Origin of the sequence: Thiomicrorhabdus sp. (assembly GCF_963662555.1) — a bacterium.
Classification (GTDB): domain Bacteria; phylum Pseudomonadota; class Gammaproteobacteria; order Thiomicrospirales; family Thiomicrospiraceae; genus Thiomicrorhabdus.
The window spans coordinates 1,672,474-1,787,816 of the sequence record NZ_OY759719.1 but is presented as its reverse complement, the minus strand read 5'-3'; the positions used below and the strand labels follow the sequence as shown (position 1 = coordinate 1,787,816).

Annotated in this window: 105 protein-coding genes, 8 tRNA genes, 2 pseudogenes and 1 riboswitch (2 of these 116 only partly in view); of the genes and pseudogenes, 77 read left to right on the top strand and 38 right to left on the bottom strand. The window is 37.0% G+C overall.

Annotation, left to right across the window (positions count from 1 at the left end):
* Together ACORJQ_RS07920 and ACORJQ_RS07915 are read right to left on the bottom strand one after the other, a co-directional pair.
* Positions 1-153 carry the beginning of a DUF3087 family protein gene (locus tag ACORJQ_RS07920; RefSeq protein ID WP_321323467.1) on the bottom strand. 369 nt of this gene lie to the left of the window's left edge, so 153 of the gene's 522 nt are visible here — the first part of the coding sequence; the start codon lies at positions 151-153; its stop codon lies beyond the left edge, outside the window.
* A gap of 199 nt (positions 154-352) precedes the next feature.
* Entirely contained in the window at positions 353-1,204 is an 852-nt protein-coding gene (locus tag ACORJQ_RS07915; protein WP_321323465.1) for a tetratricopeptide repeat protein, read from the bottom strand.
* A gap of 145 nt (positions 1,205-1,349) precedes the next feature.
* Positions 1,350-1,448, top strand: a riboswitch (TPP riboswitch).
* 227 nt (positions 1,449-1,675) lie between these two features.
* Between ACORJQ_RS07915 and thiC the strand changes: the two genes are divergently transcribed.
* The 5 genes from thiC to ACORJQ_RS07890 all read left to right on the top strand — a co-directional run bounded on the left by thiC (position 1,676) and on the right by ACORJQ_RS07890 (position 6,699).
* On the top strand, positions 1,676-3,628 hold the full coding sequence (gene thiC / locus ACORJQ_RS07910; RefSeq protein ID WP_321323464.1) for a phosphomethylpyrimidine synthase ThiC: 1,953 nt from the start codon (positions 1,676-1,678) through the stop codon (positions 3,626-3,628).
* Positions 3,629-3,630: 2 nt separating this feature from the next.
* Positions 3,631-4,743, top strand: a complete 1,113-nt coding sequence (locus ACORJQ_RS07905; RefSeq protein ID WP_321323462.1) for an FAD-dependent oxidoreductase — start codon at positions 3,631-3,633, stop codon at positions 4,741-4,743.
* A 151-nt stretch (positions 4,744-4,894) separates the two neighbouring features.
* The gene (gene thiS, locus ACORJQ_RS07900; protein WP_321323460.1) at positions 4,895-5,092 is read left to right on the top strand and encodes a sulfur carrier protein ThiS; all 198 of its coding nucleotides are present in this window, start codon (positions 4,895-4,897) and stop codon (positions 5,090-5,092) included.
* 87 nt (positions 5,093-5,179) lie between these two features.
* A complete protein-coding gene (locus ACORJQ_RS07895) occupies positions 5,180-5,986 on the top strand; it encodes a thiazole synthase (RefSeq protein ID WP_321326865.1) in 807 nt (268 codons plus the stop codon).
* Between the two features lie 314 nt (positions 5,987-6,300).
* Positions 6,301-6,699: a hypothetical protein gene (locus tag ACORJQ_RS07890; protein ID WP_321323458.1), complete on the top strand. Its 399-nt coding sequence runs from the start codon at positions 6,301-6,303 to the stop codon at positions 6,697-6,699.
* 188 nt (positions 6,700-6,887) lie between these two features.
* Here ACORJQ_RS07890 and ACORJQ_RS07885 read toward each other — a convergent pair whose 3' ends face one another.
* Positions 6,888-7,670, bottom strand: a complete 783-nt coding sequence (locus ACORJQ_RS07885) for a LuxR C-terminal-related transcriptional regulator (RefSeq protein WP_321323457.1) — start codon at positions 7,668-7,670, stop codon at positions 6,888-6,890.
* Between the two features lie 207 nt (positions 7,671-7,877).
* Between ACORJQ_RS07885 and ACORJQ_RS07880 the strand changes: the two genes are divergently transcribed.
* The 3 genes from ACORJQ_RS07880 to minC all read left to right on the top strand — a co-directional run bounded on the left by ACORJQ_RS07880 (position 7,878) and on the right by minC (position 11,184).
* Positions 7,878-9,524, top strand: coding sequence for a choice-of-anchor F family protein (locus ACORJQ_RS07880; RefSeq protein WP_321323455.1), 1,647 nt, complete (start codon positions 7,878-7,880; stop codon positions 9,522-9,524).
* Positions 9,525-9,656: 132 nt separating this feature from the next.
* Positions 9,657-10,325 carry a hypothetical protein gene (locus ACORJQ_RS07875; protein ID WP_321323453.1) on the top strand — a complete coding sequence of 223 codons (669 nt, stop codon included), beginning with the start codon at positions 9,657-9,659 and terminating at the stop codon, positions 10,323-10,325.
* Positions 10,326-10,464: 139 nt separating this feature from the next.
* Entirely contained in the window at positions 10,465-11,184 is a 720-nt protein-coding gene (gene minC / locus ACORJQ_RS07870; protein WP_321323451.1) for a septum site-determining protein MinC, read from the top strand.
* 84 nt (positions 11,185-11,268) lie between these two features.
* Here minC and ACORJQ_RS07865 read toward each other — a convergent pair whose 3' ends face one another.
* The gene (locus tag ACORJQ_RS07865) at positions 11,269-11,925 is read right to left on the bottom strand and encodes a CsiV family protein (protein ID WP_321323449.1); all 657 of its coding nucleotides are present in this window, start codon (positions 11,923-11,925) and stop codon (positions 11,269-11,271) included.
* A gap of 56 nt (positions 11,926-11,981) precedes the next feature.
* Positions 11,982-15,428, bottom strand: coding sequence for a transcription-repair coupling factor (gene mfd, locus ACORJQ_RS07860; protein WP_321323446.1), 3,447 nt, complete (start codon positions 15,426-15,428; stop codon positions 11,982-11,984).
* A 127-nt stretch (positions 15,429-15,555) separates the two neighbouring features.
* Between mfd and ACORJQ_RS07855 the strand changes: the two genes are divergently transcribed.
* The 6 genes from ACORJQ_RS07855 (at position 15,556) to ACORJQ_RS07830 (ending at position 22,934) form a co-directional block, all read left to right on the top strand.
* Complete coding sequence (locus tag ACORJQ_RS07855; RefSeq protein WP_321323444.1) at positions 15,556-16,737, top strand: MMPL family transporter; 1,182 nt, start codon at positions 15,556-15,558, stop codon at positions 16,735-16,737.
* A 224-nt stretch (positions 16,738-16,961) separates the two neighbouring features.
* Positions 16,962-18,278, top strand: coding sequence for an NAD(P)/FAD-dependent oxidoreductase (locus ACORJQ_RS07850; protein WP_321323442.1), 1,317 nt, complete (start codon positions 16,962-16,964; stop codon positions 18,276-18,278).
* Positions 18,279-18,355: 77 nt separating this feature from the next.
* Positions 18,356-19,054 (top strand): trimeric intracellular cation channel family protein, encoded by a 699-nt coding sequence (locus ACORJQ_RS07845; RefSeq protein WP_321323441.1) that lies wholly within the window; start codon positions 18,356-18,358, stop codon positions 19,052-19,054.
* 8 nt (positions 19,055-19,062) lie between these two features.
* On the top strand, positions 19,063-20,313 hold the full coding sequence (locus ACORJQ_RS07840) for a lipoprotein-releasing ABC transporter permease subunit (protein WP_321323440.1): 1,251 nt from the start codon (positions 19,063-19,065) through the stop codon (positions 20,311-20,313).
* Positions 20,306-21,001, top strand: a complete 696-nt coding sequence (lolD, locus tag ACORJQ_RS07835; RefSeq protein ID WP_321323438.1) for a lipoprotein-releasing ABC transporter ATP-binding protein LolD — start codon at positions 20,306-20,308, stop codon at positions 20,999-21,001. Before ACORJQ_RS07840 ends, lolD begins: the two co-directional genes overlap by 8 nt.
* A 13-nt stretch (positions 21,002-21,014) precedes the next feature.
* Positions 21,015-22,934 carry an ABC transporter ATP-binding protein gene (locus ACORJQ_RS07830; protein ID WP_321323436.1) on the top strand — a complete coding sequence of 640 codons (1,920 nt, stop codon included), beginning with the start codon at positions 21,015-21,017 and terminating at the stop codon, positions 22,932-22,934.
* 65 nt (positions 22,935-22,999) lie between these two features.
* On the opposite strand, the gene ACORJQ_RS07825 is transcribed toward ACORJQ_RS07830, so the two are convergent.
* Positions 23,000-23,203 (bottom strand): YgaP family membrane protein, encoded by a 204-nt coding sequence (locus ACORJQ_RS07825; RefSeq protein ID WP_321323434.1) that lies wholly within the window; start codon positions 23,201-23,203, stop codon positions 23,000-23,002.
* Positions 23,204-23,507: 304 nt separating this feature from the next.
* Between ACORJQ_RS07825 and tig the strand changes: the two genes are divergently transcribed.
* The 9 genes from tig (at position 23,508) to ACORJQ_RS07780 (ending at position 30,338) form a co-directional block, all read left to right on the top strand.
* Positions 23,508-24,821 (top strand): trigger factor, encoded by a 1,314-nt coding sequence (gene tig, locus ACORJQ_RS07820; protein ID WP_321323433.1) that lies wholly within the window; start codon positions 23,508-23,510, stop codon positions 24,819-24,821.
* 157 nt (positions 24,822-24,978) lie between these two features.
* On the top strand, positions 24,979-25,578 hold the full coding sequence (gene clpP, locus ACORJQ_RS07815) for an ATP-dependent Clp endopeptidase proteolytic subunit ClpP (RefSeq protein WP_321323431.1): 600 nt from the start codon (positions 24,979-24,981) through the stop codon (positions 25,576-25,578).
* Between the two features lie 10 nt (positions 25,579-25,588).
* A complete protein-coding gene (clpX, locus tag ACORJQ_RS07810; RefSeq protein WP_321323429.1) occupies positions 25,589-26,848 on the top strand; it encodes an ATP-dependent Clp protease ATP-binding subunit ClpX in 1,260 nt (419 codons plus the stop codon).
* A gap of 122 nt (positions 26,849-26,970) precedes the next feature.
* Entirely contained in the window at positions 26,971-29,391 is a 2,421-nt protein-coding gene (gene lon, locus ACORJQ_RS07805) for an endopeptidase La (RefSeq protein WP_321323428.1), read from the top strand.
* Between the two features lie 108 nt (positions 29,392-29,499).
* Positions 29,500-29,772, top strand: coding sequence for a non-specific DNA-binding protein Hbs (locus tag ACORJQ_RS07800; protein WP_040725123.1), 273 nt, complete (start codon positions 29,500-29,502; stop codon positions 29,770-29,772).
* Positions 29,773-29,909: 137 nt separating this feature from the next.
* Positions 29,910-29,985, top strand: a tRNA-Val gene (locus ACORJQ_RS07795).
* Between the two features lies 1 nt (position 29,986).
* A tRNA-Asp gene (locus ACORJQ_RS07790) sits at positions 29,987-30,063 on the top strand.
* Positions 30,064-30,177: 114 nt separating this feature from the next.
* Positions 30,178-30,253: transfer RNA gene (locus ACORJQ_RS07785), tRNA-Val, on the top strand.
* Between the two features lie 8 nt (positions 30,254-30,261).
* A tRNA-Asp gene (locus ACORJQ_RS07780) sits at positions 30,262-30,338 on the top strand.
* A gap of 233 nt (positions 30,339-30,571) precedes the next feature.
* Here ACORJQ_RS07780 and ACORJQ_RS07775 read toward each other — a convergent pair.
* Complete coding sequence (locus tag ACORJQ_RS07775) at positions 30,572-31,351, bottom strand: enoyl-ACP reductase FabI (RefSeq protein ID WP_321323426.1); 780 nt, start codon at positions 31,349-31,351, stop codon at positions 30,572-30,574.
* A gap of 485 nt (positions 31,352-31,836) precedes the next feature.
* Here ACORJQ_RS07775 and ACORJQ_RS07770 point away from each other — a divergent pair, with 485 nt between their 5' ends.
* The 4 genes from ACORJQ_RS07770 to ACORJQ_RS07755 all read left to right on the top strand — a co-directional run bounded on the left by ACORJQ_RS07770 (position 31,837) and on the right by ACORJQ_RS07755 (position 38,008).
* Positions 31,837-33,867 (top strand): ABC transporter substrate-binding protein, encoded by a 2,031-nt coding sequence (locus ACORJQ_RS07770; protein WP_321323424.1) that lies wholly within the window; start codon positions 31,837-31,839, stop codon positions 33,865-33,867.
* On the top strand, positions 33,867-34,844 hold the full coding sequence (locus ACORJQ_RS07765; RefSeq protein ID WP_321323423.1) for an ABC transporter permease: 978 nt from the start codon (positions 33,867-33,869) through the stop codon (positions 34,842-34,844). Before ACORJQ_RS07770 ends, ACORJQ_RS07765 begins: the two co-directional genes overlap by 1 nt.
* On the top strand, positions 34,841-36,205 hold the full coding sequence (locus ACORJQ_RS07760) for an ABC transporter permease (RefSeq protein ID WP_321323421.1): 1,365 nt from the start codon (positions 34,841-34,843) through the stop codon (positions 36,203-36,205). Before ACORJQ_RS07765 ends, ACORJQ_RS07760 begins: the two co-directional genes overlap by 4 nt.
* A gap of 177 nt (positions 36,206-36,382) precedes the next feature.
* Positions 36,383-38,008, top strand: coding sequence for an ABC transporter ATP-binding protein (locus tag ACORJQ_RS07755; RefSeq protein WP_321323420.1), 1,626 nt, complete (start codon positions 36,383-36,385; stop codon positions 38,006-38,008).
* A 125-nt stretch (positions 38,009-38,133) separates the two neighbouring features.
* On the opposite strand, the pseudogene ACORJQ_RS07750 reads toward ACORJQ_RS07755, so the two are convergent.
* Both ACORJQ_RS07750 and ACORJQ_RS07745 read right to left on the bottom strand, forming a co-directional pair.
* Positions 38,134-38,286: pseudogene (locus tag ACORJQ_RS07750) on the bottom strand (tyrosine-type recombinase/integrase); the annotation flags it as partial.
* Between the two features lie 42 nt (positions 38,287-38,328).
* A pseudogene (locus ACORJQ_RS07745) lies at positions 38,329-38,403 on the bottom strand (hypothetical protein); the annotation flags it as partial.
* A 235-nt stretch (positions 38,404-38,638) separates the two neighbouring features.
* Here ACORJQ_RS07745 and ACORJQ_RS07740 point away from each other — a divergent pair.
* From ACORJQ_RS07740 to ACORJQ_RS07685, 12 genes are all read left to right on the top strand, one after another.
* Positions 38,639-40,525, top strand: a complete 1,887-nt coding sequence (locus tag ACORJQ_RS07740) for an HsdM family class I SAM-dependent methyltransferase (protein ID WP_321323419.1) — start codon at positions 38,639-38,641, stop codon at positions 40,523-40,525.
* Positions 40,522-41,469, top strand: coding sequence for a restriction endonuclease subunit S (locus ACORJQ_RS07735; RefSeq protein ID WP_321323417.1), 948 nt, complete (start codon positions 40,522-40,524; stop codon positions 41,467-41,469). The genes ACORJQ_RS07740 and ACORJQ_RS07735 overlap by 4 nt, the downstream gene beginning before the upstream one ends.
* A 547-nt stretch (positions 41,470-42,016) precedes the next feature.
* Positions 42,017-43,393, top strand: coding sequence for a DUF8370 family protein (locus ACORJQ_RS07730; protein WP_321323415.1), 1,377 nt, complete (start codon positions 42,017-42,019; stop codon positions 43,391-43,393).
* Positions 43,394-43,403: 10 nt separating this feature from the next.
* Complete coding sequence (locus ACORJQ_RS07725; RefSeq protein WP_321323413.1) at positions 43,404-43,808, top strand: hypothetical protein; 405 nt, start codon at positions 43,404-43,406, stop codon at positions 43,806-43,808.
* A gap of 2 nt (positions 43,809-43,810) precedes the next feature.
* Complete coding sequence (locus ACORJQ_RS07720) at positions 43,811-44,158, top strand: hypothetical protein (RefSeq protein WP_321323412.1); 348 nt, start codon at positions 43,811-43,813, stop codon at positions 44,156-44,158.
* Positions 44,159-44,250: 92 nt separating this feature from the next.
* On the top strand, positions 44,251-45,072 hold the full coding sequence (locus ACORJQ_RS07715; protein WP_321323411.1) for a hypothetical protein: 822 nt from the start codon (positions 44,251-44,253) through the stop codon (positions 45,070-45,072).
* Positions 45,073-45,172: 100 nt separating this feature from the next.
* Complete coding sequence (locus ACORJQ_RS07710; protein WP_321323409.1) at positions 45,173-45,598, top strand: hypothetical protein; 426 nt, start codon at positions 45,173-45,175, stop codon at positions 45,596-45,598.
* Positions 45,599-45,620: 22 nt separating this feature from the next.
* Complete coding sequence (locus ACORJQ_RS07705) at positions 45,621-46,115, top strand: REP-associated tyrosine transposase (RefSeq protein WP_321323407.1); 495 nt, start codon at positions 45,621-45,623, stop codon at positions 46,113-46,115.
* The gene (locus ACORJQ_RS07700) at positions 46,102-46,464 is read left to right on the top strand and encodes a hypothetical protein (RefSeq protein ID WP_321323405.1); all 363 of its coding nucleotides are present in this window, start codon (positions 46,102-46,104) and stop codon (positions 46,462-46,464) included. The genes ACORJQ_RS07705 and ACORJQ_RS07700 overlap by 14 nt, the downstream gene beginning before the upstream one ends.
* 45 nt (positions 46,465-46,509) lie before the next feature.
* Positions 46,510-47,550 (top strand): nuclease-related domain-containing protein, encoded by a 1,041-nt coding sequence (locus tag ACORJQ_RS07695; RefSeq protein ID WP_321323404.1) that lies wholly within the window; start codon positions 46,510-46,512, stop codon positions 47,548-47,550.
* A gap of 251 nt (positions 47,551-47,801) precedes the next feature.
* Positions 47,802-48,821: a sodium:calcium antiporter gene (locus ACORJQ_RS07690; protein ID WP_321323402.1), complete on the top strand. Its 1,020-nt coding sequence runs from the start codon at positions 47,802-47,804 to the stop codon at positions 48,819-48,821.
* Between the two features lie 152 nt (positions 48,822-48,973).
* Positions 48,974-49,558, top strand: coding sequence for a hypothetical protein (locus tag ACORJQ_RS07685; protein ID WP_321323400.1), 585 nt, complete (start codon positions 48,974-48,976; stop codon positions 49,556-49,558).
* Between the two features lie 72 nt (positions 49,559-49,630).
* Here ACORJQ_RS07685 and ACORJQ_RS07680 read toward each other — a convergent pair whose 3' ends face one another.
* The 4 genes from ACORJQ_RS07680 to ACORJQ_RS07665 are packed head-to-tail and all read right to left on the bottom strand — an operon-like array spanning position 49,631 to position 54,678.
* A complete protein-coding gene (locus ACORJQ_RS07680) occupies positions 49,631-50,740 on the bottom strand; it encodes an ABC transporter permease (RefSeq protein WP_321323398.1) in 1,110 nt (369 codons plus the stop codon).
* Positions 50,741-50,742: 2 nt separating this feature from the next.
* Positions 50,743-51,873, bottom strand: a complete 1,131-nt coding sequence (locus ACORJQ_RS07675; RefSeq protein WP_321323396.1) for an ABC transporter permease — start codon at positions 51,871-51,873, stop codon at positions 50,743-50,745.
* Positions 51,870-53,654, bottom strand: a complete 1,785-nt coding sequence (locus tag ACORJQ_RS07670; RefSeq protein WP_321323394.1) for an ATP-binding cassette domain-containing protein — start codon at positions 53,652-53,654, stop codon at positions 51,870-51,872. Before ACORJQ_RS07670 ends, ACORJQ_RS07675 begins: the two co-directional genes overlap by 4 nt.
* A 1-nt stretch (position 53,655) precedes the next feature.
* Complete coding sequence (locus ACORJQ_RS07665) at positions 53,656-54,678, bottom strand: HlyD family secretion protein (protein ID WP_321323392.1); 1,023 nt, start codon at positions 54,676-54,678, stop codon at positions 53,656-53,658.
* A 488-nt stretch (positions 54,679-55,166) separates the two neighbouring features.
* Here ACORJQ_RS07665 and ACORJQ_RS07660 point away from each other — a divergent pair, with 488 nt between their 5' ends.
* From ACORJQ_RS07660 to ACORJQ_RS07650, 3 genes are all read left to right on the top strand, one after another.
* On the top strand, positions 55,167-56,042 hold the full coding sequence (locus tag ACORJQ_RS07660) for a formylmethanofuran dehydrogenase subunit E family protein (protein WP_321323389.1): 876 nt from the start codon (positions 55,167-55,169) through the stop codon (positions 56,040-56,042).
* 638 nt (positions 56,043-56,680) lie between these two features.
* On the top strand, positions 56,681-57,034 hold the full coding sequence (locus tag ACORJQ_RS07655; RefSeq protein ID WP_321323387.1) for a YkgJ family cysteine cluster protein: 354 nt from the start codon (positions 56,681-56,683) through the stop codon (positions 57,032-57,034).
* A 566-nt stretch (positions 57,035-57,600) separates the two neighbouring features.
* Complete coding sequence (locus ACORJQ_RS07650) at positions 57,601-57,927, top strand: carboxymuconolactone decarboxylase family protein (RefSeq protein ID WP_321323385.1); 327 nt, start codon at positions 57,601-57,603, stop codon at positions 57,925-57,927.
* A gap of 98 nt (positions 57,928-58,025) precedes the next feature.
* Here ACORJQ_RS07650 and ACORJQ_RS07645 read toward each other — a convergent pair whose 3' ends face one another.
* From ACORJQ_RS07645 to ubiG, 3 genes are all read right to left on the bottom strand, one after another.
* Positions 58,026-58,742 (bottom strand): SDR family NAD(P)-dependent oxidoreductase, encoded by a 717-nt coding sequence (locus ACORJQ_RS07645; RefSeq protein ID WP_321323384.1) that lies wholly within the window; start codon positions 58,740-58,742, stop codon positions 58,026-58,028.
* 51 nt (positions 58,743-58,793) lie between these two features.
* On the bottom strand, positions 58,794-59,450 hold the full coding sequence (locus ACORJQ_RS07640; protein WP_321323383.1) for an HAD family hydrolase: 657 nt from the start codon (positions 59,448-59,450) through the stop codon (positions 58,794-58,796).
* Positions 59,451-59,554: 104 nt separating this feature from the next.
* Positions 59,555-60,274 carry a bifunctional 2-polyprenyl-6-hydroxyphenol methylase/3-demethylubiquinol 3-O-methyltransferase UbiG gene (gene ubiG, locus ACORJQ_RS07635; RefSeq protein ID WP_321323381.1) on the bottom strand — a complete coding sequence of 240 codons (720 nt, stop codon included), beginning with the start codon at positions 60,272-60,274 and terminating at the stop codon, positions 59,555-59,557.
* Between the two features lie 237 nt (positions 60,275-60,511).
* On the opposite strand from ubiG, the gene gyrA reads away from it, so the two are divergent.
* From gyrA to ACORJQ_RS07530, 21 genes are all read left to right on the top strand, one after another.
* Complete coding sequence (gyrA, locus tag ACORJQ_RS07630; RefSeq protein ID WP_321323379.1) at positions 60,512-63,148, top strand: DNA gyrase subunit A; 2,637 nt, start codon at positions 60,512-60,514, stop codon at positions 63,146-63,148.
* Between the two features lie 130 nt (positions 63,149-63,278).
* Positions 63,279-64,373, top strand: a complete 1,095-nt coding sequence (serC, locus tag ACORJQ_RS07625) for a 3-phosphoserine/phosphohydroxythreonine transaminase (RefSeq protein ID WP_321323378.1) — start codon at positions 63,279-63,281, stop codon at positions 64,371-64,373.
* 40 nt (positions 64,374-64,413) lie between these two features.
* Entirely contained in the window at positions 64,414-65,505 is a 1,092-nt protein-coding gene (pheA, locus tag ACORJQ_RS07620; protein WP_321323376.1) for a prephenate dehydratase, read from the top strand.
* 44 nt (positions 65,506-65,549) lie between these two features.
* A complete protein-coding gene (gene hisC / locus ACORJQ_RS07615) occupies positions 65,550-66,677 on the top strand; it encodes a histidinol-phosphate transaminase (RefSeq protein ID WP_321323374.1) in 1,128 nt (375 codons plus the stop codon).
* A gap of 1 nt (position 66,678) precedes the next feature.
* Positions 66,679-67,554, top strand: a complete 876-nt coding sequence (locus ACORJQ_RS07610) for a prephenate dehydrogenase (protein WP_321323372.1) — start codon at positions 66,679-66,681, stop codon at positions 67,552-67,554.
* 35 nt (positions 67,555-67,589) lie between these two features.
* On the top strand, positions 67,590-68,930 hold the full coding sequence (gene aroA, locus ACORJQ_RS07605; protein WP_321323371.1) for a 3-phosphoshikimate 1-carboxyvinyltransferase: 1,341 nt from the start codon (positions 67,590-67,592) through the stop codon (positions 68,928-68,930).
* Positions 68,931-69,599, top strand: coding sequence for a (d)CMP kinase (gene cmk / locus ACORJQ_RS07600; protein WP_321323369.1), 669 nt, complete (start codon positions 68,931-68,933; stop codon positions 69,597-69,599).
* Positions 69,600-69,802: 203 nt separating this feature from the next.
* Positions 69,803-71,461, top strand: a complete 1,659-nt coding sequence (gene rpsA, locus ACORJQ_RS07595; protein WP_321323366.1) for a 30S ribosomal protein S1 — start codon at positions 69,803-69,805, stop codon at positions 71,459-71,461.
* Between the two features lie 145 nt (positions 71,462-71,606).
* Positions 71,607-71,912 carry an integration host factor subunit beta gene (locus ACORJQ_RS07590; protein ID WP_040725068.1) on the top strand — a complete coding sequence of 102 codons (306 nt, stop codon included), beginning with the start codon at positions 71,607-71,609 and terminating at the stop codon, positions 71,910-71,912.
* A gap of 80 nt (positions 71,913-71,992) precedes the next feature.
* Positions 71,993-72,328: a LapA family protein gene (locus tag ACORJQ_RS07585; RefSeq protein ID WP_321323362.1), complete on the top strand. Its 336-nt coding sequence runs from the start codon at positions 71,993-71,995 to the stop codon at positions 72,326-72,328.
* A gap of 18 nt (positions 72,329-72,346) precedes the next feature.
* Entirely contained in the window at positions 72,347-73,078 is a 732-nt protein-coding gene (gene pyrF, locus ACORJQ_RS07580; protein WP_321323361.1) for an orotidine-5'-phosphate decarboxylase, read from the top strand.
* Positions 73,079-73,346: 268 nt separating this feature from the next.
* Positions 73,347-73,712, top strand: coding sequence for a 30S ribosomal protein S6 (gene rpsF / locus ACORJQ_RS07575; protein WP_321323358.1), 366 nt, complete (start codon positions 73,347-73,349; stop codon positions 73,710-73,712).
* Positions 73,713-73,716: 4 nt separating this feature from the next.
* Positions 73,717-73,944, top strand: coding sequence for a 30S ribosomal protein S18 (rpsR, locus tag ACORJQ_RS07570; protein WP_029407535.1), 228 nt, complete (start codon positions 73,717-73,719; stop codon positions 73,942-73,944).
* A 36-nt stretch (positions 73,945-73,980) separates the two neighbouring features.
* On the top strand, positions 73,981-74,877 hold the full coding sequence (locus ACORJQ_RS07565; protein ID WP_321323355.1) for a YybS family protein: 897 nt from the start codon (positions 73,981-73,983) through the stop codon (positions 74,875-74,877).
* An 11-nt stretch (positions 74,878-74,888) separates the two neighbouring features.
* Positions 74,889-75,341: a 50S ribosomal protein L9 gene (rplI, locus tag ACORJQ_RS07560; RefSeq protein ID WP_321323354.1), complete on the top strand. Its 453-nt coding sequence runs from the start codon at positions 74,889-74,891 to the stop codon at positions 75,339-75,341.
* Between the two features lie 182 nt (positions 75,342-75,523).
* The gene (gene dnaB, locus ACORJQ_RS07555; protein ID WP_321323353.1) at positions 75,524-76,972 is read left to right on the top strand and encodes a replicative DNA helicase; all 1,449 of its coding nucleotides are present in this window, start codon (positions 75,524-75,526) and stop codon (positions 76,970-76,972) included.
* A gap of 15 nt (positions 76,973-76,987) precedes the next feature.
* Positions 76,988-78,070: an alanine racemase gene (gene alr / locus ACORJQ_RS07550; protein WP_321323352.1), complete on the top strand. Its 1,083-nt coding sequence runs from the start codon at positions 76,988-76,990 to the stop codon at positions 78,068-78,070.
* Between the two features lie 4 nt (positions 78,071-78,074).
* Entirely contained in the window at positions 78,075-78,689 is a 615-nt protein-coding gene (locus ACORJQ_RS07545; RefSeq protein WP_321323350.1) for an NUDIX domain-containing protein, read from the top strand.
* Positions 78,690-78,749: 60 nt separating this feature from the next.
* A complete protein-coding gene (locus ACORJQ_RS07540) occupies positions 78,750-79,166 on the top strand; it encodes a hypothetical protein (protein WP_321323348.1) in 417 nt (138 codons plus the stop codon).
* 10 nt (positions 79,167-79,176) lie between these two features.
* On the top strand, positions 79,177-80,577 hold the full coding sequence (locus tag ACORJQ_RS07535; RefSeq protein ID WP_321326863.1) for an MATE family efflux transporter: 1,401 nt from the start codon (positions 79,177-79,179) through the stop codon (positions 80,575-80,577).
* A gap of 20 nt (positions 80,578-80,597) precedes the next feature.
* Positions 80,598-80,993, top strand: a complete 396-nt coding sequence (locus ACORJQ_RS07530; RefSeq protein ID WP_321323347.1) for a YchJ family protein — start codon at positions 80,598-80,600, stop codon at positions 80,991-80,993.
* Positions 80,994-81,089: 96 nt separating this feature from the next.
* Here ACORJQ_RS07530 and ACORJQ_RS07525 read toward each other — a convergent pair whose 3' ends face one another.
* The gene (locus ACORJQ_RS07525; RefSeq protein WP_321323345.1) at positions 81,090-81,215 is read right to left on the bottom strand and encodes a hypothetical protein; all 126 of its coding nucleotides are present in this window, start codon (positions 81,213-81,215) and stop codon (positions 81,090-81,092) included.
* Between the two features lie 104 nt (positions 81,216-81,319).
* Between ACORJQ_RS07525 and ACORJQ_RS07520 the strand changes: the two genes are divergently transcribed.
* A complete protein-coding gene (locus tag ACORJQ_RS07520) occupies positions 81,320-82,591 on the top strand; it encodes an SPOR domain-containing protein (protein WP_321323344.1) in 1,272 nt (423 codons plus the stop codon).
* A gap of 181 nt (positions 82,592-82,772) precedes the next feature.
* On the opposite strand, the gene ACORJQ_RS07515 is transcribed toward ACORJQ_RS07520, so the two are convergent.
* The 4 genes from ACORJQ_RS07515 to ACORJQ_RS07500 form a co-directional block, all read right to left on the bottom strand.
* Positions 82,773-84,209 carry an ATP-binding protein gene (locus tag ACORJQ_RS07515; RefSeq protein WP_321323342.1) on the bottom strand — a complete coding sequence of 479 codons (1,437 nt, stop codon included), beginning with the start codon at positions 84,207-84,209 and terminating at the stop codon, positions 82,773-82,775.
* A 132-nt stretch (positions 84,210-84,341) separates the two neighbouring features.
* Positions 84,342-85,049, bottom strand: a complete 708-nt coding sequence (locus ACORJQ_RS07510; RefSeq protein WP_321323340.1) for a response regulator transcription factor — start codon at positions 85,047-85,049, stop codon at positions 84,342-84,344.
* Between the two features lie 85 nt (positions 85,050-85,134).
* Complete coding sequence (locus ACORJQ_RS07505) at positions 85,135-86,064, bottom strand: cupin domain-containing protein (RefSeq protein ID WP_321323338.1); 930 nt, start codon at positions 86,062-86,064, stop codon at positions 85,135-85,137.
* Positions 86,065-86,250: 186 nt separating this feature from the next.
* Positions 86,251-87,756 (bottom strand): RNA polymerase factor sigma-54, encoded by a 1,506-nt coding sequence (locus ACORJQ_RS07500; protein ID WP_321323336.1) that lies wholly within the window; start codon positions 87,754-87,756, stop codon positions 86,251-86,253.
* A gap of 220 nt (positions 87,757-87,976) precedes the next feature.
* On the opposite strand from ACORJQ_RS07500, the gene ACORJQ_RS07495 reads away from it, so the two are divergent.
* Positions 87,977-88,423, top strand: coding sequence for a hypothetical protein (locus ACORJQ_RS07495; protein ID WP_321323335.1), 447 nt, complete (start codon positions 87,977-87,979; stop codon positions 88,421-88,423).
* A gap of 882 nt (positions 88,424-89,305) precedes the next feature.
* Here the strand turns inward: ACORJQ_RS07495 and arsC are convergent.
* Genes arsC through dusA form a run of 4 tightly spaced genes read right to left on the bottom strand, consistent with a single transcriptional unit; the run spans position 89,306 to position 92,558 of the window.
* Entirely contained in the window at positions 89,306-89,662 is a 357-nt protein-coding gene (gene arsC / locus ACORJQ_RS07490) for an arsenate reductase (glutaredoxin) (RefSeq protein WP_321323333.1), read from the bottom strand.
* Positions 89,663-89,665: 3 nt separating this feature from the next.
* Positions 89,666-89,887, bottom strand: a complete 222-nt coding sequence (gene xseB / locus ACORJQ_RS07485) for an exodeoxyribonuclease VII small subunit (RefSeq protein ID WP_321323331.1) — start codon at positions 89,885-89,887, stop codon at positions 89,666-89,668.
* 44 nt (positions 89,888-89,931) lie between these two features.
* Positions 89,932-91,578 (bottom strand): exodeoxyribonuclease VII large subunit, encoded by a 1,647-nt coding sequence (gene xseA / locus ACORJQ_RS07480; RefSeq protein ID WP_321323330.1) that lies wholly within the window; start codon positions 91,576-91,578, stop codon positions 89,932-89,934.
* Entirely contained in the window at positions 91,575-92,558 is a 984-nt protein-coding gene (gene dusA, locus ACORJQ_RS07475) for a tRNA dihydrouridine(20/20a) synthase DusA (RefSeq protein ID WP_321326861.1), read from the bottom strand. The genes xseA and dusA overlap by 4 nt, the downstream gene beginning before the upstream one ends.
* A 325-nt stretch (positions 92,559-92,883) precedes the next feature.
* On the opposite strand from dusA, the gene ACORJQ_RS07470 reads away from it, so the two are divergent.
* On the top strand, positions 92,884-95,037 hold the full coding sequence (locus ACORJQ_RS07470) for a RelA/SpoT family protein (RefSeq protein WP_321323328.1): 2,154 nt from the start codon (positions 92,884-92,886) through the stop codon (positions 95,035-95,037).
* Positions 95,038-95,381: 344 nt separating this feature from the next.
* On the opposite strand, the gene ACORJQ_RS07465 is transcribed toward ACORJQ_RS07470, so the two are convergent.
* The 6 genes from ACORJQ_RS07465 to ACORJQ_RS07440 all read right to left on the bottom strand — a co-directional run bounded on the left by ACORJQ_RS07465 (position 95,382) and on the right by ACORJQ_RS07440 (position 98,807).
* A tRNA-Glu gene (locus tag ACORJQ_RS07465) sits at positions 95,382-95,457 on the bottom strand.
* Positions 95,458-95,575: 118 nt separating this feature from the next.
* Positions 95,576-95,650: transfer RNA gene (locus ACORJQ_RS07460), tRNA-Gly, on the bottom strand.
* A 4-nt stretch (positions 95,651-95,654) separates the two neighbouring features.
* Positions 95,655-95,730 (bottom strand) — tRNA-Glu (locus ACORJQ_RS07455).
* Between the two features lie 93 nt (positions 95,731-95,823).
* Positions 95,824-95,899 (bottom strand) — tRNA-Ala (locus tag ACORJQ_RS07450).
* A gap of 351 nt (positions 95,900-96,250) precedes the next feature.
* On the bottom strand, positions 96,251-97,663 hold the full coding sequence (gene gltX / locus ACORJQ_RS07445) for a glutamate--tRNA ligase (protein ID WP_321323326.1): 1,413 nt from the start codon (positions 97,661-97,663) through the stop codon (positions 96,251-96,253).
* A gap of 112 nt (positions 97,664-97,775) precedes the next feature.
* Positions 97,776-98,807, bottom strand: a complete 1,032-nt coding sequence (locus ACORJQ_RS07440) for an SLAC1 family transporter (protein ID WP_321323324.1) — start codon at positions 98,805-98,807, stop codon at positions 97,776-97,778.
* A gap of 270 nt (positions 98,808-99,077) precedes the next feature.
* On the opposite strand from ACORJQ_RS07440, the gene ACORJQ_RS07435 reads away from it, so the two are divergent.
* From ACORJQ_RS07435 to ACORJQ_RS07420, 4 genes are all read left to right on the top strand, one after another.
* On the top strand, positions 99,078-100,109 hold the full coding sequence (locus ACORJQ_RS07435) for an SLAC1 anion channel family protein (protein WP_321323323.1): 1,032 nt from the start codon (positions 99,078-99,080) through the stop codon (positions 100,107-100,109).
* Between the two features lie 101 nt (positions 100,110-100,210).
* Positions 100,211-102,040: a M61 family metallopeptidase gene (locus tag ACORJQ_RS07430; RefSeq protein WP_321323321.1), complete on the top strand. Its 1,830-nt coding sequence runs from the start codon at positions 100,211-100,213 to the stop codon at positions 102,038-102,040.
* 51 nt (positions 102,041-102,091) lie between these two features.
* Entirely contained in the window at positions 102,092-102,337 is a 246-nt protein-coding gene (locus ACORJQ_RS07425) for a SlyX family protein (protein ID WP_321323320.1), read from the top strand.
* 62 nt (positions 102,338-102,399) lie between these two features.
* Positions 102,400-103,017 (top strand): hypothetical protein, encoded by a 618-nt coding sequence (locus tag ACORJQ_RS07420; protein WP_321323318.1) that lies wholly within the window; start codon positions 102,400-102,402, stop codon positions 103,015-103,017.
* Positions 103,018-103,143: 126 nt separating this feature from the next.
* On the opposite strand, the gene rluB is transcribed toward ACORJQ_RS07420, so the two are convergent.
* The 4 genes from rluB to ACORJQ_RS07400 are packed head-to-tail and all read right to left on the bottom strand — an operon-like array spanning position 103,144 to position 106,292.
* Entirely contained in the window at positions 103,144-104,055 is a 912-nt protein-coding gene (rluB, locus tag ACORJQ_RS07415; RefSeq protein ID WP_321323315.1) for a 23S rRNA pseudouridine(2605) synthase RluB, read from the bottom strand.
* Between the two features lie 45 nt (positions 104,056-104,100).
* A complete protein-coding gene (locus tag ACORJQ_RS07410; RefSeq protein WP_321323313.1) occupies positions 104,101-104,754 on the bottom strand; it encodes a site-2 protease family protein in 654 nt (217 codons plus the stop codon).
* Positions 104,751-105,365 (bottom strand): L-threonylcarbamoyladenylate synthase, encoded by a 615-nt coding sequence (locus ACORJQ_RS07405; protein ID WP_321323312.1) that lies wholly within the window; start codon positions 105,363-105,365, stop codon positions 104,751-104,753. The genes ACORJQ_RS07410 and ACORJQ_RS07405 overlap by 4 nt, the downstream gene beginning before the upstream one ends.
* A gap of 51 nt (positions 105,366-105,416) precedes the next feature.
* Positions 105,417-106,292, bottom strand: a complete 876-nt coding sequence (locus ACORJQ_RS07400; protein WP_321323310.1) for a PHP domain-containing protein — start codon at positions 106,290-106,292, stop codon at positions 105,417-105,419.
* A 71-nt stretch (positions 106,293-106,363) separates the two neighbouring features.
* Here ACORJQ_RS07400 and ACORJQ_RS07395 point away from each other — a divergent pair, with 71 nt between their 5' ends.
* The 5 genes from ACORJQ_RS07395 (at position 106,364) to ACORJQ_RS07375 (ending at position 109,428) form a co-directional block, all read left to right on the top strand.
* On the top strand, positions 106,364-107,002 hold the full coding sequence (locus ACORJQ_RS07395) for a septation protein A (protein WP_321323309.1): 639 nt from the start codon (positions 106,364-106,366) through the stop codon (positions 107,000-107,002).
* Positions 107,003-107,005: 3 nt separating this feature from the next.
* Positions 107,006-107,320 carry a YciI family protein gene (locus ACORJQ_RS07390; RefSeq protein ID WP_321323307.1) on the top strand — a complete coding sequence of 105 codons (315 nt, stop codon included), beginning with the start codon at positions 107,006-107,008 and terminating at the stop codon, positions 107,318-107,320.
* A gap of 65 nt (positions 107,321-107,385) precedes the next feature.
* On the top strand, positions 107,386-107,847 hold the full coding sequence (gene lexA, locus ACORJQ_RS07385; RefSeq protein WP_321323305.1) for a transcriptional repressor LexA: 462 nt from the start codon (positions 107,386-107,388) through the stop codon (positions 107,845-107,847).
* 37 nt (positions 107,848-107,884) lie between these two features.
* Positions 107,885-108,382, top strand: a complete 498-nt coding sequence (locus ACORJQ_RS07380; protein ID WP_321323303.1) for an asparaginase — start codon at positions 107,885-107,887, stop codon at positions 108,380-108,382.
* Between the two features lie 158 nt (positions 108,383-108,540).
* Positions 108,541-109,428, top strand: a complete 888-nt coding sequence (locus ACORJQ_RS07375) for a DMT family transporter (RefSeq protein WP_321323300.1) — start codon at positions 108,541-108,543, stop codon at positions 109,426-109,428.
* Between the two features lie 47 nt (positions 109,429-109,475).
* Here the strand turns inward: ACORJQ_RS07375 and yjgA are convergent, their stop codons facing one another.
* From yjgA to ACORJQ_RS07360, 3 genes are all read right to left on the bottom strand, one after another.
* On the bottom strand, positions 109,476-110,021 hold the full coding sequence (gene yjgA, locus ACORJQ_RS07370) for a ribosome biogenesis factor YjgA (RefSeq protein WP_321323298.1): 546 nt from the start codon (positions 110,019-110,021) through the stop codon (positions 109,476-109,478).
* On the bottom strand, positions 110,014-112,041 hold the full coding sequence (ligA, locus tag ACORJQ_RS07365) for an NAD-dependent DNA ligase LigA (protein ID WP_321323296.1): 2,028 nt from the start codon (positions 112,039-112,041) through the stop codon (positions 110,014-110,016). Before ligA ends, yjgA begins: the two co-directional genes overlap by 8 nt.
* Positions 112,042-112,146: 105 nt before the next feature.
* Positions 112,147-113,283 (bottom strand): cell division protein ZipA C-terminal FtsZ-binding domain-containing protein, encoded by a 1,137-nt coding sequence (locus tag ACORJQ_RS07360; RefSeq protein ID WP_321323295.1) that lies wholly within the window; start codon positions 113,281-113,283, stop codon positions 112,147-112,149.
* 379 nt (positions 113,284-113,662) lie between these two features.
* Here ACORJQ_RS07360 and ACORJQ_RS07355 point away from each other — a divergent pair, with 379 nt between their 5' ends.
* Both ACORJQ_RS07355 and ACORJQ_RS07350 read left to right on the top strand, forming a co-directional pair.
* Positions 113,663-115,093 carry an FGGY-family carbohydrate kinase gene (locus tag ACORJQ_RS07355; RefSeq protein WP_321323293.1) on the top strand — a complete coding sequence of 477 codons (1,431 nt, stop codon included), beginning with the start codon at positions 113,663-113,665 and terminating at the stop codon, positions 115,091-115,093.
* Between the two features lie 143 nt (positions 115,094-115,236).
* On the top strand, positions 115,237-115,343 hold the start of the coding sequence (locus ACORJQ_RS07350; RefSeq protein WP_321323291.1) for a HopJ type III effector protein. 244 nt of this gene lie beyond the right edge of the window; the window shows 107 of its 351 coding nt (coding positions 1-107); the start codon lies at positions 115,237-115,239; its stop codon lies off the right edge, out of view.

Genomic DNA, 115,343 nt, shown 5'->3' with positions numbered 1-115,343 from the left:
TACCAAATGGTTATTTGAATGTTCGCCAAACCAGTGAAGTGCTAAAGACGCAGAACCAAAACCAATAACAATAAAAATTGCCATAACGATTAATGTGGCTTTGCGGGTTTGTTTACGATAAAAAACCGGATCAATCTCTTCAATTTTAAACATATTTTTGCCAACTTATTGTTTGTTGTAATTGGGGTACAGTGTTTTAAGAGCTGTGATTTTACTGAGTTACAACGTTAAAGTCATGTTTTTAGTAAAGTGTTTAGTAAAGTGAATACAAATAAACTGCTTATAACCAATTTATAAGCAGTTGTTGGCTAATATAGTTTATTTTATTAAGTTGATTCACTTTGTCTTGTGGTTATTTTTGAGGAAAGGGCGTAGTTGGTTTTTGGGCTAAGTTATCTAAATCATAGTAACGTTTGCAACCTATTAAAAGGTTTAATTTACAGCTATTACCATAATAGTTTTTGGCTTGATTTAATTGAGGTGGTTGTTGACCGTTTTGTGGTCTTAAGTAATAGTTTCCTAAAATAAAGTTGGCTTGTGCTGAGTTTTGCTTGGCCGCCGATTTTAAAAGCTTTATACCTTTATCCAACTCTGTTTTTTTATCCGAACCTTGCATGACTTTTTTTGCCATTAAAACTTGAGCTTCTGGATTGTTTAGATTGACCGCTTTTTGAAGCCATTCTAAAGCTTTAGTTTCATCTTTTGAGGTACCTTGTCCATTTTGGTATGCCAATACCAGACGAACCATTGCTAAGGCATGACCGCGGGAGGCAGCTTGTTTAAACCAGTAAAACGCTTTTTTAAAATTTTTTGGCGTTCCTAATCCATCGTTATATAGCACTCCAGCATTATATAAGATATCGATGTATGCTGGTTCAGTGAGGTTTTGTTTAAGTATTTGGCGTGCAAGTTTTAGGTGCCAAAAATAGGCGTAATCCATATTCATAATGGCGCTATTTTTTGCATCACCAAAGATTCTAGCCATACTGTAACTGGCTTTTGGGTCACCTTTTAAAGCTAAATGGCAAGCTTGATTTGCTTTTGTTTCTGTGAATACCTTATCACAGGTTTTTGCGTTAAAAGTGCCAGCCGCTTGCAGATTAAAAGAGGCTAAAGCTGATGTTAATGTTAGGGTTAATGTAAACCAAATAGTGCTTAATTTTGTTGTGGCTTTGTATAGGGAATGTTTTTGTATTTTGTACATAATTTTTAATTTTCGATGGCTTAATTATCAATTGCCAACATGGTAAAGCAGATATCAAGATAAGTAAAAAGAATTATCAAAGTGAAGATAATCTTTATTTCAGTAACGGTTTGGCAATGAGTTAAAAAGACTATATACTAGCGTTTGATTTATGTCGGAGTGCCTTTAGGCTGAGATCGCGAAAGCGGGATCCGTAGAACCTGATCTGGATAATGCCAGCGAAGGGAACAATCAGATTAACGCATAACTGTTGCGGTCAAAATGGTTTTAAACCCAGTTTTATAATAGGTTTTAACTAAGCGTTTTAATCAGTGTTTACAGTTACAGATTTACCAGGCCTGGTAAATGATGTGGCTGTGACGTATTTCGATTTTTAACACGTTTGATCTCTTAATCTGAATCTACACGTCTAATAGAGCTCCGCCTTTTAATAATTAAATTTTAATAATTAAAATTAAATAAGGCAGAGTAATGAATTCAAATAACCACAAAACAACAGATCGTCGTCAAAGACGTGCTGAAGCTGAAGCATTTATTCAAAATGTATCGGGTCAATCTTTTCCAAATTCTAAAAAAGTGTATGTTGAGGGTAAATTACACCCAATTAAAGTCGCCATGCGTGAAATTGCTGTAAGCGATTCAATTAGCGGAAGCCGTGATAATCCAACCTATGAGAAAAATGAGGCCATTCCTGTTTACGATACTTCAGGTGTTTACACCGATTCAGAAGTAAAAATCGATGTATATCGAGGGTTACCAAAATTGCGTTCAGAATGGATTGACGCACGTGGTGATGTGGAAGAGTTAGAGTCTGTTACTTCTAAATTTACTCAAGGTCGTTTGGCTAATGAAGGTTTAGACCATATTCGTTTTGATAATCTACCCAATATTAAACGAGCTAAGCAGGGGCAAAATGTTACCCAAATGCATTACGCTCGCCAAGGCATTATTACGCCAGAGATGGAATACATCGCTATTCGTGAAAACATGCGTCGTTCAGAGGTCACTGATAAAGAACTTACGCAGCAACATCCTGGTGAATCTTTTGGTGCCAGTATTCCTAAAATAATCACCCCTGAATTTGTACGTGACGAAGTCGCTCGTGGTCGTGCTGTGATTCCTTGTAATATCAACCACCCTGAATCAGAACCTATGATTATTGGGCGTAATTTTTTAATTAAAGTGAATGCCAATATTGGTAACTCTGCGGTTGGCTCATCTATTCCAGAAGAAGTAGAAAAACTGGTTTGGTCTACCAAATGGGGAGCTGACACGGTAATGGATTTATCTACGGGTAGAAACATTCATGAAACCCGTGAATGGATTATGCGAAATTCGCCAGTTCCAATCGGCACAGTACCAATCTACCAGGCCTTGGAAAAAGTGAATGGCGTAGCCGAAGACTTAACCTGGGAAGTATTTAGAGACACCTTAATTGAACAAGCAGAGCAGGGAGTGGATTACTTTACGATTCACGCTGGCGTGTTATTACGTTATGTACCGATGACCGCAAAACGTGTTACGGGTATCGTCTCGCGTGGTGGGTCAATTATGGCTAAGTGGTGTTTAGCTCATCACCAAGAAAACTTTTTATACACGCACTTTGAAGATATTTGCGAAATCATGAAAGCCTATGACGTGACCTTTTCGTTAGGTGATGGATTACGACCAGGTTCAATTGCCGATGCTAATGATGAAGCACAATTTGCCGAATTAGAAACTTTAGGGGAGCTAACTAAAATTGCTTGGAAACATGATGTTCAGGTGATTATTGAAGGACCTGGACATATTCCATTACACATGATTAAAGAGAATGTAGATAAGCAATTGGTAGAGTGTGGCGAAGCACCTTTTTACACTCTAGGGCCATTAACGACTGATATCGCTCCAGGATATGATCACATTACTTCAGGTATTGGAGCGGCTAATATTGGTTGGTATGGTTGTGCCATGCTTTGTTACGTTACGCCAAAAGAACATTTAGGTTTACCGAATAAAGACGATGTTAAAGAAGGGTTGATGGCCTATAAAATTGCTGCGCATGCAGGTGATTTAGCCAAAGGCCATCCGGGTTCACAAATAAGAGATAACGCTTTATCTAAAGCCCGTTTTGAGTTCCGTTGGGAGGACCAATTTAACTTAGGTTTAGATCCAGAAAGAGCTCGTGAATACCATGATGAAACCATTCCACAAGAGTCAGGGAAAGTCGCTCATTTTTGCTCAATGTGTGGGCCAAAGTTTTGTTCAATGAAAATCAGCCAAGAAGTACGTGACTATGCCAATGAACAAGAAAAAGTGCGACTTCATGATGGTGAAAACGGCCAAATAACTGAGATATCTTTGGAGAGTATTCAGGTTGGGATGAAAGAAAAATCGCAAGAATTTAGAGATGCTGGTAGCGAAATCTATCAAAAGGAAGCATAGGTATGCAGTCGCAAACGGTATCACCCAAACCCAAAATTGCGGTTTTGGGTGCTGGGTTGCTGGGCAGAATGCTCACTATATCACTAATGGATGATTATGAAGTTTCTCTGTTTGATAAAGACCAGGGAGATGCTAAGCAGAGTGCGGCATATTTAGCCGCAGCCATGCTTGCACCTTTGGCCGAGTCGGCAGATTGTGACCTTGAAATTATGCAATTAGGTGAGCAAGCTTTACCGCTTTGGCAAACCTTTATTCAACGTTTGTCTTTGCCTGTTTTCTTTCAGCAAGCAGGCAGTTTAATTGTGGCTTTTGATCAAGATTTGGCGGCTCTTAAGCAGTTTCAGTCGCGGTTAAAAGGTGATGGGTATTCAGAACTGGATTTACAGCAAATTCATGATTTAGAACCTGAATTAAACTCACGCTTAAAAAAAGGCTTGTTTTTACCTAATGAAGCTCAGTTAGATAACAGGCAACTGCTCACAGCTATGGCAGCTGAAATTCATAAGCATCATGTAGATTGGCACTTTAATGCCATGGTGAAAGTTTTTGGTGATGAAGTCTATGTAAACGATGTGTTATTGGATGGTTATGATTGGGTGATAGATTGCCGAGGAATCGGCTTGAAAGCTGATGATAGTCAATCTAATCATAAGCAATCAAATAGTAAGCATTTCAAAAAAAGACTTCGTGGTGTACGTGGTGAAGTGATTAGGGTGTCTGCTCCAGATGTTACTTTACGTCGTCCTGTTAGATTAATGCATCCAAGATATCCTATTTATATCGCACCTAAAGAGAATCATCAATTTGTGATTGGTGCTACACAGATAGAGTCAGAAGATGAGCGTAAACCAACGGTTAGGTCTGCCTTAGAGTTGTTATCTACTTGTTTTAGTGTTCATAGTGGCTTTGCAGAAGCTGAGATACTCAGTATAGATGCAGGTTTAAGACCTGCCTATATAGATAATCACCCTCACATTTTTCAACAAGGTAACCGAATAATCGCGAATGGGCTCTTTAGACATGGGTATTTACTCGCTCCTATTGTGGTTCAACAATGCCTAAACTTAATACAAAAGCAACAACGGGTAGAGCTGCCGCTCAGTGCTGTGAGTTAAGTAAACGTTCCAACGCAAGCTAATTTAAATAAAGAGAATGAGTTAAGTTTTACCACACCCCGCAAGGGGGTATAAAGGCCTGGTAAATTTACTTGGCTCAATATTAAGGTTTCTCAAAAGGTTTATATAAATTATATAAAAAGGTATATGAATGAATATCATAGTGAATCAACAAACTTTGTCATTTGAGCATAAGGTGAATATGCCAAAGGTTATAGAGGAGGGTAAGTTTATACCGCCTTACGCAGTATTATTAAATGATGAGTTTTTGCCTAAGTCTCAATACCAAGATACTTGGTTAAAGGAGAATGACAAAGTTGAAATTGTTGGTGCCATTCAAGGAGGATAGAACATGGTAAAGCTTGTTTCTAATAGTCAAAATAAACAAACTAAGGCACAAACAATGGTACAACAAAAGTCACAAACTGACATTGATATGTCTAGGCAAAATAGTAGCGATAACCTGTCAATTTATGGCACTCAGTTAACCAGCCGTTTGTTTGTAGGGAGTGCGTTATATTCATCGCCACAAGTAATGCTCGACTCTATTAAAGCTTCGGGAGCACAAGTGGTTACCCTTTCATTAAGTAGGCAAAACCCTAATCAGCAAGGTGGGCAGTCTTTTTGGCAAATGATTCAATCATTAGGCGTTCACCTGTTACCTAATACGGCGGGCTGTCATTCAGTTAAAGAAGCTGTAAATATGGCAAAGATGAGCAGAGAAATGTTTGCAACGGATTGGGTAAAACTTGAATTGGTAGGGGATGACTACAATTTACAACCAGACCCGATTGATTTAGTAAAAGCAACCGAGGTGTTATTAAATGACGGCTTTAAAGTTTTGCCATACTGTACGGACGATTTAGTCATTGCCCGCCATTTGGTTGAGTTAGGTTGTGAGGTGATTATGCCTTGGGGCTCTCCAATAGGTACGGGAAAGGGGTTATTAAATCCTTATGCTTTACGAGCCATTCGAGATCGTTTCCCGGAAGTAACCATGATTGTTGACTCAGGTATAGGCAAACCATCACATGCGGTTCAAGCTATGGAGATGGGTGTAGATGCCATTTTATTAAATACCGCTATTGCCAAAGCTAGTGCACCGCAGCACATGGCAAATGCCTTTAGGTTGTCTGTTGAAGCGGGGCGATTGGCGTATTGTTCAGGTGCAATGGCTGAGCAAACGTCCGCACAACCCAGTACGCCAACTATTGATTCTCCTTTTTGGCATTATCAAAGTTAATTATTTGTTTGTTCTCTTTTAGCGTCAGAGCAATAAAGCTATATTTTCTGACGTTTTCTCTTATTCCGATCTCTTTTTCATAGTCGTTTTGACTATTTTTTCCTATTTTTTCCTATTTTTTATTATAAAACCCAAATTTACCAGGCCTGGTAAGTTTAATGTAACTTAATGATATTAAATATTTATTTTTTTATATTGGCTTGTAGTGTTTAATTATTTTAGGAATTTGTTTAATAAATGGTGATTTTTATATTTTTAAGGTGTAATATAATAAATGTAAATAAATTACATATTCACTTCAAAGGAGAATAGCCATGAAAATGTATAATTTAGTTAAAAAAGTAGCACTAGGTTCAGTATTAAGCTCAGTAATGGTATTAGGAGTTTCATTAAATGCTTCTGCAGAAGATTCTGTTCAGTTAAATACTCAGCAACAGACTCAATTAAAAACTCAACAACAAGTTGGGCCTGCTGTTCCTCAAGGTAACGGATTAAATAAAAAACAGATTCAAAATAAAAATATGTACCAGCATCAAAAAACTTTAGAAGGTGAACTTCAGAAAGCTGAAAAAAGTAAACAAGGTAATGGTGCAGGTAATAAAGCACTAAATCGCTCAGATAACAGAACAAACAACCGACCAGATAATAGAAGCTTTAATGGTAATGGTGGTTCTGGTGCAATGAAAGGTGCTGGCGGTGGTGGTAAGCGTTAAAATTAAAAAAACTACCAAAGAGATTTAATTGAACTTAATAAAGTCTAAAATTTAAATCTTTTAAGTTTAAAAATAAAAAAACCAGTGTCATTTGTCACTGGTTTTTTTGGTTTAAATTGAGTTAGATTACATGAATAAACAATAAAAAATGCATAACAATAAGTTAAATATAATTTAATTAAATCAACCTATTTATAATCAAATCCAGAATTGACTTTATTTGCAAGCTCCAATTTTGATTTTACTTCGTATTTTGCATATATATGTTTAATATGAGTTTTAACTGTATTGACACTAACATGCATTTCTTCAGCAATTTGTGCATAGCTTTTAGCGGCAAGTAGTTTTTTAAGAATGTGTTTTTCTTTGGTTGTAAGTAAAGGCACTTCATTTAAAATTTGAATAAACTTACTCTGAAAAATGTTGTTTTTTACATCATAAAATGGGCGAATAACGGTCTCTACCATAGCTTTAATATTTAATAAATTATCTGGGTTGTGAGAGTTTTTGCCCAGATAACTAAAAAAGAGAAAACCAATTAACTGATTTTCGAGAGAGAAGGTAGGTATCGTTATAATTTCATTGAAATCATTGTTTTCTTGAAAGTATTTAATTTTATTTTTTGATAGACAATCACCCAAAAACTCATACAAGTTTTTGTCTTGCATAATAAGCTGATTATTATTAACGCCTTCTTTAGCGGCTTTAATATAAGAGTCAAAAATTAAAGTATGTTTTTGCAGATGGTATCGTTTTAACATATCATTAAAAACATTTCCTTTTTCAACCATAAATTCAAGTTTTCCGCTCTCTTTTTGAAGGAGCAGTAAACCAAAAAAGTCGGCATTGGATTCTTTAAATATAAATTCTGCTCGGTTACGGAATATAGCCTCAATGCTATGGCCTTCTAAAAGGCAAGATTGAATTTTTATAGTTTGCTTTAGGACTTCGATGTTTTCAACTTTTTCCATAAAATTGCCTTAAATTCATTTCTTTTTAAAATAACCACAGAAAATACCACAAAAAAAAGTGATGTAAATCAATTAAATGTTAATTAACAGTAATTCATAACAAAATCACCTTTAGAGGTGATTAAGTATTTTCCTTTATGTTATATGATTAAAAACATCTATAAGATAGTGAATATGTTGTAAATAGAGAAATTGAGGAGAGATTTTATGGATTTACAAAAAACATTTAAATTAAGGATGGTGGGAGCAGCTTGTATATTGGCTGTAACATCTGCACAGGCGGCTAATATTGTTGGTATTACGGGAGATACTGCTACAGTCAAGACACAAGGTAGTGCTGTAACAACTTATTACCCAAGTGGTACAGCACCAAGTTTACCGGCAGTACAGTTTGGTTATGGTGGTTTGAATTTAGATAATGTTGATGTACAGATTGTTAATGCAGAGACAGGTGTTGAACTTGCTAAAACGTTCAATCAGACCCCTGTTACGGGTGGTGACTACTCAGAAATGGTATTAGGGGACTCTTTTGCAAGTTTCATCAATGATGGTGTAAATACAGCTTTAGGTGATGCTACAGGGAAACTAGTCGGTAAGGATTGGCCTGTTGGTGAACCTTCAGGCATAAAGGTAGTGACTAATAATGATCCCCTTACTGCTTATGATAATAATGGAAAACCAACCAGTTGTATTATGAGTACCTCATTCCATCCTTTTTCGGATGAACCTACACTGCTACCAGCTGGAGCTTCTTTAGATGATGGTTTATTGAATTCAAATTATATTAATCCGACGATGTGTAATAGCAGCTTTCAGACACATAAACGTTTTAAAGTGAGTGCCTTACCAGCTTCACTTGTAGATGATGGTTCAGGTAATCCAAAAGCAATCGATGTGGTATTTAATATTGATACTACAGATAATACAACGCCTCGTCGTTATTTGATTTTGCAGAAATTGAATAACTATACAGGTAAACATCTTGAGGGTTATAAACTAGAAGTTGGTTTTGGTGTCGGTACAAATTTTGTAGCTGACACAACGGGTGCTGTTCAATTATCTGACGGGATTGGAGAAAAGGCTGAACCGAACGGTACTTTAACCGTTCCAACTGCTGATATTATAGATCCAGCTGATATGGCGGTCTTTTCAGCAGGTCTGTTTGGAGCTGCAGAACCTCCAAAACATCCGAACGACGGTTTTTTTGATGCGACTGCACGTGCTGGTTTCTTTGCTCAAGAAGCAGTAGCTACACCAAAAAATACCATCTCTTCAACGGGGTCTATGACAACCACTTATAAAGATCTTTTCGGTAGCCATTGGTTACCAAGCATTTATGAACCTAAAGGGATTTTTTGGGATGACGATAATGATACGGCAACTGATGATCGACTAGTTGCTTTTTGGAGTGACTATAATCAAACTCCGGGAAATTATATGTGGTTAAAAGGTGCTGCAGACAATTTTGCTCCGGTAACAGAGGAAGAATTGCAGACCTGGGCAAACAGTGCTGAACCATATTACGTTGGTGGTATTGAAGACGTGCTTAACCTAGGTTTGACTTACATGGTTGATGTGGGTGACATGAGTGCGACTGGTGCAGCTGGTACAAAAGACAGTTTCACACTTAGAATGATTCCTGTCGAAGAGACAGACCCAGCTATAGCAGGTTCAGTTCCAGGGTGGATTGCAGATCCAGCACCAACGGATTTGAGTGCTTATGAAACGACTACTACAACTACATCTAGTGGCGGTGGTTCAGCAAGTTCAATGAGTGCGTATGGTACAGCTTTATTGGCCTTAATCTTACTTGCACTTGGCGGTTGGGTTGTTAGAAATAAAATTTCTAAATAATTTAAAGCCATAAAATTAAACCCTTGTAAGCCTAAAGTTTACAAGGGTTTTTTATTATGATTTTTTTATAACTTTTTAATGATTTTTGATTAAATTTCTTTTTTAAAGAAAGAAAAAATAGAGGTATTACCGTTGATTGGGTTTTTTATACGCTTTCTATTCTGGCTAGTATTGCTATTTGTTCTGTTTTTTATTGAATCTTTTTCACCATTGTATGTTGTTCAAGCATGGCAAACAGAATTAACTATCTACCTAACCTATTTATGGATTCATTATTTTGATATACCCGTTAACATGATTGGTAATACGGTATATCTAGACAATGGTTTTAAAATATGGATTTTAGATGCGTGTAATGGTCTTATTGCGTATTTATTGCTCGCTGTAGCCATTCTTGCATATCCAACTACTTGGGTTTACCGCTTGATATGGTTGGTCGAGGGGTATTTTTATTTACTTTTGGCTAACTCTTTACGTATCGATTTTGTGATTTATATCACGATGTTTGATGCTGGTTATTTTTATTGTGCCCATGATTGTGTTGGAATGTTAGCAATGGGAGTAATTATTTTAGCCTTTTTTATTCTTTTTACTATGCGTGTGCAGACATTTAAATATATTCCTCACTTATTTAAGCGGAGGAATCAAAAATCTGACCGTAGGCATGTTTCTAATGTGCATGAATGGCGAGAACCAGAAATGGAGCATAGATACTCTAGTGATAGAAGAAATAATCAAGATCACAGAACCTTAAACAAGGGTAGTGATGTAAAACAGGATATAAGGCCGGATAAAAAATAAGGCTTTAAGTACATGAAAAAATAAATAAATTTTGAAAAAAAAAGCTAAGATTAGCCAAAATTAATATGTAAATACATTCTTGATTGACAGCCATTTTTTACTCTTGTAGACTCAAACTCAATTTAATTGAGAATCAATCATGTCAAAAACTATTTCGGTACACAAAACGGATTTTACTTTACCCGTCATTCTTGTTTTAGATTGCGATATTAATCAAATTAGTCATGATTTAAAGCAATATGTTTCTGAAGAGCAAGATGCATATTCCATTCCTTGTGTTTTATCTATTAAAGAGTGTTCTGAACCTACTTTTTTAGCTCGCCTGCTTGATGTTTTGCGACAGCTAAATTTTATTGCTGTTGGCATAAAGACAGAAGATCCGATCCTCTCTGAACAAGCCGATTTTTCTGGCCTAGCGGTATTTAATGATAAGTTAAATCAGTTCGATTTATTTAATGATTCTAAGCAGTCGGCAAGTTTAACTAAAAGTTCTAGTCATATTGAATTAGACTCTGCAAATGCATCACCTTATATACATCATGGTAATGTTTTTCATGGCGAACAAATTTATGCTGAAGGTCGTGATTTAATTGTTTTAGGTAATGTTGAATCTGGAGCTGAAGTGGTTGCTGATGGCAGTATTTATATTGGTGGTAGCTTAAATGGCAGAGCTTATGCAGGTAATGCAGGTAGTATGAATATGGATCAAATCGCCGTAAGAGCTTACGTGTTTGAACCTGATTTGGTGAGTATTGTTGGTTTTTACCAATTAAAAGAAGATATTTCAGATAAATACTTAGGTTTGCCCGTTGAGGTGCGTTTTAAAAATCAAAAACTGGACTATAGTTTGAATGCTTAATAAATAAAGATTTATTTTTGACCTAAAAAAACCGCAATAGCGGTTTTTTTGTATTAGATGGAAAGTAAGACTGAAAAGTAAAACTTAATTATCTATTTTGTGAATTTTAACTAAAACGCCAAAAAGAGGGTGGTCTATATAGTGTAGTTCGCCAGACTTGATTTTACGTGATTCTTTTAAATGAAAATGCCAGCGAGTTGGTGGATTTTCGGTACTTAAGAGTTTTTCATTTTGCAAAAAACTGTCTAATATTTTGCTAGGAATACGTCTATCAAATTCTAAATCTATATCAACGTGTGCATAACGCGTTTTGTATAGTCTTACCGTACCCACCATATTGGTTCCAGATTTATCACTTTCAATTAATACCGTGGGAGCATTTTTATTGGCATAAGTAACTTGCGACCAGGCTTGGTGAAATAATACGCTGTAACCTCTTTTGTTAAGTTTGGCTACAGCACCACCTAAAGTGCGGTTGCTTTTATTAATCCATAATGGCTTAGTGCCACGTGTATCAACAGAGGTGCTTCCTTCAATATTAGGGTGCTCAATGTCTTCTGGCCAATATTCTTCTGTCCAACCTTTTAATGCAAGGCTTTCAAATACTACGACTTCAATGGAATAGGTATCTTCTTTTGCTTGGGCGGGTGAGCTAGTTGCTACCAGGCCTGCAAAAGTCAGAAGAAAAATAAGCTGAGTTTTGATAAGAAATGACTGATGTAGTTTGTGCAGTTTTTTCATTTGTTACTCTTAAATTTTGGGTATTAAGATTTGTGACTCTAATTTGTTTTATGGTATTAATTATCTAAACTTATACTTTTAACAATAAGCTCAATAGCTGATACTCTTTGTTCAATATTAGGCATTGTATCTAAAAAGGAGAACTCAGTTTGCCCTTTTAGTTGAAATTGCTTAGGTTGTGATTGAATTAACTTAATCAGTTTTACAGGATCAATATTGGGTTCGTTATTAAGTTGAATACGAATCATAGACTCACTCGCATCTAATTTTGTGATGCCAATGGGTTCAATCAATAATTTAATTTTAGTTACTTCAAATAACTGTTTTACAGAGTCCGGTAAGAGGCCAAAACGATCAATCATCTCAACTTCTAATTCTCGTAAGTCTGATTTAGTTTCTGCACTAGCAATACGTTTATAAAATACTAGCCGAGTATGTACGTCAGGTAAATAATCTTCTGGTATTAATGCTGTTACACCTAAATCAACCTCGCTTCCACTATGTAAAGAAGTATTGAGCTCTGGCTGTTTGCCAGATTTAAGGGATTTGACCGCTCGTTCTAATAGTTCGCTATAAAGACCAAAACCTATCTCCTGAATTTGTCCTGATTGACCGTCTCCTAAGAGTTCACCTGCACCACGAATTTCTAAATCGTGACTAGCCAGCATAAAACCAGCTCCAAGCGTATCGTGTTTAGCAATCGCAGTTAAACGTTTTTCAGCATCTTTAGTAAGCATGGCTTTACCCGCGGTAAACATATAGGCATAGGCTTTATGATGAGAACGGCCAACTCTTCCTCTTAATTGGTGCAATTGGGCTAAGCCAAATTTATCTGCTCTATGTATTAAGATGGTATTTGCAGTAGGGATATCGATACCAGTTTCGATAATGGTAGTACAAACTAAAATGTTATAACGGCGGTGGTAGAAGTTTTCCATTACCGATTCGAGCTCACGTTCATGCATTTGACCATGTGCAAAGGTGACTTTAGCCTCTGGAATTAAAGATTCTATATGCTCTACCATCTGTTCTATGCGATCAACTTGGTTGTATAGAATATATACTTGACCACCACGTCTTATCTCACGTAATGAGGCCTCTCTTACTACATCATCATTCCACTCTTGTACAAACGTTTGTACGGCTAGTCGTTTGGCTGGAGCGGTAGCAATAATAGATAAATCACGTAAATCGTTCATTGCCATATTTAAAGTACGAGGAATAGGCGTTGCTGTCATGGTTAAAACATCAACTTCAGTACGCATCTTTTTAAGTTGTTCTTTTTGGCGAACACCAAAACGATGCTCTTCATCAATAATAATTAAACCTAGGTGCTGGTAATCTACGTTTTTTTGAATCAGTTTGTGGGTACCGATAATAATATCGACTTTACCTTCTTTAAGGTCTTCTAGAGTTTGCTTTTGCTGTTTTGCCGTTTGAAAACGTGACAATACTTCAATGCGAACTGGCCAATCTGAAAAACGCGTTCTAAAGTTTTCAAGATGTTGATGAGCTAGAAGAGTGGTTGGCACTAACATGGCAACTTGTTTACCGTCATAAGCAGCAACAAAGGCAGCACGCATAGCTACCTCGGTTTTTCCAAAACCTACATCACCACATACTAAACGATCCATCGGGAGTGGAGAGTGCATATCTTCCATAACGGCTTCAATGGCTTGTTGTTGGTCTGGCGTTTCTTCAAATGGAAAGCTAGAGGCAAAACGTTGATAGGCATCTTCTGGCGTTTGAAAGGCGTAACCAGGCCTGGCAGCTCTTTGTGCGTAAACATCTAATAGTTCTGCGGCCACATCCCGTACTTTTTCAGCGGCTTTACGTTTCGCTTTATCCCATTTATCGCTACCTAGCTTATGGAGAGGGGCCGTTTCTGGCGTTGCACCGGTATAACGACTAATTAAATGTAGAGAAGAAACAGGCACATAAAGTTTGGCATCACCCGCATATTCAATCATTAAAAATTCTTTTTTATCGCCTTGTATTTCTAAAGTCTCAAGCCCTAAGTAACGGCCTACACCATGGTCTATATGTACAATAGGGTTGCCTAAATCGAGTTCAATCAGGTTACTTACGGAGGTGTCAAAATCATTATGTTTACGTTTACGTCGACGTTTTTGAACAACCGTTTGCCCAAAAATTTGGGTTTCTGAAATAACGCTAAACTCTTCGGTATGAATTGAGGTTTCAAGCGGGCTAACCACAATGCAAAATTGACTTGTTGAATGCAATGCATGAGTCCAATCATCAACAATTTCTGGGCGTTGCTGGTATTTGGCTAGCAGTGTTAATAGGGTTTCTCTACGTCCTGTGGTTTCTGCACTGTAGATGACTTTCTTTTTATAACGGTCTAAGAACGCAATAAGTTTGGCAAGAGGGTACTCACTTTGGGCTTGCACACTTAAGTCAGGCAAGCTTAAGGTATTAAATGTGGTTGTGGTTTTTTTAGAGCAAACAGGCTCAAATGTAATTCTATGATATGGCTTTAATTGAGTTAAAAAGGTATTAGGTTCTAATAGAATTTCAGTAGGTTTTAACAGTGGAAAGTCAGGGTTATGTTGGCCAATTTCATAACGCTCACTGTAATCCATAAGAATTTGGTCAAGTCTTTCATTTAAATTGCCAAAGTCAAAAAACAAACTATTTTTTGGTAAATAATCAAATAAACTGGCTAAAGACTCATGAAAAAGCGGCAGATAATATTCTAGCCCACCAACCATCTGAGCCTGCGAAACACTTTTATAAATTTGCGATTCACGCGAATCATTACCAAAATATTCTTTAAAGTTATTTCTAAATAAATCAATCCCTTGTTTGGTAAAGTTAAATTCTTTGGCAGGAAGTAATTCAATATTTTCAATTTGTTCAATAGAGCGTTGCGTTTCTGGATCAAAGCTACGAATGGTCTCTACTTCATCATCAAACAGATCAATTCTAAATGGGGTTTTACTGCCCATTGGAAACAGGTCAATAATCGCACCACGTACGGCAAATTCGCCATGTTCATAAACTTGTCCTACTCGTTGATAGCTAGCAGATTCAAGTTGTTGACTGAAAGATTCAACATCAAGAGTATCTCCAGTTTTTAATAAAAACGTAAATTGCTGAATGTAGTTATGCGGTACCACTTTTTGCATGACTGTTGCAATAGGCACAATCAAAATGCCTTGCTTCGTATTGGGCAGCCTGTAAAGGGTTTTTAAACGTTCTGATACGATATCTTGATGCGGTGAAAATTGATCATAAGGCAAGGTTTCCCACTCAGGGAAGGTCAAAATTTCAGTGTTATCTTCAATAAAAAAGGCTAAAGTCTCTTGAAGTTGGTTTGCCATTTGAGATGTTTCAGTTAACACAACCACTAAACCAGGTAGGTTTTTGGCATGATTGGCAATCGCTAATGCACTCTCTGAAGGGTTTAGAGGTGCCCAGTAAGAACGGTTTCCTTTACTGGTAATTTGGTTTGTTTGGAGTAAGGATGCGAGTTTTTTCATGCGTTTGAGAGATTCTTTATCAATTTTTAAGTCCAATATTTTAAACTACTGATATTTTAATACAGATGAAATTTACGTTATTGCGAGGTTTATAGTGGGAAATTGGGCTTTTTCTTGGGTACAAATAATGGCTCATAACAAAACAAAGCTTTTGTTTTTATGGGGCGTGTTAAGCCTTTTTATTTTATCTGGTATTGCTTTTTTAGACTTTACGCCAATAAAAAATGACTTATTGTTACTGTTTACAAGTCTTTTTGTTATGGGCTTGGTAGTAGGGTATTTACTTGAATCAGTAAAAGTAGGTTTATTGCAGGTTGGTTTAAGTTTTTACATAGTATTAATGACTTTTGGGGCATTAGGTTGGACAGGTTACCAATTAACGCCTGAATCTATTTTAGGTTTAGTGGTTTTAATGACTTTACTAAGCAGTAATTTGGTGCATATTTTAAGCACCTTGCTTAGAGAAATGGCAAGAGGGTTGTTTCAGTATGATGCTGTTGCAGAAGCGTTAAAATTAAACTCTACTCCTATCTTCCTTTCGAATTTAACCACTGCACTAGGTTTTGTTTTTGCTGCTTGGTTTGATAATAGCTATTTAGCACTAGCTTGGTTGGTTGTGATTGGCGTGACGTTAAGTTACCTAATGACGTTAAGTTGGTTGCCTATGATACTTATTAACTGGTTACTTGAATTTAGGGTAGGTAATCCGGCAGATAGACACGGTTTAACTTTCATTGCTACGTGGCTACAAAAAAATCAAAAGATAAGATCGCTTATTATTGTTTTTGGGGTTGTTGTTGGATTAGGTTTAATTTGGTCTAACTGGCAAATTTTAAAAGAAATCGATCAAATTTTCTGGCTTCTATGGGTCTTTGTTGGTTTGTTTTGGCTATTTTGGAAAAGTCTTAAATTGGCTTTTATAAATGTCTTGGTCAACTTTTTTGCTTTATTGGCAGCCGTCTCTCTGTTTATTTTAATAACAGGTGAAAGTAGTTGGGCTTTATTGCTGTGGATGGTTCCTCTTGGCTTGATTGTCGATGATGGTATTCATTTCTTTTCAAGATACGTAAGAGCACAACAATATATGTTTTTAGATTCCCAGTCAGCAGTCACTTTTGCTATGGCGAGTGTAGGGCGTCCAATTTGGATAACTTCTTGGGTTCTTTTTGCAGGCCTGGTAACTTTATTGTTTAGTCAAAATGACACTGTTTTTCAAGCAAGTTTATTAACAATAGTTTCGCTTGTTCTAGCAACTTTTTTGATTTTGACCGTTTTGCCTGCGTTATTAATGTCTAATAATAAAAAATAAGTAAGGGTTAAGTAAAAAATATTTAACGATAAGTCTATGTTAAACATTGGATTTTTTATCATCTTATTAATTACATTGATTTGCCATTGATAAATTTTATTTTCTTTTATAACTTAATTGGTTCAATATTGCCTCTAAAATCAAGATTTGAGTTGGCAATTGAAGAGCCTTTTAATCAAAAAATGGTTTAAATTTAACTAATAAAACATATGCGAGGCAAGAACATGGCAACAGTTGTTGTAGTTGGTTCCAGTACTGGTGGTTTACCAATGTCTTACGACATTCGTAAGCACTTAGATAAAGGTCACACGGTAAAAGTCGTTAGTGCGATTGAAGAGTTTAACTTTGTACCTTCTAATCCATGGGTAGCTGTGGGGTGGAGAAAGCCTGAAGATATCTCTTTTAAGCTAGAACCATATTTAACACGTAAAGGTATTGAGTTTTATCACCAAACTTGCGTTGGTTTAGATGCTGAAAATAATAATATCACTCTAGACGATGGCACAGTAATGGATTATGACTACTTAATCCTTGCTACTGGTCCTGCTCTTGCATTTGAAGAAGTTGAAGGTTTTGGTCCTAAGAGCCACGGTGGTAACACGGTTTCTGTTTGTACAACGCCTCACGCTGTTGAAGCTTATGAGCAGTGGGAAGAGTTTTGTAAAGATCCTGGCCCAATCATTATTGGTGCAGTTCAAGGTGCTTCATGTTTTGGTCCAGCCTATGAATTTGCCATGATTATGGAAACAGATTTACGTAAGCGTAAAATTCGTAGCCAAGTTCCTATGACGTTTGTAACTGCAGAACCTTACATTGGTCACTTAGGTTTAGGTGGTGTTGGTGATTCTAAAGGTCTGATGGAATCAGAAATGCGTAACCGTCATATCAACTGGATTTGTAACGCTAAAACAACCAAAATTGCTGATGGTATTATGTATGTTGATGAGCATAACAACCAAGGTGAAGTGATTAACAAACACGAATTACCGTTTAAATATTCTATGATGCTTCCAGCATTTAAAGGTTCTAGATTCTTACAAGAGCTAGTGGATGCAGATCCAGAAAAAATGGGTGGACCTTTAGTAAACCCACGTGGTTTCGTTAAGGTTGATAAATATAGCCGTAACCCTACATACCATAATATTTATTCATTAGGTGTAGGTATTGCTATTCCTCCAGTTGACGCTAAGTGTCCTGTGCCTTGTGGTACACCAAAAACTGGTTTAATGATTGAATCAATGGTTACGGCAATTTGCCATAACATTGAAGCAAACCTAGAAGGTAAAGATCCAGTAGAAGAGCCAACTTGGAATACTGTATGTCTTGCTGATATGGGTGATTCTGGTGCAGCGTTTGTTGCTTTACCACAGATTCCACCACGTAACTTAACATGGGCTAAAAAAGGTAAGTGGGTTCACTTAGCTAAAATTGCCTTTGAAAAGTACTTCATTCGTAATATGAAGTCTGGTAACTCTGAACCAATCTATCAGAAGTACATTATGAAAATGCTAGGGATTAATCGTCTAAAATCTGACAAATAATTCTTATTTCTTCATAAGAAAAAACGCCCTCAATTAAGAGGGCGTTTTTTTTTGCCCTCGTTTATAATGGGCGACCTATGACACTCGCACTCACTCTATATTATCTTGACCTTTTAGGTACCGCAGTATTTGCTATTACTGGGCTATTAGCTGCTCGTCGTAAGCAGTTAGACCTTTTTGGAGCTATTGTAATTGCCATGGTTACCGCAATTGGCGGTGGAACTCTGCGTGATTTAATTATTGATGTCCCCGTTTTTTGGACGCAGCATGATATCTATATTTATGTTGTGGTTGTTTCCGCCATGTCACTGTTTTTTTTGGCAAGATTTCGTCGTTTACCTATTAAATTATTATTGTTTTTAGATGCATTAGGTTTAGCTGTTTTTACCGTTATAGGTACTCAAAAAGCGATGGCTTTAGGTTTTTCTGATCCTATAGCTATAATGACAGGTATCATGACCGGGGTAGTTGGTGGTGTTATTCGTGATGTATTGGTTGGCGAAGTGCCACTTGTATTTCGTAAAGAAATTTATGCAACTGCCTCTTTTGCAGGAGCGAGTATATTTTTATTAATGGTCCATTTTTCGATGGATACCGATACAGCGGTCATTATTTCTATTTTAATTACGCTGTCTATGAGAGTTTGGGCAATTATCTACAATATAGAATTGCCTGTTTTTATCTCTTATAAACCTAAAGAAGTCATGTCCTTTATTAAACAAGATGATTTAAAATCACCTACTCATGAAAACTATAAGAATAAAGAGAACGAGTAAAATACACTATGTTTAAACTACCATACGAACTCCTGCTGGGATTGAAATATACCCGAGCAAAACGCAGAAACGGTTTTATCTCTTTTATTTCTTTTTCATCCATGTTGGGAATAGCTCTAGGAGTGACAGCATTAATTACTGTCTTATCTATCATGAATGGTTTTCAAGATGAGTTACGTGACCGTATTTTGGGCATGACAGCCCATATGACAATCAATGAAAAAAATGATCGTTTAACTAACTGGGAAAATCTTTACAACAAAGTAATCAATCAACCTCATGTTGAAGGTGCGGCACCCAATATTATGGAACAAGGCATGCTCACCATTGGTAATAAGGTAAATGGTGTAGCTGTTAGAGGTATCTTGCCTGAGTTTGAAGGGCAGGTTGCTGATATAGAATCTAAAATGGTTTTTGGCTCTTTAAATAGTCTTCAGCCCAAAAAATACAATATTATTTTAGGATCAGAACTGGCTACAAGCTTGGGAGTTTCATTAGGCGATAAAGTCACTTTAATCGCTCCACAAGGCAGTGTTTCACCCGTTGGGATTGTGCCAAGAATTAAACGCTTTACCGTGGTTGGCTTATTTGAAGCTGGTATGCACGAATACGATAGTGGATTAGCGATAATCAATATTCAAGATGCTCAGAAAGTTTTTAAATATGGTGATTCAGTCAGTGGTTTACAGCTTAAACTTGATGATATGTTTAATGTTGGTGAAGTCAAAGCAGAGTTATCTAAAGTGGTTGATAAGGTCATGTATATGCGCGATTGGAGACAGCAACACTCCAACTTCTTTAAAGCGATAGAGATGGAAAAACGTATGATGTTTATCGTTTTAACTCTGATTATTATGGTGGCAGCATTTAATATTGTTTCTACCATGGTTATGGTTGTTACTGACAAACAAAGTGATATAGCGGTGCTTAGAACCATTGGTGCAACTCCAATGAGTATTCAGATTATTTTTATTGTTCAAGGGCTTATTATTGGATCTTTAGGAGTGATTCTAGGTTTAATAGGTGGTTTGAGTTTAGCCTTAAATATAGACGTGATTGTTCCATTTATAGAAAACTTGCTTGGATTTAAATTTTTCCCGCCCGATGTTTACTACATCAGCACCGTACCTTCTAAATTGGAATGGTCTGATGTTTGGTATATAACAGGTTTGGCATTTTTATTGACGCTATTGGCTACTCTTTATCCGGCAAGAAAGGCTTCAAAAGTGAACCCTGCGGAGGCTTTACGTTATGAATAATCAAAATAATGATTTGGTTCTGCAAGCAACAGGCCTGGCAAAAACCTATAAAGATGGTGATTTAGAAACCAATGTTTTTTCTGATATCGATTTTGAATTAAAAGCTGGTGAAAAAGTTGCAATTGTTGGAGCATCGGGCTCTGGTAAAAGTACTCTATTACATTTGTTAGCCGGTCTGGATGCTCCTAGCAATGGTCAAGTTTTATTAAAAGGTGAGGCCTTTTCGGCCCAATCTGATGTACGAAGAGGTAAGCTGAGAAATAAGCATATGGGGTTTGTTTATCAATTCCATCACTTATTTGCTGAACTCACAGCACTTGAAAATGTGATGATGCCTTTGCAAATTAGACGAACACCTATTAGAGAAGCAGAGCAAAAAGCAAAACAGCTGCTTGAAAAGGTGGGTTTAGCACACAGAGCACTGCATAAGCCTAGTGAGTTATCGGGTGGTGAACGCCAAAGAGTTGCTATTGCAAGAGCCTTAATTACAGAGCCATCTTGTATCTTAGCCGACGAACCAACAGGTAATTTAGACTATCTCTCAGCAGAGCAAGTTTTTAACTTACTGGTTGACTTAAATACTGAGTTAAATACGGCTTTATTGATAGTGACTCATGATCGAAACTTAGCCGCAAAAATGGATCGTCAAGTCACGTTGCTTGATGGTCATCTTTCTACTTCTGAATAAATGAAATAAATCTGTGTTAACTCTACAAAATCTATCCATTAGAGCGGGGATTAAACCGCTTTTAGATTCAGCCACTCTTACTATTCATCCAGGTCAAAAAATTGGCTTAATAGGCCAAAATGGCGTTGGTAAAACGTCACTTTTTAAAGCCATTCTTAATGAGCTACCAATTGAAGCAGGGCATATTGATTTACCCGCAAGTTGGTTAATTGGATGTGTTGAACAAGAAGTTACAGCCAAAACTGTCAATGCTCTTGAATATGTAACCTACGGCGATAGTTTATATGCTCAATACTCAGAACAAGTTAAAGAATATCAGTCTTTAGATAATCATATTGGTTTAGTAGAGGCATACGATGCCTTAGATAAAATTGCAGGCTATTTAGTGCCTAATAAAGCCAAACAGTTGTTGTATGGCTTAGGATTTAACGATGCTGATTTTGAAAAAAACATGTCTGAGTTTTCAGGTGGTTGGCAGGTTCGTTTAAAGCTTGCTAGAGCATTAATGCAACGTGCAGATTTATTGTTGTTAGATGAACCTACAAACCATTTGGATATTGAAGCCGTTACCTGGTTAGAACAATGGTTAAAATCTTATGAAGGTGCTGTCATTATTATCTCTCACGATAGAGATTTTCTTGACCAAGTTGTCCAAGGTATAGCCCATATTCACAATCAAAAAATTTACTATTATTCTGGTAACTTTGCGGCATTTGAACGTCAGCGAAATGAACAGTTAATGCAGCAGCAAGCTTTGCATGATAAACAAAAGCAACAAATGCAGCATTTAAAGAGCTTTATTGAACGTTTTAAAGCTAAGGCGAGTAAAGCCAAACAAGCCCAGAGCCGAGTTAAAGCTCTAGAACGCATGGAGGAGGTTGCAGCTGTTCAAGCAATGAATCCTTTTATTTTCAAGTTTTTATCGCCGGATCATCAACCTGATCCAATGATGAATATTCAAGACATCTCTTTCGCTTATCAAGATAAAACTATTTTAGATACGGTTAATCTGGTACTTAGAGCGGGAGATAGAATTGGTTTAGTTGGCGTAAACGGTTCAGGTAAAACCACTTTATTAAAACAGTTGGTCGGTGAGCTTAAGCCGCAATCAGGTAAGGTGGTTATTAGTAAGGGGGTAAAAGTGGGTTATTTTGCCCAGCATCAAATAGATTCACTGCATTTTGATCAAAGCCCATTACAACATATTCTTAGCCAAGAAATGGCTCCAAGTGATCAAGAGGCTCGTGACTTTCTTGGTCAGTTTGGTTTTTCAAATACTCAGTGTCTCGAATCAATTAAAGCCTTTTCGGGTGGCGAAAAAGCACGGTTAGCGCTGGCCATTATTGTTTTTCAAAAACCTAACCTAATTATATTGGATGAGCCAACTAACCATTTAGATATGGAGACTCGAGATGCTTTGGATATGGCTATTCAGGAGTTTTCAGGAGCGGTTATCTTAGTAAGTCATGATAAACATCTTTTAGCCAGTATTTCAGATCAGTTCTGGTGGGTACATAATGGCAAAGTAACTCTTTATAACGGAGATTTAGATGGTTATCTTCAAGAGCAATTAAAAGCAATTAAAGCTCATCAACAAGAAAATAAACCTACCAGGCCTGGTAAAACTAAAAAAGAACTAAGACAAGAAAATGCCCAGCAACGAAAATTACTTGAAAATAAAATAAAACCTTATCAGCAAGAAATTAAGCAGCTTGATAAAAAAATGGAACAACTTCAAAAACAGGTGGCTGAGTGTCATTTAATGATGGAAGATGAATCCTTGTATGAATCACAGAATAAAGACAAGTTAGCAGAGTGTATTAAACAGCAAGCCGTTTCGAGTCAAGCATTGGAAGATGCTGAGATGCGTTGGTTAGAATTAGAAGAATTGATTGAAGAAATTAAATCTGAAATGCTAATTGTGGAAGAGTAGTAAAAGATATATTTATTTAGAAGTTCCCAACCCAATAGAGTACTGGGTTGGAGCAAAATTGGTTTTTAACGGAAAACTGGTCCGTGTTTAAAGCCTAATTTACGCAAAATGAATACCATCGGGCAAAAACCAGTTACGCCAGAGAAGATTAGGTTTGCACCAACAAAACCAGTTAAATATAACCATTCTGGAGTGTGGTAAACGCTCAAAAGCGTACTGGCAAGAACCATAGTTCCAGCAACTAGTAATACAATTCTTTCAATTGTCATTTTGTTATTCCTTAAATTAAATGATTTGATTTTTACTACTATGTAAGCGTTTTATCTTATTTGTTAGTAGAGTCAAATAAACTATAAATCTGGCAGATGATTCTATCAGTTTTTTGTATTTACTCAAGAAAAGTAAAGAAAATAGGCTTTTTCCTATTGTTTTTGTTCGATTTTATCAGTTTTTCTTTAAATTTCCTGCTTAAGTCCGTATAATTCCATGTCTAATTTTTACCGATCAAGAAATGCAAATTAATGCTGTTTTTTGATTAATCATATTTAAAACATCGAACTTTGGATTTAAAAAATGCAAGTAACTGTAGAAAAACCAGAACAAGGTCTTGAACACAAAATGACGGTCACGTTTCCATCTGATAACTTAAATGCAGATGTTGACAAACGTTTAAATGAAATTCGTCGCACGATCAAAATGGATGGTTTCCGTCCAGGTAAAGTGCCTTTAAACGTTGTTAAGAAACGCCATGGTGCACAAGTAAACCAAGAGGTAATGGGCGAAGCATTACAGAAAGCATTTTATGATGCAATTTCACAAGAGAACTTACAGGTAGCAGGAAACCCAATTTTTGATGCGTTAGACGATAAAGATGGTTCTGTTACTTTTACTGCTCGCTTTGAAGTTTACCCAGAAATTACAATTCCTGAATTCTCTGGCGTTAAAGTTGAAATCACTGAAGCGGCTGTAACAGATAAAGATGTTGAGAATATGATTACTCGTCTACGTGAACAACGTATGGCTTGGAAACCTTCAAAAAGTGCAGCTAAAAAAGCTAAGAAGGGTGAGCAAGTTGTTATTGATTTCGTTGGAAAAATTGATGGCGAAATCTTTGAAGGCGGTTCAGCTGAAGACGTACCTCTTGAAATTGGATCTGGACGTATGATCCCAGGTTTTGAAGATGGAATCGTAGGCATGAAAAAAGGCGAAGAGAAAACAATTGAAGTTGTTTTCCCTGATGATTATCAAGCTGAAAACCTTAAAGGTAAAACAGCAACATTTGATATCACTGTTCATTCTATCTCTACAAAAGTATTACCAGAAATTGATGAAGATTTTGTTAAATCATTTGGTATTGAAGATGGAACTGAAGAATCGCTAGTTAAAGAAATCAAAGATAGCATGGAAAAAGAACTTTCTCGTGCTGTAGAAAGCAAAAACCGTTCTGCGGCTTTAGAAGCTCTACAAACTATTATTGATGTTGAAATGCCTAAGTCTTTAATTGACCAAGAAGTTAAAAACTTAATGGATCGTGCGGTTCAAAATCTTCAACAGCAAGGTATGAAAGCTGAAGATGTAAATATCGAAGCGAGTCACTTTGAAGAAGAAGCCAAAAACCGCGTTAAACTTGGTTTAGTTTTAGGTGACATCATCAAAACAAACAATATTGAAGCGTCTAATGAAGAAGTTGAAGCTTATATTGAAGAACAAGCTTCTTCTTATGAAGATCCTGCTGAAGTAATTGGTTGGTATGCTCAAAACCCAGGTGCTCGTTCAGAAATTCGTGCTATCTTGGTTGAAGGCAAAGTTGCTTCAAAAATCATTGACGAAGCAAAAGTGAAAAAAGTGAAAAAAGCATTTGATGAAGTAATTAATTCACCAATGTAAATTAGCTTAAAAGCTAAATTTTTTGTCAAAAACTTAACCCTGGGCATAAAATTACTATTTGTGCTTGGGGTTAAGTTTTTTTTTGCCTCAGAAAAGGCTAAGATACTCATAAATACAAATTTAATAAAAATAAAACCTACAGGAAATACAGCGGAATATGGATAACTTGATTCAAAATGCACTTGTACCAATGGTTATTGAGCAAACAAGTCGCGGTGAGCGTTCGTACGATATTTATTCTAGACTATTAAAAGAGCGTGTTATCTTTTTGGTTGGTCAAGTTGAAGACCATATGGCAAATTTAATTGTTGCGCAAATGCTGTTCTTAGAATCTGAAAATCCAGAAAAAGACATTCACCTTTATATCAACTCGCCAGGTGGAAGTGTAACAGCAGGTATGGCGATTTATGACACTATGCGTTTTATCAAGCCTGATGTGACAACTATGTGTATTGGCCAGGCGGCAAGTATGGGATCTTTTTTGTTATCAGCAGGTGCTAAAGGTAAACGTTTTGCATTACCAAACTCACGTGTAATGATTCATCAACCATTAGGTGGTTTTCAAGGCCAGGCTAGTGATATTCAAATTCATGCACAAGAAATCATGCAAATTAAAAATAAATTGAATGCTGCATTAGCTGAGCACACAGGGCAAGACATTAAAACTATTGAACAAGACACTGATCGCGATAATTTCATGAGTGCTGAACAAGCATGTGATTATGGTTTGATTGATAAAGTACTGACTAACCGTTAAGGCAATAAATATGAGTGAAGATAAAACACTATATTGTTCTTTCTGTGGTAAAGGACAAGACGAAGTAAGAAAGTTAATTGCAGGCCCTTCGGTTTACATTTGTGATGAATGTGTTGAGCTGTGTAACGACATTCTTAGAGAAGAGTTTGGTGAAGAGGATATTAGCCAATTTGAACTGGAGAATTTGCCTACACCTCATGAAATCAGTGCTATTTTAGACGATTATGTTATTGGTCAATTTAATGCTAAGAAAGTTTTATCTGTAGCAGTATATAACCATTACAAGCGTCTACAAAATGCCCATGTTAAAGATGATGTTGAACTAACTAAAAGTAATATTTTGCTTATTGGACCAACAGGCTCTGGTAAGACATTGCTTGCACAAACATTAGCAAGATTATTAGATGTGCCGTTTGCGATTGCCGATGCTACCACATTGACAGAAGCCGGTTACGTAGGTGAGGATGTTGAAAGTATCGTTCTCAAGCTTTTACAACGTTGCGATAACGATCCTGAAAAAGCAGAACGCGGTATTATCTATATTGATGAAATCGATAAAATCACTCGTAAATCTGAAAATCCATCTATTACTCGTGATGTTTCTGGTGAAGGTGTACAGCAAGCCTTATTGAAGTTGGTAGAAGGTACCACTGCTTCAGTTCCGCCTCAAGGTGGTCGTAAACACCCAAATCAAGATATGATTCAAGTTGATACTTCAAAAATCCTATTTATCGTTGGTGGGGCATTTGAAGGACTAGATAAGATTATTGATCAACGTACAGAAACCAATATTGGTATTGGTTTTTCAGCTGAAGTGAAGACTAAAGATAAAAAGCTTACAATCACAGAAAAATTCAAAAAAATCGAACCAGAAGATTTGATTAAGTTTGGTTTAATTCCTGAGTTTGTTGGGCGTTTACCAATGATTGCTTCTTTAGAAGAATTAGATGAAGCGGCATTAATTCAAATTTTAACGGAGCCTAAAAACGCCTTGGTTAAGCAGTTCCAGAAAATGTTTGAGTTAGAAGGTGCTGAATTAGAATTCCGTAAAGATGCTTTATCTGAAATTGCACAATTGGCAATAGAAAGAAAAACTGGAGCACGTGGATTACGTTCAATATTGGAGCAATTGTTGCTTGATACAATGTATGACCTACCAAGCTTGAAAAATGTAGAAAAGGTCGTTATTAATAAAGCAGTGATTCAAGGTAAGAAGTCACCTCTTTTGGTATATCAAGATGAGTTACCTAAAGTAGCCTCTAGTGAATAGTCTAGTTTAAAACGACCATTTAGAATGATGTTTTAACCCAGCTATATGCTGGGTTTTTTAAAGGTAAAATTTGCCATTAGAGCAACCACAATGGCTTAGTTTGCCTAAGAAAGGGATTAAAAATGGATATTGATCAAGTAAGTATGAAAATGGATGTATTGGTTTTACCATTACGAGATGTTGTCGTTTTCCCAGGAAATGTCATGCCTTTATTCGTGGGCAGAGAAAAATCTATTCATGCCCTCAATGAAGCGATGCAGGGCGATAAACAAATTTTTTTAGTGACCCAAAAAAGTGCAGAGCTAGATATTCCTACATTAGAAGATTTATATTCTGTAGGCACAATGGCCAATATTCTTCAGTTACTTAAATTGCCTGATGGCACGGTAAAGGTTTTAGTTGAAGGTATTCAACGTTTTAAACTTACCAGTTTACATGTTGATAATAATGTACTGCTCGGTGATATCTCTGAAGTTGAAGTAAACTCAGAAAATGAAGTTGATACAATCGTATTGATGCGAGCTTTAAGCGAACGTTTCAACTTTTTTGCAGACCTTAAAAAGAAAATTCCATCTGAAGTTAAAGCCTCTGTTAAAAAAGAAACAAATCCTGATCGCATGGTAGATTTAATTTCGGCTAATCTAAAATTAAGCGTTGAAGAAAAGCAGTCATTACTCGAATTAACCTCGGTAAGTGATCGTCTTGAGCGGGTTCTTGCAATGATAGAGACCGAACTTGAGATGCTAGAGTCAGAAAAAAGAATCACCTCTCGAGTTAAAAAACAGATGGATAAAACTCAAAGAGAGTACTACCTTAATGAAAAAATTAAGGCTATCCATAGCGAATTAGCAGGCGGTGATGAAGACGCTGTTAATGAGATGGATGAGCTTAATGCCCGTATTGAGAAATCAGGCATGACATCTGAGGCCCACAAAAAGGCAAATACAGAGCTTAAAAAACTCAAAATGATGCCTGCTCAGTCCTCTGAAGCAACCGTTGTAAGAAATTATTTAGATTGGTTAATTGATTTACCATGGAAAAAAAGAAGCCGAGTTTCTAATAACTTAGAGAAAGCAGAAACTATTCTAGATTTACAACACTATGGTTTAGAGAAAGTTAAAGAACGCATCATAGAATACCTTGCAGTACAAAAACGTGTTAAAAAAATGAAAGGGCCAATTCTGTGTTTAGTTGGGCCTCCAGGTGTGGGTAAAACCTCTTTAGCACGCTCTATCGCTGAAGCAACCAATCGTAAATACGTACGTATGTCTTTAGGAGGCGTTAGAGACGAAGCTGAAATACGAGGGCATAGAAAAACCTATATCGGTGCCTTACCAGGCAAAATTATTCAAAAAATGCAAACAGCTGGAACCAAAAACCCACTGTTTTTATTAGATGAAATCGACAAAATGTCGAGTGATATGCGTGGTGATCCAGCTTCAGCACTGTTAGAAGTTTTAGACCCAGAACAAAACAGTACGTTTAACGATCATTATTTAGAAATAGATTATGATTTATCTGATGTTATGTTTGTGGCTACGTCTAACTCTATGGATATTCCAGAAGCCTTGTTAGACCGAATGGAAGTCATTAATTTATCTGGTTACACAGAACCTGAAAAGTTAAATATCGCACAAAAACACTTGTTACCAAGAGCCATTAAAGATCATGGTTTGAAAAAGGGTGAGCTAGAAGTGACAGAAAGTGCTATCCAAGGGATTATTCAACTTTATACGCGTGAAGCTGGGGTGCGATTATTAGCTCGTGAATTGGCAAAAATATGCCGTAAAGCGGTTAAAAAGATTGTAACTAGCACTGATAAGCAGGCACATATCACGGTAACTAAAAATGAGCTTGAAGATTATCTAGGCGTTGCACGTTATCGTGTGGGTCTTGCTGATAGCGAGGATAGAATCGGTCAGGTGGCTGGTTTAGCTTGGACTCGTGTTGGTGGTGATTTATTAAGAATTGAAGCGACTGCCATGCCTGGTAAAGGAAAACTGTCTAGCACTGGTCAGTTAGGTAGCGTTATGCAAGAATCAGTACAAGCCGCTATGAGTGTAATACGTAGTCGTTCAGAGGCATTAGGGCTACCCGATGACTTTTATGAAACAAACGACCTGCATTTACACTTTCCTGAAGGGGCTATCAAAAAAGATGGTCCAAGTGCTGGTATTGCTATTTGTACAGCAATTACATCAGTTTTAACTAAAATACCTGTTAGAGCTGATGTTGCCATGACTGGTGAAATCACCCTAAGAGGTGAGGTTTTGCCGATCGGAGGGCTAAAAGAGAAACTTCTTGCCGCTCTTCGTGGTGGAATTAAAACCGTTTTAATTCCACATGACAATGTTAGAGATTTGGCAGATGTGCCAGATGAAGTTAAAAATAAACTCGATATTCATCCGGTTAGATGGGTAGATGAAGTGTTAGATTTGGCATTAATTAATAAGCCTAAGCCATTAAGTGAAGCTTCTGAGGCCATTACTTATACTGATGACAAGGCCCAAAAAACCGCTGTAAAGGCTTCAAATCGACATTAATTAGTGAAAATAGCTTTTTTTACTTGACACCATTTGGTTATGATTGCTATAAATGCATGAGCCAAAGGTGGTGGATAAAAAATACATTAAAAACTCATGGAGAAAAAAATGAATAAATCTGAATTAGTAAGTGCAATCGCAGAAGAAGCTGGTTTAACAAAAGCAGATGCAGCTAAAGCATTAGATGCAACAGTAGCTTCTATTACTAAAGCAATGAGCTCAGGTGATTCTGTTGCTATTATCGGTTTTGGTACTTTTAAAGTAGGTGAGCGTTCTGCACGTACTGGTCGTAACCCACAAACTGGTGCTGAAATGCAAATTCCAGCTGCTAAAGTTCCTAAGTTTACTGCTGGTAAAGCACTAAAAGAAGCGGTTAATTAATAACTTACAAATTGGCTATCAAAAAAATGTAAAAAAACATTTAAATTTGATTGACAAGCTCTCCCAGAACTCTATAATACGCCACATCAATTAAGCACAGCAACACAGGCCACAAGCCATGTAGAGCAAGTTTAATTGGGTGATTAGCTCAGTTGGGAGAGCATCGCCCTTACAAGGCGAGGGTCACTGGTTCGAGCCCAGTATCACCCACCACGGAGCGGTAGTTCAGCTGGTTAGAATACCTGCCTGTCACGCAGGGGGTCGCGGGTTCGAATCCCGTCCGCTCCGCCATATTTAAAAGCTAGTTTATAACTAGCTTTTTTATTGCAAATCTTCAGGAGTTTGCAGTAATACAAAACAGAAAAGTTATTCAAATTTTGAATGTAAAACTTTTTTGTCTATCCTGGGTGATTAGCTCAGTTGGGAGAGCATCGCCCTTACAAGGCGAGGGTCACTGGTTCGAGCCCAGTATCACCCACCATACAATTAGGAGCGGTAGTTCAGCTGGTTAGAATACCTGCCTGTCACGCAGGGGGTCGCGGGTTCGAATCCCGTCCGCTCCGCCAGTTAAAAAGAAAGCCGTTACAGATATTAATCTGTAGCGGCTTTTTTTATTCCTAGCGTTTGTTTTCAATTAATGCTGATGTGTTTTTTTATTTGGCATTAGATTAGTGCAATAGTGATATTCAAGGCTCTCACAAAATTAAGCTATAAAAAAACCGCATTTCTGCGGCTTTTTGAATTTTACCAGGCCTGGTAGCTGGTAGTATAGCTACTAGGTTATTTGGTATGTCATCAACTAGGTTGAAGCAGTAATGTTGTACCCACCATCAACATAAGTGATTTCACCTGTAATTCCAGATGCTAAGTCAGAACATAAGAATGCCGCTGTGTTACCGACTTCTTCAATCGTGACATTACGGCGAAGTGGGGTAGATTGAGCCGCTTTGTCTAGCATAGATCTAAAGTCTTTAATACCCGCAGCAGCCAATGTACGAATAGGGCCTGCAGAAACCGCATTAACACGAATTCCTTCTTGTCCTAAGTCTGCCGCTAAATAACGAACCGTTGCTTCTAATGACGCTTTTGCAATTCCCATTACATTGTAATTTGGCACTGCACGTTCGGCACCTAAATAAGAAACCGTCATAACCGAACCATTTTTGGCTTTTAACATTTCATGAGCCGCTTTAGTACAAGCCGTTAAGCTGTATGCACTGATGTCGTGAGCAATGCTAAAACCTGTACGTGTTGAAGCGTCAATCATACGGCCTTCAAGTTCTTCACGTGGGGCAAAAGCAACTGAGTGAACAAGAATATCTAAACCATCAGTCCATTGCTTTGCCAATTCGGCAAAAGTAGCATCAATTTCAGCATCACTAGCAACATCTAAAGGTAAAACAATTGAAGAGCCAAGTTCATCAGCAATTTTTTCTACACGACCCTTTAACTTTTCATTTTGATAAGTTAGGGCAATTTCTGCTCCTTGTTCATGCATTTGTTTTGCAATTCCGTAAGCGATAGATTTATTATTTGCAACACCAATAATTAAGGCTTTTTTTCCTGAAAGGAATCCCATATTGTTCTCCAATATTTGATTTATGAGTGGCTGATTTTCATTTTAAAAGGCTCTTATAAATAGAGAGGGCAGTTTAAGATGGCAATCCATTAATTTATACGCATTATAACGCTAAATTATTGGTTATAATGCTTGAAGTTACTAAAATCAGTATCAAATTTATTCTTGTTAAGTTAGTAAAATAAACTGCTGTAATTTACCAGGCCTGGTAGTTTTAACGTAGTAATTTTAAAATACTTATTTATAAACGGTTTTACTTAAAAGTCACCCTATAAACATATATGCTAAACGGTCAGTCTATTAAAACGATTAAGCTTCTTTTTCTGTTAGGAATACTTTTTATCTCTTGGCAGGCTAAAGCAAATAATTGGAACTCGCCTTATACTGATCAACAAGTCAAACAACAAACGTTATTTAGTTCTTTTAGCTCCCCACCAAAACATTTAGACCCCGTTGTTTCTTATAATTCAAATGAGTGGTCTATTTTGTCGCAGATATATGAACCACCATTACAATATCACTATTTAAAACGTCCCTATACTGTTGAGCCATTAACGCTCACTCAAATGCCAAAGATTGAGTATTTAAATTCAGCAGGCCGGGTGGTTGATGCAAAAAGTAAATCAATTCAGTTTACGGAATATACTTTTGAACTAAAAGACGGTATTCAGTTTCATAAACATCCGGCATTTGCTAAAGATGAATCTGGCCAATTTCTGTACGATAACTTAACACCTGAACAGCTAAGTTCTATTCACAGCGTGTCTGACTTTTCTCATCAAGCTACAAGAGAGTTGTTAGCAAGTGATTATGTATATGCCATTAAAAGAATGGCTCTTCGTCAAAATCATTCGCCTATTTTAGATTCTATGCTGCCTTATATTGTTGGCTTAGGAGACTATTCAAAAAAAGTCACAGAAGATTTTGCCAAGCAACTGACTGAGCAGGGTGCACAGAGTAAAGACACTTATTATGACTTAAATAAGTTTTCAATAAGTGGTGTGCAAATTGTTGATAATAAACATTTTAAAATAAAAATAAACGGACAATATCCGCAATTTTTATATTGGTTAACGATGAACTTTTTTGCCCCAATTCCTTGGGAGGCAGATCGCTTTTATAAACAACCAGGCCTGGTAAAAAACAATATCACTCTAGATACTTCACCTGTTGGAACAGGTCCTTATTATTTAGCAGAAAATAATCCAAACCGAGTTATGCGTTTAGTTGCTAATGACACTTATCACAAGGCTTATTACCCTAGTTCTGGCTTATCAGAAGATGCTGATCCAACATTATTAAACGATGCAGGTAAACGCCTACCGTTTATTAAACAAGTGGTATTTACACTTGAAAAAGAGAGCGTGCCTCTATGGAATAAATTTTTACAGGGTTACTATGATGCTTCAGGTGTAAGCTCTGATAGTTTTGATCAGGCTGTATCTATTTCTGGCTCTGGTAATATGAACTTAACGCCAGCGATGAAAAAGCGTGGTATTAAGTTTTTAAGTCAGATACAGCCCACTATTTATTATTTTGGTTTTAATATGGCAGACCCAGTTATTGGGGGATACTCTTTAAAACAACAAAAACTGAGGCAGGCGATTAGTATTGCGGTTAATTTTGAAGAGTATATTTCAATCTTTTTAAATGGTCGCGGAGTGGTGGCTCAAGGTCCTATTCCGCCAGGAATATTTGGTCATGCTACGGGTAAACAAGCTGTAAATTCTTATATTTACAATCAAGATAAAGGTCAACTCAAACGCAAGTCTATCGAATACGCTAAAAAGCTCTTAGCAGAAGCGGGCTACCCAAATGGCCGTAAACCAGATGGCGAAGCTCTTTCACTCTATTATGATACCGCTGCAACAGGTCCAGATAGTCAGTCTGAACTAAATTGGTATCGTAAACAGTTTGCCAAGTTAGGGATTAACTTAATTATTCGTGCAACCGATTACAATCGTTTTCAAGACAAGGTTAGACACGCTAAGGCACAGATGTTCTCTTGGGGTTGGAACGCTGATTACCCTGATCCAGAAAACTTTTTATTTTTACTCTTTGGCGGCAATGCCATAATCAATACAAACGGTTCAGGTATTAACAGTGCCAATTACGATAACCCTGAATTTAACCGTTTGTTCAAAAAAATGAAAACCATGCCTAATAATCCTGAACGGTTAGCCATTATTCAAAAAATGGTCAAAATTGCCCAAAAAGATGCTCCGTGGATTTGGGGTTTTAATCCAAAATCATTGGCTTTGTATCACAGCTGGTTAAAAAATGTTTACCCTAATGCTTTAGCTAATAACACCACTAAATACAAACGTATTGATGTGCAAGATCGCTATAACAAACAACAAGAGTGGAATAAACCCATCGTTTGGCCTTTAATTTTAGTGGTTTTAGTTTTATTGCTGTCTGTTTGGCCGTTAACCCAGGCCTATAAAAAACGCCAAAGTTCTGTAATGAGTGCAAAAACAGAAACTAAAGTAAAAACAGAAAAGGGTGAAAGCTAATGTTTGCCTATATTATTAGACGTTTACTGTTTGCAGTACCGATTTTATTAGGTGTTAACCTGATTACGTTTGCGTTGTTTTTTATGGTAAACACGCCTGATGATATGGCTCGTGCTCAGCTTGGAGCAAAACAAACTACGCCAGAAATGATACAGGCCTGGAAAATCAGTCACGGTTATGACAAACCGTTGTTTGTAAATGCAGACCAAAACGGCTTAAAAACGGTTACCGACACCTTATTTGTGCAAGAATCTGCAAAGTTATTTAGTTTTGATTTTGGGCAGTCCGATTCAGGCCGTCAAATTTCGGCAGATATTTATGAAAGAATGTGGCCAAGTCTGGCTATTGCCTTGCCTACGTTTATTATTGGATTGGTTACCAATATTGCGATTGCTTTACTGATTGTCTTATTTAGAGGCTCTACACTGGATAGCGTCACTATGGCAGTTGCGGTTGGGATTATGTCTATTTCTGGACTGTTTTATATTATTGCAGGCCAGGTCTTGTTTAGTAAAACCTGGCATTGGGTACCCATATCAGGTTATGCCGACGGACTAGAAGGCCTTAAATTTATTATTTTGCCGGTATTTATTGGTGTATTTGCAGGGATTGGCTCAGGTATAAGATGGTATCGCAGTATTTTCTTAGAAGAAATTACCAAAGATTATGTTCGTACTGCCAGAGCAAAAGGGCTTTCAGAGATTAAAGTCTTATTTGGACATGTGTTACAAAATGGCTTGTTACCGATTTTAACGGGGGTTGTCGTTGTTATTCCAACTCTGTTTATGGGTAGCTTAATTATGGAATCCTTCTTTGCCATACCAGGCCTGGGAAGCTACACCATTGATGCGATTCAATCGCAAGATTTTGGTATTGTTAAAGCTATGGTATTTTTAGGTTCTGTACTTTATATCATCGGTTTAATCCTTACCGATATCTCTTATACCTATTTTGATCCAAGAGTGAAGCTGTCATGACCCCAGTATTTTTATGGACAGATATCATGATTTGGGGGCTGTTTTTTTTGCTAATCATTGGTATTTGGCAAATCATTAAAGACCCTCAAAAAAAGGCTCAATGGCGAAAAGTGTTTCAATCTAAAACCGCTATGGCATCGGTAATCGTTTTAGCGATCTATTTTGTGATTGCTCTAATCGACTCTACTCACTTTAAGGTAGATCACAAAGCAGACAGCTCAAACAATAAAGAATTAGTCAGTGTTTTAGACCTTGGTTTAGAGCATTTAATTAACAATGCAGAGAGAACTTATTCCGCTCCTTTTGCATTAAATGAATACAGCTCTAGTATTACTTATGATGAACAAGGGCAGGTTAAACAGGTTTATTTACCGTTAAAACATGTTGCAAATCATATTGATAGAGACAACAGTAAAGTTGCTAATGATGTTTTAAAACAAACCGGTTATGCATTTTTATATAGTGTGTTTTTTATTTTTTTATTGTTAGTAGTATTCCGTTTGATGATTCGTGGCAAAAAAGCCAACACACCAGTCAAGCCCATTGATTTACCCATAAAAACAGCCTTGTTAACTCTGTTTATTATTGTGTTTATGGGCACTAGTTTTTATTTACTCAGTTTCGACTACCATGTTTTAGGCACAAATAAAGTAGGTGAAGACGTTTTATACAACTCACTTAAAAGTATAAGAACTGGCGTATTAATTGGTGGTTTAACCACTATTGTTATGTTGCCTTTAGCCCTGATTTTAGGGATTAGTGCAGGTTACTTTAAAGGTTGGATAGATGATCTCATTCAATACTTTTACACCACCTTAAACTCAATACCAGGTGTGTTATTAATTGCTGCTGCAGTGTTAGTGATGCAGTCTATTATGAGTAGCCATGCAGAGTGGTTTGGTAGCACAGAAGAGCGTGCCGATATGCGTTTGCTGTTTTTAATTTTAATTCTAGGCATGACAAGCTGGACAGGGCTATGCCGCTTATTAAGAGCAGAAACTCTTAAAATTAGTCAAATAGAATATGTGACTGCAGCCAAAGCGTTTGGCCTTAAACCATTTACTATTATTAGAAAGCACATACTGCCAAACCTAGTTCATTTAATTCTTATCGCATTGGTATTAGATTTTAGTGGATTAGTGTTAGCCGAGGCCGTGTTATCGTATGTTGGTGTTGGGGTTGATCCAACAATGCCTAGCTGGGGTAATATGATTAACCAAGCCAGATTAGAAATGGCTCGCGAACCGATGGTTTGGTGGTCTTTACTCTCTGCGTTTTGTTTTATGTTTATTCTAGTGTTAGCCGCAAATCTTTTTGCAGACCGTGTTCAGTGGGTTCTTAACCCTCGAAGCGAAAAATAATAACTTATATTACCTTTATAACTAGCCACTTCGGCGTTGAAAAATGGTCATTTACAAGTCGTAAACTCACATTTTTCGCTTTGATTTGACAAGTTCTAAAGGCAATCTAAGCCATTATTGAATATATAATTAAGTTACATAATTTGTTAAATTTTCTGATTTTACCAAGGAATCCAGATGTCTGAATCTAAAGTATTAAGTGTTTCCAATCTTGTATTAAATATAGGAGATAACCGCTTAATTGACGATATTAGTTTTGAGATTAAACCAGCCGAAATCTTTGCTTTAGTGGGAGAATCCGGTAGTGGTAAATCATTAACTTCCTTAGCTATCATGCGTTTACTGCCCGAAGTGATAACGGTAGATTCTGGTAATATCGCCTTACAAAATCAAAACCTATTTGATTTACCTGAATACAAAATGCAAAAGATTCGCGGTAAACAAGTGGCGATGATATTTCAAGAACCTATGACCTCACTTAACCCTGTTATGAAAGTAGGTGACCAAGTGGCAGAGGTTTTACGGTTACACCTTGGGCTTAATAGCAAACAAGCTAGGGTTAAAGTCGTCTCTTTATTTGAAGAGGTAGGGATTCCACAACCCAATGAACGTTTTGATTGGTATCCACATCAGTTATCAGGTGGGCAAAAACAACGTGTGATGATTGCTATGGCGTTAGCTTGTGAGCCTGATTTATTAATTGCTGATGAACCTACAACGGCGTTAGACGTAACGATTCAAGCCCAAGTGCTTAATCTGTTAAAAGATATTAGAGACAAAAGAGGTCTAGCTATTCTGTTTATTACTCACGATATGGGAGTGGTTTATGAAATGGCCGATACCGTTGCTGTGATGAAACAAGGCAAAATTTTAGAACAAGCTGAAAAAGAAATCTTTTTTAATAATGCCAAGCATCCTTATACTCAAAAACTACTTCAAGATGCCGTACCAAAACAAACCTTAAAGTCAGTTGTTAATTCTGAGAAACTATTAGAACTCAATGACTTAAAAGTACATTTCCCTATTAAAAAAGGTCTATTCCAACGAACTGTGGGCATGGTTAAAGCGGTTGATGGTGTTAGCTTAAGTATTGAAAAAGGCCAAACTCTCGCCTTAGTTGGAGAGTCAGGCTCGGGCAAAAGCACGATTGGTCAAGCCATTTTAAAGTTAGTGAACACAACAGAAGGTTCGGTTTCATACGTTTCAGATAGTCAACCAATACGCCTAACGGATCTAACAGAAAGACAAATGAAACCGTTACGCAAAAAAATTCAAGTTATCTTTCAAGACCCTTTCTCAGCTCTTAACCCAAGAATGACCATTAGTGAAATTATTAGAGAAGGCATGGTGAGTCTTAAAGTGGGTAGCCAAAACAAAAAAGACCAAGACCATCGTATTGAAGAGCTTTTGGTTCAAGTTGGCTTAGAACCTGAACACAAACACCGCTACCCGCATGAGTTTTCAGGTGGGCAACGCCAACGTATAGGCATTGCCCGTGCCTTAGCGGTAGAACCAGAACTAATTATTTGTGACGAACCGACCAGTGCCTTAGATGTAACAGTAAGAGCACAAGTATTAAAACTGCTAGAAGACCTACAGAAACAGTATCAACTCTCTTATCTATTTATTACTCACGACCTATCCATTATTCCAAGCATCGCCCATAAAGTCGCGGTGATGCAAAATGGCAAAGTAGTCGAGCAGGGCACAGTAGAACAAATCATGCATAATCCACAGCAAGAATATACCAAACAACTATTGAATTCTGCTCCAGAGTTGATTCGTAAGGTTATGTTTGCTTAAGCTTTATTGGTCACAAGTTAGCTAATTTACCAGGCCTGGTATGCCCTGTGGCCATCGTTGTTGTGTGAGCATAGGGTAAATTCTATTGAGGTAGAGAGAGAGCAAAGACATTAAGAGTCTGTTCTTTAAAGAGTAAGATCATCAAACGGACTCTTAACTCCATTTGCACCTTGTTTTAGAACATGGATGTAAATCATGGTGGTTTGTAAGTTTGCATGTCTCAATAAAGCTTGAATGGTTCTGATATCTGTACCCGTTTGAAGTAAATGAGTGGCAAAACCTGTGAAACCACCTCCTTTGAAAGTACGACTGGTAATACCATGAAACTTAACAAAGCACCTTACCCAATCGCAATAACTATTCTCCGTTGAGTAAGCATAACCCTCTCTACGCAAAATACGGCGTATTTCATCTAGTAAAAGAGACTTGCTTGAGTTAGTATTTATAAAACTACTTATTTAATGCTATAAGGCTTTGATAATACGAGGTAAACAGTCACATTGACAGGTTTGACTTAATAATAAGGCAAAGTGGCATGAAAATAAGTGTAATATCAAATATAAAGGCATATATGCCTTATACTAAATGTTAAGCGCATAGCAAAATTTCACAGAATTATTAAGGAACAAGATGAGTTCAACTAAAAGTAAGGTTTCAGAATTTACTTCTTACATTTGGATCAAAAGTGAACTGAATAGCGCGGGATGGAATACTCGTCACCCGAGTAGAAATTCAGACGGCCAGTTATATACACAACAAGAATGTCACGATGTTGAATATATAAAAGAACAGCTAGGCCTAAAAAAGCCCGAGTATGTTATTAAACTGTCTGAAGACCAATTTTATGTGATTGAAGCTAAAGGCGATGTAAGCGAAATTGAGAAAGCATTCAAAGAAGCTAAAGATTACGCAAAACTTATAAATAACAGCGAACATGTTAACGCCCTAATTGTATCTGGCGTTGCAGGCAATGATGATGATGGATACCTTGTAAAAAGTGCTTTCTACGTTAATGGTCAATTTAGAACTATAAATTATCACGGAAAAGAAATTACGAGCCTTGTATCTCCTGCCCTAGCAAAAGACTTAATTGATAGGCAAAGTAATCAAATAGAAGAGTTAAAGATTGATGAGGCCCAACTTTTAAAAATAGCTGAAGAAATTAATGAAGTTCTCCATCTTGGCTCAATTAATAAGGATGAGCGCGCGTCAGTAATGGCGACTTTATTGCTCGCATTAATAGATGACACAAAGCCAAACTATAACGCCAGCGCTTCGGTTTTTGTTAAGGATATTAATGCAAGGGCAGAGGAAGTTTTAATATCACACAACAAGAGAGACTTTCTAAAGCATATAGAGGTTAAACTACCAAGCAATAAGGAAGCTCAAAACAAATACAAAAAAGCACTTGTTTCCACAATTTTTAAACTGAAGAAAATTGACATTCAGGCTGCCATGAAATCAGGGACAGATATTTTAGGAAAGTTTTATGAAGTTTTCTTGAAGTATGGTAATGGAGCAAAAGACATTGGAATTGTCTTAACTCCTAGACATATCGCAAAATTTGCATGCTCCGCAATGAATATAACACACCATGATGTAGTCTATGACCCAACATGCGGAACAGGAGGGTTTCTTGTTTCTGCATTTGATCATGTAAGAGAAAACTCTAGTAAAAAGCAGCTAGAAGAATTCAAAAAGCACAGAATATTTGGGATTGAGCAGCAACCCAAAGTTGCTGCTTTAGCAATTGTAAACATGATATTTCGTGGTGACGGAAGCAACCATATAATTGATGATAATTGTTTGTCACGCGGCCTAGTAAGAACAGAGCTGAATAGCTCTAGAACTGCAGAATATACAAATAAAAATCCTAAAGAGGGTGAGGAAGCTATTACAAGGGTACTCATGAATCCTCCCTTTGCTCTGAAGGACAAGGATGAAAAGGAATATAAGTTTGTTCAGCATGCATTAGATCAAATGGAGGAAGGAGGACTTCTTTTTGCAGTTCTTCCATTATCTGTTTTATTGAAAGCAGGAGCAATTAAGTCATGGCGAAAAGATAAGTTGTTGGGAGAGAATACTGTTCTATCAGTTATAACTCTTCCTCCAAAACTGTTCTATCCTGTTGGCGTTCATACCTGTGGAATCTTTATAAGAAAAGGAGAGCCTCATAAAAAGGATGCAAATATCTTATGGCTTAGATGCATGCATGATGGTTACTTCACAAAAAAAGGTAAGCGCCTGTTTGCTGCAAACGAAAAGAATGATCTTGATTCTGTTCTTAATAATCTAAAGTTGTTTTTTATGGATCAAAAAATTTCACTTGATAACATCCCTGAATTTCAAAAATCCTGCCCTATAAATTGGGAGGATAAAACTTTAGAGCTTGTTCCAGAAGCCTATTTGGATATCAGTCAACCGTCTTTTGAAGAAGCATCAGCAGGCATGGATAATCTAGTTCGAGAAGCAGCTGCATTTGCAATCAAGATGAAAAAGGAATCTGAGATACAATGAAGATTCTTATTTCTGAATTGTTTGAATACCAAACAGGAAATCTGCCTGCGTTAGAGCTTACAGAACCTGGAGATATCCCTTTAATATATGGCACGACAAAAAATAATGGTGTAATCAAGCTTGTAAAGATTGATAAAGATTCGAAGGTATTTAAGCCACCACTAATTACAGTCTCTTATCTTGGTACAGCCTTTGTTCAGCGAACTACTTTCACAACTTCTGTAGTTGATAAAAGTAACATAACCATCCTTAAGCCAAGAAAGGATATGCCTATTGAGGCACTATACTACTACTGCATGCAAATAAATAAAATTGCAGAATTTGGATATTCATATGGCCGAAGGATGAATCAAAAGCAGCTAAATAAGCTGTATTTGAATAAGTATGAAACTCCATTCCCTCTAGAAGATATTGGCAATTACTTGCCTTGTAACGTAGATACAAGCTTAGCAAGTTGCTCTTTCTCTAAAATGAGAGAACATTCCATTCTTGAGCTCTTTGATGTTTCTAAGGGGGGCGGAGGTTATCTCGAATCTTTAGACGCTGGTGATACGCCCTTAATATCAGCTACATCTTATAACAATGGAGTTATTGGTAGTGTTAACGCAGCACCGTTATTCAAAAAAGGGACGATCACGATAGAACGAATAAAAAGTACGGCATTTGTACAACTACAGGATTTTTTAACTGTCCCCGATGATATCTATGTATTGACACCCAAGAAGAAAATGGAGCTGGCTGAGTTATACTTTTATTGCTATTTGATTAGAAGAGAGTCGTGGAAGTATAGCTATGGAAGAAAACTTACCCAGAAGCGATTGGAAAATATCATTTTTCACGTACCTTTGGATGATACTGAAAATATAGACTCAAATGCCATTGTAAAAATGTTCAAAAAATCGTACGGCAATGAAATTACTTCGAGCATATATAGACGCGCTTAACAAAGCGCTGCACGCGGATTAATTGCTCGCTACGCTCCCAATTAACCGGTGAGCGCGGCGTTAGCTGCAAAAGCATGAAAACCAAATATATATTTAAGTCAGTCGTAATTGCTACGTTAGGAATGCTAGCCTTAAATATTCTCTATCATTATGGTTCTTCTTATGCTGCTGAATTTGGCAATAGACAAAGGGGCGGTGTGGGGTGGGGTATAGGAATTCACTATTTTTCCTATATTTTAGCATTCGTGCTATTTATGCAAAGTTACTTGCACTACACAACCAACATAAAAGCATGGAAGGTGCTTATTGCATCTATAGTAATTTATACGGTTCTATCTTTCGTGTTTCTCGGTAACAACTTTAGCGGAACCGGTTGGAAATACCCCTATAGGTACACGTACCTTATGCTGTGCTCATATGCATTGCTAATAGCGCCGCTCATGAAACAGCTAACAAGTAAATCAACAAGGACAAAATAATGCGTCGCTTCGCTATGCATTATTTTGCCTGTTATTAAAGCGTTAGGCGACAAATAAACTGAGAACATATGGAAATATTCCGCCCAAGATTAACTGATTACTACGGTATACATAAGTCACAGGCAGACTTGGATTTTGCTATTCAGTTTTTTGACGAAGACATTCCGCTTTATGTCGATCCATACCTACTATGGAAATCGCCATCTATGCAAGATCAGTCATTACATACTGCTATTACCAACTCGTTTAATCATCTCAATTTTCTGATCAAAAAGGGGCGGGAAAGCGAAGCTATTGAAACGCTTGTCAATTTATCAGAATGTCCTGAAGTTGGCCTTGGTGTGTCTAAAACCAGAAAAGGCTTAAAAATAGGCTCTAAACAAGCGAATGAAATCCTTAATCTATTTAGAGATATACCAGAATACAGTCAATTTGGATTCACACATTTTGAATTGATTCAGCTTTATATTTCAGGAATATCTAAAGATCGAATAAGTGATATTTCTTGTAACTATATAAAATCATTTTTAATTGATTACACAATTGAGCAATGTGAAATTAACAACATACCCACCGAGGGGGTTATTCTTGACTCAGTATATAATTATCAAAGCAATTCATTCGACCTTAATCAAAAACTATTTTTGCCCGTAAACCCTAAAACCAGAGAGCCATTAATATTCACCCCTAAGCGCTGGTTAAGATTTAATCCTTGGATCAACTTCGAAGATTACTTTAAATCACATTGCCCTAGAGATGAGATATTTAACCCAAATGAACCAGAAGAAAGAGTAAAGGTTCTAAATTTCAACAGAGAAAATTACGGTGTCATTGAGGAGTACGTTAAATATAAAGATAAGACCGCTCAAGACTGCCAAAACGACCCTCTATTTAGTCAGATCCCAGTTTTGTCAGCCAAAAGGAAGTTGAACGATCTGCTGAAGCTAAATACAGGCAAGGAAGACGGAGCTGACATGAAGTATGAGGATTTGTCAGCGGATCTTTTAGCCACATTGTTTTACCCTCATTTAGACTTCGCACAAACTCAAAGCAGAACTGAATCTGGTCGACATATTCGTGATTTAATATTTTACAACAACAGAGATGTTGATTTTCTTGATGAAATATTTACCGAGTATGATAACAGGCAGCTAGTCATAGAAATGAAAAATGTAAAAAAAATAGATCGCGACCATATAAATCAACTTAATCGATATATGCAATCTAATATTGGTAGGTTTGGTGTATTCTTAACAAGAAATCCTTTACCCAAAGCGATGTTTACAAATACGATCGATTTATGGTCATCTCAAAGAAAATGCATAATCGCAATAACTGACGATGACTTGAAGTTAATGGTTGATGTTTATGAAAGTAAACAGCGTGCACCGATCGAAGTTCTGAAGAAAAAATATATTGAATTTAGACGCTCTTGCCCATCTTAAAGGAACAATAATGAATAGAAGTAATGTCGACATATTTGAAAAATTATCAGGTCAGTTGCTCAGTATTTACGAGGAAATATCGCTTCTTTCAAAAAAGAACCCTAATGATGCAGTTAACAAATTCAAACTAAAATTTGTTAACAAGCTGATATCTCAAAGTAACGAATATCTTGCAGAGAAGTATAAGCCTTTCGAGGACTTCGACAACTTTGATGAAGATGATATCCCACAAAACAGCGATGTGGTTTTCATACTGTCGCAGTATCTGCAATGCTTTGAAAAGCAAAGAGCCGATAATGTTGTAATACGGAACGGCGCTTGGTATTGGCGTGTTGAAGGAGATGAAAACGACAGTGTCGATGATGATGGTATGGTGTTGATTCGCACCGTTAAACCCAAGAAGCTTAAGGATTAAAAGTGAGTACAGATAAATTCTATACAACTAAAGAGAAGGCGCAAACGCACGACACTATGACGCCTTTGCTCCAAGCTATGTATACAGAGTTCAAAGAGCTGTCTAAAAAAAAGCCGGATTCTGCCGTAAGTAAAAGCAAAATTAAAATTGTAAATCGTCTTCTTGAGCGAGTGAAAACCGTCCTCTCTGATGAAGAGTCTATTGAGTTCTTGGATATGTTAGACGAAGATGATGTGCCACAAGCAAGTGATGTTACGTTAATTCTTTCACAGTATGTCGCCGCTATGGATGCATTCCACGGTAAACACTATGGCTGGGATGGGTCAAACCATGCTTGGTTCATAAAGTGAGCGAAAATCGCCTAACAAACGCGTCAATTAGGACGCTCGTAAGCTCGCGCCTATTACGCGGGCGTTAGATTTTAAAGAAAAGGATTGATTACTTGCCCCCTTTAAAAGTAGTTTCATTATCTCTGGCCTTGTTGGTTCTGACTTCCGTAGTATCCAGCCTGATTGGACTTAATAATCCATTGCTTAGTTTGAACGAGAACCAAGTTTTTTATTTATATTCTACTTCTTCGCAGGTTTTGGCAGGAATTTATGGTCTGACCTTGACCGGTTTTATATTTTTTCGGAATGAGCTTAGTCGGGAGGAGTTTGAGGATGATACTTTAACGGTTGCTGTTGAAAGTTTAAAAGAGAGGTATTTTAAAGTTCTGTTATTTGTAACCGCCTTATCAATCTTCACTATAGCAATTACTAATCTCGTCATATCGTCTGAAAGCAGTGAAAATACAACGCTGAATACTATTTTAATGAATTCCGCCCAATCATCATTTGCTGTTAATTTGTTAGTAATCGCCTATTTTATCTTTGACGTTATTGCACCCAAAAGAATTGAGAAGGAAAGTAAGGTTATTCAACAACGTGTTGACCCAACCCCAGAGGTAAAAGACAAAGGAAGCCTTGAAGACTTCTTAACGAATTTCAATCAGCTTGAGTACATTCTCCAGAAATATGGGCAAGCCTATCAGTCACAGTTAGAAGGTGAGACCAAAACAAGAAGAATTTCAAATGTGAGGCTTGCCGAATTCATACTCCGAGCAGAGAAAATTAATTATAGTTTATTTGAAGAAATAAGAAGTCTGGTTTCATTGAGGAACTCCATAATTCACGGGGCGGAGCCTGTAGTAAGTAAGCGCATGGTCGAATTGTCAGAGAAAATTCTAAAAGAACTGGCAGGTGCTCTAAATGTACAAATCTAACAAGCCAATCAACTACGCGCCTGCGGCGCCGGACGCGCGAAAAGCAGCGCGCCAGTTATTGGAGCGTTAGCATTCAAAAGATATGGTGTGCAAACTTTGCTTGAAAGATCGGGAGTTAAGAAACTCCCATATAATTCCAGAATTCCTGTACAAAACATTGTATGAGGACTCTGGCCGCTTTTTTGAGATAAATCTCGATAAAGATAGTAGAAATAAATTTCATCAAAAAGGAATTCGAGAACGCCTTCTCTGTGATGAGTGTGAGCAATTATTTTCAAAATACGAGCGGTACGCCAGCTTGTTACTCAATGGTGGATACGAACTTTTTGTAGTACCTGAGCCGCCGGTTGTGCATTTCAAAAATATTGATTATAAAAAATTCAAGATATTTGCTTTATCTATATTATGGCGAGCAGGAGTATCAACTAACAAGGCTTATAGTCAAGTCCAGCTTGAAGACATTGGGGGCAGGTCTTGTCTTTTGCTAAAGAAAAAGACATTGGGGTCAGGTCTTGTCTTTTGCTAAAGAAATATATTAAGTTGTCATTATGAGTAGACCATTAAGAATAGAATTTGCAGGTGCTTTATATCATGTAACCTCAAGAGGGAATGCCCAAGAAGATATCTATCATGATGATAAAGATAGATTAATGTTTCTTGAGATATTAAAAGACGTTTGCAAACGCTTTAATTGGGTGATCCATGCTTATTGTTTAATGTCTAATCATTATCATCTATTGGTTGAAACCCCTGATGGCAATTTATCTAAAGGTATGCGTCATTTAAACGGAGTGTACACTCAACGATTTAATCGCACACATTGTCGAGTGGGTCATGTTTTTCAAGGGCGGTTCAAGGCTATTTTGGTTCAGAGAGATTCGTATTTGCTAGAATTAGCACGCTATATTGTATTAAACCCAGTTAGAGCAAACATGGTGCTTACGGCTCAAGATTGGCCATGGAGCAGTTATCGGTCAACAGCTGGGTTGAAACTTGATTGGAAGCTGGTTAACGGTAGACTGGATTCTATTGGCCTTTTCTGACAATAGAGCTCATGCTGTAAAGATATATCGAGATTTTGTTTTGGAAGGCATGAAAAAGCCTGAGCTATGGGGTGAATTAACAAATCAAATATACCTGGGTGATGAATCTTTTATTAATGAGATGCAAAGCAAAATATCTTCAAAAACTAATATGGAAGAAATACCTGGTGCACAAACAAGAAACGTAGCAAAGCCGATTGCTTATTATGATAGCCATTATGTTAATAGAGACACCGCAATATGTAAGGCTTATGAGAGTGGTGCTTTTAGCATGAAGGAAATAGGCGATTATTATGAGTTACATTATTCACGTATTAGTCGTATCATTAAGGCAAAAAGCAAGACCTGACCCCCTCGTGTGTTAATATTGTTTATTAAATTAATTAGGTAAAAAATGCCCATTATTAAAGAATACAAATCTAATAAAGAACAGGATTTAGATTTGTTAAATAAGATGTTGAATGAAGGCAATATATCCGCAAAGACCCAACAAAAAATAAAGAGCCAAATAGCAAAGATAGTTCTTGGAAAGAAGGCTGAACAAAATGCCGCTTATATGTTGTCCAAACTCGTAGAAAAGAAAGATAAATATTTTTTAATAAACGACTTACGGCTTGAAATTGACGGAAGTATTGCTCAAATCGATCATCTGATTCTAAACCGTTTTGGTTATGTTTATTTATTTGAAACCAAAAACTTTTCAACGGGTATTAAAGTCGATGAAAATGAAGTATTTTGGCGTTGGGATGCCTATCGTAAAACTTATATCGAAATACCTTCACCAATAGAGCAATCAAAACGTCATGAAATTACTCTACAAAAAGCTCTAGATGCTTTAGGTTTTATGGTTACAGGATTTGAGCATTTTGTACTGGTTGATTACAATGCTGAACTTTTAAAGCCTATTAAAGGTTTTGATAATGTCTGTCGCCCAGACATGGTTGAAAAAGCCATTAAAAAAGCCGCTAATAATACAGGTATGTTTCAAGCCTTAAAGGAGATGGCTTCATTAATAAAAAATACTATGCCACTCAGTCACGGAGCATGTCAAATATGTGCAGAAGAATTATCTCAAATGCATCAACCCATTCAAATTGATTATCGTAAATATTTTAATGTTCCAGAACCTCATGAAGTGATTACTGTTTCAGAACCTCAAGCTAACTACATCACTAAACCAAAATTAGAATCTCAACTTCAACCTCAAAATCAAGATAAAGCCAATCAGATTGAGTTTTTAACTTTACCCAAAATGGCCAAGAAATTAAAAATCAGCAAAGAAGAATTTACTGCCAAATTACATCAACTGGGTTATTTTGAGAAAAAGAATGAGTACGATTATTTAACAGCCAAAGGTAAGGTTAACGGCATTAGATTTCAAAAAGGAAGGTTTGGATTTTATTTTCTTTTTCCAATTAACTTTATTTTAAAATAAACAATTACCAGGCCTGGTAAATTTAAATAGAGTTTTATTTTTTAGTAAAGGTAAACTTTATTAACTTGAAGTAAACTCTAAAAAATGCCGTCCTACATCTGCTCCCTCTGTTGTTTAAAAGTCTGTATTGAATTAATGAAATATGACAAACTACAGATGTAGTTCAGATATGGTTAGTTAAATATATGGCATTTTAATAACTTCATTTAGCTAAAAATGCTTTGAGTTCCTCTCTGTTTTTAAAGGCTTGTATGTTTACTTCGTTAATGTTTAATATTATCGCTTTTGGTGTTGCTGCACTGGTGATTATTGTTGCAGGTAGCAAGTTGGCAAAACTGTCTGACTCATTAGCAGATAAGACAGGCTTGGGTGAGGCTTTATTTGGGGTTTTACTCTTAGCGGGAGTTACCTCGCTACCTGATTTTGCGGCTACTTTAACTGCGGCAATAGATTCTCGTCCTGACTTGGCTATGAGTAATGTCATGGGGAGTATGGCTGTGAATCTGGTGTTTCTTGCTGTGGCTGATATTGTTTATCGTAAAGCTAATTTGGAACATGCCGCCGCATCTACGGTTAATCTGATGCTAGCAGGGCTACTTATTGTTTTATTGACTTTACCGTTGCTAGCGGTCTTTACACCCTCCATCACCTTTTTTAATATTCATCCAATCACTCCAGTGATTATTGCGGCTTATCTATTTGGTCTGAATTTGGTTCTTAGCACTAAAACAAAGCCTATGTGGTTTCCTCGACAAACACGCCAAACGGTTGCAGACCAACCAGATAAACATCATTACGGTAATTTATCTTCAGTATGGATGATGTTTATTTTGATGGCTCTTTTAACGGGAGTTGCAGGCTGGGTTTTAATGGAGTCTGCAAAGCAAATTGCAGATCAGACGGGAATTTCTGAAACACTAATGGGTGGTTTTTTTACCGCTCTCGCAACATCTACACCTGAGTTGGTCACCACTATTGTCGCTATACGTATTGGGGCGTTAACTCTCGCGGTTAGTAATATTTTTGGCACCAACTGTTTTAATATGTTGGTGATTGCCTCTGCTGATGTGGGTTATAGCGAAGGTTCTATCTATCATGATATGGCTCCAGTTCAGATGACATGGGGTTTGGTTAGTATTTTAATGACCGCGATTTTACTTTTAGGTATGGTGAGACGCGAGACGTATGGTATTGGTAGAATCGGTTTTGAGAGTGCTCTAATTTTGGCTATTTATATTATTACTTTGAGCTTAGTTATGCTGAGTGATTAAAGTAAAAATAGCTAATTTATCAAAAATAAAATCATCTGATTTTGTAATCAAAACTCATTATTCTTTTTGATTGTATTTCTCTTGTTAAAATCTTTTTGTGCTTTGGTGCTATGCATACCCAACGTTAACTTTATATAAGGCTTAAATTCTGGATGGACATCTTTTTACAACTTTGGGGTGGGTGTTTTTATTTAGCAAATAAAATGTTTTTTTCGTTATCTGAAACAAAGATAGGTGAAAAGAAAAATCAATTTAAACGGCTTGCATGGTCAGCATATTTAATTGGTGTTCCTGCGTGGATTGTACTGCTCATAGAAAAAAATAACTGGATAGCTGCCTCTATCGAAGCAGGGGGCATACCTGCCATGTTACTTGGCTTGTACAAAACATTTCATAAAACTCAAGCTAGCCCATTTATTGAGTCGTCCGTTAAGTACATAACGTATTTTGCAATCACATTTGGAGTGTTTATAAGCGTACAACACCACGGTGGTATAACTTCTGTTTCTCAGTTACTGGAAATCGGTGTTACCCTTGGATTTTTAATGGGTAGTTATCTAATGACTCAGCACAATAGCACTGGATACTTATTTTTTATGTTAATGAATTTGAGCATGGCTACTTTAATGTTTCTTCAAGATAAGGACATACTGATGGTGCAACAACTACTCTCTCTATCATTCGTCATTTATGGTTATTTACAATCAATCAAAATACAAAATAACGTGGCCAACTAATATTGATTCTTCACCAATAATCAATCAACTTTTTGGTTCTCTTTGGTTTTAATTCAGTTGTTCTAACAAACTTTAGTACATTCGTTTTTTAAAGAGCCATCCTGTGATTGCTAGTGTTGTAAAGCCTATAACAACCATTGGCCAGTATTGGGGAAACAGCAATGCATAACTATCGCCTTCCAAGAATACTCCGCGAGTAATAATGAGTAAGTATCTTAGTGGATCAAGATAGGTTATCCATTGAATCACTTGGGGCATGTTTTCAATAGGTGTTGCATAGCCAGAGAGAATTACTGCCGGAACCATAAAAATAAACGCACCTAAAATTGCTTGCTGTTGTGTAACAACAACCGTTGAAATCATTAAACCAATACCCACTGCTGAAAGTAAAAACAGCAATAAGCCAAGATATAAGGCGCCCACGCTTCCTCGCAAAGGAATATCAAACCAGTAGACTGCAAACATTATTATAAAGGTCGCTTCGATTAATCCTATGATAACGCCTGGTAGTGCCTTGCCGATTAATATCTGTAAAGGTGTTAATGGAGTGACCAAAAGCTGGTCAAAAGTACCAGCTTCACGTTCTCGAGCAACCGATAGTGCCGTGACGATTAAGGTAATTACCAGTGTAATTAAACCAATAATACCTGGAATAATGAACCAACCAGATTGGAGGTTTTCATTATACCAAGCACGAATTTCTATATTAGCAGGCAGGTTGCCAGAGCCATGATCACTTGCCCAGCTTTGGTTAAATTTCAGTAGGATGCTGCGTATGTAATTTAAAGAAATCATTGCGGTATTTGAATTTCGGCCATCTAAAATGACTTGTAAAGGTGCAGCGATACCTTTTTGTATATTGGCACTAAAGTTTGGGCCAAAGTGTATGACCATTAAGGCATTTTTATTATTAATGATCGGTGCAATATCTGCCTCTTTATCAATGTAGCGAATAATATCAAAATTAGGAGAGCCTTCGATTTTACTAATAAATTCCCGGCTACTTGCACCATGGTCTTCGTTATAAATTGCAACAGATACATGGTTTAGGTCAAAAGTAGCGGCGTAACCAAAAATAAGAAGCTGAAAAATAGGCGGTCCAATTAGAATGGCTCGGCTTTTTTTGTCTCGTAATACAGCCAAAAATTCTTTAATTGCAAGAGCCCAAATAGCTTGAAACATACTCACTCCAAATGATTAGTAGATTTTTTGCGCACAATAAACGCAAAGAAAACTAGCATAAATAACAAGGCCGCCATATTAGCGAGTACAACGGGCCAGATATTGCCTGCTAAAAATAGAGTTTGCAAGATAGCCACAAAGTAACGAGCGGGCACGATGTGAGTAATGAATTGAACGACTTCTGGCATGGAGTTAATGTCAAAAATAAAGCCTGAAAGCATAAAAGCGGGTAAAAACGTGACAATGATGGAAATCTGACCAGCGATAAATTGATTTTTAGAAACAATAGAAATCAATAATCCTATTGCCAAGGACACGAGCATAAATATAGTGGATGCGAGTAACAATACCCAAAATGAACCCCTTAATGGTACATCAAACTGCCAGATTGCTAAAATTACAGTAAAGAGCATACTGCCCATTCCAAGTATGAAATAGGGCACTAACTTACCAATGAGAAATTCATTAATATGCAATGGGGTGACTAATATCGCTTCCATTGTGCCGCGGTCCCATTCTCGGGCAACCACCATAGATGTTAACAATGAGCCGATTAAGGTCATAATTATGGCGATTAATCCAGGAACCAGAAATAAACTGCTGTTTAAAGCAGGGTTAAACCAAACTCGTTGCTCTAGCTGCACCACTTGTTTAAATGGATGGCCTGTTTTTTCGGAATAGTGCTCTAACCAGGTTAGCCAAGCCCCCTCTATGTAACCTTTGGTAATGCTAGCTTGATTGGAGTTAACGCCATTCACTCTAACTGCGATCTGTGGTGTTTGGCCTGCATGAAGTTGTGATGAAAAATTGTTTTTTAACCAAATAATGCCATCAATTTTTCGGTCTTTTAGGGCTGTTTCTGCAGCTTGAATTGAATGGAAGTACTGAGGTGCAAAGTAGGAAGACTGTGAAAAAGAGTCTGTAAACGATGCAGTGGTAGTATCGGGTTGTTCAACCACCAATCCAACTGGGATATTTTTGGCATCAAGCGAAACACCGTAACCAAATAAAAATAACAGAACGACAGGCAATACAAATGCAATAGCAATACTGGAAGGGTCACGAATGATTTGCAAACTTTCTTTCAAAATCATACCCTTAAGTCGAATAGCAGAAAAGGTTCGCGAACTCATAAGGTAATATCCTTTGAATTCGAGTCCTTCACTGCAGAGGTTGTTGGGTGTTCAATCAAATGAATAAAAGCATCTTCTATACTAGGATGTGGCTGTTCATTTGTTGTTGCCAACTTACGAATTTCATGAGGTGTTCCATTTGCTAAAACTTGGCCTTCTGCCATAATCAGTAGGCGATCACAATAGTTAGCTTCTTCCATAAAGTGTGTGGTAACTAATACGGTAATGCCTGTTTCAGCTAAAGCATTTGTACGCTGCCAAAACTCCTGCCTTGCGAGCGGATCAATGCCCGATGTAGGTTCATCCAGAAATAAAATATCCGGCTCATGCATTAATGCTGCAGCAAAAGATAGTCGTTGTTTATAGCCAAGCGGTAGTTCTTTAGCATTGCTATTTTGATAATTAGTGAGTTCAAAAGTTGTTAATGCCCATTGAATACGTTCAGCTTGGCGTTGTTTATCTAAACCGTAAGCTCTGGCAAAAAAACGTAAATTTTGAATGACCGATAGGTTGGTATAAAGTGAAAACTTTTGTGCCATATAGCCAATATTTTTACGAGCCTTGGCTGATGCAGTACGTAAGTCATGTCCAGCTACGGACAAGTTGCCGCTGGTAGGCGGTAATAAACCACAAAGCATTCTAAAGGTAGTAGACTTTCCTGCACCGTTAGCACCCAATAAGCCAAAAATTTCACCCTGTCGAACCGAAAAATCGATGCCTTTTACAGCAACAAAGTCACCAAAACGTTTTTCTAAATTGTTGACCTGTATCACTTTGTTATCAGAAATAGATCCCATCGAGGCAACCAGTTTCTGTGTTGATGGTGTAGAAGATGATTGGGTTTTGAGGGTAGCAATAAAAACATCTTCAAACTTAGCTGGAATAGGAGTGATTTGTATATCACTGGCTTGGTCAATTGTCTGGAGTTCAGCCAATAATTCAGCCTGATTAAAGGGGATATCTGCGTGACTGATTAAGTGAATACTGTCTTCGCCAAGCGAAGCATCTAAAATATCGGGGCGTTGGGCAAGTTGGGCAAGCAAGCTACGATAACGAATTCCTTTGGCCTGCAAACGAAAAGTACGTCCAGTTAGTTTTTTATTAAATTCATCTGGTTTGTCTTTACCTAAAATTTTACCTTCGTGCATTAACAACACTTCGTGGCAACGTTCTGCTTCATCTAAATAAGTGGTGCTCATCAACACACTCATTCCTTCATCTTGCACTTGATTATAAACAATCTGCCATAATTCTCGGCGTGAGACTGGATCAACACCAACCGTTGGCTCATCCAATAACAGCAAAGCAGGTGGACGAACTAAAGCACATGCTAGTCCGAGTTTTTGTTTCATACCACCTGATAATTGTCCTGCCAAACGTTGTGTAAAGGCTTGTAGTCCAGTCATTTGCATGAGTGTTTCATAACGACTCTGGCGTTGTTCTAGTGGAACACTTTGAAAGTTGGCATATAAATCAAGATTTTCTTGTACCGTTAAATCTTCATACAAACCAAAGCTTTGTGGCATGTAACCAATGCTTGATTGAATGGATTGACCTTGAGAAGAGGCATCTAATCCCAATACATTAATTTGACCAGAGTCAGGCAAAAGTAAATTGGCAATTAAACGCATAAGGGTAGTTTTACCTGCTGCATCTGGGCCAATTAACCCTGTAACTTTACCTGGCGAGAGTGAAAAGCTGACATTATCCACGGCAAGAACTTTACCTTCTTCGCTAGTAAATGACTTGCTAACTGAGTTGAGTTGCAGTGGTGATGTCATATTATTTGCACTGGTGTTCGGCGCCTGGTGTGCCGGTTTGTCCTAATTTTATCGTTACGGTGGCAGGCATTCCAAGGCGTAATTCATTTTGCGGATTACAGGCAAAAACACGTGCAGAATAAACCAGACGAGTACGTAGTTCAGGTGTTTGCACATTTTTAGGGGTAAACTCGGCGGTCGGTGAAATAAAGCCTACCCAGCCTTTATATGTTTTATTGGGATAGCTGTCGGTATGAATTTCGGCAATGGAACCCAGCGCGATTTTACCTAAGTCGGTTTCTGGTAAATAGGTGCGTACCCAAACCGGATTGACAAGGGCCAAAGTAAAAACGGGGCTTTGTGGAAAAGCCATTTCTCCAGGTTGTAAGATACGATTACGAATAATGCCATCATCGGGAGCATATAAACTGGCATTTTTTAAGCTAACATTGGCAAGTTTTAGGCTGGCTTGCAAAGCGGCTAACTGTGCTTCTGCGGAAGCGATATCTTCTTTACGAGAACCTTCTTTTAGTAAATTAAGCGTCAGTTGAGTGGCCTGCATTTCATATTTTGCAGTATCGGCCAACATTTTGGCATTTTCGACATCTTCATCAGAAATCAGTTTGCGTTTAAACATCCCAGTTAGTCTATGTTCAGTATCACTCGCTGATTTTGCTTTAATTTGTGCTGCTTTAAGTTGAACACGTGCACGTTCAATTTCATCTGGTCGTGCACCGGCTATCAATTTATTAACAAGCTGTTTTTGTGCATCGATTTGAGCTTTAATTTGCTCTATATTTGCCTTGAGAGTTTCGGTATGAAGTGTGGCAAGTAATTGTCCTTTTTTAACATGTTCACCTTCTTCAACCAATATTTTGTCAATATGTTCGCTACCATTAAATGCTAGCTGAGCTTCTCGAATGTCAATATTTCCATATAAGGTCAACTTGAGAGGATCTGCTTGTTGCTTTTCTTGTTTCCAAACATACCAGCCGCCTGCAGCTATTGCCAGTATTAAGACAATCAAAATAAATACTTTTTTCATAAAAATCCTGTGGTGGTTGTTTGTTCAATTCAGCTATGGCAATATTCTATAAAAGTAAAAAGAAATTACTCAAATTTTAATTAGTAGTTTCAGTATACACCCTAAAAGTACGGTTTATTTATAATGACTCTGCTTAAATAATTGAGTTTTATGCTTAAAAGTGACAGCCTTTAATCCTTTTGAGCAATATAATTGCTAAGCCAAAATCATAGTAATCTTCCTGATGATTGCTGGCTTAATATGGCTTAATGTATATGGAAGATACTGCTAAACATTTTATACTCCCAAATTCTGAGTTGTATAGTTCTATTTCCTCAGCACTGGTCGCAATCCAAAGTATTCTCGGTGAGATTTTATTTGCTATTTTGCTTCTCCTAAAAGGAGGTTAAAGCAATAAAAACAATTACTTATTAATGCATGTTACGTTATGCTTTATTTGTTCTATTGAGTTTAATCGTTATCTCCATTTTCTGAAGAGGATGTTAAATATGAATATGAAACCACTTTTATTGATTGCCGTTTTTTTTATCGGTATTCATTCATCAGCCCAGGCAGAAGAACCTACCTATAAACAAGGTGTTAATATTTTTATAGAAACAGGTGTAACCCAGCCTGATCGAGTTCCTACTTGGTATGCACCTATGGTCGCTATGCCATATGCTCCTGTTTTTGAGATTCTTGCCACTCGTGGCACTCAAGGCCGATATTATCAACGTACTTATGCGGTAACTCTTAAAGACATGATTAAATGGCATGGTCATGATTGTGAAGGAACGACTCATGCGGCAAATAGTATGAAAATAGCATTTGAGATTCTTTTTCCTGATGGAATCATAGACAGGAGTGTTTTAAAGGCAATTTCTGGAACGGGGCCATGCTGGTCAGATGCGGTTGCCTTTTTGACTGGAGCACGTTTTCAATACGGAAATCTTGGTTTTTTTAAAAACAAGGATTACAACCATTCTGTTCTTTTATATCGCGAGGATACTAAGGTTGCCGTTTTAGCTACCTGGAAGAAGGGGATTAATAACATCCCAGGAGAGCCAGTCGTTCTTCCAGGGAAAATAAACTGGACCCCCAAAGTTAGTATGCAAGAAGTGATTGAGCTTAAAAATGAAGTTAAAAACGCAAAAGGGCATCCAAAACCATATCAGGTTGATCTATTGCGCTTTTACCAGTGGAAACATGTTAACGATGTGCTGAGCCATCCGCTTCATGATAGTTATCAAGCGAAGGTTATTAAGAACTTTAAGTGGGATGACTGGGTTGATAAGGATAAAGCATTTTCTAACCCGATTAAGCGTAGTGACATTAGGTTAAAAAACTATCCATACCGTAAAGCTCCTATTGTAGAGTCAAAATAGCCTACATACATTTGGTTTATGATGTTCTTGGCTAACAAGACCCTTGATACACAGTTAGTAGCACGGGTCTTGACTTGCATATACTCTATTTAAAACGCTTACAAAAGTATTGCGAAGATACTTAGTTAAGCTTGATTGATGTGATATTGATGTGATGGTGTTTAATAAGCCAAGGCATTTGTTTTAATATATTTATTAAGAACTTAATCAGATAAATTATTATATGAACGATTCATCACTGTTAATCAGGGATTGTTCTTTTAGTCTTCCTTTTTTGGTGAGAATATAAATTTACCAGGCCTGGTAAATTTCTTTTGCAGTTTTTGTATGAATTTAAAACATGCTATAGCTGTCATAACAGTTATATTTTTACTCAAGTTAAGGTTCTAGTTTGTTGAAACTATTTAACAAAGAGTAAAAAGCTTCGCTCTGAACACTATTGTCTGATGTCGCAAATAAGGTGATAACGTTATCAATGGATAAAACCAAAATAAAAAGTTGTCGTAATTTAACTAGCACCAAACTCTACCTGGAGAGCAAGGTGTTATGGCATTTTAAGAACTTATAGAAGTCGTTTGCTTCTAGGTAAATTAGCTATAGAGTAATCTTGTAAATAGCAGTACAAAAGGTAAGTATAAATGAATAATAATCTAGAGATTATTGAGCTACTACGCGATAACATTCCAACATTTGAATGCGTTAAGGGGTGTCATGATTGCTGTGGGCCTGTAACGACATCTTCAGAAGAAATGTCGCGTTTACCCGTCAAAACGGATGCAGAACATGATGCGGCATTAAGTGAATTAACCTGCGTACATCTTGGTCCTAATGGTTGTGAGGTTTATGAAGAACGTCCTTTAATCTGTAGGTTATATGGCACAACACCGCAAATGCTTTGTCCAAACAATTGCCGTCCAGATCAAATGGTTGACCCTGAAATTGAAAAGCAGGTTCATGAGTTTATTGCAAATACTAGGCAAGTTTTGGTTTGAACCTTTTGGTTATGTAATTAGATTAGAATTTTGGATTGGTTCATTGAATTGGGTTGTTGTAAAAAACATTACAGAAAAACTAAATTAGGTAAATTAGTATATGGGAGATTCATCACTACTTATTTGGGGGTTGCTTTTTAGCTCTTTAGGATTAGGTTTTTTTCTATATGGTAAAAAGCAAAAAACCATAATCCCATTATTGGCAGGCATCGCTCTTTTAGTATTTCCTTTTTTTGTAACTAATATTTATGTACTGGTTGTTACAGGCTCTATTTTGGTTGCCTTACCGTTTTTTGTAAAAATATAAAAATACAATCAGTGCATAAAACTGAAACAATTCAGTTTACCTATTCTTTATATCTTGTCGCTGAGTAAGATAAATGGTGAAACAACCAGCTTTTTACGGCTTTAAAAAATCATTCACTAATGAGTTAACTATCTGTAATAGCTTATTATTTACATTAAAGTCTTCTATAAAATTAATGATTTTATCAGTTGTATTTTGATGCCATTTGATTCATTGTGACTAAGGGTTTTAATCATTTACAATTCAAGGAGAGAGAATTATGGAAAGACTACAAGAGACTGGTGCAATGATGGGGCGGTTAATGAAAGACATGCCCAAACAGTTACAGAGTTTTGCTGCATTTGTTAAGGGTGCAGAAGCTGAAGGTGCCTTAGATGAAAAAACCAAACATTTGATGCTACTCTCTTTAGGAGTGGCTTTTCAGTGTTCTTGGTGTATTGCGGTTCATATTAAAGGCTGTGTAGACGCAAAGGCAACCAAAGAAGAGATTCTTGAAGCGGCTATGATGGCGGTAGTAATGGGTGGAGGTCCAAAATTAATGTATATCGAAGTGGTATATGAAGAGTTAGATAAATACTTTAAATAGTGAGTTTTAATTGTTTTTTTGTACTAAAGGGCAAGAATAGCGATTTTTGCCCTAATAATGATTGAGTCAATAATTACCAGGCCTGGTAAATTATTTAATTACAGTTTTTCTACTGTTCCAAAATCAGCCGTTGTTGTCATGATTGGTTTATCAAATATGCAATCTAAAACATAGCTTGCCATATCTTCTGCAGAAGTTAAGTTATTAGGATTTTCACCCGGAAAAAGTCTGCCGCGAGATTCAGTTGCAAAGGTTTCTAAGTTTGCTAAATAACAGTGTATGTTAGTCTGTTTAATTTCTTGAGCCACCGTTTTAGTAAGTTGTTCTAAACCTGCTTTAGCCACACCATAAGCTCCGTAATAAGCGGGGTGTTGTTTTACGTTATCATCCGTGATGGCAACCAATTTACCTTCGTTTGATTTTTTTAATAATGGCAAAGTTTGCTGAATAAGATGAAAGTTAGCATTAAGATTGGTATGCAACACTTCATACCATTGCATATAATCAAAATGCTCGATTGGGGTAAACGCGGGTAAAGTAGCGGCGTTTAAAAACACACCATCAATACACCCATATTCATTGGATAATGTTTCAGTGAGTTGTTTGTAATTATCAATATTCGCACCTAACAAATCCATTGGGTATAAGGCAACTAAATCTATATTTAAATCAGATTGTTCAATCTCATCGTAAAATGCATTGAGTCTTTTTAACTCTTTATCTAATAAAATCACCTGATAATTTAAAGACAAAAGTTTTTGAGCTAAGGCTTTGCCTAAGCCTTGGGCTGCACCAGTAATTAAATAGGTTTTCATATTAATAAAGTTATCCGTTCTTTTTTATGGGCTTGATATAGGCTTTATAGCTTATAGAGATTGAATATATTGTGAGACTTCAAAAGGGGTGTGAAAAAACAGATCGGCTGGCCAATCTTTTTCTGTGGCTTCTAAAGGTAAATAACCGTACATAGCAGCAGCGGTTTTCATTTTAGCGTTAATTCCAGCTTCAATATCACGCGGATGATCACCAATATAAATGCAATCTGAGGCGGCAACACCACACTGGTCAGCGGCAAAATACATTGGTTCTGGATTTGGTTTTCTTACCGATAGGGTATCACCACATACAATCGCTTTTGGCTCACTTTTAAAACTAAAGTTTTTAAGAAGTTCTTTGGTTAAATGTGTCGGTTTATTTGTCACAATGCCCCAAGGAATATCTTTAGCAGCAAGTGCATCTAAGCCGGAGTCTAAACCAGCAAAAATTTGTGTATGGTGATTAATATTATCAAAGTAGTGTTTTAAAAATACCTGTCTACGCTCTTCTAACTCGTCACCTTGTAACCCTGGGAAAGCAAGCTGCGTCATGGCTAAACCGCCTTTTGAAACCGTGCTTCTAATATCTTGATAATTGAGTACAGGTTGATCATATTCTTCACAAGTCAGTTTTAGAGCGTGTGCAAAATCGTAAGAGGTATCAAGTAGGGTGCCGTCTAAATCAAATAGAACGCATTTTATGGACATAAATTTTCTCAGTGAATCGTTGTTGTATGGCTGTTATTGTTATTTTATAAGTTTAGTAAATGTTGTTTATTGAACATTTAAGCTTTTATCGATCGAGCACTTTATTAAAGTGCTTTTTGATAAGCAAGTAGATAGTTGACACTAACGTCATGATTTAAGCCGTAACGATTAAGTAATGGATTAAATTCAATACCAGCTGAATCTCTTAAATAGAGGTCTGCTTGACGTGCCATTGCATCCATTTCAGCAGGAGTAATGAATTTTTCATGAGTATGAGTGCCTTTAGGAACAAGGTTTAATACTTGCTCAGCAGCAAAAATGGCTAATAAATAGGATTTGTAATTACGATTTAAGGTTGAGAAAAATACCCAACCACCTGGTTTAACACATTGTGCAGCGGCTTGAATAATAGCCGCCGGATCAGGAACGTGTTCTAGCATTTCCATGCAAGTGACGGTATCGTGTTTTTCTGGATTTTCTTCTGCGTATTGCTCAGCTGAAATTAACTGGTAATTTACTTTAACACCAGTATCCAATCCGTGTAGTTTAGCTACGGTTAATACTTCTTTGGCTAAATCAATTCCTGTTACATCTGCCCCCGCTTTGGCAAGAGATTCTGAAAGAATGCCTCCACCACAGCCAATATCAACAATACTTTGACCTTCAATTGGATGGTGTTTCTCTATAAATTCTAAACGAAATGGATTGATTTTATGCAATGCACCAAATTCACCTTCTAAATCCCACCAGGTATTTGATAAACGGTTAAAGTTATTGAGTTCATTTTGATCCGCGTTACTTGTCATTGTTTCTTCTAATGCCATGATGCTCTCTGAGGTGTTAATTTTAACTTCAAAGCCAAAATTATACGAGATTATGAAAATTGATTAGGATTAAATCGAAAAATAGCCGTAAAAATGCAAAATTTTAAATACAGACAGCCTTCACGGGATTTTTACCCATTCTCGACAGGGGGTCGAGAAAAATAATATTGTCGCCATATGAGCTTTATTTGCTATATAATCAGGTTTTTATAGTTTTACTCAAGAAATGGAAGTTGAATGTCAGAGTTTGCACGCGAAATTATTCCTATTGCTCTAGAAGATGAGATGGAGCAATCCTATTTAAGTTATGCGATGAGCGTAATTGTAGGACGAGCTTTACCCGATGTTAGAGATGGTTTAAAACCAGTTCACCGTCGTGTTTTATATGCGATGAGTGTACTAAGTAATGATTTTAATAAACCTTACAAAAAGTCAGCACGTATTGTCGGTGATGTAATCGGTAAATATCACCCTCATGGTGATACAGCAGTATATGACACAATTGTACGTATGGCGCAGCCATTCTCATTACGTTATATGTTGGTTGACGGGCAAGGTAACTTTGGTTCGGTTGATGGTGATTCACCTGCGGCAATGCGTTATACGGAAATCCGTATGTCCAAAATTGCCCACCAACTGTTAGCCGATCTTGAGAAAGAGACAGTAAACTTTACCGAAAACTATGATGGGTCAGAAACTGAGCCTAATGTTTTACCTACTCGTATTCCAAACCTGTTAGTCAATGGTTCTTCTGGTATTGCGGTCGGTATGGCCACTAACATTCCACCACACAATTTAACTGAGACGGTTAATGCCTGTTTAGCTTACATTGAAAACCCTGATATTGATGTAGCAGGTCTGATGGAACATATTCCAGGTCCTGACTTTCCAACACATGGCTTGATTAACGGTACGTCTGGTATTCGTGAAGCTTACGAAACTGGACGTGGACGTGTAAAAATCCGTTCTAAAACAGCGATTGAAACAGATAAGTCTGGTAAATCACAAATCATCGTTAATGAGCTTCCTTACCAAGTAAACAAAGCCAAGTTGATTGAGCGTATTGCTGAATTGGTTAAAGAGAAAAAAATTGAAGGTATCACTGGTTTAAGAGACGAGTCTGATAAAGACGGTATGCGTATCGTTATTGAACTTCGTCGAGGTGAAGTACCAGAAGTTATTATCAATAACCTATATAAACAAACTTCTATGCAAACCGTATTCGGTGTGAACATGGTTGCCTTGATTGATGGTCAACCAAAACTACTGAATTTAAAACAAGTGGTTGAAGCGTTTGTTAAACATCGTCGCGAAGTTGTCACTCGTCGTACAATTTTTGATCTTCGTAAAGCACGTGAAAAAGCCCATATCTTAGAAGGTTTAGCAGTTGCACTAAATAACATCGATGAAATGATTGAATTAATCAAAGCATCACCAAGCCCTGCGGTTGCAAAAGAACGCATGTTAGAAAAAGCCTGGGCAATTGGTGCTGTTGTTGATTTGCTAGAAAATGTCGAGATGAAAGACGTTCGTCCAGAAGACCTTCCTGAAGGCTTTGGTGCGGAAGGTGCAACGTATAAATTATCGCCTGCTCAAGCACAAGCTATTCTTGAAATGCGTCTACACCGTTTAACTGGTTTAGAGCAAGACAAAATCATTGAAGAGTACAAAGGGTTAATTATTAAAATTGCTGAATTTTTAGAAATTTTAAGAAATCCTGATCGCTTAACAGAAGTGGTAAAAGAAGAGTTATTAGAAGTCATTGAAAACTTTGGTGATGCACGTAGAACAGAAATCGATTACAGCTACCAAGACCTTGATGCAGAAGATTTAATTGCCGTTGAAGATCGTATTGTGACCCTATCTCAAGATGGGTATATCAAAACACAACCATTAAGTGATTACCGTGCTCAAAAACGTGGTGGTCGTGGTAAATCGGCAACAGCGATGAAAGAAGAAGATGAAGTAGGTCAACTATTTGTGGCGAGTACGCATGACATGCTACTTTGCTTCTCTAACAAAGGTAAGCTTTACTGGCAAAAAACGTGGCAATTACCATTAGCCAGTCGTGGAAGCCGTGGTAAGCCAATTGTTAATGTTTTACCGCTTGAAGAAAATGAACATATTACCTCTGTACTACCTGTAAATGAATTTGATGAGCGTGTAGTCTTTATGGCAACCCGTAACTCTATTGTTAAACGTGTTGCGTTAAAAGATTTCTCTCGTCCACGTGCTAACGGTATTATTGCGGTTGATTTATTAGATGATGATGAATTAGTCGGTACAGCTCTGACTGATGGCGAACAAGAAATTATGCTATTTAGTGATATCGGTAAAGCGATTCGCTTTAAAGAGAGTGATGTTCGTGTAATGGGTCGTACGGCTCGTGGTGTACGAGGCATGAAACTGGTTAATGCTAAAGTCATTAGTATGCAAGTGGCTAAACCTGAAGCCTTAATCTTAACCGCTACAGAACACGGTTTTGGTAAGTGTACACCAGTAGAGGATTACTCAACCATCAACCGTGGTGGTCAAGGTGTTATATCAATCAAGACCACTGACCGAAACGGTCCTGTTGTTGCCGCAGTATCGGTTTCACCTGATCAAGAAATCGTATTAATCACCAATAAAGCTACGTTGGTAAGAACACGTGTTTCTGAGATATCAGTCGTAGGTCGTAATACTCAAGGTGTCAAACTTATCAATGTTGGTAAGGGTGAGCAGGTTGTTGGTCTTGCTGTTGTCGACATCGAAGAGGATATGGATGAAGACGGCGTGATTGAAGGCGAAGTTATTGAAACCGTTAATACTGAAGAAAGCAACGAAGCTGGCTCAGGAAATGAAGAGTCGGCTGAGCAAGATTCAGCTGAATAATTAAAAAGTGATACCAGAAAGAACTTAATATCCTTAGATGTTAAGTTCTTTTTGCGTTATTGGTTTGGCAAGAGAGGGTTTTCTATTGAAATCAGCTTACCAGGCCTGGTAATTCTATTAAGGAAATATAATGTCAAGAGCATTTAACTTTAGTGCTGGCCCAGCAATGTTACCTGAAGCGGTAATGAGAAAAGCAGCGGCTGAATTTTTAGATTGGCAATCTACTGGCATGTCTGTCATGGAAATGAGCCATCGTAGTAAAGAGTACATGGCTGTTGCTCATAAAATGGAAGCAGATTTACGTGATGTAATGCAGATTCCTGATAACTATAAAGTTATCTTTACTCATGGTGGAGCCTCGTTACAATTTGCGGCGATTCCAATGAATTTAGCTGAGCAAAATGACACCGTTGACTATCTAAACACGGGTGTTTGGTCAACCAAAGCGATAAAAGAAGCTTCTCGTTATACAAATGTTAATGTGGTGGCCAGTGCTCAAGAAGCTAATCCGACCGAAGTCCCTGCACAGAGTGAATGGAAGTTTTCTGCTGATGCCAAATATATTCATATTTGTGTCAATGAGACCATCACTGGTTTAGAGCTTAAAGATGAACATTTAGAAACGATCTTTGCACAAGGTAAACCTGTTGTTGCAGATATGTCATCAAATATTATGTGCCGTGAAATAGACGTCAGCAAGTACGGAATGATTTATGCAGGAGCACAAAAAAATATTGGTCCGGCAGGTTTAGCTATTGTGATTGTACGTGAAGATTTATTAGGTAATGCTCGCAGTGATACGCCAACCCTTATGAACTGGGATGTTTATGCGAACAATGATTCTATGTTTAATACACCAGCAACCTATGCTTGGTATTTAGCAGGCCTGGTCTTTGAATGGCTTAAAGAGACTGGCGGTGTACACGCAATTGCGCAAATCAATGAACGTAAAGCACAAAAACTATATGATTATATTGACGCTTCAGGCTTTTACACCAATAAAATTAAAGTCTCTGAACGTTCTTGGATGAATGTGACTTTTAACTTAAATAACACTGAATTGGATAGTTTGTTTCTAGAACAGTCTAAAGCAGCAGGGCTGTTAAGTTTAAAAGGGCATAAAGCATTTGGTGGTATGAGAGCAAGTATTTATAATGCAATGCCAGAAGAAGGTATAGATGCTTTGATTGCTTTTATGAAACAATTTGCAACAGAAAACGCGTAACTTTTAGAACGATAGAAAATAATTTACAGCAGGCTTTTTAATGACGACTGAACAGGCACAATTAACAGAAATTCGTAACCAGATTGACGCGATTGATGCACAAATTCAAGAGTTGATTGGCAAAAGAGCTGAGTGTGCCCAAAAAGTGGCTGATATTAAAACCCAAGGTGGTAATGTTAATGCGGTTTTCTACCGCCCTGAGCGTGAAGCCCAAGTTTTAAGGGCGGTTAAAGAACGTAATACCAGTTTATTACCAGACATTGAAATGGCTAAGCTATTTAGAGAGATTATGTCCGCATGCTTGGCACTTGAACAGCCAGTTTCAGTGGCTTATCTTGGACCTGAAGGCAGTTATTCTCATGCCAGCGTAGTTAAACAATTTGGTTCTTCTGCTCATGCTGTAGCGGTTTCAACGATTGAAGATGTATTTGCCGCAGTTGAAAAAGGTGAAGCCAATTACGGTATTGTGCCCGTAGAAAACTCTTCAGAAGGCGTGGTTAAGTCAACTCAAAATGAATTAATGAAAACCAGTCTCAAAATTTCTGGAGAGGTGGATTTGCCTATTCATCACTGTTTGATGTCTAAAGCCCAATCTCATGATTCCATTCAAAAGGTTGTGGCTCACCAACAAGCATTAGGACAGTGTGAGGATTGGTTAAAAAACAACTTGCCTTGGGCTGAGATAGAAGCGGTAGACTCAAACGCCTTAGCTGCAAAAATGGCACAAAGTGATCCTTCTTTAGGAGCGATTGCTTCAGATCAAGCAGCACAGCTTTACCAGTTGAATATTTTAGAATCTAATATTGAAGACTTTAAAGATAACACCACCAAGTTTTGGGTAATCGGTAAAGAATCTACTCAGCCAAGTGGTGAAGATAAAACCGCGTTAATTTTATCAATCCATAATAAAGCAGGGGCTTTATTGGATATTTTAGGTTGCTTTAGCAAACGCAATATCAATATGACACGCATTATCTCGCGTCCATCAACGGATAAAAAGTGGGATTACATCTTCTTTATTGATATTTTAGGCCACAAAGACGACGAAAATGTAAAAAGTGCATTAGCAGAAGTAGAATCCAATGCAGCCTTTTATAAATTATTAGGTTCGTTTCCAGTATCACCGCTTTAATTTCACTGGTTTAATATCCGCAAGACGTTTAATTAGGTTTATATATGACAATAAATACAGGTTCTTTTTGTGATCAGGTTCAGTCACAGGTTTTAGGAATTCATCCTTATATCCCCGGCAAACCAGTTAATGAATTACAAAGAGAGTTAGGGCTTGAATCCATTACCAAACTGGCTTCAAATGAAAACCCGTTAGGTTGTAGTCAACAAGCCATCAATGCCATTCAAGTCGAGTTACAAAATATTTCTCGCTATCCAGATGGCAGTGCTTATGATTTAAAAGAGGTCCTGGCCAAGTTTCTGAATGTACAAAAAGAACAACTTGCCGTCGGAAATGGTTCAAATGAGTTACTTGAATTAGTTGCTCGTGTTTTTGCAGGGCCTGGTGATGAAATTATCTACTCACAATATGCTTTTGCCGTTTATGCAATATCTGCTCAAGTAGTCGGTGCAACCGGTATTGAAGTACCAGCAAAAGGGTGGGGGCATGACCTACCAGCTATGTTGGCAGCGATTACAGATAAAACAAAAATTATTTACATTGCTAATCCTAATAACCCAACAGGTACATTTTTTACACGTACTGAGTGGGAGAGCTTTATTAGCCAAGTACCTGACAAAGTGATTGTGGTTTTAGATGAAGCTTATGTTGAATATGCAAAATCATTTATTGATGAAGCTGATTATTTTGATGGTGTTGATTATTTAAAAGAGTATAAAAACTTATTGATTTCACGAACATTTTCCAAAGCTTATGGTCTCGCTTCATTGCGTTTAGGTTATATGGTTGGAAATAGTGAAATTATTGAATATATCAACCAAGTACGTGAACCATTTAATGTCAATCAATTTGCACAGGTTGCTGCTATTGCAGCGATAGAAGACCAAGATTTTGTTACTGAAGCCGTTAAAGTGAATCAGCAAGGCATGCGTCAGATTATTGATACACTGAGCGATTTAAATATTAACTATATTCCTTCAGTTGGAAATTTTGTTTGTATAGACCTGGGTGATAAAGCCCTACACCTCAATCAAAAACTACTTGAAGAGGGAGTGATTGTTAGACCTGTTGCCAATTACGGTATAAAAGATTATTTAAGAGTTTCAATTGGAACACAGATTGAAAACGCCCACTTTATTGATGCACTTAAAACCGTGTTAGCGGATAAATAAATTGAAAACATTTAAAAAAATAACCATTATTGGTGTTGGCCTAATTGGCGGTTCATTTGCTAAAGGTTTAAAAAAAGCAGGACTGGTAGATGAAGTCATGGGTTTTGGCCAAAATCCAGATAATTTAAAAACAGCCATTGAATTGGGTGTTATTGACTCTTTTTCTTTAGATATGGAAGAAGCCGTAACCGATAGTGATCTCATATTTCTTGCCGTGCCTTTAGGGGCAATGCAAAGTTCTTTAGAGTTAATGAAACCCTTCTTAGCTGAAAATACCATTATTACCGATGGTGGCAGTGCTAAAAGCAGTGTCATCCTATCGGCTCAAGACGTTTTTGGGCAGTTACCTGTAAATTTTGTACCGGGTCATCCAATTGCCGGGAAAGAAAAAAGTGGGGTAACGGCTGCAGATGAAGAGCTGTATATAGACCACCGCGTGATTCTTACACCAACACCAAATACTTCTCAACAGGCCGTAAAAACCGTACAAGAGTTATGGCAAACTTTAGGTGCTAAAGTTGAAATAATGACCGCTCAGCAACACGATGAGATTTTTGCGGCGACCAGTCATCTACCACATTTACTCGCATTTTCATTAGTTGATATGCTTAATGAGCATGAAGAGTTAGGTGATGTGTTCCAATACACCGCAGGTGGTTTTAGAGACTTTACCCGTATTGCATCAAGTGATGCGGTAATGTGGCGTGATATTGCCATTTATAATTCGGAAGCCATTGTTAAATGGTTAAAAAATTATGGTTTGGCAATTGAAGAATTAGCAGGCCTGGTAGAGTCTAAAGATGCCGATGCTCTTTATACCTTGTTTAGCGAAGCTAAAAAGGCCCGAGACAAACATATAGTTAACAAGACCAATTAATAACCAGATTAACCCTATTAAAAGAACAGTGAATTATGTCAAACGTAAAATTTAAAGTACAACCTGGTGGCACTATCAAAGGTCGCATTCGAGTACCTGGTGACAAATCCATTTCACACCGAAGCATTATGTTAGGTGCGATAGCTGAGGGTACAACAACGGTCACCGGCTTTCTTGAAGGTGCTGATGCTCTAGCCACTTTGCAAGCTTTTAAAGATATGGGCGTGCAAATTGAAGGGCCTGAAAATGGTAATGTCACTATTCAAGGTGTAGGTTTGCGTGGTCTTAAAAAGCCTGAAAAACCAATGGATATGGGTAATTCGGGGACATCAACACGTTTATTGGCTGGTATTTTAGCTGGGCAAAATTTTGATTGTGAGTTAATTGGTGATGCTTCATTATCAAAACGACCAATGAAACGTGTTACAGATCCCCTAACTGAAATGGGTGCCAAGATTGAAACCGCAGAAGGCGGTACTTTACCAATGAAGATTTATGGTGAGGGCAATACTTTAAGATCGATTGATTACATTTTGCCAATGGCTAGTGCTCAGGTTAAATCTTGTGTCTTACTTGCCGGTCTTTATGCAGATGGCCAAGTATGTGCAACTGAGCCTGCACCAACTCGTGATCACACAGAGCGTATGCTGAATGGTTTTGGCTATGAAGTAAAATCCGAAAAGCTAGATCATGAAAGAATGAAAGCCTGTTTACAAGGCGGGGGCAAATTAACTGGGCGTCATATTGACGTGCCTTCAGATATATCATCTGCCGCATTCTTTATGGCTGCAGCTGCGGTTTCTAAAGATTCTGATTTAGTCATTGAACATGTAGGCATGAATCCAACCCGAATTGGAATTATTGATATTCTTAAATTAATGGGTGCGAATATTCAATTAGAAAATTTCCACGAGGTAGGTGGTGAACCCGTTGCTGATGTACATATTAAATATGCACCGTTAAAAGGTATTGAAATTCCAGAAGAGTTGGTTGCCTTAGCGATTGATGAATTTCCAGTGTTATTTGTAGTTGCTTCTACCGCAGAAGGCCAAACGGTATTAACTGGTGCGGAAGAGTTACGTGTGAAAGAGTCTGATCGAATTCAAGTAATGGCTGATGCTCTTACGGCCGTTGGTATTGATGCTTTACCAACACCGGATGGTATGATTATCAACGGTGGAACACAATCTGTACAAAATGCTGAGATACAAAGTCACCACGACCACCGTATCTCAATGGCGATGACGATTGCAGGCATTAATGCGGTTTCTGAAATTGTGATAGATGATTGTGCTAACGTAAATACTTCTTTCCCAACATTCCTGTCATTAATTAATGAAGTCGGTATGTCTGTTACCGCTGAAAAGGATGCATAAATGTCTAATACACCTGTGATTACTATTGATGGTCCAAGTGGCGTAGGTAAAGGCACATTGGCTCAATATTTAACATGCAAAACGGGATTCCACCTTCTAGATAGTGGAGCTATTTACCGTGCTTTAGCTTTTGGTGCCGTTAAAAACAATTTGGCTCTTGACGATATACCAGGCCTGGTAAATTTAGCTGAAAAACTTCCAGTTGAATTTAAAGCGACAAGTATTTTATATGATGGAGTAGATGTTACTTCTAAAGTAAGAACAGAAGAAGTCGCAGGTGTTGCTTCAACCGTTGCCGTTATTCCTGAAGTTAGAGCGGCATTGTTACAACGTCAAAAAGACTTTGCACAGTCTCCTGGTTTAATTGCAGATGGTAGAGATATGGGTACCGTTGTTTTCCCAAATTCACCTGTAAAACTCTATTTAACAGCTTCTGCTGAGGTAAGAGCAGAAAGACGTGTTAAACAGTTGAAAAATCAAGGAGTTGATGCTAACATAGCTCAGATAACTCAAGACATCAAAGAAAGGGATGAGCGAGATACGGGTCGTAAGACCGCTCCACTCAGACCTGCGGATGACGCAATTGTGATCGATACTTCTGAATTAGATATACAAGAAGTATGTAAAAAAGCAGAATCTTTGTTGTGGGATAAAGGAATTATGAAGTAGTTTTTTTATTCTTAATTGGTTATAAAATCAATTTTAACCAATTGATTTTAAAAAGTTTTTTAAATCCCTGGTCTTTTTTAAAGGCTGGGGATTTGTATTTTTAGCTAGCAACTGGGAAGCTGGCAATTGTTAACTGACCCGTCTATTTATTTATATCCCATCTGCGATAAATAAACGGTATGAAAATATTGGTAATACTATCCATGAGTGAATTATCTTTCGCTGAATTATTTGAAGAATCATTTCAAGAAAAATTTAACACAGGCTCTCTAATCATCGGTACCGTTGTAGGTATTGACAAAGAAACTGTTCTTGTAGACGCTGGCATGAAGTCTGAGTCTGCTATTCCTAAGTCTCAATTCCTAGACGCAAACGGTGAACTTGAAGTTGCTGTTGGTGATGAAGTTGAAGTTTACCTAGAATCTTTAGAAGATGGTTTAGGTGAAACTCGTTTATCACGTGAAAAAGCTAAGCGTGCTAAGACTTGGGATCGCCTAGAAACAGCTATGGAAGAGGGTGAAGTTGTTATCGGTCTTGTTACTGGTAAAGTTAAAGGTGGTCTTACTGTTGACGTTGAAGGCGTTCGTGGTTTCTTACCTGGTTCACTTGTGGATATCCGTCCAATTCGCGACTTTGGTTTCCTAGAAGGTAAAGAAGTAGAAATGAAACTTGTTAAGCTTGATCGTAAGCGTAACAACGTTGTTGTTTCTCGTCGTGCAGTTATCGAACAAGAAAGCTCAGCAGAGCGTGAAGCAATTCTTGCTAACATGGAAGAAGGTGCATCACTTAAAGGTATCGTTAAAAACCTTACTGACTACGGTGCATTCATTGACCTTGGTGGTGTTGATGGTCTTCTACACATCACTGATATGGCTTGGCGTCGTGTTAATCACCCATCTGAAATCGTACAAGTTGGTGATGAAATTGATGTTAAAGTTCTTAAGTTTGACAAAGAACGTAACCGTGTATCTCTTGGTCTTAAGCAGCTTGAAGAAGATCCTTGGGCAGATATGGTTTCTCGTTACCCAATGGGTGCAGAAGTGGCTGGTAAAGTTGCAAACATCACTGATTACGGTGCTTTCATCGAAATCGAAGATGGTATTGAAGGTCTAGTTCATACTTCTGAGCTTGATTGGACTAACCGTAATATCCACCCATCTAAAGTGGTTCACTTAGGTCAAGAAGTTCGCGTTAAGATCCTTGATGTTGATCAAGAGCGTCGTCGTATTTCTCTATCTATCAAACAGTGTACTGTTAACCCATGGGAAGGTTTCTCAGCGACTCACGCTAAAGGCGACAAAATCTCTGGTAGCATCAAATCAATCACTGATTTCGGTATCTTTATCGGTCTAGACGGTGGTATTGACGGTCTTGTTCACCTAACTGATATCTCTTGGAACCAGCCTGGTGAAGAAGCAATCCGTGACTTCAAAAAAGGTGACGAGCTAGAAACAGTTATTCTTTCAATCGATCCTGATCGTGAGCGTATCTCTTTAGGTCTTAAGCAGTTAGAGCAAGACCCATTTGGTCAGTTCGTTGCTGATAACGGTAAAGGTTCTATTGTTACTGGTACAGTTAAATCTGTTGATGAGAAAGGTGCTGTTATCGATGTAGCTCCTGAAGTTGAAGGTTACCTTCGCGCTTCTGAGTTAATGGAAGATACTCGTGATGCTTCAAGCGTTCTTAAAGAAGGCGACGAAGTTTCTGCAAGAATTACCAATATTGACCGTAAAAACCGTTCTTTATCTCTTTCTGTTAAAGCAAAAGAAGCTGCAGAAGAAGCTGAAGCAATTAAAGGGTACTCAGAACAACAAGTTGTTGCTGGTACTACTTTAGGTGACCTTTTCAAAGATAAAATGTAATCACTGATTACAAACCTGTCTTTGTAAAAGGGTAGTCTGTTTGTTAGTTAACTTACAGACTACACCTTGGTCTCTAATACGAATTTGATATTTCGTATTAGTTTATTGAAACTCTCTGATGAGAGATAAATAAGAGCAATATCAAATGACCAAGTCTGAACTTATCGAACTCATTGCAAGAAAACAAACTCAATTTGCCCAAAAGGATGTTGAGATTGCAGTGAATCAAATTGTTGATTCTATGATTGATACATTATCACAAGGCGAACGTATTGAAATACGCGGCTTTGGTAGCTTTAGCTTACATCACAGAAAAGCAAGAGTCGGCCGTAACCCTAAAACTGGGGAAACAGTTAAATTAGATGATAAACGTGTTCCACACTTTAAGCCTGGAAAGGCTTTAAGAGAACGTGTTGATGAATCTAAAGAACATACCGATATTTTGCAATAACATTAAAAAAGGGGTGAATTTTCACCCCTTTTTTTATTCTTCTACTATAATCTCTATATCTTCTGATAGAGAATTCTCACATGTTTAAACTAGTTTCTATCCTTTTTACACTTTTATTTATACTAATAGGTGTAACCTTAGGTGTTTTGAATCCTACCCCTGTAGAGTTAGATCTTTTTCTTGTAAAGCTATCGCTTCCATTAAGTGTAATAATGGCTGTTTTATTGATTTTAGGTATGATCATTGGTGCCATCATTATCTTTATGCAGGTTATGCGTTTACGCTGGGTGATTCGCAGAAAAAACAAAGAGAATCAAAAACTTTCCAATCAAATTATTCAACTAAGAAAAGCCAATGTCGAAGTTAATGAGACTTTAAAAAAAGAGTCTAATTCATTGGAATTATTAGAAAAATAAACAAAAACAGAGTTATAAATGAATTCACAGTTAACCACTATTCCCCAAGACCCTAAAGTTTTGATTGCTTTAGATTTTGCTAATGCCAATGCAGCATTAAATTTTGTTCAAACACTTGATAACAGAGTGTGCCGACTTAAGGTGGGTAAAGAGCTTTTTGCTGTTGCGGGGCCAGAGTTTGTTAAAAACCTCGTTGGCCAAGGTTTTGATGTGTTTTTAGATCTTAAATATCATGATATTCCTAATACGGTAGCCAAAGCTGTACAAGCCGCTGCGCGCATGGGGGTTTGGATGGTAAATGTGCATGCTTTAGGTGGGCGAAAAATGATGCAAGCCGCACAACAAGCTTTAGCAGAAATGAGTGACATCAAACAAAAACCTCTTTTAATTGCAGTAACCATCCTTACTAGTATGGAACAGCAAGATCTAGAAGAGATTGGATTACAAGGCTCTCCTCAAGACAATGTATTACGCTTAGCCTCTTTGGCTAAAGATTCTGGTTTAGATGGCGTAGTCTGCTCTGCTCAAGAAGCGGAAGTGTTACGCAAAACAGTTGGTAATAATTTTTATTTAGTCACACCAGGAATTCGTCCTGAAGGCAGTGATACTAATGATCAAAAACGTATTATGACACCAGCAATGGCAATGAAAGCGGGCTCTAGCTATTTAGTAGTAGGGCGACCAATAACGCAATCAAATCAACCTTTACAAGTTCTAGAACAAATTAACCTTAGCTTAGAAACGCTGTAAGTTAATAAATTACCAAGCCTGGTAAAATCAAATTTACTTTTTCCAGGCCTGGTAAAATTCAAAACACACATCTTATTACCTTCTTTTCTTTATAAAACAGTATTTTATCTTTAAATATTTGTTTTATTAGTCTGCATCGTTTATAATTCGCGGCTTCCAGGTACTTTGCCTGAGAAAATCCTTGTCTCACTGCACAAATAAGCTTAAAAATAATTAGCTTAATTATTTGTGACAGGAGACTGTTTTATCATCCATAAGGAGAAAATGAATGCGTCATTATGAAGTCGTATTTCTAGTGCACCCTGATCAATCTGAACAGGTTCCTGCAATGCTAGAACGTTACCGTGCCCTTATCGAACAGTCTGGTGGTCAAATTCACCGTTTAGAAGACTGGGGTCGCCGTCAACTTGCTTACCTTATTAATAAGGTACACAAAGCTCACTACATCATGCTTAACATTGAATGTAATCAAGAAGCATTAGATGAACTTGAAAATGCTTTCTATTATAACGATGCTGTATTACGTAGCATGGTTACTAAGCAAAAAACTGCTATTACTGAGCCTTCAGTAATGCTTGCTAAGAAAGATGAGCGTTTTGATAAACGTCGCGATACTCGCGATAATAAGGAGTAAGAAGATGGCTAGAGGATTTGGTAGAAAAAAATTCTGTCGTTTTACTGCAGACGGCGTTAAACAAATTGATTACAAAGACCTAGATACTTTGAAAGCATACATTACTGAAACAGGTAAAATTGTTCCTAGTCGTATTACTGGAACAAGTGCTAAGTACCAACGTCAATTAGCAACTGCAATTAAACGTGCTCGTTATATTGCGTTACTGCCATATACTGATCAACATAAATAATTTGTTTGACGGTAAATAAGAAGTAACAGGGACACTATGCTAGTAATAGCCAATTACGCAATGAAAGGCCCTATGCAGGCCAACATTGCAGCTGTTTTATTCTCAGCATTGAGTGTCTTTTTAGCACCATTCGGTATTTTAGTTGGTGCAATTATTGCCTTAGTTACATTAAGAATATCTGTAACTGAAGGTTTTAAAACCCTTGCTTGGAGTGTTATTGGAAATATCGCTCTAACAGTAATGATGACAGGGATGTATTTCTCAGCCATTGTTTCTGTTATTGAATTTATGCTTCCTGTTTGGTTAATGGCCGTTGTCTTAAGACAAACTAATTCATTAGCTTTAGCACTTCAATTTGCAATGATTTTGGTTGGAATTGGTGTCGTTCTGTTTTATCTAACGGTTCCAAATCCAGCTGAGTGGTGGTTAGGACTGTTTAATCAGTACGTTGCCCCAATGCTTGAAGCATCACAAATCAGCTATGAAAAAGAATTAATTCCTACTCTAGCTGAAATGGTAACGATGCTCATAGCCGTGTTTATGATTATTTTATGGTTTACCATTTTAGTCTTAGCACGTTGGTGGCAAAGTGAATTGTATAATCCAGGTCAGTTCAAAACCGATTTTTATCAATTAACATTACCTAAAACAACAGCCTATATGGCTATTGCACTGGCGGTAATTGGATTGGTAAACGGTGCTCAACCTGGTTTGGTATATGATTTATCTTCCGTAATCATTGCAGGTTTGATGTTTCAAGGCATTGCCATTGCTCATCAAACGGTATCTATTAAGCAGTTAAGTTCTGCTTGGTTAGTAGGGTTATATATTTTGTTATTCTTGTTTCCGCAAGCAATGTTGATTTTAGCAACCATTGGTTTAGTTGACACTTGGGTCAATTTTAGAAGCCGATGGGAAAATAAAGAACTATAGAGGTTTAAGCTATGAATGTTATTCTGCTTGAAAAAGTACAAAATCTAGGATCTTTAGGTGATCAAGTTTCAGTTAAGTCTGGTTATGCACGTAACTTCTTGATTCCTCAAGGTAAAGCAAAAGCGGCAACAAAAGAAAATGTTGCAGAATTCGAAACGATTCGTGCTGAATTAGAAAAAGCTGCAGCTGCTGAATTAGCTGTTGCTCAAGGTATCTTCGAAAACCTAAACGGTCAAGTTGTTACTATTGAGTCAGTTGCTGGTGATGAAGGTAAATTATTTGGTTCTGTTGGAACTCAAGATATTGCTGACGCACTTAAAGCAGCTGGTTTTGATACTGAACGTCGCGACGTTCGTATGCCTGAAGGTGCTCTACGTCACGTAGGTACTTATGAAATTGATGTTCAATTACACTCTGATGTAGTTGCTTCAATTACAGTTGAAGTTAAGGCTTCTGCTGAGTAATCTTTAATTTAAAGATTTACTAAAGACAGCGGGGTGCTTTCATTAGAAAGCCCTCGCTTTTTTTATGTCTAAATTTTATTCAATTTTCCTTTAATAAATAATCAAGACCTACAGTTTTGTTTTTAGAAAACACGTTATAATACTTTTTTGTTAATCAAATTTGATATCGTAACTTTTCTATTATGGCCTTAAGAAAACCCTCAAATAACTCAGCTGAAGAACTCTTTAAAGTTCCACCTCACTCTATAGAAGCGGAGCAATCTGTTTTAGGTGGCTTAATGCTGTCTGATGATGTGCTAGATGATGTAAGTGTCATTGTTAATTCTAATGATTTTTACACCAAACAACACCAAGTAATCTTTGATGCGATTATTGAACTCAACCGTAACAACAAACCCTTCGATTTAGTTTCTGTTGTGGCCTATTTAGGAAATACTGGCCAAATAGAAACTGCCGGCGAAAAACCATATCTTGCTGAACTGGTTAAAAACACTCCAGGTTCTGCCAATATTCTTTATTACTCGCAATTAGTAAGAGATAAATCAATCCTTAGAAAACTGATTCAAGCCAGTAACGAAGTTGCTGAAGCAGCTTATTTTCCTCAAGGTAAAGATATTCGCGATATTTTAGATATTGCAGAAGCAAAAATTATGGGAATTGCTGAGCATGGAGAAGGCAAAGAGCGTCTATATAAATCGATGGATATGCTTCTTGAATCAGCCATTAATAAAATTGACGAACTCTTTAATTCTGAAGGCACGATCACTGGTCAAGAAACCCACTTAACAAAATTTGATGATCTAACCGCAGGTTTGCAAAATGGCGATTTAATTATTGTTGCGGGTCGTCCATCTATGGGTAAAACGACTTTCTCTATGAACATGGCAGAGAACATTGCCACTAAGAATGGAACGCCTGTTGCCGTGTTTAGTATGGAGATGCCAGGTGAGTCGCTCGCTATGCGTATGATTAGCTCAATCGGTAGAATTGATGCAGGGCGTATGCGTACCGGTAAATTGGCTCAAGATGATTGGCCTAAATTAAATAAAGCGATTAATATTCTTTCACAAGCCAAAGTCTTTATTGATGATACTCCTGCCTTAATGATTACAGAGCTACGTGCCAGAGCACGCCGTATTGATAAAGATGTGCGTGATATTCAGCGTAAAGAAGCAATTGAAGCGGGGAAAGAAGATCCAGAGAAGTTTGTGACAGGCTTGGGTCTAGTTGTAGTGGATTACTTGCAGTTAATGCGTGGCTCTGCAAACTCTGAAAACCGAGTCAATGAAATTTCAGAAATTTCTCGTGGCTTAAAAGCACTGGCCAAAGAATTAAATATTCCAGTTATTGCGTTATCGCAGTTAAACCGAAGCCTTGAGCAACGACCTAATAAACGCCCAGTAATGTCTGACTTACGTGAATCAGGAGCAATCGAGCAGGATGCCGATTTAATCATCTTTATCTACCGTGATGAAGTATATAACCCAGAAACAGAAGATAAAGGTGTTGCTGAGATTATCTTAGGTAAACACCGTAATGGTTCATTGGGTACAGTTCCGTTGACCTTTATTGGTGAATACACTCGCTTTGAGAACCACGCAAGCTTTGATATACCCAATGAGCAATATTAGGAACTTTATCTGCATATGATGTATCGTCCAGCTAAAGCTTATATATATCTTCAAGCTTTACAACAAAATTTGCAAAAAATTCAATCACTTGCACCCAACAGTAAAGTTTTGGCGGTTATAAAAGCCAATGGTTACGGTCATGGCATAGAGCGTGTGGCTCACCAATTAAGCAGTGCAGACGGTTTTGGCGTTGCTTCAATTGATGAAGCTATGTTACTGAGACAAAAAGGATTTTTGCATAGGATTTTATTGCTTGAAGGTCTTTTCTCAGAAGCTGAACTTCCTGTTGTTATTCAAAATAGACTGGATGTAGTGATCCATTCTGAGTATCAATTAAATTGGCTTTTACATACCAATATCCCTGTACAACTTAGTGTTTGGATCAAGATTGATACGGGTATGCATCGTTTAGGTTTTGACGTTCAGCAAGTCCCCTCGGTCATTGCCAAACTAGAGCGTTCAGATAATGAATTTTGTATTCATCTGATGTCTCATTTAGCTTCTGCAGATGAAAACAGTGTTTCGGCAGAAAACTTTACAGCTAACCAAATTCAACGTTTTTCTGAAACGACCCAGGTTTACCCGTATTCTAAAAGTTTAGCTAGTTCAGCCGGAATAATTCGCTTTAAACAAAGCCATTATGATTGGGTTCGTCCTGGAATATCCCTATATGGTGCAGGTGACATTCCGAATAATACTATTTCCACAAATGCCGTTATGCAGCTTGAATCAGAAGTGATTGCTCTTAAAACCATTCAAATTGGTGAGTCAGTAGGTTACGGTAATACTTGGACTGCAAAACGAAAAAGCTTAGTTGCAGTTATTGCTATTGGCTATGGCGATGGTTACCCTCGTCATGCTAAAACAGGTACTCCAGTTCTTATTCTTGGTGAAAAGTTTCCCTTAATTGGGCGTGTTTCTATGGATATGATCACCGTTGATTTAACCGATTGCCAAGAGGAAGTTAAAATTGGTGAAAAAGCTATTTTATGGGGACAGGATTTATCCGTTGACGTTATTGCCAAACATTCTGGAACAATTGGTTATGAGTTGCTTTGCGGGGTAACTAAACGTGTTCCTATGATTGAAGTTCAATAAAACAATGCCTAATAAAAACCAAAAATCACTTACCATTCAAGATAATAAGACTGTTTTTAAAGGTTACTTTACACTTAAAAACCTTCAATTCACTCACTCTCTATTTCAGGGTGGCCAAAGCTCATTGGTAAAGCGTGAGGTGTTTTGTAGGGGGCAAGCCGTGGTTGTTTTGCTTTATGATTTAACTGAAGAAAAAGTTGTTTTAGTTGAACAGTGCAGAGCAGGTGCCATAGAAAATGCCTTTGCCACAAAAGATATTAACCAGGCCTGGTTAATTGAGCCTGTAGCTGGAATGATTGATTTAGGCGAAAGCCCTAAAGAAGCCTGTATAAGAGAAGTAAAAGAAGAAACTGGTGCTGACATTACTGATCCGGAGTTTATTAGCCAGTTCTATCCAAGCCCTGGAGCCTGCGATGAAATTTTGCACCTTTATGCCTCTGAAGTGGAGTGTAAAAAGGTTAATACACATGCTGGACTTGCTACAGAAAATGAAGACATACGAGTGGTGATTTTATCTTTTGAAGACGCCAAAAAGCAGTTATTAGAAGGGCGTTTTAACGTGGCTACCACCTATATGGCTTTGCAGTGGTTGTTTTTTCAAAAATTAAACTCACTGTAATTAGCTAAGAAATTAACATATTCCTTATCCCATCAAATTTATTTTAATCAAAGAGACCTTATGCTTTGTCTATTTAGAAATACCAAACTCCAACCCAATATGAATCTATTTGCTATTTTAATTAGCTTGGCTTCGGTTATTGGTTGGCTTTATTTTACCTTTATTCACAAAAATCTATTTGAAATGCTTTTTGAAGGGCAAGCGTTAATCGTTGATTTGGTGTTTGGTTTGCCTTTGGTTTTAGCTTTGGCGGTCGTCATTTACGCAACGGTTTATTGGGTCTTTAAGTTGATCGTAATCTTACTTTTACCAAGCATGGTGGTGCATGTAGATCCTGAAGATGAAATTTATTCAACAGTTCATGATGATTTATCAGAGCTTGAGCAACAACATGGTGAAGAATATTGGAATCAACAAGAAAAACCAAAAGATAATCATGATGTTAATCAAAAAGATAAATCAGGTTTAAATAAGTGATGTTACGTTGATGTTTTTATTTTCGACTGCTTTTTTTCATGAATCTAAACTTCTAGTAAAACTAGCTTTACCAATCTTATTTGCTCAACTTGCTTTAACAGGGCTTGGTGTTGTGGATACCATAATGGCAAGTAAAGTAGGTACCAACGACCTTGCTGCCATCGGTCTTGGTACGAATATCATGTTGCCTGTTTTTATATTTGGCACAGGTGTTTTATTGGCGATTACCCCTCTAGTTTCAAAGGCAAATGGTCAGCAAAAGCCTGAGAATGTTCGTTTATATCTTATTCAGGGTTTATGGTTATCTATTCCTTTAGGCATCGCATCTTTAATCGTTTTAATGAATTTGTCTTGGTTATTAAAGCTTTTAGGGTTAAATCCTGAGGTTTATCAATTAACTAAAGACTATCTGTTCTTTATTGCTTTTGGTTTACCTGGTGTTGCTCTTTATCAAGTCTTGAGATTCTTTTGGGAAGGCCTTGGTAAAACTCTACCAACCATGTGGATTAGTTTTATCGCTTTAATGTTAAATATTCCTCTTAATGCCATATTTATATATGGTTTTGGCCCTATCGAAGCTCATGGAGCAGCGGGCTGCGGAATTGCTAGCTCTTTGGTTATGTGGTCAATGTTTTTTATTGGGCTTTTATATATCCTAAAAAATAGCCAACTTAGCCGATATCTCAAACCTCTTGATTCTGTAAACTCTCTAGAAGCCAAAACCAAACAAGACTATAAAGTTAATTGGCAACAGGGGATTAAACCAATAGTCTCTTTAGGACTACCAAACTCTTTTGCTCTATTGTTTGAAGTTAGTCTATTTAGTTTTATTGCGTTATTTATTGCCGTTTTAGGTACAAGTGTCATTGCCGCCAATCAGATTGCCATCAGTTTTACCTCTGTGGCATTTATGGTGCCGCTAAGCTTTGCAATGGCTTTAACCGTAAGGGTAGGTTATGGTTTTGGTCAATTAGATAGAATAAAAGTAAAAAACACCCTATTTACAGGATTAAGCTGGGCACTGATAACAGGGTTACTCTTAGCATTAATTAGTTATGTTTTTAGAGTAGATATTGTTAAATTATATTCAAACGATCCCGAAGTTTTGGCGGTTGCCACTACCTTAATCTTTTATGCCGCGTTATACCAAACATTTGATGCAATACAAGTGAATGCTGCTGGAGCCTTAAGAGGGTTTCACAATACCAAAACCACCATGTTCGTTACCTTTATTAGCTACTGGGTAATTGGTCTTGGCTTAGGTTATATTTTTACTTTTACCGATTGGATTACACAACCAATGGGTGTAACAGGATTTTGGCTAGGGATTGTAATTGGCTTAACTTTAGCCGCTATACTACTCTCGTTAAAATTACGAAACGTCTTTCATTATCATTTATCAGCTAAATAATCATTAATATTCAAATAGATATGCAATCCAATATAAATAATCTTTGCTTATGTGGCTCAACTAAATTGTATGCAGAGTGTTGTGAACCTTTTCACAAAGGTGGTCTCTATCCTCAAACAGCTGAGGAATTAATGCGTTCCCGTTTTGTTGCTTTTGAAATGCATTTAAAAGACTACCTTTTAAATACTTGGTATGAATCTACCAGGCCTGGTAATTTAGAATTTACCCCAAATTTACATTGGACGAAATTAACCATTAACGGCCGAAAAAAGGGACGTAAAAAAGATTCTGAAGGGTGGGTGACATTTACTGCTTATTATCAACAAGAAGGTTCTAATGGCTACTTACATGAAAAAAGTTACTTTATAAGAGATACTTTAGGTCATTGGCAATATGTTGATGGCGAGATTAAGTAGAAGAGTTTTGGTAACTTTTGGTAACTAAGAAGACTTAATGAATAAAATTATAAACATGCTTGTTAGCTTTAAACTAATAAAGCTTACAAAATGGTTTTACTCATCTTTATTTTTAAAAAATTTATATAAAAACCACATCGCTAATCCTACAACCGTTAAGCTGACAACGAGTAATGCAGCAGTAATTAATAAAGCAGAGCCTACGCTTTGCATATCAGGCATATTTATCACTCCAAAGGTATGTTTAAGTATCTTTTTCTAGAAAAGCATTTTACAATAAATTTACTTTTATAACCCTTTCATTTTAGGTAATTACGTAAACCATTATGTCACTTACTATTTCAGAACTTGAAGAACAAAGAGCCAAGATCTTAGAAGAGATTGAATCTAAAGCTGGCAAACTAACATCGCAAAATTCAAATAATAATGAATCCCCATCACTTAATGATTGGTTAAATGCCGCAGAGGAAGTTATGCCTGAGAACCCTAAACATACTTCACAACAACCGAACCCAAAATCGAGTTACAGCAATAAACTATTAACCACATCAACAACCAGCAATAAAACATCATTTTTTGGCGTTATTATTATGCTGTCACTCTTGCTGACTATTTTAGGCGTTTTATATATTGCTTACAGTAGCTTTCAAAAAGAGCAAGAAAAAGTACTCGCTTCACAAAATCAAAATTTTGAACACATTAATGAACTGCAAACTGATTTCAACTCTTTACAACAATCTGTAACCACTGGTGGAAAAACAGAATTGTTTACTGAACTTGAGTCAAAAGTTTTGGCTTTGCAAGGAGAGGTAAAAGAACTTAAAGCTATTATTAAAAGTATGCAGGGTGGGACAGTAGCCATTTCTGCAAATACTGATCAAGCTACAGATACTTTAGTCGTTACTAACACTGCAAACGAAGAGCCAAAACAAGCGGGTTCTGCAACAATGTTGGATGCAGAAAATGCTTCTAAAACGCCTTCAACGGTTCCTGCACCAGAAAAATCAAATAATTTGGTTACTGAGGCCGTTTTAGATCAGAAATTAGATGCTTATACGCAGAAACTTGAAACAAAAATAGATCGTAAACTTGAGTTAATTCTTCAGCATTTAAACCAAGGAAAACAAATTAAAAATTTACCAGGCCTGGTAAGTTCAAAATCAACTATGGCTGATGAAGCAGATATGGAAGTTAGTACACCAACGGTTGAAACTGTTAAAACACCAACTGTAAAAGAGCCAACTTTAAAATTGACTGAACAGGTTTCTGTACCAACATCTCCTAAATTGCCAAATGCACCGATTGCAAATGCTTCCCCAGATATAAGCTGGCTATTAGGGCAATCTAGACAAAACTATATTTTGCAGTTAGCGAGCATGCCTACTCAAAAAGCAGCACAAAAAATGATCTCTAGCAGAGAATTGAATGACGCCAAAGTTCTACCGCAAACGCGTAATAAATCTACTAATTACATTGTGGTAACAGGATCACTTGCATCTCGAGCAGAGGCTGATAAGTTAGCTAAAGAGATTAAATCAAAATACGGTATTAATCCATGGATTCGTCAAGTAAACGATTTGGTTGGTAGAGTTCAATAATTGTTTGGTTTACCGGTTTATAAAAAAAGGCCACATATGTGGCCTTTTTTATTGCTTATGATTTTTCTAGATAAACTTCTACGGGAAGAAGTAGTAAGTTGGGGAGCAATACTTGTAAAGGCGTTAATCTAATTATTTGTATTTAATTTAACCTTGCCTTTAAAAGCTAGTATAAAAAAGGTCAGACATGAAAAGGGAGTTCAATAGTAAACTTAACACCCTTTATTGCACGCTGTTCAAATGAGTTAATGTTTTCAGCGTACACGTTACCCTTATGAAAATCTGTAATCAGCTTAACGATATAAAGCCCCAAACCTAAATGCGTTTGGTTATCTTGATTTAAAGTTCTAATTGATGTCATACCATCAAACACTTGCAGCTCTAAACCTTTTGGTAAAGCAGGACCAGAATTAACAACATTAATTTGAATCATCGAATCAATCATCTTGCAACGAATCATAATCGGCATTTTTTTATCCGAGAAATCTGCCGCATTACTTAATAATTTATCCATAAGCTGTTCAATCATAAAGCCATCACCACATACTAATACATCATGAGGAATTTGACACGAGTAATCTATTTGCCAGTTAGTATGAAGTTTTGTGGTATTTTCTAGATAATGTTCAAGCATTAAACCAATTGGGAAATCTTCAGGTGTTTGACTTTGTAAACTATCTTCTATACTCGTAGCTTCAGAAAGTGAGCTAATTAATTGTTTTAATTGAGCAAGTGCATGTTGTGCATAATCTAATTGTGGGTTTGGGTTAGGGCCTGGGTTTTCGTTTTCTAGTAGAGATAATGCCATTGATAAACGATTAAGTGGGTTATGAATCTCATGTCTTAAGGTTTTAGGTAGCTGTTTTAGATAGCGTTCATAAGCGCCTAATTGTTTAAGCATTTCGTGAATATGGTGGCGTAAATCAGAGAGTTCATCTTGATAAAAACGACTGATTGTGTCTTGAAAAACTAAATCGGTAATACGACCTTGGGAGTTAAAGGTTCTCTTTACATCATTATCTAACCTTATGATTCTGTTAGATAATGAGGCTGTATGCATTAAGGCACCAATTAAAACAATTAAAAATATAATGGCACCAATACCAATAAGACGATAAAAATAATTTAAGTTATGACTAAACAGAGTTTCCATTCTCTGCTCTAAAACAATCGCACCAATAATTCTGCCTTTTATAATTAAAGGCGTTGCTGACATTAGAGAGATTGGTTGGCCCGTTTTATCCATTCGATATTGCTGAAAAGTTTGACCATTTAAGGAGTTAGTAATCAGATTACTTTCAGGTGTGAGACTTTGGGGGTAAGGGTAAGGTAAAGAGTAGGGTAAAAAGGTCGCTAAAGTCTTTATTAGAACTTTACCAATTGTAGTAAATACGCCAACCGGCTTTTGCTTCTCTTGATTTGGCAGTTGACCAACAACATAAGTGGTTTGACGGTTTTCATTAACCACCCACAATACAGAGTTGGTTAAATTAAGGTGTGAGAGACGAGTTGGCTTACCTGACTGAATTTGTAAAGCCCACAAGTCGGTGCGGTTTTCTAAGATTAAGGCTAAGTTTTCAACGGTTTGCTCTTGAACAATCGCTTGGTTATTAAGCATTATACGATGCAAGTCAATTGCAAATCTGTAGGCAAGAAAGGGCAGAATAGTTAACAATAACAACAAGATAAAGAATCTTGTTCTTATTGAAAGTCGCATAATTTCTTTGGGTTTTAGCATTGAAACTAAACTTTAGTTTTTATCTTGCCAGCTATATCCACGACCATATTCATTATGAATTAGATTAAACTCTGGAGTAATCTTTTTAAATGCATTTCGGATACGGCAAATATGAGTATTAATGGTATTACGCTCTACAACGCCTTGAGTTGATGATTGCAACGCATCATAAGAGATAACACTGCTTTCTCCTGCGGTTGCGAATTGCTTTAACATTTCAAATTCGGTTGCCGTTAAATCTAACTGTTTACCATGCCAGTATGCTTTGAACTGATCCGGAGCTAACTCTAGTTGCGGTATCTTTGATTGTTCATCATTAGATTCAGTCGTTTTTGCGGTTCCGGTAATTCTTAATAAGTTTTTTACCTTAACAATCAAAACATTTAAGCTAATTGGTTTTGGTAAATAATCAATAGCTCCCAAAGCATGCCCAGTGTAAATATCAAATTCAGACTGTCTTTCAGAGAGAAAAATAATCGGAATAGGCTGGTTATAACTTAAAAGGTGTTTCGCTAGATCAAAACCACCATCAACTTCAGAACCTAAAATGATGTCTGAGATAACTAGGTTTGGTAACCCTTTAGCGAATGATTTTTCTGCATCTTCTCTATTAGTAAATGGGTCTACTGTAAAACCTTGCTGCTGAAGCGCTTCTACCAAACTTCGAAGTTGGATTTCATCATCTTCAATGACTGCGATTTTATAGTCTGTATTTTGCATAAATTATTTCCTAATATAAGAATTTGAATACTCATCACTCTTTATAAAGATCTTGTGATTTAGTATCAAGACATCATTAAAAGAGTTATCGAATATACTGAAAGTCTAACACTTGCATATTCATTATGATTCCAGCATCCTGAATCGGCAGGACAATAGCATCTTCACCTGAATCATTATGGTGTGAATGCCACCAACCTGGTGGTGTAATAAAGGCAGAACCAGGTGTCCACATGGCTTTGATTGGATTAATAATTTGGCCGTTTTCATCAATCTCTTTACCAATTAAGGTATAAGTTTCTGGTCCAGCACTAACGCAAAAATCAAGTGCAATAGAGTTATGACGATGCGCTTTTTGCACGACTCCAGCAGGTAAAACGTTATATAACGCCCATAATGTATGCGTTAACGTCATGGTTTGCGGAAAATTTGGATTTGATAATAAAAAACCAGTACGATTGCGGCCTTCAGCCTGCTTACGAATCTCAGCTAGTTCACCACACAATCTCTCTTTGGTATAAAGAACTGGATGAAAACGCTCAGTATCTGGTTTTACGCCAAGATAATTTAGAAGTGGAGCATCATGAACCCAATAAATAGCAACATCTTCATCAGCTGAGTGCAGAGCATCAGGAACTGAAGGTAAAGTAAATAAATCACCTTGTTTCCATTCAATTGTTCCATGTTTCATCTGAGTGCGGCCTGAACCACGAATAACATAAAACATCTGAGAGGTTACCGCGGCGTCTGTTCTCAACATTTCACCGGCAGATATTTTAATGTAACTTGCCATTAAATTAGGAGATGTTGCTGGGTAATTTGTTTTAAGTTGCTTTGATAAATCAAAAGGAATGATGCGTGTAACACCACCTTGATGTAAAGCACTAGGGTAGTCAATGACATCAATTTTTGGCATAGGAGGGTTTACCGCAGACATATACTCTTTAACTTCTGCTTGATGTTCCCATTGTTGTTGAGCTGATTGCTGGATTTGCTCTACATTTGCTCTATTCATAATAATATACCCAATATTTCTATTTTATTTATTTGAGTCATTATAAAAGCGAAATTAATAAATTACTATTATAGAAAGCATCCTGAGAGCGAATGAATAGGCAAAAAGAGTGATTAATAAGGAAAAAGTGCTTATTTACCCTTAAAACCATATGTTATTCATGGTTTTAAGAGGTTTAAATATCATTTATAACTTAAATTGGTTATATTTTTTTCGCTCACTAGAGGAGGGGATTTTAAGAGCTTCACGGTACTTAGCAATAGTTCTTCTAGCCACTACAATCTCTTTTTCCTCAAGCATGGCCATCAACTTGCTATCACTTAGTGGCTTTTTAGGATCTTCTGCATCAATTAACTCTTTAATATGAGCTTTTATTGCAATTGCTGATTGATCGGCACTGCCGTATTGACTTACACCAGTTGAGAAAAAGTATTTAAGTTCAAAAGTACCACGAGGTGTTTGAATATATTTTTGGTTAGTGGCACGTGATATTGTTGATTCATGTAAATCTAAATGCTCTGCAACTTCACGCAATACAAGAGGCTGCATAGCATGTTCACCTTCTTCAAAAAAGCGTTCTTGTTTTTCAACAATAAATTTACCTACTCTCAATAAAGTTTCACCACGACTATGAATACTTTTAATTAAACCTTTAGCCTCAATAAGTTGCTCTTTAATTTGTTTTGATTGCTCATCATTTTTTAAATTCGAAGCAAGGTCGATATAGGCTGAATTGACCGTTAGCTTTGGAAATGCATTACTATTTAATTCAACTAGCCAACCATCTTTAGCACGTTTTAATCTCAAATCAGGTATAACAATACTTGACTGGGTACTAGAGTAATCCCTACCAGGCCTTGGGTTTAATGATTGGACTAATCGCAATAACTGATTTAAATCATCATCCGTCAAAGCGTACATTTTTTTAATACGTTTTGAGTCATGAAAAGATAGCCAATCAAAATGTTCTCTTATTAACTGCATTGCGGTCATGACATAAGGGGTTTTAGTCATATTTGCCAGTTGCAAAAGAAGACTTTCTTGAACCGATCTTGCACCTACACCAGTAGGCTCAAATTGCTGAATAACTTTTAGCACATTTTCAATGAATTCAATTGTCACTGTAAAGTTAGGTTCATTTTCTTGAATAGAGCTATTAAGCTGTTCTAGAGTACTCGACAGATAACCTTCTTCATTTATATCATCAATAATATAAGAAGCTACAACCGACTCTTCATCAGTCCAAGGGTAGATATCCGACTGCCAATGTAAGTGGTCGTGCAATGTCTCTTCAGACGCAGTATAGGTCTCGGCACTTACGTATTCTTCTTGACTCTGCGAGCTTACAGAAGGGGTGTGATCAGTATAAACATCCTCCCAATCATAATCAGCTTGAAGGTCATCCTTAATAGAGTCTGAACTATTAATATCTAGAGGTGTTTCATCATCAGGTGTTTGATTTTTTTCGTTGTTACTTGAAAGTTCAGCCTCCTGGTTAGGAGATTGTTCTGAATCGTCTTCGAGCTCTAAATCTTCTCCAACTTCAAGCATAAAATTGGTTTCAAGTGTTGCTTCAATAGTCTGCTGAACTTCTAAAGCAGAATACTGTAGTATCTTTATCGATTGTTGTAACTGAGGGGTTAGTTTCAGTTGTTGACCAATATTAATCTGTAAGCCGGGCATTAGTGCCATGTTTGAGAAAGCTCCTGACAAAATTTAGAATAGTATTCAAAAGTATTATAGATATAATAATCGAAAATAAATATAAAACGTAAAGTAAATACAGCACTTTAGGCATTTTTCATGCCAATTTTGTTTTAAAGTAAGTTTTTATGTGTGAATTTTATGATAAACCTTAGTATTTAATCGTAAAAAAACATAAATAAGTTTTTATCAGTTCAGAGGAAGAAATATGTCTATCAAAGAAGATGCTCACGAAATTGTTGATCAGCTACCAGAAGATGCTAATTGGGATGATTTAGTTAAAGCCCTATATAGAAATAAAAAAATCACACTTGGAATGACTGACTTAGAAGTTATTCAAAAAGATTTAACTGAATCAGACATTAACGGCATTATGGGGCGATTAGAATCTGCAAGCACTCAGCCTGATGATATGCGCAATACCAAAAGTTACCAACCAGGTGATTCTGCAACATTAGGTATGGTAGCAGGGGTCGTGGCCATCGTATTTAGTTTTGTATTCCCTCCAATTGCTTGGGTTGCTGCTCCAGTTGCCATTATTGCTGGCTTTATGGGACTTAGAAACAAAGAAGATAAAGCTTGGGTACCAATCTTACTGGCCTTAATTGCAATTATTCCGATGATTTTAATTGTCTTAGGTTTGCACGAAGGTTAGATAGATACCTTTAAACAATATTCTTAAAAGCTTTAATTGTTAAATAGAACCCGTTATTAACGGGTTTTTTTATATCTTTTTATCTATGGTTTAAAAACCGTAGTTTCCATAATTAATCACACAGAGAACTAGTCATATCTATAAATTTATTTAAAGAATCTGTCTACCTTACAAAGCATGGATATACAAACCTTTAAATAAAACCAAACACGCCAGCAATCTAAACAATATAAATTTGAAATAACTTGAAGCATATATAGACATATAGTGAATGTAGCAAAACTTTTCGTTATTAAAGCAATATATTAAAAAACCTCATAATTACATATAGATATCGAGAATCCATAGTTTGTATCACGTGATTTTTAACATTAATAAAATACGTATAATATATATTATGTTAAATTGAATATTAAATAGTAAAGCATCAATTCTAATAAGTACCCTATCTGGGTAAATACATTTAAAGAACGCAATAAAAAATGAAATATCGATATGATTAGAGAAATGAATTAAAAATAAAATCTAGCAACGTTGTGACTTCACTATCTATATCAGATAAAAATCTACAGTTAAATTTACCGTAAAAGTTTATTGAAAGATTTTTTTAGACTGCTTTTAATATAAATGATTTTACGAATGTAAAAATGCAAAAGCCTTTCAGCTTGTTTAAAAATAAATCCTTTGAAATGAGCTCAAGATTTACCAGACCTGGTAATTTATCAATAACAAGTAAATAACTAATTATTGTTAAAACTAGTTATTTATTAACAAGCCATTAAATAACGATGATTTGTAGGTGTTGTATTTGACGATCAAAACTAAAGAACAAGGATCTATCAAATTTAGATAGCTAATACCTTTAGGTCGTTACATTGATAATTACATTATCGTTAATACGTTTTCTGGCGGTCTTCCCATAATGACTTTATTGCCAATTTTAACAATAGGCCTTTCAATTAGTTTTGGATGCGTTACTAATATCTCTAGCCATTCATCAGTCGATTTATCATTCATTTTAGATAAGCCAAGCTCCTTAAAAAGACTTTCTCCAGTGCGGATAATCTCAAAAGGTGTTTTACCCATTTTGTCACATAGATCAGCAAGCTCTATTTTACTTGGTGGTGTTTCTAAATACTTAACTTCATTAACTGTGTAGCCATTTTCAAGCAGGATTTCTAGGCTTTTTCTACTTTTTGAACATCTTGGATTATGATAAATAATTGCTTGTTTTTCCATGTCTTACTCTCCATTACCCTCTTCTTTGGTATCTGAATCCAATCGGGTATTTAAAGCCGTTTCGACTGCTTCAATTCTTGACTTACAAAGCTGATAAGCTCGAGTAGCATCGTCAACCATCGGTACGAGTTCATCAATATCTACCTCACCACTATTGGCTAGTTTCTGAGCAATATCTTGCAGTTTTTGGTAATTCTCTTTAAAACTTTCTGCTGATTGTGTCATGTTAAAACCTCTTTATTCTTGGGTATTGCAATAAATAGCAAACTCTATTTCGCTTGTTTAATATCTTGATTTTTTGGTATTTTTGCACGAATCGAGCCATCACTAAATTCAAGCTCAATTTCATCATGATTTAATGCCTCTTTAGCTGTAACAATAGGTTTATTGTCCAAACCCTTAGCCATGCTAAAGCCTCGATTTAATTGAGCCTTTGGCCCAGAGCTTAAAATAAATGAAATAGATTGAATGAGCTGTTGTTTTTGCATTGCAACAGCCCTTCTTGCAGCTTCATGAATCTGTTTATTTTGCTGTTCAACTTCTCCAGAAATAACCGTAATCTGTTGATTTACTTTAGATTGTATTTGCTGATACAAAACATCTAAGTTGTGCCCTACTTGCCTGATTTTGGATTCACTTAATCGTCTTATATTAAAACTAATAGGTTCTAATTTTTGCTGCCACCTATGCACGTTATTTAAACTATCACGGGTAATTGAATGATGTAAGTTCACCATTTTTTGACGAAGGTTTTGCACTTTTAAACGACTGGATTGTTCGATATTTACCCAGTTTAAATGAGCATTTTTTGCCTGATCTACAATCTGATTTTTAATAAAACCAATGACCTTACTCGGCGTATCAAAACGGCTGTGAGCGACTTCATCTAAAATCGTATTATCTCTTTCATGACCAATACCCGATAACACTGGCAATTGTGCCCTACAAAGTGCTTCAGCAACAGATTCTATATTTAACATATTTAAATCTAGCTTAGCCCCACCACCACGAATCACGACCAAGGCATCAAATGGCTTAGTTTGATGCATAGAATGCACTGCAGATATAGCCTCTAACATTTCAGGCTCAACTTTTTCACCCTGAAAACTACTATAAAAATAATTAAACTGACAGAGTTTGTTTTTTTGTAAGACGTCTGCATCAGCCCTAAAGTCACCCAAACCAGCCGCCTCAGGTGGAGCGATTACTGCTATGCGAAAATAATCAGCAGGTAAATCAAAACGTTTATTTTCTTGATAAAACCCTTTTTTAATTAGACTTAGGCGAATTTCATTTAAACGCTGTTCTTGCTCACCTAATGTATAGCTTGGATCCAAATCTTGAACCACAAATGAGAACCCATACTGCTCATGAAAATTAACCTCAGCCAATAACAATACTTTTTGACCGATTGCTAAAGAACTGCCCGTTACTTTATTAAAGCGGTCTAGTAAATTATTTGCCTGACTTTGCCATATCATGGCTCTACAATTTGCAATTGCTTGGCCTTGCTCATTAGTTTCAGTTAACTCTAAATAAACATGACCACGACGAGTGTTAATATTTGCAATTTCAGCAACAATCCAAACTCCACCAGGAAACCCCTGCCGTAAAGTCATTTGAATCTTTCTTAAAACGACTGAGAGCTTGCTGCCTTTTTGTTCTGATAACGATTCTTGCGGAGTATTAAAATCTAAAGAGTGCGAATATAAATCACGCTCATTGGACGTTGCATGATTAGATAGATTATTGGATATATTTTCATGTCCAGACTGAGGTAATAGCCATTTTTGAAACAAATCAAGATCTTCAGATAACGCTTCTGGAACATACCAGCGTTTACTCACCGCATCCCAGCGTGCACCTAAAGCCTTTACTTGATCTTTTTCTCTAAAGGGTACATCTAAAAAAGTCACAGTCTATCTTCCATTCGTTGAATTTCTGCAGCTACCATCTGATAAGCTTGTTCAACCACGTCTATACCTGAACCTGGTTTAAAGGCATTTTCAGATAAATGACGACGCCAAATTCGGCCACCAGGTAAACCGTGAAATAACCCTAACATATGACGGGTAATTTGATTTAATTTTCCACCTTCAGAAAGATGATTTTCAATATAGGGATACATCTTTTCAAGAACTTCTAAACGGCTTAATTCTTTTTTATCTTGCCCGTAATAAAGGTGATCAACTTCAGACAATATAAATGGTTGTTCATAAGCCGCCCTACCTAACATTACACCATCTATGGCCGGTAAATCCTGGTAGGCTTGAAAGTGTTTCAAGGCGTGCTCATGGGTAGAAAACCCTCCATTAATAGCAATATCTAAACCTGCAAAATCCGCTTTAATTTGATGAACCCAGTCATATTTTAATGGAGGTATTTCACGATTCTCTTTGGGTGACAGCCCTTGCAACCAAGCCTTACGCGCATGAATAATCACCCCATCTACGCCTGCATTAACCAACCCATTAACAAAGCTATGCAGAATGGCGTAGTCCTCCTGCTCATCAATCCCTATTCGAGTTTTCACAGTTACGGGAATAGACACTTTTGACTTCATCGCAGCAATATTTTCGGCAACCAGCTCTGGGTGGCCAAGTAAACAAGCACCAATCATATTGTTTTGAACTCGATCACTTGGACAACCAACATTTAAGTTAATTTCAGAATACCCCCACTCCTCACCCAATGCAGCACAATGAGCAAGCTCTTGAGAATTACTACCACCAAGTTGAAGAACGACAGGAACTTCTTCAGGATTATGCCCTAAAAATCTAGGCAAATTTTCTCCATAAATAATTGCACCAGTTGTTACCATCTCACTATATAACCAAGCTTGTTGAGACAGCTGTCGATGAAAGTAACGGCAGTGTTTATCAGTCCAATCCAGCATTGGGGCAACGCTAAAACCACAGGCACTATTGCTGTGAGCTAGGTTTTTATTGGCGATATTATCTGAGACTGTAAGTGGTGTAGTGTTTTGCAAAATAGAATCTACTCATTAAAGATAAAGTAAAAAATTAACTGCATATTATCACATTGCTCAGCATGATTAACCAGGGGATTAACACGAGGCTTAACCAACTATTTAACTTGCAATAACATTGAATAAAATCTTTTAGGGTAAATTTAGAATAAATACTGATTTTTACGTGTAAAAAATCGCTAAAATATGTCGATTAATTAAATATCCGATATCTCAGGATGAGCACATCAAAATGAATACCGTTGAATCTTTATATCAAGAAGTTTTTTCCGATTTTACTTTAAGTGAAGAGCAAAAAGATCGCTGTAAACTTGCCTGCACTATGGCGTTGGAATCCGAAGGCCTTCCCGAAAAAAGTATGGTAAGAAGTGTTCAGGTAGCCAAAATCTTAGCACACTTAAAGCTTGATGATGAAACCCTGCTCGCTACACTTCTTAGTGACGGTAATCTTGAAATGATTTACCCTACCGAAAACATTATTGAGCACTTCGGCAAATCTACAGCAAAACTTGTTGAAGGTATTCGTAAGCTAAACAAATTTAAAGATTTTGATGTTGAACGTAAATCTGATGCTGTTCAGAATGAACGCTTAAGACAGATGTTATTAGCAATGACCTCTGATATCCGCATTATGATTGTAAAACTTGCTTACAGAATCGCTCGCCTTAGAATGATTAAAGATGAAAGCGAAGAAATACGTCATCAAATTGCCGCAGAAACCGAGCTTATTTTTTCACCACTAGCAAATAGATTAGGAATCGCTCAACTTAAATGGGAGTTAGAAGATCTTTCGTTTCGCTATCTCCATCCAGGTGAATACAAAGATATTGCCAAACAGCTGCAATCAAAACGATCTGAAAGAGAAGAATATATTGAAGCTGTGCTTTCAACCTTAAAAGGCATGCTTGAACAAAATGATATTCACGCCAAAATCAGTGGTCGACCAAAGCATATCTATAGTATATGGAAAAAAATGCAGCGTAAAAACCTGCCTATAGACGAGTTATATGATTTACGCGCCGTGCGTATTTATGTAGATAGTGTACAACTTTGTTATGAAGTACTCGGTTTGATTCATAGCCGCTGGAATTACGTTAGAGATGAATTTGACGACTATATTGCCACCCCAAAAGAGAATGGCTACCAATCTATTCATACTGTAATTATTGGGCCTGAAGGCAAAACAGTAGAGATTCAGATTCGTACTGATCAAATGCATCATAGTGCCGAATATGGTATTGCGGCCCATTGGCGATACAAAGAAGGTGACAAAACAGGTTTTGATGAAAACCTAGAAAAAAGCATCTCCAATGTTAGGCAGATTCTTGAAAATTCGGATGATCCAGATATCTTTAAAGAGATTAGTACCGAACTGCAAAGCAAACACATTTACATTATGACACCTAATGATGAAATCATTACGCTGAGACAAGGTGCCACTCCACTTGATTTTGCTTATCAAATTCATACAGAACTAGGTCATCGATGCCGCGGAGCTAAAGTAAATGGCCGAATTCAACCCTTAAGTTTCACCTTAAAAACGGGTGATAAGGTTGAAATCTTAACCATCAAAAATGGTGAACCAAGCCGTAACTGGTTAAACCCAAACTTGGGTTACCTAACTAGTACGAGTGCTAGAAACAAAGTTAGAAACTGGTTTAACCGACAAAATAAAGATGAAAATATTTCAACCGGTGAGCTTTTATATAACCGTGAAATAAAACGATTACATGCCGAACCTGTTAACGCTAGTAAAATAGCACAACGTTTTAAACATGACAGCACTGAGACTTTTTTTGAAGATATTGGTAAAGGTCGAATTAATGAAAGACAACTTACCAGCGCCATTCAATCTGAGCTTAAACCAGAAAAAACACAATTTAAACAACAGCGAACCTTTACTTTTTCTGAAAACAGTCATCTTGAAGAAGCAAAAGCCTATGTTATTGGTGCTATTCATTTATCCACCAACCTGGCACCCTGCTGCTCTCCAAAACCGTTTGATGACATTGTAGGCTATGTGACTCGCGGTCGCGGGGTAACAGTTCACAGACATGACTGTCCAAATATTCTTAACCTAAATCACGATGAACAACGTCGTTTAATAGAAGTTACTTGGAATAAAAGCCATGCCGAACAACCTAGCTATACTGCTGAACTTGAAGTTATTGCTTTTGACCGCAAAGGTTTATTAAGAGATGTTATGGCAACTTTAACCGATTTAGATATCAACTTAATTGCCTCTAACACCAAAACCAATTCGCAAGAAAATAGTGTCAATATGCTATTAACTTTAGAGCTTGAACACCGCACCAATTTAGGCGATTTACTTGATCACATTGAGATTATTCCTAATATTGAATCTGTATCAATAAAAACAGAATAATTTAAGGCAAGCTTTAAAAATAAATCTTTGTTTTGGAAATGACTTATCTATTCTCAAAACAAAGTTAAGCTTTGCTAACTTTCACCTTGTTAATCAAATAACCAATCCATCATAGGATTATAAACAAGAGTCATCTAAGCCTCTGTATTCAAAATGCCTGTTTTCTAACAGTACACTCTCCCACATGAATAACGCATAAAAATATAAGTCGATACTTTTTATTTAGTATTAAGTCCATTTTTATTAAACCTGTCGTTATCAAGCAATTGAACCAACCATTACAAAGTATAAATTTTAGACAATAAAAAACCCGCTAATGACAAGTCATAGCGGGTTTTATTATGTGGCGTCCCGTAGGGGAGTCGAACCCCTGTTACAGCCGTGAAAGGGCCGTGTCCTAGGCCTCTAGACGAACGGGACAGATTGTTGTTAATTCAAAAGAATTAACGATTTTTCTAATACACCTAAAAATTACTTTAAAAGCATATTAAAGTCTGTTGATGATTGTTATGGCCTAGGTCATCAACACACTTGAAACTGGAGCGGGAAACGAGGATCGAACTCGCGACCCCAACCTTGGCAAGGTTGTGCTCTACCGCTGAGCTATTCCCGCAAATTGGCGTCCCGTAGGGGAGTCGAACCCCTGTTACAGCCGTGAAAGGGCCGTGTCCTAGGCCTCTAGACGAACGGGACACACATGTTGATAAAAATCGTAATCTTTATCGGTATTACCATCAGTTAACAAACCCGGCCTAGTGGGTTTCTAATGGACTAAAGTTATCAACTTGGTGGAGCTAAGCGGGATCGAACCGCTGACCTCAACACTGCCAGTGTTGCGCTCTCCCAGCTGAGCTATAGCCCCTCGAGCTGATGGGTGCGTATTATATAGAGTTGCAGCTTTCCGTCAAGCCTAAATTGTAAAAAAGATGACACTTTTTTGAAAATAAACCCTTATCTTGTCTAAGTGTTTGTTTATTGGTATTAACTAAAGTAAATCACTAACTAAAACAGGTAAAAAGGCGTTACAAAAGCAGTTGCTAAACAAACAGTAAGGTTGTTAAACAAAAGTAAGTATCTAATTTTCTATCTTATTTAATACTTACCTTGATATCTATTACATTCTTACCAGGCCTGGTAAAAATGTAATAGAGTCAATTTGATTAATTAATTTGGCAAGTGTGCAAGCTTAATTAACTCTATTTTATACACTCTATTATTGAGCTTCTTTACGAGCTTCAATAAATGTTAATGCCATTTTAATACGCTTTAAACAACGTTCCTTGCCAATAAGCTCTGCTGTAGCATCAATGGCCGGAGATTGCCCCCCTCCTGTAATTGCAACACGTAATGGCATCCCTACTTTACCCATACCCACTTCTAACTCCGTGGCGGTATCGTTAATAGCATTGTGGATGTCTTCAGCACGCCAATCTGTAAGAGCCTCAAATTTTGAATAGGCTAACAACAAGGCTTCTTCAGCAACTGGGCGTAAATGCTTTTTAGCGGCGCCCGCTTCAAACTCTTCAAAGTCATTATAAAAATAGACTGCACCTTCAGCCATTTCAACTAAGGTTTTAGCTCTATCTCTTAGTAAGTCAGCAACTAAGGTAAGTGCTGGGCCTTGAGATAAATCACAACCATGTTGAGCAACAAATGAAGCTAAGTGGGTTGCTAAATGTTCAGCAGGTGCCATTTTAATATGCTGCTCATTGATCCAGGTAAGTTTTGCAGTATCAAAGGTTGATGGTGAACCGTTGACCGAATCTAAATCAAAGTATTGCACCATTTCATCCATTGAAAATACTTCTTGATCACCGTATGACCAACCTAAGCGTACTAAATAGTTTAAAAGGGCTTCAGGTAAAAATCCTTGCTCTTTATATTGTAAAACACTCACAGCACCATGACGTTTAGAGAGACGGCTACCATCTTCACCCAATACCATTGGGATATGTGCAAACTTTGGCACATCAGCACCGATTGCTTTATATAAATTGATTTGTCTAGGCGTATTGTTTAAATGGTCATCGCCACGAATTACGTGAGTCATCCCCATGTCCCAATCATCAACGACAACCGTTAAATTATAGGTTGGAGTACCGTCAGAACGCGCAATAACAAGATCATCCAATTCTCTATTATTAATAACAACCGTACCTTTAACTAAGTCTTCAATAACCACATCACCATCAATTGGGTTTTTAAAGCGAATGACAGGCTCAATTCCTGCAGGTGGCTCACCTGTAAAATCACGATAACGACCATCATAGCGTGGTTTTTCTCCAGCAGCTTTTTGAGCTTCACGCATTTCATCCAACTCTTCTGGAGTGGCGTAGCAGTAATAGGCTAAATTTTTATCAAATAGCTGTTGAATTACTTCTTTATAACGTTCAAAACGGTGAGTTTGATAAATTGGTCCATTATCATAGTCAAGACCTAACCAGCTCATACCTTCTAAAATTGCGTTAACCGACTCTTCAGTAGAGCGTTCTAAATCGGTATCTTCAATGCGTAGAGTAAATTCACCGCCCTGCTTTTTAGCGTAAAGCCATGAATAAAGGGCTGTTCTAACGCCACCAATGTGTAAATAACCTGTTGGACTAGGGGCAAAACGAGTACGAATCACAAGAAGACTCCAAATGTAAGATAATTCAAAAAAAAGCTATTATAAACTGTGCGGAGTGCACACAAAATTGAAAATTAGAGCTAACGTCAAAATAATCGATAAATGTAAACGATTAATCTATTAATTGAGTACTCACAGAACGAACACTCACCTTGATTAGCCATACTGATAGCAACACGATAAATACAATCAAAGCTATGAAAACAACCACACTTAAACTTGTAAGTATTGTGCTTTGGAATGCTTGGGCTAAATATTGTAAAGCTAGACCATAGGCCGCAAGAGGGTAAACAAATGACCACCCTGCCATACTTAAACCACTTCCCATAAAAAACCGAAAACTAAATAACCATGCAATAAGCATAGTGCTAGCAAACCCAAAACTCATCCATGTCACGACTCCAATGACTTGAGGGGTCATTAATCCAGTATTGATATAGCTTTGAGATAAAAAGATTGAGGCAACACACGCCAACGAGGATGGGGCTAAAAAAATAAATAGACTCGGTCTCAACTGTGTTTGTAATCGACTATTAAAAATCAGTCTATAAAAAAGCGTGGTTGAAAACACAATCCATAAAAACAAACCTATCGCATAAAAAAACATCGATAACTCATACAACATACTGTTTTTTAAAACAATAAATTGACTATTAAGAGCAATCACAATAATAAAGTTACCTGACAACAAAATATACCAAGTTGGCTTATGTTGATTAAGAGTTAACTTTTCATCAAATAGCCAACCATTAACTAAAAACACATTAAGTAACAAGTGAATAGTAGCCACAATGAGTAGAGGAATTAACAAATAATACTGATTAGGAAAGTGATTAAACTCAAACACCTGAGCCAAACTAATAATAAAAAGTATTGTCGTAAGCGTTATAGCAGGTAAAAAAGAACGTCTAAATGGGTCATACCACTCTTCTTTTAAAGCATTGCGGTTTTTAGACCTTATTAAGTTCCAAACATAGTGAGCCATTACAATAACAAAGCTTAACCAGCCGTAAGCAAGTAGCTCAATAGAAAAATTGTATTGAAGATTTAATAAATCAGTTAAATGTTTAGCATTTAGACCGGCACCAATTAATCCCATAGGCATTACAAAATAGGTAATACTGGGAAAAAATTGAAATCTCACGGTTCATTTACGCCTGAATTATTAAAGTTTAGAAAGGTTTATTTTTTGCTTTATTGATATTGCTTAGTCATCGTTTAGTCATTGCCAAGATATAAGCATTCATTCAAGAAAACAAAGCATTACATTAGTATTCAATCTGGCTATTCAATATAACTACCTTATAATAACCTAAAGTCAATAACCTAAAGTTAATAATCTATAACCTGTAGTTTACATAGTATTTAACTCTAGCGAAAACATTACATAGTTGCAACTCAGTAAGGAAATGTTATGTCAGAACAGCAAGCGACAACAGAACAACATAGTATGCCACTAGAACGCAGTAGCGCTTTTTTCCCCATTAATATATTTGGGGCCATTATGGGGTATGCGGGGTTAACTTTAGGCTTAAAGCAAGCTCATGATTTATTAGGTATCTCTATCTCAGTTTTTTATACCTTTGCTTTACTTTCAACCATACTGTTTATCGTCTTTTCAATTACTTATCTCATTAAGTTAGTTAAATACCCTAAATCGGTTATTAGTGAATTTGACCACCCTGTTTCATTACATTTTTTTCCTACCTTTAGCATTAGCTTATTATTGCTCAGTTTAATCTATTTAGACATGGCTTATGACGTAGCAAGAGTCATGTGGATATTAGGTGCAACCTTACAGTTCTTTTTACTATTATTTATTTTAAACAACTGGATTCACCATGAAAAATGGCAAATCACTCATATGAATCCAGCTTGGTTTATTCCGGTTGTAGGCGCTATTGTTGTGCCTCTTGGAGCGGTACATTTTGTAGATATGGAAGTGGCTTGGTTTTTCTTTAGCATTGGCTTGGTCTTTTGGATTATTTTAAACAGCATCGTTATGTATCGACTTTTCTTTCACCCTCCTATGATGAAAGTACTAGAACCCACTTTATTTATTTTAATTGCACCACCTTCAGTTGGTTTTATCTCATACATGACATTAAACGGTATGGTAGGTGTTGACGAATTTGCCCGAATTCTTTATTACATTGCCCTATTTTTAATGATTATGCTTTTTACCCAAGTGCCTCGTTTTATTAAAGTGCCTTTTGCTCTTTCTTGGTGGGCTTACACCTTTCCGTTGGCCGCATTTTCATTAGCCAGTTTTATGATGTTTGAACAACTTCACAAAGTCTTTTTTAGCTATGTTGCCAGCCTGACTTTAGCTGTACTTTTTGCCTTAATTGTTCATTTGACCTTTAAAACGATCATGGCAATAAAAAACAAAAAAATGTGTGTTCCACCGCAAGTACCAGCAAGCCCTCAAGCTTCTGAAAAGTAAATTTACCAGGCCTGGTAAATTTAAAAAAATACTTAAATCGTTAATTAAATTATTAATTAAATAAATAACTTACAGATACTTTATAAAAGAAAAAATACCCTATGATTCAATACAATCTCAGTGCTTTTGATCCAAAATCTCACTTAATTAAAGTCCAGTTAATAATAGAAAAACCTTGTCAGCCAGTACAACAACTGAGACTTCCAAACTGGATTCCAGGAAGTTACTTAATTAGAGATTTCGCTAAACACATTAATGAAATCGAAGTAACCAACCAAAAAGGTCAAGTGATTGAATTAAACTCCATAGATAAATCCAATTGGTCATTTAGTAGCGAAGAGTCAGTAACCGTTGAATATAGTATTTACGCTTGGGATCTATCTGTTCGCGGAGCACACTTTGATGAAACTCACGCATTTTTTAACGGTACTTCAGTGTTTTTAGAAGTGGTTGATCAACAAGACCAGGCCTGTAAAATTGTAATAAGCCCTTCAGAAGTTACTACTCTTAATAACTGGAAAGTAGCCACAGGACTACCCGCAGTAGAGACTGATTCACAAGGATTTGGAATTTATCAAGCAGATGATTACAGCTCTTTAATTGACTACCCTGTTGAAATGGGCACTTTTCATGAAATTGATTTTATGGCCTGCGGCATCCCTCATAAGATGGTGCTTACGGGCATCTTTGACTGTGATGATGATCGCCTCAAACAAGACCTGACCAAGATTTGTGAAACCGAAATCAAATTATTTGGTGAACCCGCACCGGTTGAAAACTATCTATTTCAAGTTATGGTAACGGGTAATGATTACGGAGGTTTAGAACACCGCAATTCAACCGCGTTAATTTGCGGCAGAAACGATCTACCCTACAAAGGTATGCAAGAACCAACAGATGGTTACTTACAATTTTTAGAACTTTGCAGCCACGAATATTTTCACACTTGGAATGTTAAACGTATTCAACCAAAAGCCTATCAGCAAAGTGATTTACAAACGCCGGTTTATACCAACCAACTTTGGTGGTTTGAAGGCGTTACCTCTTATTACGATGCCCTTATATTAAAGCGTGCAGGACTTATCGATACTAAAACGTATCTTGATTTACTTGCTAAACAGATGACTCGTGTTTACAGAATGCCTGGACGTTTTAAACAATCGGTTGCAGAATCGAGCTGGTTAACCTGGACTAAGTTTTACCAACAAGATGAAAATGCTCCAAATGCCATTATTAGTTATTACACCAAAGGTAGCTTAATTGCCCTAGCACTTGATTTAACCATTAGAAAACAAACAGATAACAAAAAATCTTTAGACGATGTTTTACTTTATCTATGGCACAATTTTGGACAAAAAGGCATTGGGCTTGAAGATGGTCAAATAGAACAAATCTGTTGTGAAGTTAGTGGTTTAGATTTAACTGAATTTTTTGATGCCTATCTATTTGGAACTGAAGATATTCCATTTAAAGAAATGTTTGCTGATTTTGATATTGATTTTAGTCTGCGTGCACTTTCAGGCTTAGATGATATTGGCGGTCATATTAGCGGTATTTCTGAAGAAACCGATAACAGTGATAGCACTAACAGTTTAACGTTACCCAATCATATTGGAGCCAATGTAAACAATACCCCGCAAGGTAGCTTAAAAGTCACACACGTCTGGAATGGACAAGCGGCCTATCACGCGGGCCTTTCTGCGGGCGATGAAATCATTGCTATTAATGGTTTAAAAATCACCAGCAAAGCTCAGTTAGACACCTTATTAAAACGCCATGACACAACACAGTCTCTAAGTTGCCATTATTTTAGAAGAGATGAATTAAGAGAAACGCTATTAAAATTAGAAGCACCTCAGCCAGATCGTGTTTCATTGGTCAAAAAATCAGTTGAAACCGATAGCACAACGGGCTTCAATTGGTTGATATAAATAAGCTTTTTAGATTTATTATTTGTACCTTATAAATACAGAGAAAAACATATGTCACAAAAAGAAGACACGTCAGATCATAAGATAAACAGTCTTATTAAGAGAGTTGACTCGCTTGAAATGAATCAAAGTTTTTATGATGAAAATATTCAGGCTCTTGAAAAGACCATCGCAATACAACACCAAGAAATACAGTTACTAGAAAAAAAGCTGTCTTTATTAACTGACTATCTAAAAAGCTTAAGACAAGATATGATCAAAGACCCTAAAGATGAGGTTCCACCGCCCCATTATTAAATGATTGAATTGGTTAAATTAAGCTCACTTAATTTTTTACCTTTAATGATAGAATCAACTCTATGAAAAAAATAATCTTTATAATCTTAGTGTTTTTTGCTTGGAAGCACTTTTACTATGTTGGCAGTGCCCCGGATTTAGGTCCTGGCATTATGGCTGCAGGTATGCCTTTCCAAACACAACCTACAATCAGTAGTTTTAGACGCGATGATTATACTTTTACTCCATTCTCAGAATATGAGGTGGAAGCCAGAGTCATTTCTATCAAACGCTATTATTTTGATGAACAAGCCCGCTTATCTAATTCTGACTTTATTTTAGGTTGGGGCAAGATGTCTGATGAGTCAGTTCTCAACGAGATTGATATTTCTCAAAAGGACCGAGGTTATGAGTGGGAATCTGACAGCATGCCCATTTCTAAAGAAGAGATAACAAACAGCTCGGTGAACATGCATTTAATCCCTGAAAACGGTTTAATTGCCAACAAAATCAAAGAAGTCAGAATTGGCGATATTGTGCATATCAAAGGTTACTTAGTGAATGTACACAGTGCCGCTGGTTGGAATTGGAATAGCTCAAGATCGGGTTCATCAATTTATGATATGGGCGGTGGTGACGATAAAATTTACTACGTAAAAAGTATTCGTATTGTTGACCCTTATGAAAATAGTAGCTATTAGGTGTTACTACTTGAATCCGATTAATAAAAAAGAACTAATACCAAATAAAAAACCAAATAAAAAAAGGATTTACCAGGCCTGGTAAACCCTTTAATTAAATATCAAACGTGTTTTAAATACTCTAAATTAACGTCTGCGTTTATTAGTCCCTTCACTTAAATCATGAATAGTACGTTTTGCTGAAGGCTTTCTGGCAACTGGCTTTGCTAATGAGTTCATTCGTTTTTGCTTTTTATCACCAGCTTGCTTGTTACTTCTTAAATCTGGACGAGCTTCTTCTTTTAAATCTACCGATTTAAGCAATTGATTGACTTGTTTCCAAGTCAGTTCTTCCGTTTTACCTTTTCTTAGGTTTCTAGGGATCGTAAACTGCCCATAACGTACTCGATGCAGTCTACTTACCTGAACACCAACCGCTTCCCAGATACGTCTAACTTCACGGTAACGCCCTTCTTTAATCGTCACCTTATACCATTTATTGATTGAATCTCCTTCAATCGAGGTTTGCATCTTAGTAACTTTATTAAAACGAGCTGGGCCATCATCAAGCTGAACCCCTTTCACTACTTGTTTCAAAGCTTCTTCACTGACTTCACCAAAAACACGAACAGTGTATTCACGTTCAACCTCATAAGAAGGATGCATCATACGGTTAGCTAGCTCACCGTTATTGGTTAGGATTAATAAACCACTCGTATTTAAATCTAAACGACCAATACTAATCCATCTACCATTTATGACTCTTGGTAGTTGTTCAAAAATCGTTTTACGACCTTTTTCATCACTACGAGTACACAATAGACCTTCTGGTTTATTGTAAAGAATGACTTTAGTAGGCTGTTTTTGCAGGCGAGTTTCTTTAACTGCTTGGTCACGCACCTTAATTTTATCTTCTGGGGTCGCTCTATCGCCAAGTGTTGCTGTACGGCCATTAATTTTCACCAGGCCTTCTGTTATTAAAACTTCAACAGAACGTCTTGAGCCAAAACCAGCTCTTGCCAAAATTTTTTGAAGTTTTTCACCTTCAGGTTGATTCATAAAATTCTCTTTTGTGATTGTTTTGCTAACTTATTTGCGAATGAATTACAAACCAATAAAGCTAAAAATTAAATCTCTAAACATTGTATAAGGCCCCATAAGTAACGGGCTTAAAAGACCAAATATCATCATTCCTATTAAGATAAAAAAACCATAAGGAGCGATTTGGTTAAATTGCCACGCCAACTTTTTAGGTAAAAAAGCCGATAAAACACGGCTTCCATCAAGAGGTGGAATAGGTAATAAGTTTAGTACTAATAAAATTAAATTAATGCTAACACCGGCAAAACCGGTATAAATTAAATAATTTCCAATTTCGGGTGCGGATACCTGTAATACCGTACCGGTTTTTGCAATAATCGCCCAAAAAATGGCCATTAACAAATTCGCGGCTGGTCCAGCAATAGCCACTTTAGCCATGTCAGCAGCAGGATTTTTAAAATTGCGTGTATCTACTGGTACGGCTTTAGCCCAACCAAATACAAAACCACCCATAACCAAAAGAGCAATTGGCACCACCACAGTTCCTATTGGATCAATATGCTTAAGGGGATTAATCGTTAAACGACCAAGCATTAAAGCGGTTTGGTCACCTAACTTAGATGCTGCCCAACCGTGTGCAACCTCATGCAATGTAATCGCAAAAATAACGGGAATTGCCCAGATTGCAATTTGCTGCATGATATTGAGTTCGTTCATGAGATAAATTCTCCCTGTCCTTGGCGGACTAATAGAGGTTCTTCTTCAGTAAAATCGATAATAGTCGTTGGTTCAAAACCACTAAATCCACCATCTAAAACCGCATCTAAACAGTGCCCAAACTCTTCTTGTATAGACCAACCATCAGTCATAGGCTGAGACTCTCCTGGCTGAATGAGAGAGGCTGATAATAAAGGTTTGTCAAAATAAGCCAACAAAGCATTGGTCACAATATTTGGCGTTACTCTTAACCCAATTGTTTTACGTTTTGGTGCCTGTAAACGTTTTGGAACCTCACGACTCGCCGGTAGAATAAAAGTATAAGGCCCTGGAAGATAGTTTTTTAAATATCGAAACTGCGTATTACCTACTTTGGCATATTCTGATAAGTTGCTTAAATCTCTGCACATTAAAGTCAATTCATGCTTTGGATCAAGTCTACGAATCTGGCGAATCCGATCAGCACCATCTTTATTATCTAACAATGAACCAAGTGCATAACCTGATTCTGTAGGGTAAGCGATAACCCCACCTTTATTTAAGATATCAACTACCTGTTGTAATAACCTTGGCTGAGGGTTATCTGGATGAACGCTAATATAAACAGACACAGTCTTTCTTTCCCGAAATATAATAAAAAACAATCAAGAATTATACGCTATTTACGGTTTTGTAACACTATACTCAGAGTCTTTTAACGGTTCTTTAAACAGTTGCCAAACAGGTTCTACATTTGAGGGCATTGGCGCCAACCAACCTAATCCACGCCAAGTGTGTTCAAGGCGATGGAAGTCTGACCCCATTGATGCATAAAGTTGATGTGTAACGGCTCGCTGTGCCATGCCTGTAATGTCTGAACTATGGCGAGGCTGGTTAACCACTTCTATGGCTTGACCACCCGCTGCTTTGAAATCGGTAATTAATCGGTTAAGTTTATTGCTGGTAAATTTATAAATACCAGGATGAGCGATTACCGCGATGCCATTTGCTTGAGTAATCCATTGCACAACAGTTTCAAGCTCTGGCCACTCACTGGCAACATAAGCAGCTTTGCCTTTTTTTAGATAGCGTTCAAATGCTTGTTGAGCATTTTTAACCAAACCTTCTTGCTGCAACAGCTGAGCAAAATGCCCTCGCCCTACAACACCTTCACCCACTAAATCCCAAAGTTTATTGTCTAGGTTTTCTATTTTAATGTGAGGTTTGTCATTCATTTTGCTCAAAATGGCTCTTGCACGCTCTTCACGCATACTTCTAATTCGAGCAAGACCATTTTGCAAATCATCATTGGTTAAATCAAAATCTAAACCAACAATATGAATAGTATGACCATTCCACTGGCAAGAAGCTTCTACTCCTGTAATCAATTGAATCCCATTTTGATTGGCATAATCTAAAGCATTCTCATACCCTGCGGTAGTATCGTGATCAGTGATTGCCATAGTGGTGACTTCATATTTAATCGCTAAGTCAATGATTTCATGAGGAGTTAGCCCTCCATCTGAGGCGGTTGTATGACAATGAAAATCAACTTTCATAATTTGAGCCTTTTAATCCTTAGCAAACCCATATAGAATCCCTTTAAATTAACATAAAAAAACTTAACTACATGAAATTATTATTTGATCTATTCCCCGTTGTACTCTTTTTTATTGCTTATAAGATGTATGACATCTATACCGCGACAGCGGTAATTATTGTTGCCTCTATTGTTCAAGTTGGCTATTTTTACTTTAAAAATAAACGTGTTGAAAAAATGCACGTCATCACCCTAGCACTGATTTTAGTATTAGGTGGCTTAACGCTTATTTTACAAGATGAAGATTTTATCAAATGGAAACCAACCATTGTAAACTGGGGCTTTGCTCTTGTTTTTTTAGGCAGTCATTATATTGGTCAAAAACCGATTGTTGAACGCATGATGGGTCAAGCGATTGCTTTGCCTGACAACATTTGGATAAGATTAAGCTGGTTATGGATTTTGTTCTTTATTGTTTCAGGTATAACTAACCTGTATGTGGCCTTTAACTTTGATACCGATACCTGGGTAGACTTTAAACTATTTGGCTTAATGGGTATGACCATTGTCTTTATCTTAATCCAAGGTGTATATATCAGTCGTTACATTCAAGAGTCCGACTCTGACGCTGAAAAACAAGCATTACAAGAAGGTCATACTGAAGATGAGTTGATTGAAAACTTACAGCATGCAAACACACAAAATAAACAAGAAAATAAAAAGGATTAAACCATGCTATATTCAATTTTTGCTTATGATGTTGAAAACAGCTTACCATTGAGAGCTAAAGCTCGCCCTGCTCACGTTGCCCGTCTTAAAGAGTTGAATGAAAACAACCGCTTGGTTATTGCAGGGCCAAACCCTGCTATTGACAGCACAGAACCTGGTAAATCGGGTTTTACAGGTAGTCTTATTGTTGCAGACTTTATATCACTAGAAGCCGCTCAAAAATGGGCTGATGCTGATCCTTATGTTGCCGCAGGCGTTTATAAAGAAGTGCATGTAAAACCATTTAAACAAGTTTTACCTGTAGTAGAACAAGATTAAACTGTATTTAATTCAAACATTATCGTTACTCTAAATAATCATTACTCAAAACAAGAGAGATTACCATGTCTAACTTAGCGTACTTAATCCCTAGACGTAACCAAAAAATGCAGCTTCAGACTGCTGATCCATTAGAAATGGTTGATGTTGACTTTGTCACCATCCCTGTTTTAGGTTGGACATCGGCAGGTGAACCTATTCAAATGGAGATGGATTATGACACCATTTCTGTTCCCTCTAATATGGTAAAAAAAGAGACCTTTGCTCTAAGAGTTAAAGGGAATTCGATGATTGAAGAGAATATTGAAGACGGTGACATTGTTATTATTGAAAGACGTTCTTCAGCCGAAAATGGTGAATCGGTTATCGTGCGTATTAACAATCAAGAAGTCACTATGAAAAAGCTCTATATTGAAAAATCTGGAGTACGCTTGCAACCTGCCAATAAAGATCTGGAACCCATTATTCTTAAAAACGAAGATATTGAAATTTTAGGCATTGTGACAGGCATTCTTCGCCAGTCTTAATTCTGGCTAAAACTTAATCGTTCAGTTAAATGAGTATATGAAAACAATACAAATTTTTATCACTGGTGGCACACTCGATAAAGACTACCAAACCACAACTGGTGATTTGGTATTTTCTCAAACGCATATCAAACAACTGTTAAATGAGGCCAATATGACCTTGTCGGTTGATCTAACTACCCTGATGTTAAAAGACAGCTTGGAAATGACGGATAAAGATAGAGAACTCATTTACCAGGCCTGTAAAAATGCAAATGCTGACCAAATTGTGATTACTCATGGCACAGATACCATGGTAGAAACCGCCTTATATCTTCAAAAAAACCAAAGCTTAAAAAATAAAACAATTGTTTTAACTGGAGCTATGCGACCTTATATGTTGGGTCAATCGGATGCTAGCTTTAATATGGCTAGTGCATTAATGGCTGCACAGCTAGCACAAAATGGTATTTACATTGCCATGAATGGCCAGCTTTTCAACGCAGATAAAGTCTCTAAAAACCGAACTCTTGGCCAGTTTCAAGCCAATAATTAACTCCATTTCTTAAAAGAATCTTATTTTCTTTATCTCTATCAATCTATCTATATCTCTAAAAGTCTGTAAACAATTTTATTTTAAGCCGTTTTTTACATTACACTACGCCAATTGTGCGATTCTTTATCATTTTGGTTTAATTATTTAGCAGGTCAATCATGGCTGTTGTTTTAGCATATATTACGGTTGTATTAATTTGGACAACGACTCCCTTAGCCATAGTATGGGGTGGGCATACCGACTGGTATTTTGCTGTTGCAGGCAGAACAGCTTTAGCCGCCCTTTTAATCTTGCCATTCTTTTTATGGCTTAAAAAATCCTCATTTCGTTTTGATCGTGCCGCATTAAGAGTCTATCTATTCGCATCTTTTCCTATTTTTGGTGGCATGACTTTAATGTACTGGGCCGGCCAATATTTGCCCTCAGGATGGATTGCTATTTTATTTGCTCTAACACCCGTTACAACCGGAATCTTTGCGTATTTTTTACTGCCTAACCAAAGGCTTACATGGGTAAAAGTTACCGGTATATTATTAGCCATGACCGGCATGATAAGCATCTTTGTACCTAACTTAGAAAACGGACTTGTTGGTTTTCAAGTAGCGGCTATTGGTGCAGCCATTCTCTCTGTATCTTTTCACTCATTAGGCAGTGTATTGGTTAAGCGTTGTGGAACAGACTTGCCAGCCTTACATGTGGTTGTTGGTGCTTTATGGGTAAGTGTTATGGGCCAATTCATACTTGCCCCAACCACTTTATTTCATTGGCCTGAATTACAGCAAACTGAAGCCTATGCCATTTTATATGCAGCAACGGTAGGTTCTGTAATAGGCTTTATGCTGTACTTTTATTTAGTTAGACAAGTAGACGCCATGAAAGTAGCTTTAATCCCAGTCATTACACCAGTATTTGCCTTACTTTTTGGTCATTTTTTAAATGGTGAAGTATTGAGTTTAACAATTTGGATTGGAACAGGCCTCGTTATTACAGGCCTGGTTCTTTTTGAATGGAGATTTAAATTTAAAAGTAAAACAATAAAACAATAAAACTATTTTGGTCTTAATGTTTTGCAATTTAAGTTTTTATAAACCCCTTACCAATCTAGTCCTTTTAGATATTTAAATATTTCTCTAGAAGATTTAGGTGGTTTAGAATCTTTTTGCTCTTTTTGAGCATTACGAATCCACTGTCTTAGCGACTGTCTATCTGCTTGTGGGTAAAACTCCAAAAACTCAACTAAAGCAGCATCACCTTCTTCAACCAATCGATCGCGCCATTTTTCTAACTTATGAAAATGGGCATTTTGCTGTTTTTTCTTAACTTCTATTTCAGCCAATTTTTCTTTAATTTCAATAAGCAATTGCTCATCTTGTCTAAGGTATTTACCAATATAAAGTTTTTGACGTTTTAACGCAGGACCACGATCCATTCTTTTTAATAATAAAATCGCATCGGCTAAATCTTTAGGCAGTTGTAATTTTTTAATTTCTGTTTCTGTCATTTCTGACAACTGCTCACCTAAATCGGTCACGGCTTGAGCCGCTTTTTTAATATCTGTGCGACTTTCAAACTCTTCTTGCTCCCAATCAGGAACCTCTTTTTTAAGCTTTACTCGGTTTACGTTACGTGGTCTAACCATTTGTTTCTCCCATCATGGCAATCCATTCTGCCTCAGTTAATACAGAAATGCCAAGAGCTTCTGCTTTGGTTAATTTTGAACCTGCTTTTTCACCCGCTATAACATAGTCAGTTTTGGCTGATACGCTGCCAGTTACCTTAGCACCTAATTGTTCAAGTTTTTGTTTTGCTTCTGTTCGTGACATTTGTAATAAAGTTCCTGTTAAAACAACCACTTTATCTGCAAATATAGAACTACTATCAACGGTTTTTTGCTCTGGTTTTCTCCAGTGAACCCCTGCACTAATCAAAGCGTTCATAACTTCTTGGTTATGTGGTTGTGCAAAAAACGTCACTATATGTTGAGCGACAATTTCACCAACATCATCTACCTCTAGTAACTGCTCTTTAGTTGCCGCTTCAAGCATTTCAAGCGAGAGAAAATGGTTTGCTAAATTTTTAGCCGTTACTTCTCCTACCTCAGGAATGCCTAATGAAAAAACAAAACGGGCCAATGTAGTCTGTTTGGATTTTTCAATCGCATCAATCACTTTTTGTGCAGACTTAGTTGCCATACGTTCAAGGTTGGCAAGGGTGTCAACATCCAACCTATAAAAGTCGTCTGGATGCTTTACCAGGCCTGTATCAGCAAGCTGAACAATGAGTTTATCACCTAGCCCCACAATATCCATGGCTTTACGTGATACAAAGTGCTGTAAGGCTCTTTTACGTTGTGCGGGGCAAAACAACCCGCCAGTGCAGCGATAAACTGATTTATCAACCTCTTTAACTACCTCAGAATCACACACTGGACAGGTTTTAGGCATAATAAATTTAACAACATTCTCTGTGCGTTGCGACAGCACTGGCCCAACCACTTCAGGAATAACATCACCGGCACGGCGAACAATCACCTTATCACCGATTCTTACATCCTTGCGATCAATCTCATCTTGGTTATGCAACGTCGCATTAGAGACAATAACGCCACCAACCGCAACAGGCTCAAGCCGTGCAACTGGTGTTAAGGCACCCGTTCTACCAACTTGGATATCAATACCTAATAGATCTGTCCAAACTTCTTCCGCAGGAAACTTTCTAGCTATTGCCCAACGAGGTGCTTTTGCGGTAAAACCGAGTGTTTTATGGGTGTTAAGCTGGTTAACCTTATAGACAATTCCATCAATCTCATAGGCTAAATCAGCACGTTTCGACTGCATCTGATTGTAGTACTCAGACATACCCTCTGCACCATAAACAATTTGAGCATCTGGATTAATCGGTAAACCCCAACTTTTAAATGTCTGAATTGTTTGATCATAAGTTTCAGGTAAAGACCAATCATCACTAATTTGCCCCCAACCATACAAATACAAACTTAGCTTTCGTTGTGCCGCTATTTTTGGATCGAGTTGGCGTAAGGTTCCCGCAGCAGCATTTCGCGGATTAGCAAAAGGTTTTTCATCACGGCTAATGCAGTCCGCGTTAAGTGCGTTAAAGACTTTTTTAGACATAAAAACCTCACCCCTAACTTCAAGCACTTTTGGCCAATCTGTTCCAAAAAGCTTAAGGGGCACCGACTGTAAGGTACGGATATTATGGGTAACGTCTTCACCCACTACACCATCGCCACGCGTGGTAGCTTGTTTGAGCTTGCCATCTTCATAACGAATATTAATCGCTAATCCATCCATTTTTGGTTCGGCAGAAAACTCAATCTCGTCTTCAGTCTTTAAACGCTCTTTAACGCGTCGATGAAAATCAATTAAGTCTTCTTGATTAAAAGCGTTGTCTAATGAAAACATCGGAACTGCGTGCGTAACCGATTCAAAATGAGAAAGCGGCGCATCACCGACTCTTTGAGAGGGAGAATCGTCCGTGATCCAATCAGGATTAGCCTTTTCAATAGCAATTAATTGCTGATAGAGCTCGTCATATTGAGCATCACTCACCAAAGGATTATCTAACACATAATAAGCATAATTTAACTCGCTAATACGTTGTTTTAAATCATTAAGTTCTGTTTGAGTGAATTGAGACATGAGTAGCTTTTAGGTTATTGGTGATACGAGAAGATAGGTATGAAAAATTCATAACAATAAAAAACAATACCTCTGAATATCGTTTTTTATTGTTAAAAAAATCTTTTATGCAATAGGTTCAGATTCATAATCTAAGGCGGCATCTCGCATAGACTGAAGATCTGACTCTTTAATTAATTGACGTTCAACATTGTACAGACGACCACGTAAACGCTGAGACACTTTACGAGCCATAATAATTAAATCATGCATTGCCGCTGGAGCTCTTACAGTTGTTGGCAGTTCTAGAATCATTGCAACACCAGGCGTCGCGTAATTTTGTAAATCTTCAACAGGAAAAGTACCTGGCTCTAACATATTAGCCACCTTGATAAAGGCATTACCCATATTATCTTTTTTTACAAAAATACCTTGATCTGAATAGCTTAAACCCACACCCAATAAAGCCTGATTAACCTCTGTCATCGCAAATTCTTGAGCTGTTGTCATCACCAATAATACATATATTTCTGGTTCTTTATTGGTTGAAGACTTGTAAACTTTGGTTGTTTTATTTTCTTCTGGTATTCCAAATGACGGCTTAACAAAATCAGGAGCAACCATTGTCTCGTCAATTTCTCCGGTCATACCTGGATCATCAACGATTAAAACATGATGTTTTCGCTCTGAATTAGCCTGCTGCTCTTGATTAACAGAAACAGATTCTACCGAATTTTCTATATTCTGAGACTCATTTAGGTTGTTTGGGGTTGCTTCAACAGGTTGACTAGTTTGTGGCGGCAAATCAAACTCTTCACCAAATGAAAGCACACCTTGATTTTGGTTGTAATCATCAGATTGCTGTTCATTAGTCGATTGATTAGCTGATTGATTAACCATTTGCTGAGCATGACTGTTAGCAGATTGCTCAGATAATTCTGAACTAGAGAAATCTCTAACTTCAGTGATTCTTTTTTCAGTCGATTCTGATACAGGAATATGTGGTGTGCCTAAGTTATTAAGTGCTTCAGACGCCGACTCATCTGAGTCTTGTTCTTGTTGTGGAATCTGACCTAAAGAAGGTTCGTTATGATTTGATGACGTAGACGAGGCATTAGCCGTTTTATTTGAATGTATCGAAGACGATTCGGCCTTATTTTTGTGAGTTTTTTTCATTGTATTTTGACGACTTCTACTCAAAAAATACAATCCTGCAATGACAACAACAGCAAAGATTAATAGTACTTGTTGTAATTCATTCATTAAGTCAACTCCAAAAAATGCTATTTTAAGATTTGGATTTTGCAAGATTTGTACACTTAAAACAAATCAAGCTCTTCTCCACAACCTCTTACATAATTGAGAAATTTCTTTAAATATAAACAGCTTAACCAAAGCCTAACGCCTATTAAAGAAATCTTTCACTTTAAGTAAATTTAACGAGATATTTACTATAAAAAATTAATGCATAATTGTACCTTTTTTAATGACTTTTTGGGTAGTGAATTCAGATAAAAATCTGATTGCTTAGATGTAAGAATATTAAATCTTAATTAAATACCTCTCTTACAATCATTAAGTATTTTTATTTTTTCACGTCTTGAATCTTATAAAATACTTCGCTAAAAACGTAGGCTAAGCCGTGATTAAAGACAATAATCGATTAAAAAATAAAATTATTTTAGGTATTGATGTAGGCACTTCAGGCTTAAGGGCTTGTGTAGTTAAAAAAGAATTGTATGCTCATCAAACTGACCACAAGATTTTAATTGAATGCTCTGTAAAACTTGAGCCTGCTAAAAATAACGACTCTACAAGACAAGTCTTACAAGACCCTCTTCTTTGGCTTGATGCTTTAGATAACCTGCTTCTAGAATTAAAATCGAGGTTTGATTTACTTCAGATAACCCATTTAATTATTGATGCCACTTCCTCAACTGTTTTACTTAGTAATAACCTTGGAAAGCCATTAACAAAAGCCTTAATGTATAATGATAACCATGCAAAGCAACCCGCTTTGCAGATTGAAAAAGCCTACCAAAAATACCAAAAAACAATGAATCAGTCTGAAGCTCTTCAAGACTCTAGCCAAGTTGCTTTGGGTGCTTCAAGCACGCTAGCTAAGGTACTTAGTTTATTAGAAAGCAATCAGCAGGCGACCAATCCAATCATCTGTCATCAAGCTGATTTTATAAATACTTATTTATGCGGGGCACTCAATATAACCGATGAAAATAATGCGCTAAAGTTAGGTTATGACTTAATCAATGAGGCCTGGCCAGTTTGGGTTACTGAATTACTTGCTAAATATTCCCCAACCTGCGAACTACCTATGGTTGTTAAACCTGGTAGTTACCTTGGAGAGATAACTCCTCAAATTTCCTCTAAATATGGCTTTAACTCCAAACTAAGAGTTATGGCTGGCACAACGGATAGTATTGCTGGATTTTTGGCCTCAGGAGCCAATCAACTTGGTGATACCGTTACTTCTTTAGGCTCAACCATTGCCATTAAGGCTCTTTCAGAAAAGCCAATTTATAATGCTAAATATGGACTATATAGCCATAGACTAAATAATTTTTGGTTGGTTGGTGGTGCTTCTAATGCGGGTGGGCAGGTATTGTTAAATTACTATTCACTTGATCAATTGAAATGGTTAAATAATCAAATCACTGAAGCGGATATAAACACTTTTTTAAAAAGTGAACCAGAAAACTATTACCCACTAAGCTCTGTTGGTGAACGTTTTCCAATATCAAACTCTCAATTAAAGCCCAAACTTCCTGACCTACCCATTTGTAATTCCGATGAAATAACGTTATCTTCTGAATGTCTTAAAAACCATAAGCATTTTTTATTAAAGCTACTGTACGGATTAACGTTAATAGAAAAACAGAGCTATCAACGACTCTCTGAAATGGGCTGCGAACATATTAAAGACATTTATTCAGTTGGCGGAGGCACGCAAAGCAAGATTTGGATGGCGTTACGTCAACAGCAAATAAAATCTGTTCAATTTCGCTCAGCAAAGCAATTACAAGCCGCTTTTGGAGTGACTAGACTTATTTCTTAAATCGACTTTATCGTCAACCATCTTCAAATACAAACCATAAAAAAGATAAAATATTTTCATCAAAAAGGCACCAAAAGATAAATGTTTGGTGTATCTTTTACTTTCTAAAAACTCGGTTATTTCATACTTTATAGGAGAATAAAATGAGTGATATTACACCAAAGTCATTAGTAGAAAAATTGAATAAAAACCCTGTTGAATTCAGCACTGTAATCAGTGTAATTGATGCTTATTATGACTTTACGCCAAC

Coding starts and splice junctions, on each gene's coding strand:
- ACORJQ_RS07915 (WP_321323465.1), bottom strand. CDS start 1,204: ATGTACAAAATACAAAAACATTCCCTATACAAAGCCACAACAAAATTA.
- thiC (WP_321323464.1), top strand. CDS start 1,676: ATGAATTCAAATAACCACAAAACAACAGATCGTCGTCAAAGACGTGCT.
- ACORJQ_RS07905 (WP_321323462.1), top strand. CDS start 3,631: ATGCAGTCGCAAACGGTATCACCCAAACCCAAAATTGCGGTTTTGGGT.
- thiS (WP_321323460.1), top strand. CDS start 4,895: ATGAATATCATAGTGAATCAACAAACTTTGTCATTTGAGCATAAGGTG.
- ACORJQ_RS07895 (WP_321326865.1), top strand. CDS start 5,180: ATGTCTAGGCAAAATAGTAGCGATAACCTGTCAATTTATGGCACTCAG.
- ACORJQ_RS07890 (WP_321323458.1), top strand. CDS start 6,301: ATGAAAATGTATAATTTAGTTAAAAAAGTAGCACTAGGTTCAGTATTA.
- ACORJQ_RS07885 (WP_321323457.1), bottom strand. CDS start 7,670: ATGGAAAAAGTTGAAAACATCGAAGTCCTAAAGCAAACTATAAAAATT.
- ACORJQ_RS07880 (WP_321323455.1), top strand. CDS start 7,878: ATGGATTTACAAAAAACATTTAAATTAAGGATGGTGGGAGCAGCTTGT.
- minC (WP_321323451.1), top strand. CDS start 10,465: ATGTCAAAAACTATTTCGGTACACAAAACGGATTTTACTTTACCCGTC.
- ACORJQ_RS07865 (WP_321323449.1), bottom strand. CDS start 11,925: ATGAAAAAACTGCACAAACTACATCAGTCATTTCTTATCAAAACTCAG.
- mfd (WP_321323446.1), bottom strand. CDS start 15,428: ATGAAAAAACTCGCATCCTTACTCCAAACAAACCAAATTACCAGTAAA.
- ACORJQ_RS07855 (WP_321323444.1), top strand. CDS start 15,556: ATGGCTCATAACAAAACAAAGCTTTTGTTTTTATGGGGCGTGTTAAGC.
- ACORJQ_RS07850 (WP_321323442.1), top strand. CDS start 16,962: ATGGCAACAGTTGTTGTAGTTGGTTCCAGTACTGGTGGTTTACCAATG.
- ACORJQ_RS07845 (WP_321323441.1), top strand. CDS start 18,356: ATGACACTCGCACTCACTCTATATTATCTTGACCTTTTAGGTACCGCA.
- ACORJQ_RS07840 (WP_321323440.1), top strand. CDS start 19,063: ATGTTTAAACTACCATACGAACTCCTGCTGGGATTGAAATATACCCGA.
- lolD (WP_321323438.1), top strand. CDS start 20,306: ATGAATAATCAAAATAATGATTTGGTTCTGCAAGCAACAGGCCTGGCA.
- ACORJQ_RS07825 (WP_321323434.1), bottom strand. CDS start 23,203: ATGACAATTGAAAGAATTGTATTACTAGTTGCTGGAACTATGGTTCTT.
- tig (WP_321323433.1), top strand. CDS start 23,508: ATGCAAGTAACTGTAGAAAAACCAGAACAAGGTCTTGAACACAAAATG.
- clpP (WP_321323431.1), top strand. CDS start 24,979: ATGGATAACTTGATTCAAAATGCACTTGTACCAATGGTTATTGAGCAA.
- clpX (WP_321323429.1), top strand. CDS start 25,589: ATGAGTGAAGATAAAACACTATATTGTTCTTTCTGTGGTAAAGGACAA.
- lon (WP_321323428.1), top strand. CDS start 26,971: ATGGATATTGATCAAGTAAGTATGAAAATGGATGTATTGGTTTTACCA.
- ACORJQ_RS07800 (WP_040725123.1), top strand. CDS start 29,500: ATGAATAAATCTGAATTAGTAAGTGCAATCGCAGAAGAAGCTGGTTTA.
- ACORJQ_RS07775 (WP_321323426.1), bottom strand. CDS start 31,351: ATGGGATTCCTTTCAGGAAAAAAAGCCTTAATTATTGGTGTTGCAAAT.
- ACORJQ_RS07765 (WP_321323423.1), top strand. CDS start 33,867: ATGTTTGCCTATATTATTAGACGTTTACTGTTTGCAGTACCGATTTTA.
- ACORJQ_RS07760 (WP_321323421.1), top strand. CDS start 34,841: ATGACCCCAGTATTTTTATGGACAGATATCATGATTTGGGGGCTGTTT.
- ACORJQ_RS07755 (WP_321323420.1), top strand. CDS start 36,383: ATGTCTGAATCTAAAGTATTAAGTGTTTCCAATCTTGTATTAAATATA.
- ACORJQ_RS07740 (WP_321323419.1), top strand. CDS start 38,639: ATGAGTTCAACTAAAAGTAAGGTTTCAGAATTTACTTCTTACATTTGG.
- ACORJQ_RS07735 (WP_321323417.1), top strand. CDS start 40,522: ATGAAGATTCTTATTTCTGAATTGTTTGAATACCAAACAGGAAATCTG.
- ACORJQ_RS07730 (WP_321323415.1), top strand. CDS start 42,017: ATGGAAATATTCCGCCCAAGATTAACTGATTACTACGGTATACATAAG.
- ACORJQ_RS07725 (WP_321323413.1), top strand. CDS start 43,404: ATGAATAGAAGTAATGTCGACATATTTGAAAAATTATCAGGTCAGTTG.
- ACORJQ_RS07705 (WP_321323407.1), top strand. CDS start 45,621: ATGAGTAGACCATTAAGAATAGAATTTGCAGGTGCTTTATATCATGTA.
- ACORJQ_RS07695 (WP_321323404.1), top strand. CDS start 46,510: ATGCCCATTATTAAAGAATACAAATCTAATAAAGAACAGGATTTAGAT.
- ACORJQ_RS07690 (WP_321323402.1), top strand. CDS start 47,802: ATGTTTACTTCGTTAATGTTTAATATTATCGCTTTTGGTGTTGCTGCA.
- ACORJQ_RS07685 (WP_321323400.1), top strand. CDS start 48,974: ATGGACATCTTTTTACAACTTTGGGGTGGGTGTTTTTATTTAGCAAAT.
- ACORJQ_RS07680 (WP_321323398.1), bottom strand. CDS start 50,740: ATGTTTCAAGCTATTTGGGCTCTTGCAATTAAAGAATTTTTGGCTGTA.
- ACORJQ_RS07675 (WP_321323396.1), bottom strand. CDS start 51,873: ATGAGTTCGCGAACCTTTTCTGCTATTCGACTTAAGGGTATGATTTTG.
- ACORJQ_RS07670 (WP_321323394.1), bottom strand. CDS start 53,654: ATGACATCACCACTGCAACTCAACTCAGTTAGCAAGTCATTTACTAGC.
- ACORJQ_RS07665 (WP_321323392.1), bottom strand. CDS start 54,678: ATGAAAAAAGTATTTATTTTGATTGTCTTAATACTGGCAATAGCTGCA.
- ACORJQ_RS07660 (WP_321323389.1), top strand. CDS start 55,167: ATGAATATGAAACCACTTTTATTGATTGCCGTTTTTTTTATCGGTATT.
- ACORJQ_RS07655 (WP_321323387.1), top strand. CDS start 56,681: ATGAATAATAATCTAGAGATTATTGAGCTACTACGCGATAACATTCCA.
- ACORJQ_RS07650 (WP_321323385.1), top strand. CDS start 57,601: ATGGAAAGACTACAAGAGACTGGTGCAATGATGGGGCGGTTAATGAAA.
- ACORJQ_RS07645 (WP_321323384.1), bottom strand. CDS start 58,742: ATGAAAACCTATTTAATTACTGGTGCAGCCCAAGGCTTAGGCAAAGCC.
- ACORJQ_RS07640 (WP_321323383.1), bottom strand. CDS start 59,450: ATGTCCATAAAATGCGTTCTATTTGATTTAGACGGCACCCTACTTGAT.
- ubiG (WP_321323381.1), bottom strand. CDS start 60,274: ATGGCATTAGAAGAAACAATGACAAGTAACGCGGATCAAAATGAACTC.
- gyrA (WP_321323379.1), top strand. CDS start 60,512: ATGTCAGAGTTTGCACGCGAAATTATTCCTATTGCTCTAGAAGATGAG.
- serC (WP_321323378.1), top strand. CDS start 63,279: ATGTCAAGAGCATTTAACTTTAGTGCTGGCCCAGCAATGTTACCTGAA.
- pheA (WP_321323376.1), top strand. CDS start 64,414: ATGACGACTGAACAGGCACAATTAACAGAAATTCGTAACCAGATTGAC.
- hisC (WP_321323374.1), top strand. CDS start 65,550: ATGACAATAAATACAGGTTCTTTTTGTGATCAGGTTCAGTCACAGGTT.
- aroA (WP_321323371.1), top strand. CDS start 67,590: ATGTCAAACGTAAAATTTAAAGTACAACCTGGTGGCACTATCAAAGGT.
- cmk (WP_321323369.1), top strand. CDS start 68,931: ATGTCTAATACACCTGTGATTACTATTGATGGTCCAAGTGGCGTAGGT.
- rpsA (WP_321323366.1), top strand. CDS start 69,803: ATGAGTGAATTATCTTTCGCTGAATTATTTGAAGAATCATTTCAAGAA.
- ACORJQ_RS07590 (WP_040725068.1), top strand. CDS start 71,607: ATGACCAAGTCTGAACTTATCGAACTCATTGCAAGAAAACAAACTCAA.
- ACORJQ_RS07585 (WP_321323362.1), top strand. CDS start 71,993: ATGTTTAAACTAGTTTCTATCCTTTTTACACTTTTATTTATACTAATA.
- pyrF (WP_321323361.1), top strand. CDS start 72,347: ATGAATTCACAGTTAACCACTATTCCCCAAGACCCTAAAGTTTTGATT.
- rpsF (WP_321323358.1), top strand. CDS start 73,347: ATGCGTCATTATGAAGTCGTATTTCTAGTGCACCCTGATCAATCTGAA.
- rpsR (WP_029407535.1), top strand. CDS start 73,717: ATGGCTAGAGGATTTGGTAGAAAAAAATTCTGTCGTTTTACTGCAGAC.
- ACORJQ_RS07565 (WP_321323355.1), top strand. CDS start 73,981: ATGCTAGTAATAGCCAATTACGCAATGAAAGGCCCTATGCAGGCCAAC.
- rplI (WP_321323354.1), top strand. CDS start 74,889: ATGAATGTTATTCTGCTTGAAAAAGTACAAAATCTAGGATCTTTAGGT.
- dnaB (WP_321323353.1), top strand. CDS start 75,524: ATGGCCTTAAGAAAACCCTCAAATAACTCAGCTGAAGAACTCTTTAAA.
- alr (WP_321323352.1), top strand. CDS start 76,988: ATGATGTATCGTCCAGCTAAAGCTTATATATATCTTCAAGCTTTACAA.
- ACORJQ_RS07545 (WP_321323350.1), top strand. CDS start 78,075: ATGCCTAATAAAAACCAAAAATCACTTACCATTCAAGATAATAAGACT.
- ACORJQ_RS07540 (WP_321323348.1), top strand. CDS start 78,750: ATGCTTTGTCTATTTAGAAATACCAAACTCCAACCCAATATGAATCTA.
- ACORJQ_RS07535 (WP_321326863.1), top strand. CDS start 79,177: ATGTTTTTATTTTCGACTGCTTTTTTTCATGAATCTAAACTTCTAGTA.
- ACORJQ_RS07530 (WP_321323347.1), top strand. CDS start 80,598: ATGCAATCCAATATAAATAATCTTTGCTTATGTGGCTCAACTAAATTG.
- ACORJQ_RS07525 (WP_321323345.1), bottom strand. CDS start 81,215: ATGCCTGATATGCAAAGCGTAGGCTCTGCTTTATTAATTACTGCTGCA.
- ACORJQ_RS07520 (WP_321323344.1), top strand. CDS start 81,320: ATGTCACTTACTATTTCAGAACTTGAAGAACAAAGAGCCAAGATCTTA.
- ACORJQ_RS07515 (WP_321323342.1), bottom strand. CDS start 84,209: ATGCTTAATAACCAAGCGATTGTTCAAGAGCAAACCGTTGAAAACTTA.
- ACORJQ_RS07510 (WP_321323340.1), bottom strand. CDS start 85,049: ATGCAAAATACAGACTATAAAATCGCAGTCATTGAAGATGATGAAATC.
- ACORJQ_RS07505 (WP_321323338.1), bottom strand. CDS start 86,064: ATGAATAGAGCAAATGTAGAGCAAATCCAGCAATCAGCTCAACAACAA.
- ACORJQ_RS07500 (WP_321323336.1), bottom strand. CDS start 87,756: ATGGCACTAATGCCCGGCTTACAGATTAATATTGGTCAACAACTGAAA.
- ACORJQ_RS07495 (WP_321323335.1), top strand. CDS start 87,977: ATGTCTATCAAAGAAGATGCTCACGAAATTGTTGATCAGCTACCAGAA.
- arsC (WP_321323333.1), bottom strand. CDS start 89,662: ATGGAAAAACAAGCAATTATTTATCATAATCCAAGATGTTCAAAAAGT.
- xseB (WP_321323331.1), bottom strand. CDS start 89,887: ATGACACAATCAGCAGAAAGTTTTAAAGAGAATTACCAAAAACTGCAA.
- dusA (WP_321326861.1), bottom strand. CDS start 92,558: ATGCTGGATTGGACTGATAAACACTGCCGTTACTTTCATCGACAGCTG.
- ACORJQ_RS07470 (WP_321323328.1), top strand. CDS start 92,884: ATGAATACCGTTGAATCTTTATATCAAGAAGTTTTTTCCGATTTTACT.
- ACORJQ_RS07435 (WP_321323323.1), top strand. CDS start 99,078: ATGTCAGAACAGCAAGCGACAACAGAACAACATAGTATGCCACTAGAA.
- ACORJQ_RS07430 (WP_321323321.1), top strand. CDS start 100,211: ATGATTCAATACAATCTCAGTGCTTTTGATCCAAAATCTCACTTAATT.
- ACORJQ_RS07425 (WP_321323320.1), top strand. CDS start 102,092: ATGTCACAAAAAGAAGACACGTCAGATCATAAGATAAACAGTCTTATT.
- ACORJQ_RS07420 (WP_321323318.1), top strand. CDS start 102,400: ATGAAAAAAATAATCTTTATAATCTTAGTGTTTTTTGCTTGGAAGCAC.
- rluB (WP_321323315.1), bottom strand. CDS start 104,055: ATGAATCAACCTGAAGGTGAAAAACTTCAAAAAATTTTGGCAAGAGCT.
- ACORJQ_RS07410 (WP_321323313.1), bottom strand. CDS start 104,754: ATGAACGAACTCAATATCATGCAGCAAATTGCAATCTGGGCAATTCCC.
- ACORJQ_RS07400 (WP_321323310.1), bottom strand. CDS start 106,292: ATGAAAGTTGATTTTCATTGTCATACAACCGCCTCAGATGGAGGGCTA.
- ACORJQ_RS07395 (WP_321323309.1), top strand. CDS start 106,364: ATGAAATTATTATTTGATCTATTCCCCGTTGTACTCTTTTTTATTGCT.
- ACORJQ_RS07390 (WP_321323307.1), top strand. CDS start 107,006: ATGCTATATTCAATTTTTGCTTATGATGTTGAAAACAGCTTACCATTG.
- lexA (WP_321323305.1), top strand. CDS start 107,386: ATGTCTAACTTAGCGTACTTAATCCCTAGACGTAACCAAAAAATGCAG.
- ACORJQ_RS07380 (WP_321323303.1), top strand. CDS start 107,885: ATGAAAACAATACAAATTTTTATCACTGGTGGCACACTCGATAAAGAC.
- ACORJQ_RS07375 (WP_321323300.1), top strand. CDS start 108,541: ATGGCTGTTGTTTTAGCATATATTACGGTTGTATTAATTTGGACAACG.
- yjgA (WP_321323298.1), bottom strand. CDS start 110,021: ATGGTTAGACCACGTAACGTAAACCGAGTAAAGCTTAAAAAAGAGGTT.
- ligA (WP_321323296.1), bottom strand. CDS start 112,041: ATGTCTCAATTCACTCAAACAGAACTTAATGATTTAAAACAACGTATT.
- ACORJQ_RS07360 (WP_321323295.1), bottom strand. CDS start 113,283: ATGAATGAATTACAACAAGTACTATTAATCTTTGCTGTTGTTGTCATT.